116 protein-coding genes, 1 pseudogene, 2 riboswitches and 1 other annotated feature (2 of these 120 cut by a window edge) are annotated in these 115,343 nt (G+C 43.5%); of the genes and pseudogenes, 81 read left to right on the top strand and 36 right to left on the bottom strand.

All coding sequences use genetic code 11. From position 1 onward, the window contains the following. The 4 genes and pseudogenes from M1K46_RS00870 to M1K46_RS00855 form a co-directional block, all read left to right on the top strand. Positions 1-90: the end of a DUF2087 domain-containing protein gene (locus tag M1K46_RS00870; protein ID WP_256224487.1), read on the top strand. Its footprint begins 663 nt before the window's first position; the window shows 90 of its 753 coding nt (coding positions 664-753); its start codon lies off the left edge, out of view; its stop codon occupies positions 88-90. 20 nt (positions 91-110) lie between these two features. Beyond that, positions 111-467, top strand: a complete 357-nt coding sequence (locus M1K46_RS00865) for a GIY-YIG nuclease family protein (RefSeq protein ID WP_256224486.1) — start codon at positions 111-113, stop codon at positions 465-467. After that, positions 464-714, top strand: a pseudogene (locus M1K46_RS00860) (MATE family efflux transporter); the annotation flags it as partial. The gene M1K46_RS00865 and the pseudogene M1K46_RS00860, both read left to right, overlap by 4 nt. Positions 715-774: 60 nt before the next feature. After that, positions 775-1,380, top strand: coding sequence for a DedA family protein (locus M1K46_RS00855; protein WP_091003074.1), 606 nt, complete (start codon positions 775-777; stop codon positions 1,378-1,380). A gap of 33 nt (positions 1,381-1,413) precedes the next feature. Here the strand turns inward: M1K46_RS00855 and M1K46_RS00850 are convergent, their stop codons facing one another. Both M1K46_RS00850 and M1K46_RS00845 read right to left on the bottom strand, forming a co-directional pair. Next, positions 1,414-2,349, bottom strand: coding sequence for a DMT family transporter (locus M1K46_RS00850; protein WP_256224485.1), 936 nt, complete (start codon positions 2,347-2,349; stop codon positions 1,414-1,416). Further along, positions 2,346-2,681, bottom strand: a complete 336-nt coding sequence (locus M1K46_RS00845; RefSeq protein WP_256224974.1) for a MerR family transcriptional regulator — start codon at positions 2,679-2,681, stop codon at positions 2,346-2,348. Before M1K46_RS00845 ends, M1K46_RS00850 begins: the two co-directional genes overlap by 4 nt. A gap of 333 nt (positions 2,682-3,014) precedes the next feature. Here M1K46_RS00845 and M1K46_RS00840 point away from each other — a divergent pair, with 333 nt between their 5' ends. From M1K46_RS00840 to M1K46_RS00815, 6 genes are all read left to right on the top strand, one after another. Next, positions 3,015-3,359, top strand: coding sequence for a DUF3870 domain-containing protein (locus M1K46_RS00840; RefSeq protein WP_053357157.1), 345 nt, complete (start codon positions 3,015-3,017; stop codon positions 3,357-3,359). A gap of 247 nt (positions 3,360-3,606) precedes the next feature. After that, positions 3,607-4,245: a response regulator transcription factor gene (locus M1K46_RS00835; protein WP_256224483.1), complete on the top strand. Its 639-nt coding sequence runs from the start codon at positions 3,607-3,609 to the stop codon at positions 4,243-4,245. Positions 4,246-4,257: 12 nt separating this feature from the next. Continuing rightward, positions 4,258-5,358: a sensor histidine kinase gene (locus M1K46_RS00830; RefSeq protein ID WP_256224482.1), complete on the top strand. Its 1,101-nt coding sequence runs from the start codon at positions 4,258-4,260 to the stop codon at positions 5,356-5,358. 159 nt (positions 5,359-5,517) lie between these two features. After that, positions 5,518-6,453, top strand: a complete 936-nt coding sequence (locus M1K46_RS00825) for an ABC transporter ATP-binding protein (RefSeq protein WP_091003083.1) — start codon at positions 5,518-5,520, stop codon at positions 6,451-6,453. A 92-nt stretch (positions 6,454-6,545) separates the two neighbouring features. Beyond that, positions 6,546-7,667 carry an ABC transporter permease gene (locus M1K46_RS00820; RefSeq protein WP_256224481.1) on the top strand — a complete coding sequence of 374 codons (1,122 nt, stop codon included), beginning with the start codon at positions 6,546-6,548 and terminating at the stop codon, positions 7,665-7,667. Continuing rightward, a complete protein-coding gene (locus M1K46_RS00815) occupies positions 7,668-8,813 on the top strand; it encodes an ABC transporter permease (protein ID WP_256224480.1) in 1,146 nt (381 codons plus the stop codon). It begins immediately after the preceding gene. Positions 8,814-9,057: 244 nt separating this feature from the next. Here the strand turns inward: M1K46_RS00815 and M1K46_RS00810 are convergent, their stop codons facing one another. The 4 genes from M1K46_RS00810 to hxlA form a co-directional block, all read right to left on the bottom strand. Next, positions 9,058-10,197, bottom strand: a complete 1,140-nt coding sequence (locus M1K46_RS00810; RefSeq protein WP_256224479.1) for a zinc-dependent alcohol dehydrogenase — start codon at positions 10,195-10,197, stop codon at positions 9,058-9,060. A gap of 142 nt (positions 10,198-10,339) precedes the next feature. Continuing rightward, a complete protein-coding gene (locus M1K46_RS00805; RefSeq protein WP_091003090.1) occupies positions 10,340-11,056 on the bottom strand; it encodes a 3-ketoacyl-ACP reductase in 717 nt (238 codons plus the stop codon). A gap of 74 nt (positions 11,057-11,130) precedes the next feature. Further along, a complete protein-coding gene (gene hxlB, locus M1K46_RS00800) occupies positions 11,131-11,688 on the bottom strand; it encodes a 6-phospho-3-hexuloisomerase (protein WP_256224478.1) in 558 nt (185 codons plus the stop codon). An 11-nt stretch (positions 11,689-11,699) separates the two neighbouring features. After that, positions 11,700-12,332 carry a 3-hexulose-6-phosphate synthase gene (hxlA, locus tag M1K46_RS00795; protein ID WP_053357166.1) on the bottom strand — a complete coding sequence of 211 codons (633 nt, stop codon included), beginning with the start codon at positions 12,330-12,332 and terminating at the stop codon, positions 11,700-11,702. A 197-nt stretch (positions 12,333-12,529) separates the two neighbouring features. Between hxlA and M1K46_RS00790 the strand changes: the two genes are divergently transcribed. The 4 genes from M1K46_RS00790 to M1K46_RS00775 all read left to right on the top strand — a co-directional run bounded on the left by M1K46_RS00790 (position 12,530) and on the right by M1K46_RS00775 (position 15,812). Continuing rightward, the gene (locus M1K46_RS00790) at positions 12,530-12,886 is read left to right on the top strand and encodes a winged helix-turn-helix transcriptional regulator (protein WP_062232840.1); all 357 of its coding nucleotides are present in this window, start codon (positions 12,530-12,532) and stop codon (positions 12,884-12,886) included. A 145-nt stretch (positions 12,887-13,031) separates the two neighbouring features. After that, positions 13,032-14,678 (top strand): gamma-glutamyltransferase family protein, encoded by a 1,647-nt coding sequence (locus tag M1K46_RS00785; protein ID WP_256224477.1) that lies wholly within the window; start codon positions 13,032-13,034, stop codon positions 14,676-14,678. A 31-nt stretch (positions 14,679-14,709) separates the two neighbouring features. After that, a complete protein-coding gene (locus tag M1K46_RS00780; protein ID WP_053357168.1) occupies positions 14,710-15,285 on the top strand; it encodes a chromate transporter in 576 nt (191 codons plus the stop codon). Continuing rightward, positions 15,282-15,812 carry a chromate transporter gene (locus M1K46_RS00775; RefSeq protein WP_256224476.1) on the top strand — a complete coding sequence of 177 codons (531 nt, stop codon included), beginning with the start codon at positions 15,282-15,284 and terminating at the stop codon, positions 15,810-15,812. The genes M1K46_RS00780 and M1K46_RS00775 overlap by 4 nt, the downstream gene beginning before the upstream one ends. Positions 15,813-15,841: 29 nt before the next feature. Here the strand turns inward: M1K46_RS00775 and M1K46_RS00770 are convergent, their stop codons facing one another. From M1K46_RS00770 to M1K46_RS00760, 3 genes are read right to left on the bottom strand one after another with little or no spacing between them, the layout of a single operon-like run. Further along, complete coding sequence (locus tag M1K46_RS00770; protein ID WP_062232850.1) at positions 15,842-16,285, bottom strand: threonine/serine exporter family protein; 444 nt, start codon at positions 16,283-16,285, stop codon at positions 15,842-15,844. Between the two features lie 12 nt (positions 16,286-16,297). Further along, positions 16,298-17,059, bottom strand: coding sequence for a threonine/serine exporter family protein (locus tag M1K46_RS00765; RefSeq protein WP_053357171.1), 762 nt, complete (start codon positions 17,057-17,059; stop codon positions 16,298-16,300). Between the two features lie 21 nt (positions 17,060-17,080). Next, a complete protein-coding gene (locus tag M1K46_RS00760; RefSeq protein ID WP_256224474.1) occupies positions 17,081-18,253 on the bottom strand; it encodes an MFS transporter in 1,173 nt (390 codons plus the stop codon). Positions 18,254-18,483: 230 nt separating this feature from the next. On the opposite strand from M1K46_RS00760, the gene M1K46_RS00755 reads away from it, so the two are divergent. The 6 genes from M1K46_RS00755 to M1K46_RS00730 all read left to right on the top strand — a co-directional run bounded on the left by M1K46_RS00755 (position 18,484) and on the right by M1K46_RS00730 (position 26,268). Next, positions 18,484-19,965: a spore germination protein gene (locus M1K46_RS00755; RefSeq protein ID WP_256224473.1), complete on the top strand. Its 1,482-nt coding sequence runs from the start codon at positions 18,484-18,486 to the stop codon at positions 19,963-19,965. Then, positions 19,949-21,049, top strand: coding sequence for a GerAB/ArcD/ProY family transporter (locus tag M1K46_RS00750; RefSeq protein WP_256224472.1), 1,101 nt, complete (start codon positions 19,949-19,951; stop codon positions 21,047-21,049). The genes M1K46_RS00755 and M1K46_RS00750 overlap by 17 nt, the downstream gene beginning before the upstream one ends. Next, entirely contained in the window at positions 21,046-22,185 is a 1,140-nt protein-coding gene (locus M1K46_RS00745; RefSeq protein ID WP_256224471.1) for a Ger(x)C family spore germination protein, read from the top strand. The genes M1K46_RS00750 and M1K46_RS00745 overlap by 4 nt, the downstream gene beginning before the upstream one ends. Positions 22,186-22,247: 62 nt before the next feature. Then, on the top strand, positions 22,248-23,462 hold the full coding sequence (locus M1K46_RS00740; RefSeq protein WP_256224470.1) for a right-handed parallel beta-helix repeat-containing protein: 1,215 nt from the start codon (positions 22,248-22,250) through the stop codon (positions 23,460-23,462). A 121-nt stretch (positions 23,463-23,583) separates the two neighbouring features. After that, a complete protein-coding gene (locus M1K46_RS00735) occupies positions 23,584-24,642 on the top strand; it encodes an amidohydrolase family protein (RefSeq protein ID WP_256224469.1) in 1,059 nt (352 codons plus the stop codon). A gap of 546 nt (positions 24,643-25,188) precedes the next feature. After that, positions 25,189-26,268 (top strand): AbrB family transcriptional regulator, encoded by a 1,080-nt coding sequence (locus M1K46_RS00730; RefSeq protein ID WP_256224468.1) that lies wholly within the window; start codon positions 25,189-25,191, stop codon positions 26,266-26,268. Positions 26,269-26,413: 145 nt separating this feature from the next. Here the strand turns inward: M1K46_RS00730 and M1K46_RS00725 are convergent, their stop codons facing one another. Further along, the gene (locus tag M1K46_RS00725) at positions 26,414-27,628 is read right to left on the bottom strand and encodes an MFS transporter (RefSeq protein WP_375162165.1); all 1,215 of its coding nucleotides are present in this window, start codon (positions 27,626-27,628) and stop codon (positions 26,414-26,416) included. A 5-nt stretch (positions 27,629-27,633) separates the two neighbouring features. After that, complete coding sequence (locus tag M1K46_RS00720; protein WP_062232880.1) at positions 27,634-28,083, bottom strand: MarR family winged helix-turn-helix transcriptional regulator; 450 nt, start codon at positions 28,081-28,083, stop codon at positions 27,634-27,636. Between the two features lie 225 nt (positions 28,084-28,308). On the opposite strand from M1K46_RS00720, the gene M1K46_RS00715 reads away from it, so the two are divergent. Further along, positions 28,309-29,067, top strand: coding sequence for a 2-phosphosulfolactate phosphatase (locus tag M1K46_RS00715; protein ID WP_256224463.1), 759 nt, complete (start codon positions 28,309-28,311; stop codon positions 29,065-29,067). 87 nt (positions 29,068-29,154) lie between these two features. Here M1K46_RS00715 and M1K46_RS00710 read toward each other — a convergent pair whose 3' ends face one another. Continuing rightward, positions 29,155-29,286 carry a hypothetical protein gene (locus tag M1K46_RS00710; protein ID WP_255357543.1) on the bottom strand — a complete coding sequence of 44 codons (132 nt, stop codon included), beginning with the start codon at positions 29,284-29,286 and terminating at the stop codon, positions 29,155-29,157. Between the two features lie 505 nt (positions 29,287-29,791). Here M1K46_RS00710 and treP point away from each other — a divergent pair. The 7 genes from treP to M1K46_RS00675 all read left to right on the top strand — a co-directional run bounded on the left by treP (position 29,792) and on the right by M1K46_RS00675 (position 38,314). After that, positions 29,792-31,201, top strand: a complete 1,410-nt coding sequence (treP, locus tag M1K46_RS00705; RefSeq protein WP_091003126.1) for a PTS system trehalose-specific EIIBC component — start codon at positions 29,792-29,794, stop codon at positions 31,199-31,201. 76 nt (positions 31,202-31,277) lie between these two features. Then, complete coding sequence (gene treC / locus M1K46_RS00700) at positions 31,278-32,960, top strand: alpha,alpha-phosphotrehalase (RefSeq protein ID WP_256224459.1); 1,683 nt, start codon at positions 31,278-31,280, stop codon at positions 32,958-32,960. Positions 32,961-32,985: 25 nt separating this feature from the next. After that, complete coding sequence (gene treR, locus M1K46_RS00695; protein ID WP_256224458.1) at positions 32,986-33,702, top strand: trehalose operon repressor; 717 nt, start codon at positions 32,986-32,988, stop codon at positions 33,700-33,702. 106 nt (positions 33,703-33,808) lie between these two features. Then, positions 33,809-34,633, top strand: a complete 825-nt coding sequence (locus M1K46_RS00690) for an STAS domain-containing protein (protein ID WP_256224973.1) — start codon at positions 33,809-33,811, stop codon at positions 34,631-34,633. Positions 34,634-34,807: 174 nt separating this feature from the next. Further along, a complete protein-coding gene (locus M1K46_RS00685) occupies positions 34,808-35,983 on the top strand; it encodes a NupC/NupG family nucleoside CNT transporter (protein WP_091003134.1) in 1,176 nt (391 codons plus the stop codon). Between the two features lie 118 nt (positions 35,984-36,101). Then, positions 36,102-37,124 (top strand): STAS domain-containing protein, encoded by a 1,023-nt coding sequence (locus tag M1K46_RS00680; protein WP_256224456.1) that lies wholly within the window; start codon positions 36,102-36,104, stop codon positions 37,122-37,124. 416 nt (positions 37,125-37,540) lie between these two features. Then, entirely contained in the window at positions 37,541-38,314 is a 774-nt protein-coding gene (locus M1K46_RS00675) for a GDSL-type esterase/lipase family protein (RefSeq protein WP_256224455.1), read from the top strand. 34 nt (positions 38,315-38,348) lie between these two features. Here M1K46_RS00675 and M1K46_RS00670 read toward each other — a convergent pair whose 3' ends face one another. Both M1K46_RS00670 and M1K46_RS00665 read right to left on the bottom strand, forming a co-directional pair. Further along, on the bottom strand, positions 38,349-38,546 hold the full coding sequence (locus M1K46_RS00670) for a KGG domain-containing protein (RefSeq protein ID WP_256224454.1): 198 nt from the start codon (positions 38,544-38,546) through the stop codon (positions 38,349-38,351). A 155-nt stretch (positions 38,547-38,701) separates the two neighbouring features. Further along, the gene (locus M1K46_RS00665) at positions 38,702-39,007 is read right to left on the bottom strand and encodes a DUF3243 domain-containing protein (RefSeq protein ID WP_256224453.1); all 306 of its coding nucleotides are present in this window, start codon (positions 39,005-39,007) and stop codon (positions 38,702-38,704) included. A 401-nt stretch (positions 39,008-39,408) separates the two neighbouring features. On the opposite strand from M1K46_RS00665, the gene M1K46_RS00660 reads away from it, so the two are divergent. Further along, positions 39,409-40,689 (top strand): ArsB/NhaD family transporter, encoded by a 1,281-nt coding sequence (locus tag M1K46_RS00660; protein ID WP_256224451.1) that lies wholly within the window; start codon positions 39,409-39,411, stop codon positions 40,687-40,689. Between the two features lie 289 nt (positions 40,690-40,978). Here the strand turns inward: M1K46_RS00660 and M1K46_RS25710 are convergent, their stop codons facing one another. Then, positions 40,979-41,638: a L,D-transpeptidase gene (locus tag M1K46_RS25710; protein WP_256224449.1), complete on the bottom strand. Its 660-nt coding sequence runs from the start codon at positions 41,636-41,638 to the stop codon at positions 40,979-40,981. A gap of 239 nt (positions 41,639-41,877) precedes the next feature. On the opposite strand from M1K46_RS25710, the gene M1K46_RS00650 reads away from it, so the two are divergent. From M1K46_RS00650 to M1K46_RS00625, 6 genes are all read left to right on the top strand, one after another. Beyond that, entirely contained in the window at positions 41,878-43,029 is a 1,152-nt protein-coding gene (locus tag M1K46_RS00650; RefSeq protein ID WP_256224448.1) for an acyl-CoA dehydrogenase family protein, read from the top strand. 140 nt (positions 43,030-43,169) lie between these two features. Further along, positions 43,170-43,391, top strand: a complete 222-nt coding sequence (locus M1K46_RS00645) for a hypothetical protein (protein WP_053357192.1) — start codon at positions 43,170-43,172, stop codon at positions 43,389-43,391. A gap of 130 nt (positions 43,392-43,521) precedes the next feature. Next, positions 43,522-43,863: a metal-sensitive transcriptional regulator gene (locus M1K46_RS00640; RefSeq protein ID WP_053357193.1), complete on the top strand. Its 342-nt coding sequence runs from the start codon at positions 43,522-43,524 to the stop codon at positions 43,861-43,863. Between the two features lie 24 nt (positions 43,864-43,887). Beyond that, positions 43,888-44,094 (top strand): copper chaperone CopZ, encoded by a 207-nt coding sequence (gene copZ, locus M1K46_RS00635; RefSeq protein WP_053357194.1) that lies wholly within the window; start codon positions 43,888-43,890, stop codon positions 44,092-44,094. A gap of 87 nt (positions 44,095-44,181) precedes the next feature. Continuing rightward, positions 44,182-46,614 carry a heavy metal translocating P-type ATPase gene (locus tag M1K46_RS00630; protein ID WP_256224446.1) on the top strand — a complete coding sequence of 811 codons (2,433 nt, stop codon included), beginning with the start codon at positions 44,182-44,184 and terminating at the stop codon, positions 46,612-46,614. Next, positions 46,614-47,465, top strand: a complete 852-nt coding sequence (locus M1K46_RS00625) for a hypothetical protein (protein WP_256224445.1) — start codon at positions 46,614-46,616, stop codon at positions 47,463-47,465. The genes M1K46_RS00630 and M1K46_RS00625 overlap by 1 nt, the downstream gene beginning before the upstream one ends. Positions 47,466-47,532: 67 nt before the next feature. On the opposite strand, the gene M1K46_RS00620 is transcribed toward M1K46_RS00625, so the two are convergent. Then, entirely contained in the window at positions 47,533-48,435 is a 903-nt protein-coding gene (locus M1K46_RS00620; protein ID WP_248253736.1) for a sulfite exporter TauE/SafE family protein, read from the bottom strand. 224 nt (positions 48,436-48,659) lie between these two features. Further along, positions 48,660-48,769: riboswitch (SAM riboswitch) on the top strand. 131 nt (positions 48,770-48,900) lie between these two features. Here M1K46_RS00620 and M1K46_RS00615 point away from each other — a divergent pair. From M1K46_RS00615 to M1K46_RS00575, 9 genes are all read left to right on the top strand, one after another. After that, positions 48,901-49,017: a YezD family protein gene (locus M1K46_RS00615; RefSeq protein ID WP_369795823.1), complete on the top strand. Its 117-nt coding sequence runs from the start codon at positions 48,901-48,903 to the stop codon at positions 49,015-49,017. A gap of 93 nt (positions 49,018-49,110) precedes the next feature. After that, positions 49,111-49,812 (top strand): phosphoadenylyl-sulfate reductase, encoded by a 702-nt coding sequence (locus M1K46_RS00610; protein ID WP_256224444.1) that lies wholly within the window; start codon positions 49,111-49,113, stop codon positions 49,810-49,812. 27 nt (positions 49,813-49,839) lie between these two features. Next, on the top strand, positions 49,840-50,988 hold the full coding sequence (gene sat, locus M1K46_RS00605; RefSeq protein ID WP_053357198.1) for a sulfate adenylyltransferase: 1,149 nt from the start codon (positions 49,840-49,842) through the stop codon (positions 50,986-50,988). A gap of 11 nt (positions 50,989-50,999) precedes the next feature. Beyond that, positions 51,000-51,611, top strand: coding sequence for an adenylyl-sulfate kinase (gene cysC / locus M1K46_RS00600; RefSeq protein WP_256224443.1), 612 nt, complete (start codon positions 51,000-51,002; stop codon positions 51,609-51,611). Between the two features lie 77 nt (positions 51,612-51,688). Beyond that, complete coding sequence (gene cobA, locus M1K46_RS00595; protein WP_248253731.1) at positions 51,689-52,471, top strand: uroporphyrinogen-III C-methyltransferase; 783 nt, start codon at positions 51,689-51,691, stop codon at positions 52,469-52,471. Beyond that, positions 52,472-53,218: a sirohydrochlorin chelatase gene (locus M1K46_RS00590; protein WP_256224442.1), complete on the top strand. Its 747-nt coding sequence runs from the start codon at positions 52,472-52,474 to the stop codon at positions 53,216-53,218. A gap of 2 nt (positions 53,219-53,220) precedes the next feature. After that, on the top strand, positions 53,221-53,835 hold the full coding sequence (locus M1K46_RS00585) for an NAD(P)-binding protein (protein ID WP_256224441.1): 615 nt from the start codon (positions 53,221-53,223) through the stop codon (positions 53,833-53,835). 251 nt (positions 53,836-54,086) lie between these two features. Beyond that, a complete protein-coding gene (locus M1K46_RS00580; RefSeq protein ID WP_248253728.1) occupies positions 54,087-54,623 on the top strand; it encodes an NfeD family protein in 537 nt (178 codons plus the stop codon). 16 nt (positions 54,624-54,639) lie between these two features. Further along, entirely contained in the window at positions 54,640-56,202 is a 1,563-nt protein-coding gene (locus M1K46_RS00575; RefSeq protein WP_375162164.1) for a flotillin family protein, read from the top strand. A 245-nt stretch (positions 56,203-56,447) separates the two neighbouring features. On the opposite strand, the gene M1K46_RS00570 is transcribed toward M1K46_RS00575, so the two are convergent. After that, complete coding sequence (locus M1K46_RS00570; protein ID WP_256224438.1) at positions 56,448-57,101, bottom strand: LysE family translocator; 654 nt, start codon at positions 57,099-57,101, stop codon at positions 56,448-56,450. A gap of 101 nt (positions 57,102-57,202) precedes the next feature. Here M1K46_RS00570 and M1K46_RS00565 point away from each other — a divergent pair, with 101 nt between their 5' ends. Further along, positions 57,203-57,838 carry a hypothetical protein gene (locus tag M1K46_RS00565; RefSeq protein WP_256224437.1) on the top strand — a complete coding sequence of 212 codons (636 nt, stop codon included), beginning with the start codon at positions 57,203-57,205 and terminating at the stop codon, positions 57,836-57,838. A gap of 287 nt (positions 57,839-58,125) precedes the next feature. On the opposite strand, the gene M1K46_RS00560 is transcribed toward M1K46_RS00565, so the two are convergent. Beyond that, positions 58,126-59,340 carry a cytochrome P450 gene (locus tag M1K46_RS00560; RefSeq protein ID WP_256224436.1) on the bottom strand — a complete coding sequence of 405 codons (1,215 nt, stop codon included), beginning with the start codon at positions 59,338-59,340 and terminating at the stop codon, positions 58,126-58,128. Between the two features lie 210 nt (positions 59,341-59,550). Between M1K46_RS00560 and M1K46_RS00555 the strand changes: the two genes are divergently transcribed. From M1K46_RS00555 to M1K46_RS00540, 4 genes are all read left to right on the top strand, one after another. Next, positions 59,551-60,318 carry a class I SAM-dependent methyltransferase gene (locus M1K46_RS00555; protein WP_256224435.1) on the top strand — a complete coding sequence of 256 codons (768 nt, stop codon included), beginning with the start codon at positions 59,551-59,553 and terminating at the stop codon, positions 60,316-60,318. Between the two features lie 13 nt (positions 60,319-60,331). After that, positions 60,332-61,111, top strand: coding sequence for a class I SAM-dependent methyltransferase (locus M1K46_RS00550; protein WP_256224434.1), 780 nt, complete (start codon positions 60,332-60,334; stop codon positions 61,109-61,111). 170 nt (positions 61,112-61,281) lie between these two features. Then, positions 61,282-62,073, top strand: coding sequence for a lipid II flippase Amj family protein (locus tag M1K46_RS00545; RefSeq protein ID WP_256224433.1), 792 nt, complete (start codon positions 61,282-61,284; stop codon positions 62,071-62,073). 210 nt (positions 62,074-62,283) lie between these two features. Then, a complete protein-coding gene (locus M1K46_RS00540) occupies positions 62,284-62,802 on the top strand; it encodes a GNAT family N-acetyltransferase (RefSeq protein ID WP_256224432.1) in 519 nt (172 codons plus the stop codon). Here M1K46_RS00540 and M1K46_RS00535 read toward each other — a convergent pair. Together M1K46_RS00535 and M1K46_RS00530 are read right to left on the bottom strand one after the other, a co-directional pair. Next, positions 62,797-62,970 (bottom strand): hypothetical protein, encoded by a 174-nt coding sequence (locus tag M1K46_RS00535; protein WP_256224431.1) that lies wholly within the window; start codon positions 62,968-62,970, stop codon positions 62,797-62,799. The two genes, M1K46_RS00540 and M1K46_RS00535, sit on opposite strands and share 6 nt — an antisense overlap. Before the next feature lie 149 nt (positions 62,971-63,119). Beyond that, positions 63,120-64,058 (bottom strand): NADP-dependent oxidoreductase, encoded by a 939-nt coding sequence (locus tag M1K46_RS00530; RefSeq protein WP_256224430.1) that lies wholly within the window; start codon positions 64,056-64,058, stop codon positions 63,120-63,122. Positions 64,059-64,289: 231 nt separating this feature from the next. Between M1K46_RS00530 and trpE the strand changes: the two genes are divergently transcribed. Then, positions 64,290-65,795 carry an anthranilate synthase component I gene (gene trpE, locus M1K46_RS00525; RefSeq protein WP_256224429.1) on the top strand — a complete coding sequence of 502 codons (1,506 nt, stop codon included), beginning with the start codon at positions 64,290-64,292 and terminating at the stop codon, positions 65,793-65,795. A 399-nt stretch (positions 65,796-66,194) separates the two neighbouring features. On the opposite strand, the gene M1K46_RS00520 is transcribed toward trpE, so the two are convergent. Further along, positions 66,195-66,695, bottom strand: a complete 501-nt coding sequence (locus tag M1K46_RS00520; RefSeq protein WP_256224428.1) for a peroxiredoxin family protein — start codon at positions 66,693-66,695, stop codon at positions 66,195-66,197. Between the two features lie 122 nt (positions 66,696-66,817). Here M1K46_RS00520 and M1K46_RS00515 point away from each other — a divergent pair, with 122 nt between their 5' ends. From M1K46_RS00515 to M1K46_RS00505, 3 genes are all read left to right on the top strand, one after another. Then, on the top strand, positions 66,818-67,876 hold the full coding sequence (locus M1K46_RS00515; protein WP_369795797.1) for a M42 family metallopeptidase: 1,059 nt from the start codon (positions 66,818-66,820) through the stop codon (positions 67,874-67,876). Positions 67,877-67,960: 84 nt separating this feature from the next. Beyond that, positions 67,961-68,773 carry a pyrroline-5-carboxylate reductase gene (proC, locus tag M1K46_RS00510; protein ID WP_256224427.1) on the top strand — a complete coding sequence of 271 codons (813 nt, stop codon included), beginning with the start codon at positions 67,961-67,963 and terminating at the stop codon, positions 68,771-68,773. A 29-nt stretch (positions 68,774-68,802) separates the two neighbouring features. Then, positions 68,803-69,399, top strand: coding sequence for a DedA family protein (locus M1K46_RS00505; protein ID WP_256224426.1), 597 nt, complete (start codon positions 68,803-68,805; stop codon positions 69,397-69,399). A gap of 34 nt (positions 69,400-69,433) precedes the next feature. Here M1K46_RS00505 and spoVB read toward each other — a convergent pair whose 3' ends face one another. Next, positions 69,434-70,966, bottom strand: a complete 1,533-nt coding sequence (gene spoVB, locus M1K46_RS00500) for a stage V sporulation protein B (protein ID WP_062232977.1) — start codon at positions 70,964-70,966, stop codon at positions 69,434-69,436. Between the two features lie 187 nt (positions 70,967-71,153). On the opposite strand from spoVB, the gene M1K46_RS00495 reads away from it, so the two are divergent. Further along, the gene (locus M1K46_RS00495; RefSeq protein ID WP_256224425.1) at positions 71,154-71,768 is read left to right on the top strand and encodes a DedA family protein; all 615 of its coding nucleotides are present in this window, start codon (positions 71,154-71,156) and stop codon (positions 71,766-71,768) included. Between the two features lie 96 nt (positions 71,769-71,864). On the opposite strand, the gene M1K46_RS00490 is transcribed toward M1K46_RS00495, so the two are convergent. The 3 genes from M1K46_RS00490 to M1K46_RS00480 form a co-directional block, all read right to left on the bottom strand. Then, complete coding sequence (locus tag M1K46_RS00490) at positions 71,865-72,860, bottom strand: tryptophan--tRNA ligase (RefSeq protein WP_256224424.1); 996 nt, start codon at positions 72,858-72,860, stop codon at positions 71,865-71,867. Between the two features lie 42 nt (positions 72,861-72,902). Beyond that, positions 72,903-73,145, bottom strand: a binding site (T-box leader). 41 nt (positions 73,146-73,186) lie between these two features. After that, positions 73,187-73,855 carry an SOS response-associated peptidase gene (locus tag M1K46_RS00485; protein ID WP_062232983.1) on the bottom strand — a complete coding sequence of 223 codons (669 nt, stop codon included), beginning with the start codon at positions 73,853-73,855 and terminating at the stop codon, positions 73,187-73,189. A gap of 408 nt (positions 73,856-74,263) precedes the next feature. Then, entirely contained in the window at positions 74,264-75,730 is a 1,467-nt protein-coding gene (locus M1K46_RS00480) for an NAD(P)/FAD-dependent oxidoreductase (RefSeq protein ID WP_062232984.1), read from the bottom strand. A gap of 315 nt (positions 75,731-76,045) precedes the next feature. On the opposite strand from M1K46_RS00480, the gene M1K46_RS00475 reads away from it, so the two are divergent. Genes M1K46_RS00475 through M1K46_RS00465 form a run of 3 tightly spaced genes read left to right on the top strand, consistent with a single transcriptional unit; the run spans position 76,046 to position 78,249 of the window. Next, positions 76,046-77,005: a ring-cleaving dioxygenase gene (locus M1K46_RS00475; RefSeq protein ID WP_256224423.1), complete on the top strand. Its 960-nt coding sequence runs from the start codon at positions 76,046-76,048 to the stop codon at positions 77,003-77,005. Then, positions 77,002-77,616, top strand: a complete 615-nt coding sequence (locus M1K46_RS00470) for an alpha/beta hydrolase (RefSeq protein ID WP_256224422.1) — start codon at positions 77,002-77,004, stop codon at positions 77,614-77,616. The genes M1K46_RS00475 and M1K46_RS00470 overlap by 4 nt, the downstream gene beginning before the upstream one ends. 21 nt (positions 77,617-77,637) lie before the next feature. Then, positions 77,638-78,249 carry a flavin reductase family protein gene (locus M1K46_RS00465; RefSeq protein WP_256224421.1) on the top strand — a complete coding sequence of 204 codons (612 nt, stop codon included), beginning with the start codon at positions 77,638-77,640 and terminating at the stop codon, positions 78,247-78,249. 231 nt (positions 78,250-78,480) lie between these two features. Here the strand turns inward: M1K46_RS00465 and M1K46_RS00460 are convergent, their stop codons facing one another. Further along, on the bottom strand, positions 78,481-78,624 hold the full coding sequence (locus M1K46_RS00460; protein ID WP_156418869.1) for a hypothetical protein: 144 nt from the start codon (positions 78,622-78,624) through the stop codon (positions 78,481-78,483). Between the two features lie 146 nt (positions 78,625-78,770). On the opposite strand from M1K46_RS00460, the gene M1K46_RS00455 reads away from it, so the two are divergent. From M1K46_RS00455 to M1K46_RS00425, 7 genes are all read left to right on the top strand, one after another. Further along, positions 78,771-79,310 (top strand): GNAT family N-acetyltransferase, encoded by a 540-nt coding sequence (locus M1K46_RS00455; RefSeq protein WP_256224420.1) that lies wholly within the window; start codon positions 78,771-78,773, stop codon positions 79,308-79,310. Between the two features lie 93 nt (positions 79,311-79,403). Further along, positions 79,404-81,431 carry a penicillin-binding transpeptidase domain-containing protein gene (locus M1K46_RS00450; protein WP_256224419.1) on the top strand — a complete coding sequence of 676 codons (2,028 nt, stop codon included), beginning with the start codon at positions 79,404-79,406 and terminating at the stop codon, positions 81,429-81,431. An 83-nt stretch (positions 81,432-81,514) separates the two neighbouring features. Further along, a complete protein-coding gene (locus M1K46_RS00445) occupies positions 81,515-82,270 on the top strand; it encodes a DUF4931 domain-containing protein (protein WP_256224417.1) in 756 nt (251 codons plus the stop codon). A 130-nt stretch (positions 82,271-82,400) separates the two neighbouring features. Further along, positions 82,401-82,646, top strand: coding sequence for a hypothetical protein (locus M1K46_RS00440; RefSeq protein ID WP_256224416.1), 246 nt, complete (start codon positions 82,401-82,403; stop codon positions 82,644-82,646). 265 nt (positions 82,647-82,911) lie between these two features. Further along, on the top strand, positions 82,912-84,540 hold the full coding sequence (locus M1K46_RS00435) for a long-chain fatty acid--CoA ligase (RefSeq protein ID WP_256224972.1): 1,629 nt from the start codon (positions 82,912-82,914) through the stop codon (positions 84,538-84,540). A gap of 61 nt (positions 84,541-84,601) precedes the next feature. Then, positions 84,602-85,972: a sigma-54 interaction domain-containing protein gene (locus M1K46_RS00430; protein WP_256224415.1), complete on the top strand. Its 1,371-nt coding sequence runs from the start codon at positions 84,602-84,604 to the stop codon at positions 85,970-85,972. Positions 85,973-86,203: 231 nt separating this feature from the next. Beyond that, positions 86,204-87,169 (top strand): nuclease-related domain-containing protein, encoded by a 966-nt coding sequence (locus tag M1K46_RS00425; protein ID WP_256224971.1) that lies wholly within the window; start codon positions 86,204-86,206, stop codon positions 87,167-87,169. 3 nt (positions 87,170-87,172) lie between these two features. Here M1K46_RS00425 and M1K46_RS00420 read toward each other — a convergent pair whose 3' ends face one another. Beyond that, positions 87,173-88,018, bottom strand: coding sequence for a hypothetical protein (locus M1K46_RS00420; RefSeq protein WP_231689216.1), 846 nt, complete (start codon positions 88,016-88,018; stop codon positions 87,173-87,175). A gap of 187 nt (positions 88,019-88,205) precedes the next feature. Here M1K46_RS00420 and M1K46_RS00415 point away from each other — a divergent pair, with 187 nt between their 5' ends. From M1K46_RS00415 to M1K46_RS00405, 3 genes are all read left to right on the top strand, one after another. Continuing rightward, positions 88,206-88,901 carry a hypothetical protein gene (locus tag M1K46_RS00415; RefSeq protein WP_256224414.1) on the top strand — a complete coding sequence of 232 codons (696 nt, stop codon included), beginning with the start codon at positions 88,206-88,208 and terminating at the stop codon, positions 88,899-88,901. A gap of 155 nt (positions 88,902-89,056) precedes the next feature. Then, entirely contained in the window at positions 89,057-90,073 is a 1,017-nt protein-coding gene (locus tag M1K46_RS00410) for an ABC transporter permease (RefSeq protein WP_256224413.1), read from the top strand. Between the two features lie 106 nt (positions 90,074-90,179). Continuing rightward, the gene (locus M1K46_RS00405) at positions 90,180-90,950 is read left to right on the top strand and encodes a protein-glutamine gamma-glutamyltransferase (RefSeq protein ID WP_256224412.1); all 771 of its coding nucleotides are present in this window, start codon (positions 90,180-90,182) and stop codon (positions 90,948-90,950) included. 91 nt (positions 90,951-91,041) lie between these two features. Here M1K46_RS00405 and M1K46_RS00400 read toward each other — a convergent pair whose 3' ends face one another. Next, positions 91,042-92,373, bottom strand: coding sequence for a murein hydrolase activator EnvC family protein (locus M1K46_RS00400; protein ID WP_256224411.1), 1,332 nt, complete (start codon positions 92,371-92,373; stop codon positions 91,042-91,044). A 268-nt stretch (positions 92,374-92,641) separates the two neighbouring features. Between M1K46_RS00400 and M1K46_RS00395 the strand changes: the two genes are divergently transcribed. Further along, positions 92,642-93,700 (top strand): M42 family metallopeptidase, encoded by a 1,059-nt coding sequence (locus tag M1K46_RS00395; protein WP_256224410.1) that lies wholly within the window; start codon positions 92,642-92,644, stop codon positions 93,698-93,700. Positions 93,701-93,914: 214 nt separating this feature from the next. Here M1K46_RS00395 and M1K46_RS00390 read toward each other — a convergent pair whose 3' ends face one another. Together M1K46_RS00390 and M1K46_RS00385 are read right to left on the bottom strand one after the other, a co-directional pair. Further along, positions 93,915-94,760, bottom strand: coding sequence for a dimethylarginine dimethylaminohydrolase family protein (locus tag M1K46_RS00390; RefSeq protein WP_256224409.1), 846 nt, complete (start codon positions 94,758-94,760; stop codon positions 93,915-93,917). A gap of 107 nt (positions 94,761-94,867) precedes the next feature. After that, positions 94,868-96,484, bottom strand: a complete 1,617-nt coding sequence (locus M1K46_RS00385; RefSeq protein WP_256224408.1) for a M20/M25/M40 family metallo-hydrolase — start codon at positions 96,482-96,484, stop codon at positions 94,868-94,870. Positions 96,485-96,644: 160 nt separating this feature from the next. Here M1K46_RS00385 and M1K46_RS00380 point away from each other — a divergent pair, with 160 nt between their 5' ends. From M1K46_RS00380 to M1K46_RS00320, 13 genes are all read left to right on the top strand, one after another. Then, positions 96,645-97,349 (top strand): ABC transporter ATP-binding protein, encoded by a 705-nt coding sequence (locus tag M1K46_RS00380; protein ID WP_256224407.1) that lies wholly within the window; start codon positions 96,645-96,647, stop codon positions 97,347-97,349. Continuing rightward, a complete protein-coding gene (locus M1K46_RS00375) occupies positions 97,333-98,661 on the top strand; it encodes an ABC transporter permease (RefSeq protein ID WP_256224406.1) in 1,329 nt (442 codons plus the stop codon). The genes M1K46_RS00380 and M1K46_RS00375 overlap by 17 nt, the downstream gene beginning before the upstream one ends. Positions 98,662-98,944: 283 nt before the next feature. Continuing rightward, positions 98,945-99,640, top strand: a complete 696-nt coding sequence (locus M1K46_RS00370; protein ID WP_256224405.1) for a peptidase E — start codon at positions 98,945-98,947, stop codon at positions 99,638-99,640. Between the two features lie 86 nt (positions 99,641-99,726). Next, a complete protein-coding gene (locus tag M1K46_RS00365; protein ID WP_256224404.1) occupies positions 99,727-100,320 on the top strand; it encodes a superoxide dismutase family protein in 594 nt (197 codons plus the stop codon). Positions 100,321-100,477: 157 nt separating this feature from the next. Further along, a riboswitch (purine riboswitch) is annotated at positions 100,478-100,579 on the top strand. 149 nt (positions 100,580-100,728) lie between these two features. Next, positions 100,729-101,325 (top strand): xanthine phosphoribosyltransferase, encoded by a 597-nt coding sequence (locus M1K46_RS00360; RefSeq protein WP_256224403.1) that lies wholly within the window; start codon positions 100,729-100,731, stop codon positions 101,323-101,325. Next, on the top strand, positions 101,322-102,641 hold the full coding sequence (locus M1K46_RS00355; protein ID WP_256224402.1) for a nucleobase:cation symporter-2 family protein: 1,320 nt from the start codon (positions 101,322-101,324) through the stop codon (positions 102,639-102,641). Before M1K46_RS00360 ends, M1K46_RS00355 begins: the two co-directional genes overlap by 4 nt. A gap of 127 nt (positions 102,642-102,768) precedes the next feature. Continuing rightward, positions 102,769-102,900, top strand: coding sequence for a hypothetical protein (locus M1K46_RS00350; protein WP_255357545.1), 132 nt, complete (start codon positions 102,769-102,771; stop codon positions 102,898-102,900). Between the two features lie 239 nt (positions 102,901-103,139). After that, a complete protein-coding gene (gene pyrH, locus M1K46_RS00345; protein ID WP_256224401.1) occupies positions 103,140-103,877 on the top strand; it encodes a UMP kinase in 738 nt (245 codons plus the stop codon). A gap of 208 nt (positions 103,878-104,085) precedes the next feature. Further along, positions 104,086-104,862: a hypothetical protein gene (locus M1K46_RS00340; protein WP_053357248.1), complete on the top strand. Its 777-nt coding sequence runs from the start codon at positions 104,086-104,088 to the stop codon at positions 104,860-104,862. Between the two features lie 152 nt (positions 104,863-105,014). Further along, complete coding sequence (locus M1K46_RS00335) at positions 105,015-106,097, top strand: copper resistance D family protein (protein ID WP_256224400.1); 1,083 nt, start codon at positions 105,015-105,017, stop codon at positions 106,095-106,097. A 111-nt stretch (positions 106,098-106,208) separates the two neighbouring features. After that, positions 106,209-107,300: an MBL fold metallo-hydrolase gene (locus tag M1K46_RS00330; protein ID WP_256224399.1), complete on the top strand. Its 1,092-nt coding sequence runs from the start codon at positions 106,209-106,211 to the stop codon at positions 107,298-107,300. Positions 107,301-107,385: 85 nt separating this feature from the next. Beyond that, positions 107,386-107,637: a YusU family protein gene (locus M1K46_RS00325; protein WP_256224398.1), complete on the top strand. Its 252-nt coding sequence runs from the start codon at positions 107,386-107,388 to the stop codon at positions 107,635-107,637. Between the two features lie 301 nt (positions 107,638-107,938). Beyond that, entirely contained in the window at positions 107,939-108,856 is a 918-nt protein-coding gene (locus tag M1K46_RS00320) for a proline dehydrogenase family protein (RefSeq protein ID WP_053358484.1), read from the top strand. Between the two features lie 313 nt (positions 108,857-109,169). Here the strand turns inward: M1K46_RS00320 and M1K46_RS00315 are convergent, their stop codons facing one another. The 6 genes from M1K46_RS00315 to M1K46_RS00290 form a co-directional block, all read right to left on the bottom strand. After that, positions 109,170-110,714, bottom strand: a complete 1,545-nt coding sequence (locus M1K46_RS00315) for an alpha/beta hydrolase (protein ID WP_256224397.1) — start codon at positions 110,712-110,714, stop codon at positions 109,170-109,172. A 91-nt stretch (positions 110,715-110,805) separates the two neighbouring features. Beyond that, positions 110,806-111,591, bottom strand: a complete 786-nt coding sequence (locus tag M1K46_RS00310) for a 3-hydroxybutyrate dehydrogenase (RefSeq protein WP_256224396.1) — start codon at positions 111,589-111,591, stop codon at positions 110,806-110,808. 112 nt (positions 111,592-111,703) lie between these two features. Then, the gene (locus M1K46_RS00305; protein ID WP_256224395.1) at positions 111,704-113,098 is read right to left on the bottom strand and encodes a GntP family permease; all 1,395 of its coding nucleotides are present in this window, start codon (positions 113,096-113,098) and stop codon (positions 111,704-111,706) included. A gap of 386 nt (positions 113,099-113,484) precedes the next feature. Further along, entirely contained in the window at positions 113,485-114,162 is a 678-nt protein-coding gene (locus tag M1K46_RS00300) for a CoA transferase subunit B (RefSeq protein ID WP_234293211.1), read from the bottom strand. An 18-nt stretch (positions 114,163-114,180) separates the two neighbouring features. Next, positions 114,181-114,870 (bottom strand): CoA transferase subunit A, encoded by a 690-nt coding sequence (locus M1K46_RS00295; protein WP_256224394.1) that lies wholly within the window; start codon positions 114,868-114,870, stop codon positions 114,181-114,183. A 242-nt stretch (positions 114,871-115,112) separates the two neighbouring features. Further along, positions 115,113-115,343, bottom strand: partial view of a hypothetical protein gene (locus M1K46_RS00290; RefSeq protein ID WP_091003283.1) — the final stretch only. 651 nt of this gene lie beyond the right edge of the window; only the last 231 of its 882 coding nucleotides appear in the window; the start codon falls outside the window, past its right edge — the gene reads right to left on this strand; the stop codon is at positions 115,113-115,115.

Raw genomic sequence — 115,343 nt, 5'->3', positions numbered from 1 at the left:
CATGACTACGTTACTTTGAGAAGATATATGGTTGCCTATGGATTTTTGGATCGGAAAAATGATGGAAGCTCGTATTGGCTGAAAAAATAAAACGAAAGAAGGAATATGTTTTGGACAGGAAAAAAGAATTGAAGCAACAATACATGGAAACAAAGATTGAAGCGGGTGTTTACCTGATCAGGAACACCGCCAATCAAAAAATCTTTATAGGAAGCACGAGAAACTTAAAAACGATCAATGGGAAAAGATTTGAGCTGGAGCAAGGCAGCAGCATGAACAAGACACTCCAAGAAGAATGGAATGAGTTCGGTAAAGACGGCTTTGAATTTGAAGTGCTTGAGGTTCTAGAGAAGAAGGACGATGGATATTTTAATGAGAAAAAAGCACTTGAAAAACTGGAATACAAATGGCTGCAGGAGCTTAAGCCGTTTGGAGGCCGGGGATACAATAAGGAGAAACCGCAATGAATGAAGCGATAAAAGAGAATTCTTCACAGATGACGGTAATGAAGCCGATGCTCCTGTTTCTCGTACTGCTTTTCAGCAATGTTATGCAATCGATCGGGCAGCTGGTCGGGATGGTGATTATCGGGAGATGTCTGGGAGTGGACAGCGTGGCTGCCATCTCTGCTTTTTTTCCATTGTTCTTTTGCTGATTTCTTTTGTGATTGGAATCGGCTCAGGAAGCTCCATCCTGAACAAAAACCTCTTTGGATGAAACCAAAGAGGTTTTGTTTCGTAGTAGTTAGTGGAATGCTTGTTTCAGGAGGTTTACATGCAGAATTGGATTACAGACATTATTGAACAATTTGGCTATTTCGGCGTCTTTTTGATGATCGCCCTTGAAAATATTTTCCCGCCCATTCCCTCTGAAGTCATTCTGACGTTCAGCGGTATGATGACGTCTTTCTCTAAACTCTCGGTGTGGGGAGTCATTTTGGCAGCGACGGCAGGCTCGGTTTTTGGAGCTGCTGTTCTTTTCAAAGTGGGTACGTATCTTGATGTTTCACGCCTTGAAAAAATTGTAGACCGCTGGGGAAAAGTCCTGCGGTTAAAAAGAGAAGACATTTATAAAGCAGATTCCTGGTTTGATAAATATGGGTATTGGGCCGTTCTTCTGTGCCGGCTCGTTCCCCTTATCCGAAGCCTTATTTCGATTCCGGCGGGGATGTCGGGCATGAGGTTCAGTCTTTTCCTGCTGTTTACGACGATCGGCACACTCGTGTGGAACACGATTCTCGTTTATGTCGGAGCAGCGTTCGGGCGCAATTGGGAACAGGTCGTTCAGTTCATGGACATCTATTCCAACATCATGTACGCTCTGCTGGCTGCTGGGCTGTTGGTGTTCGTCCTTTTATTTATGAAAAAAAGAAGAAAGTAATAAAGCTGTCCGCCATTTGAGCGGACAGCTTGTTTATTTTGTCTTTGCTGCTTCGGGATAGACGTGGGACTCTGTTTTTGGATTGAACAGCGAAAGAACTCCAGAACTGGTAAGTACGCCTAAAATTACACATCCGACTCCAAGCAGCTGAGGGTAGGTGATAGATGTCCCAGTCATGGCGGATATGATCATCGTAACCACAGGAACAAGGTTGAAAAATAGGGAGGTCTTGCCGGCTCCAATTTTTCTGATACCAAGGTTCCACCATAAATAGCCAAGTACGGTCGTACATACGGCCATAAAAAGAATAGCTCCCCAGCCTCCAAGCGGAATGTGAGGTGTTTCGGCCGGTGGTCTTGAAAACAAAGAGACAGCAATTAATGCGGCAGCACCGATCAGCATCGGATATGCCGTTGTTTCAAGAGAAGAGCTGTCTTTCATCCATTTCCGTCCCAGCACTCCATAGCTTGCCCAGCAGAGGTTTCCTCCCAGGATGATAAGATCTCCTTTAGAAAAGGATAGGCTCATTAACGTTTCCAAGGAGCCTTGCGTGATGACTAAAACGACGCCAATAAAGGCAAACCCAGTTCCGGCCATGCGCTGTTTTGTCAGTTTTTCTTTTAGCAGGAACAGTGCTAAAACCGACGTCAAAATAGGGTTGGTGCCCATGATAAGCGCTCCATTGATCGGTGACGTATATTTCAATCCCGTGAAAAACAAAGTGTTAAAGCCGAACACTCCGATGATGCCGAGAGCCGCATAAGCCGCTAAATTCCGGGATAGCGTTGTTTTCTTCACACCTTCACTAACGATTAAAATCAGAAAAAGCACGATTGCAGCGATACCAAAGCGCCAGGCGGCTGCCGAGGCCGGTGAAAAATACCCTACTGCATACTTGCCGAGATTAAACGTAGCTCCGGTAAACACCGCAAAACCAAGCAGCATGAGATAGACTGAGAGATTTTTCATTTTTTCGCTTCCTCTTCCAATAACGTGTGATACGTTTGAAGCTTCTCCCTGGTGACTTCCATAATGGCTTCCAATTCCCGTTTTTTGTTCTCCATGTTTTTTAGATGTTTTTCTAGGATGTCCACTCTTTTCGTCAGTGTAGGAGCGGGCTTGTAATCGGGATCTTCTTCCAAACTGTCCCAAATGCAGCCATCCTGTACAAACTCTTTTACCTCTTCCAATGGCATGCCAGTATCCTTCAGGCTTTTTAAAAACTTGATGAACGCAATATCTTTTGCTGAATACAGACGCTTATGGCCATTCTTCCTTCCAGGTGCCGGCAGCAAGCCCAGCTTTTCATAGTAACGCAGTGTATAGGCACTGATGCCGGTATCCGGGCTGCTTCACTGATCGTGTACATAACCAATCATCCCTTTCTTTCACTTTCTTAAAGCTTACAACTTAGAGCTGGCTCTAAGTCAATTGGATATTTGGAAAAAAATAAAAATAGGCAATGGTTTTGGGGTTGAGAATTTGTGGTAAATTGCTTTGATTAGCCAAATCAGTGTCTCCCGAAATTTTTATTTTGGGTACATATATATTTTTCAGGTTTACCCCGTAAGATAGCACATAAGGTTTGTTGCAGCAGTAAAAACAAATCACAGATAAAAGAGGGGTCTGGCGAAATGACTGAATTAACGAGGATGAAGACTGTGCTCGTAACGGGGTATGCGAAAGCGCCGCATGGAAATTATATGTTTGAAGTCTGCAAGACATCGGGCATCGTCATGGAAATCGATACGGAGACCAATATGATCGTCAATGCTGAGTTTACGTTTGCCACGGAGCTGGCACGCGATTTTCTGAGAAGGGTCATCGTCAATTATAATTTAGCACAGGGGATCGACGGATTGATCCAGAGAATCGAAGACTATTATTATACCCCTTCCACACCTTCCGTCATCATGGCAGTCAAAGCCGCCCATAAACGGTATTTAGAGAAAATGAGATATTCCCAAGCGGCAACCTGATCCTTAAACCTTCAAACCTATTAAATGGGTAGCGAACTGTACTGATCGGCTGTGTACTCATGTTTATTGTTCTGGGCATTTCAGAACTTCAGAAGTTGTTTTAATATAGAGTAGAAAGGGCTTGTCCATTCGGATGGGCTCTTTTTTTATTCGTGAAGAGGTTTTTGGTAAAATAAAGCCAATTAGAAGAAGGAAGAAAGTTTAAACAGAAGGATGTGAGCAGCGGAACGTATTCTGCTGAATAAAAATGAAAATTAAAATTATCATTGCGGATGACAATTCCTTTATTCGAGAAGGAATGAAAATCATATTAAGCACGTATGGAGATTTTGAAGTGCTTGCTACCGTTAATGACGGTAAGGAAGCCGTTGATTTTTGCAAAAATAATGAAGTGGATGTTGCCCTTCTTGATGTGCGGATGCCGAACATGAACGGTGTGGAGGCGACAAAATTCATCGCAGAACATACGTCGTGCAAACCCATGATCCTGACCACCTTTGATGATGACGAATATATATTTGACGCTATAAAAAACGGTGCAAAAGGCTATTTGTTAAAAAACACAGAGCCTGAACGGATTCGCGATGCCATTAAGAGTGTCTATCACGGCAACACGGTAATGCAGGATGTCGTTCTGGAAAAATTGAAATCGAATATCGATGGAAGCAAAAAGGCAGAGACAAAAATTGATGCTAGTCTTTTTACCGAACGCGAGATGGGAATCATGGCGCTCATCGCCAAGGGGTTCTCCAATAAATCCATCGCAAAGCAGCTTTTTATCTCAGAAGGAACCGTCGCCAACTATATTACCTCTATATTAGGAAAAACAGGTCTGGAGCATCGAACTCAGATTGCTATTTACTATTTAACAGGATCTGTGGAGTAAGTGGTAGAAACAATGGAGCTATGGATCATTTACACCAAGCTGATCGTCGTGCTTTTTCTTGCGGCCAGCTATGCCCGCATGAATGTGGAAAATCTGCCGTGGATCATATTTTGTCTCCTCTTATACGTGAGCTTAAATATCATCATGTATATCTTCAGCCGCGAGAAGTTCCAGCAAACGGTTCTGCTTGTTTCAATTCTGATGACCTGCCTTGCCTTTTATTATGTGGATCCGCTGTTTATTTTGCTTTTGCCATTAAATCTATATGAGCTGGCCTCACCATATTTCAAAACGAAATGGCTGCTGCTGGCTCTGGGTCTAATTCCGGTTTTGTATCTGCCTCAAAATAAATACTTATTTGGGTTGGTTTCTGCCTTCACCTTTGTTGTACATATGATGACCACCCGCTATACAGAAAAACTGATTCAGTATGAAAGTAAGCTGGACAAGGTCAGGCATGATATGCAGCGTCTGACGTCAAGCCTCAATGAAAATCAGGAGTATATCAAGCAATCTGAATATACGCATCGGCTAGAGGAGCGGAACCGCATCTCACAGCAGATCCATGACAGTATCGGCCACTCCATGACTGGTGCATTGATACAGATGGAAGCAGCAAAGAGCTTGATGGGAATGGATACGGGGAAAGCGAAAGAACTCTTGCAGAATGCCATCGTCATCTCGAAAAAGGGAATTGAAGATATACGAATTACCTTGAAAAATATGAAGCCCCCCACTGAACAGATGGGGGTTCAGCGAATGAAACTGATGATTGAAGAGTTTTCGTTAAAGCACCGGATCAAGGCTCCTTTCGTATACAAAGGAAATATGGACATGATTACTCCTATCCAGTGGAAGATTATCGCGGAGAACGTGACCGAGGCGCTTACGAATTCCATGAAATATGGCAAACCGACGGAAATATCGATCGAGATTCATGTACTGAACCGCATGATCAAAGCGGAGGTCAGGGACAATGGAAGAGGAGCTGTTAAAGTGGTAAAAGGGCTTGGAATCATGGGGATGGAAGAGAGAACAGCCTCTGTCAACGGAACGATTATTGTGGACGGAACAAACGGTTTCTCTGTTACCACGCTGCTTCCTATAGGCTAAGTGAAGAGCCTCATATACATGGGAACAAATCGGATTCTTCGTAAGCCCATTTTTCCTAAATAGTGAAGATTCTCATGTGAAAAGAGTGAACTAATGCACTGACGTTGGTTCACTCTTTTTCCGTATAATGACAATATAAAGAATACATGAGGTGAGATGATGAACGTTTTAGAAATCAATAACCTGACAAAAAAATTCGGTGACTTCATCGCTGTAGACAATATGTCCTTAACCATTAAAGAAGGTGAAATTTTCGGGTTCCTCGGTTCGAACGGAGCCGGAAAAAGTACAACGATCAACATGATTGCAGGTTTGTTAAGAAGCAATGAAGGAGAAATCAAAATCCTTGGCAAGAACATTGCAAACAACAGCAAGTTCGCAAAGATGAACATCGGCATCGTACCACAGGATCTGGCCATCTATGAAGATATGACAGCCTATGAAAATATACGTTTCTTCGCAGGACTTTACGGACTCCGCGGTGCAGAACTCAAAGACCGGGTAGAGGAAGCACTCGAGTTTGTCGGCTTGCTTGATAAACAAAAAAACTTTCCAAAGAACTTTTCCGGCGGGATGAAACGAAGGCTGAACATCGCCTGTGCCATCGCGCACCGTCCGAAACTGATCATCATGGATGAACCGACGGTCGGGATTGATCCACAATCCAGGAACTATATTTTGAACTCTGTCAGAAAACTGAACGAGATGGGATGCACCGTTATTTACACGAGTCACTATATGGAGGAAGTCGAGGAAATCTGTACCCGAATCGCCATCGTCGACCATGGGAAAGTGATAGCGGAAGGCACAAAAGAACAGCTGAAAGCCATCATTACAGACACGAAAGACATCTGGGTCGATGTAAAATCAAATGAAAATATTGAAGAAAACATATTAAAAGACATCAACGGGGTAAACACGGTGCAGGTTGAAGAGAACATCGTTAAAATCAATTCTCAAGCCGAAGTCAGCAACTTAAATAAAATCATTCAATATTTTATCAACCGGGAAATCGAAATCCGCTCACTGCAAGAACAGGCACCTAACCTGGAAACCGTCTTCCTCACCCTAACCGGAAGGAATTTGAGAGATTAAGGAAAATTGGCGTTAGCCAATTATTCCTACCTTTAATTAACTCTAAAAAGCTATGAACTTCTTTACAAAAATAACTAAGGAGGACTTCCCCCTTGAACATATTTAACATTGCACTTCATCATTTAAAAATCAGCATCAGGGATACCAGAACGTTGATTTTCATGCTGGCATTTCCGATCGTGATGATGCTGGTTCTTGGCTCTGCTTTATCCAATGCGTTTGATAACAATATCAAGATTGATAAAATGCAAGTCCTTTATAAAGAAACCGGGGACACCAGCTTCTCCCCGTATTTTAAAGAATTTACGAAGGCTGCCAAAAAAGAAGATATTTATTTTTATAAAGCTCCTGACAAAATGGATGGAAAAAAAGAAGTAAAACAGAACCGCTATGATGCTTATGTGGAAGTTTCCAATAAAGGCTTAACCTTTTACGGAAGTGAACGAAACAGCATTGAGAGCAGCATTGTTCAAGGAATGCTGACAGCTTTTGCAGATAAATACAATCTCGTCAGCCAAGTGGCTAAAGTGAAGCCGGATCAGACACAGACGGTGCTCGCCAGCGGTACACCGGGCGATTACGTAAAAGAGAAGTCATTGAACGCCAATAAAGCACCGGGATCAATGGATTATTATGCGGTGGCTGTAACAACGATGATCGCTTTGTACGGGGCGATGGGGGCATCCTTTTTGCTCAGGGGAGAGAGAACACGAAATACAGCGGTACGTTTGGCAACCGCACCGATCACCAAGGCTGAAATTTTTCTCGGGAAAATTATCGGAAGCATTGTACTAAACCTGCTATCTCTTCTTCTCATTGTCACTGTGAGTTCCTTGCTGTTTAACGCAAACTGGGGGGAGCATCTCGGCCTGGTCATTGTCATATTACTGTCTGAAGTTTTCCTTGCCGTAAGTTTCGGCCTTGGGGTCAGTTACATGGCAAAAACCGGTGAGGCTTCCAGGACGATCATCCTCATTGTTGTTCAGCTCGCTTCCTTCTTCGGCGGGGCTTATTTTAAAATCGATAATCCCGATGGCTTCATGAAGCTGGTTACGAACCTTTCACCGCTGACTTGGGCAAATTCAGCCATCAATAAAATTATCTATAATAATGATCTTGCTGCTTCACTGCAGGTTATTGGATTAAATCTCGGGGTAGCTGTCATCTTTTTAACCATTGCCATTGTTGCTTTCAAACGACGGGAGGGCTTTTAAGTGAAAGAGATTCTTTGGCTCATAACAAATTCTCTGCGCTCCATCATTAAAAATAAAAGAAAGCTGTTCACCTACCTATTTGTACCGCTGATCGGTATTCTCATTGGAATTGCGGCGTATGGCGACACAGGTCCCGCTACCATGCATGCTGGCGTCGTTAACCAAGATAATGGGGAAATTGCCAATGACACGGTTAAATTTGTCGACGGATTAACCAATGTAAAAGTGAAAAACATTAGCTCTTCAGAAGTGAAAGATCAAATTGCTTCAGGAAAGCTTGACTGTGTTATTGTCCTGAATTCGGGCTTCTCAAACAGTGTGCTGAACGGCAAACCTGATCACATTGAAATCGTATCCATCAAAGGGGCAACCATTACTGGTTTTGTGAAAACCTATGTGAATAACTATTTGTCTAACATCGCTTCCTTAAGCAAGGCAGCTGGCGGAGATCAAGCTGCGTTTCAAAAAATGTATGACCAGTACCGTGCATCAGACTTTCAAGTTTCAGCTCATTCACTCAAAGATACTTCAAAAAATAATGATATAACGAATCAGACGGTCGGTTTTCTTATCATGATCATGCTTTCATGTGCGGGCGGATTATCTGAAATTATCCTTCAGGAAAAAGAAAACAGAACCTATCTGCGGTTAATGTCAACACCGATTAACAGCCGAAAATACGTTTTCTCAAATGTGGTTGTTAACATGATCATTATGACGGTACAGATCTTAATTACACTAACGTTTATGACTCAAGTGTTCCATATTTCTACGGGGATCCCGTTCTTGACGATGGTAGAAATATTAATGATTTTCGCTCTTGCAGGTGTTGGATTATCGCTTGTCATCACTGCATTTGCATCGACCACGACTTCAGCTGGAGCACTGCAAAATTTGATCATGACACCATCGTGTCTGTTGGCTGGCTGCTTCTGGCCAGTGGAGATCATGCCGAAGACGCTGCAAAAAATAGCAGATTTTCTTCCTCAGCGATGGCTGCTGGACACATTTACCCAGCTGCAAAAAGGCCATTCGCTAAGGAGTCTTTCACTGAACATCGCCATTCTTTTCGCTTTCGCATTAGCCTTCTTCATGATTGCGATCTATAAGTTCAGCCGCGGCAATAATGTAAGGAACTTTATATAATAAAAAGCTCTGTTAGTAAATGTTGTTGATTTTTGGTAGGGGTGATTGAAGCGCCATCTGAAAAAGCAGAAGGGTATAAGCAAGCTTTTTCCCATCTGCTTTTCGAGCGCTTCATTTGTTTCACAAATCAGCCGGCTCTTATCATCGCCAGCTATCACCCCTTTTTCATGGAGAAAAAGACTTGAGAGCCTCTTTTAAGCATCAGTATGCGATGTCCATTATGATTGGAAATCAACAAAATGCTTTAAGGTTTTAAGACGACTTTAATGCACTCATCCGCATGATCGTTGAATGTTTTGTACGCTTCGCTCGCCTGATCAAGAGGTACTCGGTGTGTAATGATCTCAGTCGGATCAAATTCCTTATTGGCAATTTTATCAAATAGCATCGGCATATAGTGGATAACAGGGGCCTGGCCCATTTTCATTGTGATATTACGCTCAAAAATGTTTCCAAGCGGGAACATGTTGTACATGGATCCATATACACCAGTGAGTTGGATGGTTCCAAACTTTTTAACGGCCTTGAGGGCGATCTGTATGGCACTCAGCGTACCGCCCTGCAGCTTCAGTTTTTGTTCAATCGCTTCAACAGGCGACTTTTTGCCGTCCATTCCTACACAATCGATAACAACATCTGCGCCGCCGTTGGTGACTTCATGAATGTGGGCACCCATGTTATCGAATTGATCAAAGTTAAAAGCTTCAACATTGTTTATTTTTACTGCATGATTAAGACGATATCTTAAGTTATCTACGGCAATGACACGCTTGGCGCCTTTCATCCATGCAAATTTCTGTGTCATTAAGCCAATTGGACCACAGCCCAGAACAACGACCGTGTCACCTTCTTTTACCCCGGAATTTTCGACGCTCCAGTAGGCTGTAGGAAGAACATCAGACATGAAAAGCACAGCTTCATCCTCAAGTTCCGCTGATTCAGGAATGACAAACGGCATAAAATTTCCATAAGGCACACGCAAATATTCGGCTTGTCCACCGCTATAGTCGCCGTAACGGTCCGTAAAGCCGAAATATCCGCCTGTATCAAATTCAGGATTTCGGTTGGAATTATCACATTGGCTTTCCATTTCATGCTGGCAATAATAGCAGTGGCCACAAGAAATATTGAAAGGAAGGACGACCCTGTCTCCTTTTTTTACTTTGGTGACATCAGGACCAACTTCTTCTATAATACCCATGGGTTCATGTCCAATGACATAATCCTTATGTGCTGGAAGAGCTCCCTGATAAATGTGGAGATCTGATCCGCAGATAGCGGTTGAAGTAATGCGGACAATGATGTCTTCCTTTTCCTGTAGTTTGGGATCTTCAACATTTTTCACTTCGATTTCTTTTGCTCCCTGAAAAGTAACAGCCTTCATAATCAACCTCCTAAAAATGGTATAAAATACTATACCCTTTGAGAGGTTTTTTACCCTTCATTTACATAAACACAAAAGAGCAGTCCCTCTAAGGAGGAACTGCCCTTTGTTCCTCAAGGAGGAACTGCTCTTTACCTGTTTTTTATGGATTTGTCGACCACATGCCTGCGTTTTTAATAAAAATACGCGGATTTAATTTTAACTGGGAAACCATGAACTCGGCCATATCCTCAGGCTGCATCACTTTTTCTGGATTGCCGTCCGTCAGATTTGTATCAATGGCCAAATCTGTCGCCACTGTGCTTGGTGTCAGGGCACTGACACGAATATTATGTTTCCTTACTTCAAGCATAAGAGATTCGGTTAGACCTAATACTGCAAATTTAGAAGCACTGTACGCACTTGTTACAGGTGCACCTTTTTGCCCTGCTGATGACGAAATGTTAATGATATCACCTGCTTTTCTTTCAATCATTCCCGGCAAGACTGCTCTTGTAACGTTGTAAACACCCATTAAATTGACGTCTACGATATTTTTCCACTCTTCAGGCGAAAGTTCAAGGAATCCGCCAAACTTTGCGATCCCGGCATTATTTATTAAAATATCGATGGAGCTCAGTTCATCTTCAATGCTCTTTACAGCTTGAACAACAGCATTGCTATTCGTAACGTCAGCTTCTGCAATCGCCACCTTCACGCCATATTCCATCAGTTCTGCTGCTGTTTTTTCGAGATTTGAACGGGTTTTTCCGATAAGGCCAACATGAATGCCTTCATTTGCAAAAGCAATCGCTGTTGCACGGCCGATTCCTCTTCCAGCTCCGGTGATGAGCGCTGTTTTTCCCTTTAATGTTTGCATCTGCGCTTTCCTCCTTTATGTAAAAACAACTGGAAGGACGCCAAAGGCAGTCCTGTCCTGTTTTTAATGAATATCTATTCCAAATTTGCATGGCGCCCGAACATAGTATCCGTATCAAGCCCTTTTCTTTCCATGAAACGTAAAATAACAGCATCGAAAAACAGCAGAAGTGTTTGTTCGAATAGAGATCCCATCGGCTGAATGGTCTTATAGTCATTTTCCGATTGATCTTTTGGAGAGCCAGGTAATTTTACGCAGACATCGGCCAATTTGCCAAGAGTCGAGTCGGGAAAGATGGTCACCGCAATAACTTTACCGCCAATGCTTTTCGCTTTTTCGGCCATTGAAATAAGGCTTTTTGTTTCCCCGGAACCTGAACCGAAAATGATGAGATCGTCCTCGGTCAGGTTAGGAGTAACGATTTCACCGATGACATAGGAATCCAATCCCATGTGCATCATTCGCATGGCAAAGGATTTTCCCATCAATCCGCTCCGGCCAGCTCCTGCAACAAATATCTTCTTGGCTTTCAAAATTTCATCTACGAGCTTTTCAGCCTCTTGATCTGAAATTAAGTCCGCTGCCCGGCTTAATTCCTTCACAATTTCCGTATAATAATGTGAAGTATTCATGTGGAAAATCCTTAGCTTTGTTTTACTAATTTTTGGATTTCAGCTGCGGTTGCTTTTTTATCATCTTGTCCAGTAATACCGCCGCCGACAATAACCAGGTCAGGTTGAGCTGCAACAACTTCAGGCAATGTTTCTAATTTAATTCCGCCTGCGACAGCCGTTTTTGCGTTTTTAACGACGCGTTTGATCGCTTTTAAGTCTTCAAAAGAGTTTTTCCCGACAGCCTGTAAGTCATAACCTGTATGGACACAAATATAATCAACACCAAGCTCATCAAGCTCTTTTGCTCTTGTTTCGATATCTTTAACGGCAATCATGTCCACAAGGATTTTTTTGTTTTGTTTTTTTGCTTCATCAACCGCACCTTGAATGGATGCATCTTCAGCTGCCCCAAGGATGGTAATGATGTCAGCACCGGCTTCAGAAGCCTTCATGACTTCGTATCCTGCAGCATCCATAATCTTTAAGTCGGCAAGGACTTTCAAATTTGGAAATGCTTCTTTCATTTCTTTAACTGCTCTAAGGCCTTCGTTGATGACAACCGGGGTACCGATCTCAACGATATCGATATGTTCTTCAACTTCTTTCACCAATTTGATGGCTTCTTCTGTATTTACAAGATCTATCGCTAGTTGTAATTCCATTTTTACATTCTCCTCCTGTGGTGTTTTATCTATGTTGCACCTCATATTATTTCCTTTGGCGGCTGACTTTATAAAGTCCGTCAAGGATTAGTTGTAAGTATACTCTTCATGATTACCTATTGTGAAGTACTGACTTTAATATTACATAGTGTCAAAAAGTATACTATAAGGTATAATAAGTGTGGAGGTGATGTTCTATGTCACGAATGGACGATAAAATGTTTAACTGTGAGAAAGAATTAACGTTATCTGTCATCGGCGGCAAGTGGAAAATGATTATTTTATGGCACCTTGGGAAAGAAGGAACAAAACGTTTCGGTGAGCTGAAGGCTCTTATACCCGGCATCACTCAGCGCATGCTCGTTAACCAGCTTCGTGAACTGGAAGAGGATATGATTGTCCATCGCGAAGTTTATCCTGTTGTTCCGCCAAAAGTTGAGTATTCATTGACGAAGCAAGGTGAGAGCCTGATGCCTATTTTGGATGCCATGTACCAATGGGGGAAGGATTACATGGTAACCATGGATATGAAACCGATAGACGAGGTAAAGTAATCCCGTCCGAAGAAGGACGGGATTTTTTTATGTTTATGAAAGTGCTATTTGTAAAACATTTGTATTTGTTCCTAACAACATTTAAACTATTTATAAAATATTCTGAATATATGTGCAAGTTATGCATGCCATGAGAGGTGAAAATATGAAACAGCAAACCATTGAACAAACAACAGAACAAACATTTTATGATCATGAACGATATCCTTTTGCTTCCCGGCGTTCAGTAACGTACGGAAAAAAAGGAATGGTCGCAACATCTCAGCCGCTTGCGGCACAGGCAGGCCTGGATATCTTAAAAAAAGGCGGAAATGCCATTGATGCGGCAATTGCGACGGCTGCCTGCCTTACCGTGGTCGAGCCGACGTCAAACGGGATCGGAGGAGATGCTTTTGCGCTTGTTTGGACAAAAGGAAAGCTGCACGGGTTGAATTCAAGTGGTCCCGCACCGCGAAATATTACCGTTGAAGCGCTCAAACATGAAGGGTACGACAAGATCCCGAAATATGGCTGGTATCCGGTTACTGTCCCCGGAGCTCCTGCGGCATGGGCAGAATTATCGCGCCGTTTTGGAAAGTTGCCGCTGACTGAGGTGCTTCAGCCGGGCATTACATATGCAGAAGAAGGTTTTCCCGTTTCTCCAGTCCTCGGAACGTATTGGAAACAAGCTTTTGAAGCTTACAAAAAAGAACAGAAGGCCGATGAATTTAAGAGCTGGTTTGAAACCTTTGCGCCCGACGGAAGAGCGCCGGAAATCGGTGAAGTATGGCGCTCACCCGATCATGCGGTTACTTTAAAAGAGATTGCTGAAACGAACGGAGAATCTTTTTACAGAGGGAAATTGGCCGACAAGATCAGCACAGCCTCTGGAAATGAAGGGGGTTTCCTGCGAAAAGAGGATCTTGCGGCCTATTATCCAGAATGGGTAGAACCGATTAAGGCGGAGTATAAAGGATATGAAGTATGGGAGATTCCTCCAAATGGCCAGGGAATTGTTGCTTTAATGGCACTTAATATTTTAAAAGGATATGATTTTCCTCAAGCGGACTCAGCGGACAGGTACCACAAGCAGATTGAAGCGATCAAGCTCGCTTTTATGGATGCCAAAAAATATGTGACAGATACTACACATATGAAGGTAACAGCTGAATCTCTTTTATCAGAAAAATACGCAGAAGAGCGAAGGGAGCTCATTGGCCCGGAAGCGATGCTGCCGAAGCCAGGGACACCTCCAAAAGGCGGAACAGTCTATCTTGCAGCAGCTGATGAAGATGGGAACATGGTATCCTTTATCCAAAGCAACTATATGGGCTTTGGTTCTGGAATTGTGGTGCCTGGCACCGGGATCAGCCTTCAGAACAGGGGGCATGATTTTTCCCTGGATGAGACCCACAATAACTGCCTTCGTCCCGGCAAGAGAACCTATCATACCATTATCCCGGGATTTTTAACGAAAGACGGCCAGCCTGTCGGTCCTTTCGGCGTCATGGGAGGATACATGCAGCCCCAGGGGCATGTCCAGGTCATCATGAACACGGTCGATTTCCTGCTGAATCCACAATCCGCGCTTGATGCGCCAAGATGGCAATGGATCGAAGGGAAGAAGGTACTGGTTGAACGTTCACTGCCGCAGCATGTTGCCGAGGAATTGGCGCGCAAAGGCCATGACGTAAAAGTTGCACTTGATGCCGGAAACTTTGGGAGAGGCCAGATCATATGGCGCAATCCTGAAACCGGTGTACTGGCCGGCGGAACAGAAGGCCGGACTGACGGGGCCGTGGCAGCCTGGTAGAAATAACCCTTCATAAGGATTTGATGCATTCATGACCTATTTGCAATTATTTATCGCTTTTTTTCGATCAGGCATTCTTGGATATGGAGGTGGTCCGTCCTCCATACCGCTCGTACATAAGGAAGTGGTCGGAAAGTTTAAATGGATGAACGATGAAGAATTTGGAGATGTGCTTGCCCTTGGAAATGCCTTGCCTGGCCCCATTAACACAAAAATGGCAGGATATATCGGATACCGGGTGGCCGGTTTATCCGGTATGCTTGTTGCTTTGCTCTCTTCTATTCTTCCTACTATTATTCTGATGATCGTCCTTCTTACCTCTCTCGCACAATATAAAGACCAGCCATGGGTTCAAGGAATGACAAAAGGCGTGCTTCCTGTTGTTGCCGTTATGCTTGCGGTGCTGACGTGGCAGTTTTTCACCAGCGCAAAGAAAGGTCTGGGAGTTAAGCTCAGCCTGATTCATGTAGCGGCAGGCATCTTATTATTGCAGCTGCTGAGGATACATCCCGCCATTTTGATCGGCGTGCTTCTGGCTTATGCGCTTCTTAAGCCCACAAGGAAAGATAAAGAGAAATCTTCTGAGAGAGGGGAAGGTATGGGATGATTTATTGGCATATTTTCCTTGCTTTTTTTATCCCCGGCATGCTGGGGTATGGGGGAGGCCCGGCTTCGATTCCTCTGATTGAAAATGAAGTTGTGGGCCGTTATCATTGGCTGACTGTCAATCAGTTTACTGAAGTGCTCGCGCTTGGCAATGCACTCCCGGGTCCGATTGCCACAAAGATGTCCGGCTATATCGGTTACACGCAAGGAGGCGCTCTCGGCTCTTTTGTGGCTGTTTTTGCAACGGTAGCGCCTTCCCTGGTTTTGATGATCGTCTTCCTGAGTGTCATCTATAAGTTCAAGGATTCACCAAGAGTGAAAAAAATGACGTTATACGTAAAACCAACGATTGCCGTTCTTCTCGGAGTGATGGCTTATGATTTTTTTGCGGAATCTGTCAGCTCTTCCGGCTGGATACAGACTGCAGCCATAGCCACTATCAGTTTTCTATTAATGCAAAAATTCAAAGTATCTCCAGTCATTGTAATCGTGGCGGCCATTGGCTACGGGGCAGTTTTCATGGCATAAGAAAAGAACTGACATTGTCAGTTCTTTTCTTATGTCACCTTTCTTTGGCTGCGCAAAATGATCGGGATAATCGTTCCTGCAAGGACAAGCCCGAATGCGATTGCCCCTGAAATCAGAAAGGTTTGTGAGCCGAGCTGGATCGCGGCGTTGTAATCATTCTCGACCAGCTGCCTCATCGTGTCATAGGCACCGCCGCCTGGTACGAGCGGGATGATGCCGGAGACACTGAAGATGATGACAGGCATACGGTGGATCCGGGCATACAGGTGGCTGATGGCCGCTACCACAAATGAGGCCATCGCGGTGGCCAGAACCAGATCGAACTGGCTGTTTCCTGACATCCCTTCAAAGATGAGCCAGCCGATCATCCCGCAGATGCCGCCGGGGATGACAGCCTTTTTTGGAACGTTAAATAGAATACCAAACCCGGCCGAAGCAATAAAGCTCGTCCAAATAGCTTCAATCATGTGCATCGTATTTCCTCCTCACAGCGTAACGATAACAAAAGCAATGCCAGTTCCGATGGCAAAGGCCGTCAGCATCGCTTCAGCTCCTAATGAGATGCCGGAAACAAGGTGACCGGCCATCAGATCTCGTACCGCATTTGTGATCAGCACACCCGGCACAAGCGGCATCACGGCTCCGATAATAATCTTATCGAGCTGGTCTCCAATGCCGGCCGTAATGGCAAGCTTGGCGATCAGGCCGATAAAAAAAGCAGCAAGAAGCTCAGAGAAAAAGCGGACCGAAATGTAGCGTTTTGAAAATAAGAAAATGGCATAACCGACACCTCCGGCAATCATGGCAGGCAAAAAGTCGTTCCAGTTTCCTTTGAACATGAGGGCGAAGCAGCCGCTCACGAGAATGGCAGCCACAACCTGAATCCATGTTGGATACGCTTCAGGTGTGACTTCAATCTTTTTCAATTCCTTTTTTGCCGTCTCCAGTGAAAGGGATTCATTGGCCACTTTCCGTGACAGATCATTGACGAGAACGACGACATGCAGATCTGTCGACCGGTCGAGGATCCTGACAATCTTCGTATAATCCTTGGTTTTTCCCTTTTCAAGCAACGATAGAATAATGGCGGTCGGTGTAACGAAAACCTGGGCGGCTTCCATGTTATAGTTTTGCGCAAGCCGGGTGATCGTATCTTCAACCCGGTAGGTTTCTGCACCATTTTGAAGCATGAGCCTGCCTGCCAAAAGGCATACTTCCATTACATCTTCAATTTTATTCTTAGGCATAGTAGGCCCCCTTTCAGGAGATTAGTTCATAGATTTTTCTGCTGACTTTAGAAATTGCCTGCCTGCAAAAAATACAGCGGCTGCAAATAGAAAAGAGGCAAATAAAAATTCGGCACGATTTCCAACCTTGTAAAACATCGAGCCGATCATCGGTCCGGCCGCCATACCTAAGTACCGGAAAAAGTTATAAACGCCTATGGCTGTTGCACGATTATGCTGAAAAGCCCGTGCCAGCAGGGTGGTTTGGACAGGGAGTGACAGCCCAAGACAAAGACCGAAAAGTGAGATGCTCGTGATTAAAACGGGCAGTGATACTGAAGATAAAAAAACAAATAAAACGGTGGCAAGAACATTTAAGCTTGATGTTACAATCAGGAAATTTTTCGGATTGCCCCTTTCCTGGAGACGTCCGCCAACATAGCTTCCTGCCACTAAGAACAAGGACATAGGAAGGAAAACCAAGCCTTTTTCGCTAGCCGATAAACCATAGAAGGCTGCGAGCAGATGAGGCAGGAAAACGAGAAAATTATAAAACGTATAATATTGAATAAATCCAAGAAGAACGATAGCAAGTCCGGTTCTTTTCTTAAGTACAATGGTGAAATCCGAAAAGCTGAATCCTTTTCTTGATTCCCCTGCAGGCTTTGTTTCAGGAAGCAGCTTCAAATTAGCAAAAAACATCAGCAGGCCAGTTCCTGTGAGTACCCAAAATACACCTTGATAACCAGTATACCCTCCAACAAAGCCTCCAACAACAGGCCCAACTACCGGGCCGAGCGCTACAAGCATTTGAAAGGTTCCCATAGAACGTCCAAGGGCCTTTCCTTCAAATAAATCTCCGATGACAGTGGTTGCGACGACAGATCCTGCTGCGATTCCTGCTGCCTGAACAGCCCGGAATACGAGGAGTGTCCATATGTTAGGGGATAACGCCGCACCGGCTGAAGCGGCAACATAAAGAAGTATTGCAGGAAGCAGCACTTTTCTCCGGCCGATCTTATCTGTCAACGGGCCATAAACCATCTGCATCATAGCGAGTATGAAAGTAAAGATGGAAATCGTTAAATTCACAATGAATCCCGAGGTCTGAAATTCATGCTGGATTTCAGGGAGGATCGGTGTATAGATCGTTTGTGTGAAGGGACCGAAGAATGCAGCAAAGGCTACACAATAAAGTATGATTTTTTTATTCAATGAAGAGATCCGCCTTTCCAATATAAAAGCCTATTCATTTTAAAAAACAGATTTAAAATTTCATAATATTAACTTTCTGACTTTACTATTTTACACTTTTCTTATCATACGGCAAATCATATATTCAGCAATAGAAGAAATAGAATAAACCTTGCTTTATTTGCTCACTCTAATGATAGGAGAATAGCTTTAAAGGGAAGGTGAAGGAGATGCCGGGAGATGAAAAAATCATGCAAGAATCAGTGGAAATCAAACCGGTTGACTCTGCGGCTGCAAAAAACCTGGAGTTTGTAAATCAGGTCCTTCATCAAAGCAGTGATTTGAAAACAAGAGACATCAATCATAATGGATCACCAGGGATTGTCATCTACCTGGAATCTATCGCTGATACAGAAAAAATTCAAAACAGCATACTAGAACCGTTAAACAGACAGCCGAAAATAAACATCATGGCAGGCATTACGAATGCAGAAATGATACAGCTTAACGATTTGAATGAAGCAATAAAAAAATTGCTGACGGGAAACTGCCTTCTGCTTTTGGACGGGATGGACAGTGTTTACGCCATCAATGTCCAGTTAGAAATCACCCGGCCTCCTGAAGAGCCCTACAATGAAAAAGTCGTCCGAGGTTCACATGAAGGCTTTGTCGAGAACATAAACCAAAACCTCGGATTGATCCGCAGGCGCATCGAAAATGAGAGTCTAGTCTTTAAGCAGTATATTTTGGGTAAAAAAACAAAATCAAAAGTGGTCATCGCTTATATGGATGATTTGGTGAATAAAGAAATATTGGCGGAAGTGGACCGGAGAATCTGTTCTATTTCAACAGACATGATTTTTAGTCCGGGGTATATAGAAGAGTTTCTGGAAAATAAATCATTCTCGCCTTTTCCGCAAATGCTTCCTACAGAACGTCCGGACCGGACGATGGCACACTTAATGGATGGTAGGATTGCGCTCTTGGCAGAAGGGAGCGCAACCGCATTAATTTTACCGGTTACGTTCCTTTCCTTTTTTCAATCGCCTGATGATTTTAACAGCCGACTCCTCTCTGGTTCTTTTTTTCGCTTGCTGAGGATGGTAAGTTTTCTGGTGGCCATGACACTGCCCGCGATATACATAGCCATTATTGGATTTCATTTTGAGATATTACCGAATGAACTCGTTCTTCCTATTAAGTCATCATTGGAAGGTATTCCTTTCCCGCCTATTGTTGAGGCCTTCATCATGGTGTTTACAATTGAGCTGATCCGCGAGGCGGGGGTGAGGCTCCCCACTCCGATCGGTCAAACAATCGGTATCGTTGGCGGTTTGGTCATCGGTGATGCCGTAGTAAACGCCGGCTTTATCTCCAACGTGATGGTCATTGTCATTGCGGTTACGGCGGTCGCATCGTTTACAGTTCCAACCTATGAAATGGGTGCTTCGATTCGTATCTTGACGTTTCCTCTGATGATTGCCGCCTCTCTTCTTGGCTTCCTGGGCATTGTTATGGGGCTGATGGTCATCCTGCTGCATCTATGTAAATTGGAATCAATTGGCACTCCATATTTCTCACCTTTTGGGCCGTTTAATCTCAGTGGCTTAAAAGATGCAATCGTTCGCTTTCCGATATGGAAACTGAATGATCGGCCGATGGACACTTTGCCGCAAAAAATAAAGAAGCAAAACAAAACCAGAGGATGGAATAAAAATGAAACTAAGAAATGAGGACAATATTACATCCTTTCAGTTAATCTTCTTCATCGTCCAGGCTCAGGTCGGAGTAGGAATCTTATCTATGCCATACAATATTTACACACAAGCTGGACATGACAGCTGGATCTCTGTATTAATCGGAGGCTGTATTGTACAAGTTCTATTAGTTTTATTCTGGTACACCATGAAAAGATATCCAGCCATGACCATTTTTGAAATTTTTGATCATAGTGCGGGCCCCTGGATTGGCGGAGTGATTAAATTTCTATATATCATTTTTTTTATTTTGATCGGCGCGAGCATTCTTTCTCTATTTGCAGAGATGATCAACTTATGGATTCTTCCTTTGACCCCCAGGTGGCTGCTTATTATTCTAATGGCGGTTATCGGAATCTATGCAATAAGGGGGCCGGTTAAATTTCTTGCGAGGTTTTTTGTATTTGTCTCAATCATGCTGATCATTTTTGTATTACTTGTCATTTACGCTTTTTTTGAAGTGAATTACTTGAATATTTTCCCTGTAGGTGAGAATGGCTTTTTTCCAATTTTAAAAGGGACGGAGAAAGCTTTTTTCTCCATGCTGGGATTTGAACTTTTTCTGGTCATTGCCCCTTATGTAGATTCAAAGCCGATTAAGAAATTAAAGTCCATTTCCATCGCCAATCTAATCGTTACATTGTTTTATGCTTTCTTAACACTGATCTGTATTCTCTTCTTTGGTATCAATGAATTTAAACTGGTTCCCCAGCCGCTGCTGTATATGATAAAATCCTTTTCATTTAAAGTTCTTGAACGGATTGATTTGCTGTTTTTGTCCATGTGGATCGTTTCGGTTGCCACATCTTATATGGCCTTCTTGTTTGGCGCTTCAAGAGGAATGATGTCCTTTTCAAAAAAACATCAGGATCATACTCCTTTCGTTATTCTTGCTGCAATACCCACTGTCATTCTTGCGCTCATACCTGAGGGGGGGTATGAGGTTGGAAAGTTTACCAATTCCGTGACGTATTTAAGCTATATATTCGTAATCGGGATTCCAATCCTGTTTTTTATCATAACTGCTTTTACCTATATAAAGGAGAAGAAGGCGTTATGAAAAATAAATGGACAAGAATAATCTGCGTGCTGTTCTTGATCGCTTCGATAATCCCCTTGATGACAGGATGCTGGGATCAGCGTCTCATCAAGGAATCCAGGCTTATTTTAGCAGTAGGGCTAGATCTTGCTCCTAACGGAAAAATAAGGGACACCGTCGTATATCCAGTTGTAAACAAACCTTCTCAAGCGGTCGCTATGGTAAAAAGTGTGGTTGTAACTTCAACCGGAGACACCACACGTGATGCGCGGTTTAACCTCGATAAGAAAGTTTCACAGAAGTTCGACGCTTCAAGAAACCGCATCTTCTTATTTGGTGAAAAGCTGGCCCGAAAAGATATGTATTCCAGCCTCGATGTCATTTACAGGGATCCCAGAGGGTCCATTAACGCCATGGTGGCCGTTGTGAAGGGACAGGCTAAAAAAGGGCTGGAAATTCAGCCTCAGGATTCAACGCTATTGGATATCTATTATCCTGAACTGATAAGAAGTGCCAGTAATATCGGCCTCTATGATATAGAAACCGTCCAATCGATCTGTACGCTCATGTTTGATGAAGGGAATGATTATCTGCTGCCTTACTTAAAGATCAGCGAGAAGCAGCAAAGAGCATCAGTGATCGGAACAGCGATGTTTCATAGGAACAAAATGACAGGATCATTGAACGGTAGAGAGTCCACTCTGCTGCTGCTCTTGAACAATGTTAAAAATCCTTACCCTCGATTTACATTTAAAATCAGCAAAAGGCAAGAAATCAATGAAAAGAATTACATGACCATTCTTGTTAATGATATTGAACGGAAAATGAAAATTAACATTTCCCACAATCAAAAAGTACATGTTAAACTAAATTTGGAAATTGATGTAAATGTAAATGAACTTCCGATGGATCATCTGGACAATCCCAAAAAAGCAATAAAGCTGGATCGTTTATTATCACGAGAAATGAATAATCTTGCTAAAAAAACGATTAAAAAAATGCAAAAAGCCAACTGTGATGAGCTTGGGATCGGCAAGAAGATTCGAGCGTTTCACAATTCCGATTGGAAGAGGATGAACTGGGATAAAGATTATTCAAAGATCACTATTGAACCAAATGTAAAAGTTACGATCACTCAGCATGGCATTATTAACTAATGAATAGGCTCCAATTGCCGATAGTAGAAGAGGAGAATAATTCATAGGGGGAAATATTAATCATGCGTAAAAAGGCAATGAAATGGATTGTAACAGCAGCTCTGATGGCCAGCATTATTCTTCCATCCCATGCAGCTGCAGCGTCACCAACTTATTCGGTGACTCCAAACAGTAAAACCTACAAAGGACTCATGATGAACTTCAGTACGTATAATTCGTATACGAAGCATTATTATTTGCTGCGGTCGTACTTGGAACAGCTGGAAAAGACGGGTGGAGGTACTCTCGTTTTAAACAGAGGAACGTACACAATTTCCAACACCCTGTATGTTCCGTCCAATGTAACCCTGAAATTAAAGGACGGAGTGAACATTGTGAAAGGAACGAAGACCGGGACGAGTGTCTTTCAGTCAGCGAAATCTATCTTTCAGCTGATCCGTCCTTCCAAATCGGCAAAGAGCAGTATATATGGAGAATATAACGGAGAGAAAAACATCTCTTTTATCGGTGAAGGTTCAGCCGTAATCGATATGAAGTACACACAAGATGGAATTGCCATAATTGCAGGCCATAACATGAATATAAATGTAAAAAACATTACGTTCCGAAATATGCAATCTGGCCATTTTATTGAAATGGATGCAACGTCACACGCAACCATCGCACATAATCGTTTTCTTGATTCCAAGCCTTCGCCTAACAGGAATAAAGAAGCCATCAACCTTGATACACCGGATCATTCTACATTAGGATGGAGCCAGAAATGGAGTACGTTCGACCGTACACCGAACCAGAATGTAACCATTGAAGATAATGAGTTTAAAAATCTTGACCGGGCGGTTGGGACTCATAAGTATTCAGGCGGAAAATATCATGATCAGGTTGTCATCAAGGACAATACGATAGAAAAAACGCGCCAGGATGCCATTCGCGTCATGAACTGGTCAAACGCTGTCATAGAAGACAATATCATCAAAAATGTAGCTGACGGAACTGGGAGTTACAGGGGGATATTGGCCAGTGGTGCCATCCATCCGAAGTTTGAAAATAACGTCATAGAGGATGCTGCAAGACCTATGCAATTTCTCGTGTGGCGAAACACAGGACCGGGTTCACAGTACGATACGACCTACAATGATTTAAATGAAGAGGATATCAACACTTTAAAGACGAATAAAGTGAAGACACCGACAGAAGGATTTATCCGGATCAATAAAGAATATAATTCCTTCACAAAGCAAAATACCGATTTAATTCCTGTGAAAATCATGAACTAACTGGAGGAGTGAGGCTAGCTCACTCCTTTTATTTATAATGACATTCTAAGGGAGGAAGAGGTCAATTAAAATCGCTGCATTCCGTTCTTTTTTTGCTGCAGGAGGAACCATCATTTTACTGTTGGCATCCTGTACGATTCAAGTGGATAAAAAAGAAGAAAATGTTACCGTAATTCCTGATGTAAACTATAAAGCGGATCAAACGATGCATTTGAAATTAAAAGAGATGAGAAAGAAAAAGCCGGATGGCGAGCCGCTTTATAAGGTATATAAAGATCTCCCTTTAATTGATGTGCATAACCACCAATCTCCAGAATTTCCTTATAGGGAATGGGATAGACTTGGAGTGGATCGTACGGTTTTATTTGGTGGTATTTCAGAACCAGAGGCAATGAAAACAGATGAGCTCGCCTGGAAGGATTATGAGGAACGCCCTGAGCAGGTGTATCCATCCTTTGCGGGCATCAACATTTATTCTGAAAAAGGGATAGCCTATACAAGGAAAAACCTTGAAAATGGTTACTTAAACATCGGTGAATTGGCGGCTTCTTCAACTTATTCGCCAATTGTCTCTTCTGTTAAATGGAAGGCGGAAACTCCGTCTTCAGGGAAACTCAATGAGATTTATAAACTGGCTGGCCGGTATACAGTTCCTGTGCTTTTGCATATCGATCCTGCTTATGGTCCGCCTATAGCGGGATTGCAAAGGGTGCTTACCCGTTTTCCGAAGGTCAATTTCATTTACGCTCATGCCAACGTTGCCTCCACGCCAGAAAATATAGAAGCATTGCTTTCTAAATACAGCAATTTATTCATTGACTTTTATGCAGGATATACTGAATATGGCGAAGGCAGTGAATATGAACTGAAAGATTTTGTGCCCTTGATGGAAAAGTATCCGGATCGTTTTTTGTTTGGCAGTGATTCTGGATATGGAATTGGGTATGATGGGGCTATTGCCGCTATTTATGAGATGATTGATCTATTAAGCGATAAAACAGCAGTGAAAATAGCATATCAAAACTATGAATCACTGATTGAAAGACAGCCTCCTACCCAAACACAAATGAACAAAATTAAATCACTTTCGAAAAGTTCGGCAAAGTATAAGCTGAACAAAAGAGAAGCAAACGAACTGATCATGAAGCTGGCGGACAAGCGCAAAAAAGAAGGATCCTAAAAGGATCCTTCTTTTTGAGCTGATTTTCTAAAGGGTTAGATCCAGCTAAAGCCGAAACCGCAGCAACAGCGGCGGCGTCTATGGCAACCGCAATGTTTTCTCTTGCGCTTTTTACAGAAGCAAGAGCTTGAAGAAGAAGAGGAAGAAGAAGATTCGCATTTATGTTTCTTTCCTGTGCTGAACTTTTTGTGCTTTTTTTCGAAGCCCATTTGTGCATCCCCCTTGAAAGTGGATTCCAGAAATAAATTCCGGTTAAGATATCATATGTGAGGATGGCAGAAGGTGGACTAGACCTCTGTTCTTGTTTTATAACTATTTTTCGAAGTTTAGTAGAAATAGATTTTTGTCTATGGAATAAGCAGCTTATTACACTTCGTAATTTCACCAAACCATCTATTCATGAACTTTATGAACAAAATGCTCTTTATGTATAAAACAGTCATTTTTAAACATTTTTTGATATGATAGTTGAATAAATGTACTAGGCAACGCTGATTTCTCAGGCAGGTATTGACTATCTGTTGAAGTTGAAGGGGTGCAATGCTGATGTTGGAAGGAAACAAAAACGTATCTGCGATTTTGCAGACAGCATGTATAGGGATCACGGGTGCACTCCTGTTCCTGTTGATACACATGCCATTGCCATGGCTGTTAGGTTCGCTCACTGCTGTTGTGGTATGGAGGAAGTTATCAAAACAGCCGCTGTACTGGCCGATCGGATTCAGGCATACGGCTATTATTTTTCTGGGATCGATGCTAGGAACTTCTTTTACAGCAGGAACAGTAAAAGAAATGGTGCTTCAGTTTCCTTTTATGGCTTCTACAACTGTTATTACGGTTCTATTTTGCCTCGTTCTGGCTTTCTACACGGTAAAACATATAAAAATTGATCTGGCGAGCAGTATCTTTGGAAGTGTTCCCGGCGGAATGTCACAGGTCGTGGTTATGAGCGAAGAAACGATGGAGGTGGATACAACGACCGTGGTCCTCATGCAGACGATCCGTTCAGTATCTGTCATCTTTTTCGTCCCCTTTTTAACGGTTCACGGAATTGGCGGTGAAGTTCGTCCATCTACTGCTCCACAGGTAAATGCTGCTGAGTCGGGGACATGGGTGCAGTATGCTGTTTTTGCTGCTATCGCCTTGTTTGGCGCCTGGGGAGGAAAGAGGATCAGGCTTCCAGCCGGCTTTTTGGCAGGATCTCTGATCGCTGTCGCAGTATCCGTTTCGTTAGGATTGCAAGCCCCTCATGTTCCGTCATATTTCATTCTCGTCGCCCAAATTTTCCTCGGAATCCACATTGGCCGGCAGTTTAATCCACAAATGGAGGGGAATGTGAAGAAACTAGGCATCTACACGATTGGAAACAGTCTTTTGCTCGTCCTGTTTTCTTTAGGGATTGCTTTTTTGCTCAGCAAATGGACGCCAATGGACTTTACTACCGCGTTTTTGAGTGCTGCACCAGGAGGCATCGCTGAGATGGGAGTTACCGCTTCCGCAGTTCATGCAGATCTTTCCATGGTTACAGGTTATCAGCTGTTTCGTATCTTTTTTATTATGTTTGCTGTTCTGCCCCTGGCTCAATGGTGGGTGAGAAAGCGGAAAAAGATAGCTAAATCAGCATAAAAAAGCTTGAAGATCATTATGATTCTTCAAGCTTTTTTCTATGGCTTTTTAAGTTTTTACCCTAGCGAAGTTGTTTGAATATATTTGGCTCAATTATCATCGGATTAAGCTCAATTCCAGCCTTGCTTCGCTCAATTCCATGATATCAAGCTGATTTCCGCACATCTTCAGCCTGCTGTTTTCCTTTGTGCAAGAGAGACACAGCGAGATACAGGACGAGAAAGACTGCCATAAACAGAGCGGATAGGCGATACATGCCGGCATATCCCTGATGCATGGCGATCAAACCCAGCAGCATCGAACCTGCAGCTACTCCTAAGTCGAGCGAATTAAAGAACATGCTGTTGGCTAAGCCACGTTGTTCCACGGGTACTGCTTTTATCATCCAAGCCTGTACGGAAGGCTGAATCATGCCATACCCAAAGCCATAAAGCATCGCGGACAGGATGATATACCCTGTGGAAGAGGCTATGGAAAGCGTAAAGAGGCCGCACATCACGGATATGGCCCCCGCTGTCAGTAAGCTAAAATGACCTTTGCTGTCAAAAATCTTTCCAGAAAAGGGACGGATGATAAAGATGGCAAGGGCGTTGAATAAAAAGAAGTAGCTGATATGGGTGAGGTGGGCTTCTTTTCCAAATAGAGCAAGGAAACTAAGCAGGCCTCCATACGTAATGGATAATAACAGGTTTAATAGCCCAGGAAGAGCAATCTTTTTAAGGGCTTCTCCCGTACTGTGATTGGCTTTTTTCAATGGTTCCGCACTAGGCGGGGCTGGAAGAACGGCGGCGGATCGGTTCACGAACGCCAGCGGGAAAATAAGAATTAAAACAACAGTCCCGACAGCTGCCAGTGTTCCAAACCCGTAGTTGCCAAGCAATGAAAGGCCGATAATCGGGCCGAGTGACATCGCTAAGCTCGTTGAAAGCCCGAAATAGCCGATTCCTTCACCCATCCGTTTTTGGGGTATAACGTCAGCTGCCATGGTAGGCAAGGTTGTGCTTGATAGTCCGAAGCCTATCCCAAAAAGCACACGCATGGCAAGAAGGAGAAGAATAGATCCGCACCAATAATAGCCGGCTGTCGATAGTGCGGCGATGGCGATCCCACAATAAAGAATGACAGATGCTTTTCCTTTTCGAAGAATTCCCGCTGCAAAAAAACGGGTGGCGATGGCAGAAAGAGCAAAGAGGCTCGTAACAAGGCTGACGGTAAAATCACTGGCTTGAAAGGCATCTTTCGTATAGACAGGAAACGAAGGAAGTATCATCTGCAAATTTAAAAATAAAAGCAAATTGCATACGGTTATGATAATAAATTCCTTGCTCCAAAGTTTTTCTTGGTGTGAATTCAATTGCATGGCTCCTAACTGTTGATGATGTCATCAATATTTTTGCTTAATTTCTCGAGGACTTCTTTAAACCGTTCCACTTCTGCCGGTTCAATTCCAGCAAGGATTTCTTTCATGGTTTCAGCTTCAATGGGAACGGTCTTGGAGGCGATTTCCTCGCCTTTTTCTGTAAGGGAGACAATAAAAGCTCTGCGGTCCGTTTCGCTCATTTGCTTTTGAATCAGTTCTTTTTTCATGAGGATATCGAGGATTCTAGCCGTGGTTGGCTGGTCTTTAGCCGTCCGGCGGGCAAGTTCTTTCTGGGTAATGCCCCCGTCCTCGAATAACTGATAAAGAACCGACCATTGTTCGGGTGTAATATCAAATTCACGAAAGCGATGCATAAGCAAATTTATTGTTTTCCTGCTTGTCTGGTTAATTAAAAAGCCGACAGAAACATCTTTATGTTGTGATTGCAAAATCATCGTTCCTCTCATAAAAAAATAATTGTCAAGACAATTATAAGTAAAACATATATTTATAAAGAATGCAATACACACAAAAAAGCCCGCTGCCAGAAGCAGTGGGGAAACATTCGAAAAATTTTCAGACCTCAGGATACAGTTTAACAAATTATGTAAAAACAGTCTACTTTTTTTAAAGTGCTGCTGATACCATTAAAAGCAGAGAGACTGAAGGGAGAATGAAAAATGTTGGTATTTCAGCAGCAGCGTTATCAATGCAAAACAGAGTGGGGAGTCAGGGGAGCAAGGGAAGCAGCAGAGCGGGGAGACATTATTGTTGTGGTTGATGTTTTAAGCTTTTCATCCACCGTTGTTACGGCACTAAGTTATGGTGCTAAGATTTTTCCCTATCCTCCGCCAATCAGTGAAGAAGCCAAAAAATATGCAGAGGAAGTCGGAGCAGAGCTTTTATCAGGAAGAGCAGAAGCTTTGAAATGGGGGATGCATTCTCTTTCACCGGCATCATTCAGTTTGCATGATCAAGAAAAGAAGTTTGTGATGTGCTCGTTGAATGGTGCAGCGTGCATTTGGGCTGCCAGAAAAGTTCCTGCACTGCTGATCGGCTGTCTGCTGAATGCATCGGCCGCTGCGGGAAAGGCCGAACAGCTGCAAAAGCAGTCAGGTGCTGACATCACCGTGGTGGCATGCGGTGAGAGATGGGAAAATCCGCAGGAGGCTGAAAATAACATCAGACCAGGTATCGAGGATTATCTCGGTGCAGGTGCCATACTTTCGAAACTTAACGGAAGTAAATCGCCTGAAGCACAAGTATGTATAGGCGCTTATCTTTATCAAAAGGAAAACATTCAAGAAGTCATTTGGAACTGCGGCAGCGGACTGGAGCTGCGTGAACGCGGATTTTCAGAAGATGTGCGGCATTGTACGAAGATGGATGAGTTTGATCTTGTACCCCAGTTGAAAGGGAATGTTTTTGCTAGGAGCTGATTTCATGGCCTGTCCCATACCAAATAAAGTCCTGATCGGATAGGCCAAAATCAGGATCTCTATATGAACAACCTGCAGTGCGTTATATTACACCCACTTGTAAATCAGCTTTTGATAGATTTTGTCTGATGGTTTTTCGCTGTCAGGGTAAATATCGATGATCATGATTTTTTCGCCATCAATCGTTTTTTCGAATGTCTCCCCGATCCAAACCTTCATTTTTTTACACTTCCAAAATCATTTTGAAAGGCCAGCAGTGCCGTTTTTGAACAAATATCAATATTTACACCCTGTTTTTGAAGTTTGGAAATAAGCTCCTTAAGTTTTTTTGTCATGCTTCCTCATTCCTTTTTATTAGAATAAAGGCATATCAGCCCGCTTAACTTTAATCAACCATTCAAATCCAATTCTATTTCTTCTGTTCTTATAAACAGTATACCGCGTATAGGTGTTTTCATTTGACTTTTGAAAAAAATCCCACAACTATTGTTTTTTCATCGAAAGTTTGGATGAAAGTAAAAGAAATAACAAAAGTGTTGACCTTCATGTATATACAAGCTACAATACAAAAAAAGACATGTATATACAAGTTTTCGCTTTTTATGAAAGCGATTTAAAAACGCACTGCTTTACATCACTTTTCAAAATTTAGCCTTGATTACAACGCGTGAACAAGGCTGTTTTATAAAAGTTATATGTAAACGGTATCAAGGAGGAAGGTTATATGGACATCAGGCAAACCGCTGAACAAATTGTAGAAGCTGTAGGCGGCAAAGAAAACATCGGTGCAGCAACTCATTGTGTGACCAGACTTCGCTTTGCACTAAATGATGAAAATCAAGTCAACAAAGAAAAGCTCGAAAATATTGATGCGGTGAAGGGATCTTTTTCCACAAACGGCCAATTTCAAGTCGTCATCGGACAAGGACTCGTGGACAAAGTTTATAATGAGCTCGTCGAGGCTGCAGGAATAGGTAAAGCAACAAAGGAAGACATCAAAAATGCGGCTGAACAGAAACTGAATCCTATACAGCGGGCCGTAAAAACATTAGCTGATATTTTTATTCCAATCCTTCCGGCAATCGTTACAGCCGGTCTGCTCATGGGGATAAACAATATCCTTACTGGGCCAGGGATTTTTTATGAGGGGAAATCTTTTGTCGATGTAAATACCGCTTGGAAAGATCTTGCGGATATGATCAATGTGATTGCCAACACAGCGTTTGCTTTTCTTCCTGGATTAATCGGCTGGTCAGCCGTCAAGAAGTTCGGGGGAAATCCACTGCTGGGGATCGTCATGGGTTTGATGCTTGTGCATCCAAGTCTTCTAAACGCATGGGATTACGGAAAAGCGCTTGAAGCTGGAAAAGTGCCGCACTGGAATTTATTCGGTTTACAGATTGAGAAGATCGGCTATCAAGGCCAGGTGCTTCCTGTTCTGCTGGCATCCTATGTGCTGGCGAAAATTGAAGTGTTTTTAAATAAAAAGGTACCCGATGCGTTTAAATTGCTTATCGTTGCTCCGATTGCCCTGCTCGTTACAGGTTTTCTTTCCTTTATCGTTATTGGTCCGATTACATTTGGAATCGCAAACTTTTTAACTGATGGACTTGTCAGTATTTTTGACAACTTTGCTGCTTTAGGAGGGCTTATCTATGGCGGTCTCTACGCTCTGCTTGTTGTAACAGGCATGCACCATACCTTCCTGGCGGTAGATCTTCAGCTCATCGGAAGCAAGGGAGGAACCTTTTTATGGCCGATGCTCGCTCTTTCTAATATTGCTCAAGGATCCGCAGCTCTGGCTATGATGTTTATCTCAAAAGACGAAAAGGTAAAAGGATTGTCCTTTACATCAGCTGTTTCTGCGTATTTAGGAATAACTGAACCTGCACTGTTTGGGGTTAATCTGAGGTTCAGATATCCCTTCATCTGTGCGATCATCGGTTCTGCGATCGCGGGGGTATTCATTACTATAAATAAAGTTAAAGCTTCTTCCATCGGTGTCGGTGGAATACCTGGTTTCCTTTCTATTTTCCCGGATAAATGGGCGCCTTTCTTTATTGGAATGGCCATCGCAATTGTTGTTCCGTTTGTATTAACATACCTCTTTGCCAAAGTAAAAAAAGCGAAATAACGGACAAGTACAGCTGGCTCACTTACATGAGCCGGCTTCACATTTATAATTATTAGACAGATAGGCGGTGGACACTATGGAACAGCCATGGTGGAAAAAATCAGTGGTTTATCAGATTTATCCAAAAAGCTTCAAGGATACGACCGGAAACGGCACCGGAGATTTAAACGGAATCATTGAAAAGCTGGACTACTTAAAGCTTCTCGATGTAGATGTGGTCTGGCTGACTCCAATCTATGAGTCTCCGCAAAAAGATAACGGTTATGATATCAGTGATTATTATAAAATTCATGAAGAATACGGCTCCATGGAAGATTTTGAACGGCTGCTGGGTGAAGCACATAACCGGGGCATTAAAATCATCATGGATATCGTTGTGAATCATACATCTACAGATCATGCATGGTTTAAACAAGCCAGCTCTTCAAAAAACAATAAATTTAGAGATTTTTATATATGGAAAGATCCGAAAGACGGAGCTGCACCGAATAACTGGATCTCCAAATTTGGCGGATCAGCGTGGAAATATGATGAAACAACAGAACAGTATTATTTGCACCTTTTTGATGTATCTCAAGCCGATCTGAATTGGGAAAATAAAAAGGTCCGTGAAAATGTGTATGAGATGATGAACTTCTGGTTTGATAAAGGCGTTGACGGTTTTAGGCTGGATGTGATTAATCTTATTTCTAAAAATCAGGATTTTCCTGAAGATGACGGATCACTTCCGCCTGGTGACGGCCGCAGATTTTATACGGACGGCCCAAGGGTGCATGAGTTTATACAGGAGATGAATTCAGAGGTCTTTTCTAAGCATGACAGTCTGACAGTGGGAGAGATGTCCTCCACTTCCATCGATCATTGTATCCGATATTCCAGGCCGGAAAGCAAAGAATTAAGCATGACGTTTAACTTCCATCATTTAAAAGTTGACTATCCTAATGGAGAAAAGTGGACGGCCGCTGATTTTGATTTTCTTTCGTTAAAAAGGATTCTTTCTGAATGGCAGACACGCATGAATGAAGGTGGCGGGTGGAATGCGCTGTTCTGGTGCAATCATGATCAGCCTCGAATCGTCTCCCGATATGGGGATGATGGTGAACATCGGATAACATCGGCGAAAATGCTGGCGACGGTGATTCACTGTATGCAGGGTACTCCTTATATTTATCAGGGTGAAGAGTTCGGCATGACAAATCCGGGCTTTGATACCATCGAAGACTACCGGGATGTTGAAACACTCAATGTCTACCAAGAGTTAAAAGAGGCAGGAAAAGATGTACCGGAGATTATCAAGATACTAAAGCAGAAATCAAGAGATAACTCACGTACTCCTGTACAATGGGATGCATCGCCAAATGCTGGTTTTACCTCAGGTACTCCTTGGATCAACGTTGCGCCTAATTATAAAGAAATCAATGCACAAAAGGCCGTTCACGACGAGAACTCTGTGTTCAGCCACTATCAGAAATTAATCTCCATGCGAAAGTCGCTGGATGTTCTAACAGAGGGGGATTACAACTTAATCCTCGAAGACCATCCATCTATTTTTGCCTATACGAGAAATACTCCAGATGAAAAACTGCTGGTCATTAATAATTTCTATGCTAAAGAAGCGGTGTTCCATGCACCTAAAGAGCTTGTACCTTCAGGGAGAAAGGCAGAGGTGATCCTGTCTAACTACGAGGATTCATCCCATGAATTCCAAGGAATGAAGCTGAGACCCTATGAATCCATCGTTTATCGCATTATAAAGTAATGGTACAATAAATGTGGTGGTAAAAATGAAAACAAACAAATATTTGGCGATCTATCAAGAGATATCCCAGCAGATTGAAAAAGGGGAATTTGCTGCAAGAAAACAACTGCCCTCTGAGCATGAGCTTGCTGAGCGATACAAGACATCCAGGGAAACGATCAGAAAGGCCTTAAACTTGCTTGCTCAGAACGGTTTTATCCAGAAGATCCGCGGGAAAGGCTCAATCGTCCTTGATCTGGCTAAATTTGATTTTCCTGTTTCCGGACTGGTCAGCTTTAAGGAATTGGCCTCGAAATTAGGGAAACCTTGGAAAACAGTGGTTCATGAATTGGAAACAATCGCTCCAGACGTTTTTTTGCAAAATGAGCTGAATTTGACGAAGAACGATACCGTTAGGAAAGTAATAAGGATACGGGAGATAAATGAGGAAAAAATTATCCTCGATAAAGACTTTTTTAACGAAAAGTTGGTTCCTGGTTTAACAAAAAAAATCTGTGAAGATTCGATCTACGAATATATAGAAAAAGATCTTGGGTTAACGATCAGCTTTGCCAAAAAAGAAATTATTGTTGAAGAACCGACAGAGGAAGATCGAAACTTGTTATCACTCAATGGCTTTCATAACGTTGTAGTTGTTAAAAATCATGTCTATCTTGATGATGCAAGCCTTCTTCAATACACTGAATCCAGGCATCGTCCCGATAAATTCCGATTTGTTGACTTTGCAAGAAGAAATCATTAGTTTACGCCAGGCAATGCGACCATTGCCTGGTTTTTTATTTTCATCCATTAAAAGTGTTACTATAGAAGAGGATGCTTGGATACATAAGGAGGGAACACCATTGGCAATGGAACGTGACTTATACGAGTATTTGATGCGAAACACCGCAGCTTTAAGTGAGGAATGGCTGAAGCTTCAGGAGGAAAAATTAAGTCTCAGCGGCTCTTTAGAAGGAGTCAGCGCAGAACGAATACAGCATAATCAAACATTTATTGAAAATATGGCCAAAACGTTTATCAGCGACGACGTGAACTTTTCCGCGTGGTCAGAGCAGGTGGCTGTAAGAAGGGCAAATGCTGATACCCCATTGCATGAAACTTTGGAAAACTTTAAATATTTCCGGATTGTTTTCTGGAATCTAATCATGGATTTTGTACAAGAGAATGAAGCAGAAATCTCCCTTCAAACGCTGGGACGATGGAGCAAAAAAGTGAATGCGGGTTTTGATCATGTCATTGAGCTATTTACGGTTTATTTCCAGCAGATCAGTGACGCGAGACTCTTGTCACAGCAGCAGATGATCCTGGAACTGAGTGCGCCGATTATTCCCGTGTTTTCAGGGATCGGTGTTTTGCCGCTGGTAGGCGAAATTGATACTTACCGCGCGCAAATGATTAAAGAAAGCAGTCTTGATAAATGCACAGAATTAAAACTTGAACATTTGATCATTGATCTCTCAGGTGTTCCAATCATGGATACGATGGTAGCGAATGAGCTGTTTCAAGTTGTTCGGGTGCTTGCTTTACTCGGTGTTGAAACAACAGTAACTGGAATTCGTCCGGAAATTGCACAGACTGCGGTTAACCTTGGATTGGATTTTTCCAACATATCAACGTATGCCCATCTGCGCCAGGCGCTCCCGGTGATTATTAAAAGCCGTCAACTTTCATAACCTATTGTTATTTCAGCCACCTTTTATCTTAGGTGGTTTTTTTGATAGGGTGAAAATTTCAGGATAAAGCATCCAGTATGGAGGGTAGTATATGTATATGTTTATTTGCTGTATGAAAAATATTTAAATATGAAAAATTGAACAATATAAAATTTAAAGGAGGTTGCTGGTAGATTGAAATATCTTATTTTTATTTTAGGGCTTGCTGTTGTATTTTTGCTTGCTTATGCAGTCAGCAATAATAGAAAGCATATCAAGTTTAAACCTATAATTATCATGCTTGTACTTCAGGTCCTGCTGACTTATATCCTGCTCAATACAGGGATTGGTTTAGTAATTATCCATGGTATCTCTAATCTTTTTGAGAAGCTGCTCGGGTATGCAGCAGACGGTGTAAACTTTGTTTTTGGCGGAATTGCAAACAAAGGGGCTATGCCATTCTTCTTTAATGTTCTCCTGCCGATTGTATTTATATCCGTTCTGATCGGAATTGCACAGCACTTAAGAATTCTGCCTTTCATCATAAAATGGATCGGATTTTTCCTAAGCAAGATCAATGGTTTAGGGCGTTTGGAATCCTATAACGCAGTGGCTTCAGCAGTCTTCGGACAATCAGAAGTTTTTATTTCGGTTAAAAAGCTGCTGGGCCATATGCCAAGGCATCGTCTGTACACGCTGTGTACGTCTGCGATGTCCACGGTATCTGCATCCATACTTGGTGCATATATGACGCTGATTGATCCAAAGTATGTTGTGACGGCCTTAATGCTTAATCTTCTTGGAGGATTCATCATAGTAAATATCATTAACCCTTATGAAGTAACAGCAGAAGAGGATATTATCGAGATTCAGGAAGAAAAGCAAACCTTTTTTGAAATGCTGGGGGAGTATATTCTGGACGGGTTTAAAGTAGCAATCATTGTAGGTGCGATGCTAATTGGATTTGTGGCGCTGATCAGTGCCGTTAATGATGTTTTCAATATGGCGTTCGGCATAACGTTTCAAAAGCTGCTCGGATATGTATTTGCTCCGTTCGCCTTTATTGTCGGTGTTCCTTTTTCAGAGACTGTAAAAGCCGGAACGATTATGGCAACAAAGCTTGTATCCAATGAGTTTGTAGCAATGCTTGACCTCGCCAAAATTAAAGGACTTTCCGAGCGTACCGTTGGTATTGTATCGGTATTTCTCGTTTCTTTTGCAAACTTTTCTTCAATCGGAATCATAACAGGTGCGGTAAAAGGCCTTCATGAACAAAAAGGGAACGAAGTAGCAAAATTCGGACTGAAATTGCTGTATGGAGCCACACTCGTCAGCTTGTTATCAGCAGCAGTTGCAGGGATCATGATCTAGTGATTTTATTAGAAAGGCTGAATCTAACGGGAATTCACCCTTTTTTTTGGGCTTTTTCTTGTGAATACAGTAAAATTAAAGAAAGGTTGATTGCCAAGCCTTGAAAGGAATGGTCACTATGAATCATTTAAATAATACACAGATTAAGGTGGGAAGTGCTGAATTCAGCTGGAAACCTGCTGATGGAAGCTTTTTATTCGAAGGGGATGATGCTATTCTCTTTTGGATTAATTCCGCTTTTAAAACATTTCTTGACACCATTGAAGAAGTATCCGGGGATGAGTCAGCTAATATCGTACTTGAGACAACTGGATATCGGATGGGAATCATCGTTGGAGAATTCTTTTATAATGAAGGAGCCAATCCGACAGATGTCTTGAATGTACTGCCAGGGATTTATGCTTCTGCCGGATGGGGAACCTTGGAGATCGAAGAGTTGGATGAAAAAGAGAAGAAAGCTGTTTTGCGGATGAAAAACAGTTGGGAATACCGAATCAATAAGCTGCAGAAAAAGAAGAACCATGGAACATTCATTCCTGGACACTGGGCGGGTGTACTAACCGGATTGTTTGGAGAGAACCTTTGGTATCGAGTGACTTCCAGCCAGCTGGAAGGTGATGAACATTGTCAGTTTGAATTCTATCCCTCACTAATCACCGTTTCTGAAAATATTCATGAACTTTCAAGAAGGAGAGAACAGGCTGAAATATTTAAGCTTGAAAAAATAGTGGAAGAACGGACGAAAGAATTGTCCGATCTGCTAAAAGTTATTTCTTCACCTATCATTCCTGTCTTGGATCATATTGTAGTCATCCCACTATTGGGCAAGTATAACGAAGACCGTTCTAAAGAATTGCTTGAAAAAACCATCAATGAACTTCCGAAATATGGAGCTGATTTTTTAATCCTTGATCTTACGGGATTGGATGAGGACATTAGCGAGTATACAATTTCTCTGTTTCAGCAGCTCATTGCGGCTACGACATTGCTTGGCACAAAAACGATCATGGTAGGAATTTCATCGGCACTTAGTATAAAGATGACAAATTCAAATTATCATACTTCCGATATAAAGTCCTTTGCCAATCTAAAGCATGGCATTCATTATGCCCTTGCTGAAAGAGGCCAAAGGATCATATAAAAAAAACAATCGCAGCCATTGGCTGCGATTGTTTTTATTGTTAATAAGGTGGTAGGATCAATTCTTGAGCGCAGTTTGGACAATACGTATAGCGTTGTTCTTCAACAAGAGAATGTACTTTATCTTCGCTGTTTGTGAAGTCACGATAATTGTTAAGAATAAAGTTATGCTGACATGCGTGGCAGATGTATGCTGTCCGATGTATAACCAAGGATTTATGATCAACTAAGTACTTTGACATAGAAAGCCCCCGCATTACTCTGACATAATTTTATCTTAACATATTAATATTGCGAAAACATTACAATGGTTTAAAGGCTTCCATACCGATTTATAGTTTACATCCGAGGAAATAAGGGAAATATTTTAAGCTAGATCATTAGACCTAATTGAAATTAAATCCGGAGGCTTTCACCATGAAAAAAAACACATTAATTATCGCATCCTGTCTGATCGTTTTAATCACAGGCATCCTTTTTTCCATCACAAAGCTTAATCTTCCTTCTGTTCTGTCCTCTATGACCCATTACGGAAAATCAGAATTAAAAAACGATGGCAAAGAATTTAATTTGGTTGCATTGGGGGATTCATTATCCTATGGTGTAGGAAATTCAAGCAACAGCGGTTATGTAGGAACAGTGGAAGAACGACTTGAAAATCACATGAAAACTGAGATTACAGTCAAGGATTACGGAGTTCCAGATGATACAAGCGCCTTATTGTTAAAGCGTTTAAAGAATGAACAGTTAAAGTCATCCATCGGCTCTGCCCGAATGATCTTCTTAAATATTGGTATGAATGATTACTTAAACAGCCTGCACCTTTCTAAAACCCGGCCGGATCGAAAAAAAGAAATCATTATAAAAGCACAGCAGAACTATCAAAACAATTTAAAAACAGCGATAAAAGAAATGAGAAAAGAAAATCCAAAGGCAAAAATATATCTGGCAGGCATTTATAACCCATTCACAAACCGAAAAGACCGCCTCCCTGAAAGCAGCCTGGTTCAGCAATGGAACAAAAAGGCACAGGATATAACGGCTGAACAGGAGAATACCCGGTTTATTAATGTAGAGGGAGTCTTCACAGGGAAAAACAAAAAAGCTTATTTTGCTGACGAACTGCATCCTAATAAAAAGGGGTATGCGTTAATCGGTGAAGTAGTTTATAAACGTTTAGAGTTAAGGTAAATCAAAAAAAATCAGCCCTTTAAGGGCTGATTTTTTAATCATTATGGCGGGCTTTTCCGCCCTTGCTTCCGATATCTTCATAAAATTCCCGATCATGATTTTTTGAGGTAGCATTGCCGCCTTTTTCCCCGATCTCTTGATAAAACTCCTTGCTGTGAGTGTGGGAAGTAGCGTCTCCGCCTTTCTTTCCAGCTTCTTCTCTAGAGATGTTGTGGTTATTGTTCTTGGCCATTTGGAATCACTCCTTCAGTAGAATTAATTTTAATTTGGCCTTAGTTTTCTGTTCCCTATGAAATTTTTCTTAAACATAGGATCAAAAGTTTTTATACTGGAGGGATCTAAAAAAGAGCACCGGATAAGAATCCGGTACTCTTACAACTCTTACTGTTAATCTACCAGGCGTATCAGCATATGAGCGAGTGCATGCTGCTGATCTTTGTCTCCTACTTTCCAAAGTTCCTGAAGGAGTTTTTCTTCAGAGTTTCTAGGTTCTTCATGTTCAGCAAGATATCCAGCAACTTTTTCAGCGGCTTTCGCCAGCTGCTCTTCCCCTAATCCTAACTTTTGGCCTTTACTGACTTTGTCTGATAAGTATCCTTTAAATTCCTCAAAATCCTGTAAAACTTGATCTTTCTTTTCGGAGTCCATATTTGCTACTTTCTCGTCCACATTGTTCACGTTTGTGTTAGCCATTTTGAATTCCTCCTAAAAGTTGGGATATAAGAGTAGTACCCGATTTTTTATAAAACGAACCCTGAAATTCATAAAAAAACATGACAGAAGTTATACAAATATTCTACAAATTAATTTCATGATGCTGCGGTTTTTGGAGAAGCTCTTTTCTCCGGCTTGCCTTTTTATCACGAAGTTTTTCATTTTCTTCCCCAACAAACTTAATACACATATTCCATTCTTTTAAGGATTTAAAACAAAAAGGGAGGGGGAAAAAAGACCATATCAATGGAATTGAAACTTAGCAATAATGCAAAAACCATTTACCCATTCAACGGTAATGAAGTATTATTTTAGTTAAGGTTTGAGACAAGTGAACCGCTAGCACTGGTTTTCCGTAATGATAAATGGAGGAGAAGAATATGGGACAACAAGCAATTATAGCGCTCAGCATATTTTTAATTACATATGGCTTAATTATTTCTGAAAAAGTTCACCGTACCATTATTTCCATTCTTGGGGGAGCGCTTATGGTAGCTCTTGGCGTCATTGACCAGGAAACGGCCATTCATCATATTGATTTTAATACGATCGGTCTTCTCGTCGGTATGATGGTTATTGTAACCATAACGGCGGAAACCGGATTATTCAAATTTATTGCGATATGGGCAGCAAAAAAAGTAAAAGGAGATCCGGTCAAGACCCTCATTGCGTTAGGTTTGATTACAGCTATCGGTTCGGCCTTTCTTGATAATGTGACGACGGTTCTGCTCGTTGTACCTGTTACCTTCAGCGTAACAAGAAGGTTAAACCTCAATCCGATTCCTTTTTTAATGACTGAGATCTTCGCGTCCAATATCGGCGGAACAGCAACGATGATTGGTGACCCGCCAAACATTATGATCGGCAGTGCGGTAAAGGAGCTCACCTTCTTGTCCTTTATTGATAATCTTGCTTTTATCTGCGGGATCATTCTAGTGGTCACAATAGTCATCATGGCTATCTTTTATAAAAAAGGACTCAAAACTAGACCTGAGTTAGTAGAAAATCTGATGAGGCTTGATGAAAAGAAAGAAATTGTAGACCATAAGCTGCTCCGTAAGTGCTTGCTCGCACTTGCGATTACCATTGGCGGATTCTTCCTGCATCAGTTCATTCATGTGGAAACCGCAACCATTGCCTTGTTTGGTGCCTTTCTACTCTTGTTGCTGGCAGGTGAAAAACACCTGGAATATGCTCTCGAAAAAGTAGAATGGACCACGCTGTTTTTCTTTGTGGGATTGTTTGTTATTGTAGCAGGGCTGGTTGAGACCGGGATTATTGCAAGTGTGGCTAAACATGCGATGGAGTGGACAGGCGGAGATTTAAAGGCGACGACTTTCTTAATCTTATGGATGAGCGCGATTGCTTCTGCTTTCGTGGATAACATTCCGTTTGTTGCGACGATGATTCCGATGATTAAAGAAATGGGGCATATGGGAATCACAAACCTTGAGCCCTTATGGTGGAGTTTGTCACTCGGAGCCTGCCTTGGCGGCAACGGAACCTTGATCGGTGCGAGTGCCAACCTTGTGGTTGCCGGACTTGCGAGTAAAGAAGGCTATCATATTTCGTTTGTTAAATATTTGATCATTGGATTTCCCTTGATGATTTTATCCATTCTTATATCAAGTGTTTATGTTTATCTTAGGTATCTTATGTAAAAGGAAGAAGGGGCTGTCCAAGAAGTCTGTAAGCTGTTGATTTCCGTTCCAGGGTGCTCGCTTTCCGCGGGGCGTGCGGTGAGCCTCTTGGCGCTAGCGCCTGCGGGAGTCTCACCTGTCACGCTAGTCCCGCAGGACAAGGAAGGCTCCGGCAGCGTTTTATCGCACGAAGAAAATGTGAAGTTCATTTTCGAGGAGTCTCGCACCTTCCACTTCAATCAACTATTTTCAAGCCAAAAAGGAGCTGCTGAAGGTCAATTTTCGACTTTCAGGACAGCCCCTTCTTTTTTTATTGTGCGGTTACGTAACCATATTGTCCAGCAATTACAGGGAACGATTTGACTGTATTTGTAATAATGACGGTGGTTTGAAGAGTGATCTGATCAAAAAGCCACCTTGCCTCTTCGTTATGCATTCTTATGCAGCCGGAAGAAACATGCTGGCCGATGGAGCTTTCATTGTTGTTTCCGTGAATGGCATAGGAGATTTGAGGGTTTACGGATAAGCCCATCCATCGGTCGCCGAGCGGATTCTTAGGATCGCCTCCAGCAATATGTTCTTTGTAATAGGGTCTGTTTTTAATCTTATTGGCAATTTTATAGATTCCCTGGGGAGTGGGGGTCGAAGATTTACCTGAAGCAATTGAAAATGTTTTTACAAGCGTCCCGTTTTTATAATAGGCGAGCTCATTGCTATGAAGGTTAATGATCAATAGCGGATAGGCAGAAGGGCTTTTTACCTCTTGGTTCGTTTCCTTATCTGGAGATGGTGTTGGGTTCACCTCTGGTTTTTGAATTTTTTCTTGTTTTTCTTTTTGCTCAACAGGAGGATACTTGGCTGAAGGATGAACGGATTTCGGGGAGCTAAATGAGGAGTGCTGATAGAAATAATAAGAAAAAGCAAACAGCCCAATGGCTAGAAATACAAGAATTCGGTATCTGAGTTTCACAGTTGATGTCCTTTCTATGGATGAAATAGAAGAATTGGATGATAAATAAAAAGATCCATCCTATTTCATTAGACGTCATCAGGCACGGAATGGTCTCTGTCCGAAATAAAAATGAGCAAAGCGCCTAAGAACAAAGCATGAAAGTTGCGAAGTGTACATAAACGAAGTAGGGTAAATATAATAAAACAGAGCTTTTCTACACAAAAACTATACTATTAAAAGGCAGTTGGTGAGACAAAATGGAATTTATCCATACTGAATTTCAGGCTCGCTGGATGAAGAAATTACATGAGCTTAGTGAGAGATTTGCAGAGCGCGCTCCCGAACATGACCAGCAAGGCACTTTTCCATTTGAGAATTTCAAGGAATTGGGGGAATCCGGTTACTTATCCTTGACCGTCCCTAAAGAATACGGAGGACAGGAGATCAGCCTTTATGACTATATCCTGTTTCAGGAACAAATCGCCCGCGGAGACGGTTCTACGGCATTATCAATAGGATGGCATCTTGGTGTGGTTATGGACTTGTCTGAGAGAAAACCATGGGATCCTACAGTCTTTGAGAAGCTCTGCAAACGCATTGTGCATTCTCGAAGTTTGATCAACCGTGCTTCCACTGAACCGGCAACAGGAAGTCCGACTCGAGGCGGGAAACCTCAGACGATTGCCGAACAAAAAGGGGATCAATGGATCTTAAACGGAAGAAAGTCCTTTACTTCCATGGCTCCTGCTCTTGACTATTCCATTGTGTCAGCTTCGGTCAAAGATTCAGACCAAGTATCTTCATTTCTCGTGTCACATAAACTTCCGGGTGTTTCCATTGAAGATAAATGGAACACGCTGGGCATGCGGGGAACTCGGAGCGATGACCTGGTTTTAAAAGATGTGGCCGTTGAACGGAATGATCTTGTAGAAACGGCCGATCAGGAGAATAATCAGCAGCTTCCAAAAGCCTGGCTTCTTCACATCCCGGCATGTTATATCGGAATCGCCAGAGCTGCCCGCGATTATGCGGTTTCCTTTGCAAAAAATTATAGGCCTAACAGCTTGAAAGGACCAATAAGTGAAGTTCCTGAAGTGCAAAGAAAAATAGGATTGATGGATTTGGAGCTGTTAAAAGCAAGACAGCTCATGTACGGAGTCATTGAACAATGGGAAAGGTATCCTGAAAAACGCCAGTCTATCGGAAATGCACTGGCTGCGGTAAAATATTCAGCGACAAACAGTGCAAACGAGGTGGTGGATCTGGCGATGAGAATCGTTGGAGCACACAGTCTGTTTCAGGATAATCCCATGCAAAGGTACTATCGCGATGTGCGCGCAGGTCTTCATAATCCGCCGATGGATGATGCTGTGATTTCCATGTTTGCACGAAATGCCTTGAATGATTGATTAACAGGAAAAAGGGAGATCAAAAGTTGTGATCTCCTTTTTTTGTTTTGGAAAATATTGTTTGGTTTTAAAGAAAGGATAATGACAATAAAGCGCAGAATATGTTGTATACAGGAACATCTTGAAAAGGGGTGGACAGGATGGAACGCAGTTCTGCTAATCAAGCGGCAAATCTCATTGGTGATGCAGCGGTACAAATGCTGCACAGCAAAGGGCTTTTAGTGGTCAGTGAAGAGGAATGGTCAACTCTTCAGCAGGAAATGAATACCTCAGAGCTAGAGATCAGAAGATTGAAAAAGGAATTGCTTCGCTATGCAAGAAAAATCGCAACCTGGAAAACCTTTGGTAAATCGTGCAGTTAAGGTAAGAGCACTCTTATTTTGGACTTTTTGCTGAAATAAGAGTATACATACAAAAAACGGGGAAGAGTAAATGAGAAATTATTTTACTCTGTTCTTTACTTCTTTACATAGGGTAGGGGGGTATGGTAATATGAAAGGGAAAAGGAGGCTGGTTGATTTGGAAATTCAAGAACATGAATCACACTGTTCAACAGAAAGAAAAAGCCACCATTCTGATAAAATGAAAAGCAACCTGGTGACCCGTTTAAATCGTATTGAAGGACAGATTCGGGGGGTAAAGGGTATGATTGAACGTGATACGTACTGTGATGATGTTCTTACCCAATTATCAGCCATTCAGTCAGCGCTAAATAGTGTCGGGAAACTGCTTCTTGAAGGACATATGAGAAGCTGTGTTGTGGAAAGAATCCAGGAGGGCGAGCTGGAAGTGATCGATGAGCTCTTGGTAACTGTGAAAAAATTAATGAAATAAATCATACATCAGGGAGGTATAGTGATGGAGAAAATCATGCTGAATGTAAAAGGAATGTCTTGCGGACATTGCGTCAATGCTGTAGAAGGAAGCGTAGGGAAATTAAACGGTGTTCATCATGTTAAAGTACAGCTGGAGGAAGGTACCGTTGAAGTAGAGTTTGATTCCACAAAAGTTAATCTTGAAGAAATTAAAGAAACCATTGATGAACAAGGATACGATATTGCCTAATTGAAAGGACCAAAATGGACCGTGCTTAAACAGCACGTTCTCTTTTGGAAATGAATATACCCTATAAGGGTATAGGAGGGTATTCTTATGAGTGATAAATCAAAAGAAATGAGTATCCCGATTTCTGGCATGACTTGCGCTGCCTGTGCATTGAGAATTGAAAAAGGCCTTAAAAAAATGGATGGTGTTTCTGATGCAAACGTGAATTTTGCTCTGGAAAAATCAACAGTGGTTTATGATCCTGAATTAGCAGGGCCGAAAGATTTTCAACAGAAAATCAAAGATCTCGGCTATGATATTGCGGGAGATAAAGTGGAATTCAATATAAGCGGAATGACCTGTTCTGCTTGTTCTGCTCGAATTGAAAAAGGGTTAAAGAAACTGAATGGCATACTGGATGCGAATGTGAACTTAGCGCTGGAAACAGCCACGGTCAGTTACCAGCCTTCTGAGATATCTGTTTCTGAAATGATTAAAAAAGTAGAAGACCTTGGATATGGGGCAAGTTTGAAAGAGACAGACGGAAATAAGGCTGCTGATCTCAGAGAAAAGGAAATTCAGAACCAAACCGGCAAGTTCCTGTTTTCACTTATTCTTTCTTTGCCACTTTTATGGGCCATGGCCAGCCATTTTTCGTTCACTTCCTTTATCTATCTGCCTGATATGTTCATGAATCCATGGGTTCAGCTCGCTTTGGCAACGCCCGTTCAATTGATTGTAGGGAAACAATTTTATACAGGTGCATATAAAGCATTGAAAAATAAAAGTGCAAATATGGATGTACTCGTTGCATTGGGTACATCCGCCGCTTATTTTTACAGCCTTTATTTGACCATACAGGCAGCAGCCAATGGCAATAACATGCCTGAACTCTACTTTGAGACTTCGGCTGTCCTCATCACCTTGATTTTACTCGGTAAATTGTTTGAAGCGAGGGCAAAAGGAAGATCTTCTGAGGCCATAAAAAAACTGATGGGACTTCAGGCAAAAACAGCGCTTGTAATCCGTAACGGAGAAGAGCTGGAACTGCCATTGGAAGAAGTTGTAGCAGGAGATGTTGTTTCAGTCAAACCAGGTGAAAAAATCCCGGTTGACGGAGAGGTTGTTGGAGGCTATTCTGCTGTCGATGAATCCATGCTGACAGGGGAAAGTGTCCCAGTTGATAAAGCATCAGGAGACACGGTCATTGGAGCAACGATCAATCGTAATGGTTTTTTGAAAATCAAGGCAACGAAGGTTGGAAGAGATACAGTGTTATCCCAAATCATTAAAGTGGTGGAAGAAGCACAGGGCTCAAAAGCACCGATTCAGCGCTTAGCAGACAGAATTTCTGGGATTTTTGTTCCGATTGTCGTCGGTTTGGCTGTTGTAACCTTTCTCATTTGGTTTTTCTGGCTTGTACCCGGAGATTTTTCAGGAGCTCTTGAAAAACTGATTGCCGTTCTTGTCATCGCCTGCCCATGTGCGCTCGGTCTGGCAACCCCGACATCGATCATGGCCGGATCGGGACGTTCAGCTGAGTTCGGCATTCTTTTCAAAGGCGGGGAGCATCTAGAAAATACACACCTGATCGATACCATTATTTTAGATAAAACAGGAACAGTCACGAACGGAAGACCGGTTTTAACAGATATATTGCCTGCTTCAGGGCTTTCTGAGCAGGAGCTGTTAGTTCTTGCTGGTAGCGCTGAGAAAAATTCAGAACATCCTCTCGCCCAGGCAATTGTTGAGGGAATGACGGAACGGGACCTCATGCCTCTTTCCTCCAGCAGATTTGAAGCCATACCCGGACACGGTATCCAGGCTGTGGTCGATGGAAAAAGAGTACTTATAGGTACAAGAAAGCTGTTGAATGATCATGATATACCACTGCAGGCTATTCTTGAAAAAATGGAAGAGCTGGAAGAGCAGGGCAAGACGGTGATGCTCGCAGCTATAGATGGAGAGTACAGCGGGATGGTTGCTGTGGCCGATACGATAAAAGAAACATCCAAGGAAGCCATCAGCCGTTTAAATGCGATGAACATTGATGTATGGATGATTACCGGAGACAACACAAGGACCGCAAAAGCGATTGCCGATCAGGCTGGCATCGAGCAGGTTATTGCAGAAGTGCTGCCAGAAGGAAAGGCTGAAGAAGTGAAAAAACTTCAGCAGAAAGGCAGAAAAACAGCAATGGTAGGTGACGGTATAAATGACGCACCAGCACTTGCTGCAGCTGACATCGGGATGGCAATCGGAACAGGAGCGGATATAGCGATGGAAGCAGCTGATATTACCTTGATCCGCGGTGATCTGAACAGTATTGCTGACGCTATTTTTATGAGCAAGCGCACGATACGGAACATTAAACAAAATCTTTTTTGGGCGTTTGCTTATAATGCACTTGGCATCCCAATCGCTGCCAGCGGGTTTTTGGCTCCGTGGCTCGCAGGGGCTGCTATGGCATTCAGCTCGGTATCCGTTGTATTGAACGCGCTTAGGCTCCAAAAAATTAAACACTGTAGAGGTGAGTTTTGATGAAAAGCAAAAACATCCGCAACTGGGTGCTGTCTGCTGTTGGTATCCTCATTCTGATCATGGCTGGCTATGCTGTTTATGACGTTTTAGAAGGCAAGGACGGGAAGAGGGAGCAGGCCGGCCATCAAGATGGTCATTCAGAAATGCCTGGCATGGACCATGGGAATAAACATGGAGAACATGATGGACATAGTTCTGGTGATTTGGCCAAAAGTGAAGTTAAGCCATCCGTCAGCTACAAGGATGGTGTCATTTCGATTCAGTTAAAAGATCAAAAAGGCAGGCCTTTCGATGAGCTGGAGGTCAATCATGAAAAGCTGATGCACTTCATTCTGGTCAGCGAAGATTTAAAACAATACAATCACCTTCATCCTCAAAAGACCAGTAAAGGCTCGTTTGAAGTAAAGCACAGACTGCAGCCTGGAACCTACAAAGCATTTGTAGACATCAAGCCCAAAAATAAAGCTTATGCCGTTGCCCCGTTGAAAATTGAAGCGGGAAGCCATGGAAATCATACTCACCAGCCAGAATTGAAGGCAGATACCACCTTTTCAAAAACAATTGATGGACACAAGGTATCATTGACGCCAAAAGAATTTAAAGCTGGCCAGCCTGTTACGCTGCAATTTAGCATGGGTGATGCAAAACCTGAACCTTATCTTGGAGCACGTGGCCATGTTGTGGTCTTAGATCATACAGGAGAAAAATATGTCCACGTTCATCCTTCCACTCCTGAAGATACAAAATTTGAGACGGAATTTGAGGAACCTGGACTTTATAAATTGTGGGCGGAGTTTAAGATCAATGGGAAAGTGATCACCTATCCGTTCATTATTGAAGTGAAGAAATAGAAGAATACAATAAAAGCTGACTCATTTGAGTCAGCTTTTATTGGTATAAATTATTGTTTGTGATGTGTCAGTGGAGATTAGTGCTTTCAGTTTGTGGTCCAGCTGAGAAAGAATGTTTTTTATTTTTTCTAATGCTGAAGAAAATTGCCGCCAGCCAAACGACGACCAGCACGGTATAGACCGATTGCAGTGCTGTACCGGAGATTCCAGCGGACTGCAAAAGCGTCCGGGCGTTCGTTACAATAATCAATCCTCCAACAACCACACCTAAAATATGCGAAGGGATAATGCGGACGAGCCATGCTGCGATCGGTGCTGCGATTAATCCTCCCGCCATGAGGGCGATAACCCACATCCAGTTGACCTGCTCCCATCCGAGAGAGATGAGGAAACCGAGTGTAGCAGAAACGGCAACAGCAAATTCGCTCGTATCCACGGAACCGATGACCTTTCTTGTTGTTGTGCCGTTTTTGGCTAACAGGACAGGTGTGGCTACCGGTCCCCAGCCTCCTCCTCCGGTGGCATCCAAGAAGCCAGCAACAAGTCCGAGCGGGATGAGCTGCTTGCGGCTGAACGCTTTTTCATGATCAGCAGGCTTGGTGTTCTTTTTAAATAAAAATCGGTACAGAATAAAGAAACCAAGGAACAGCAGGAAAAAGGAAATATACGGTTTTACTGCGTCGCCAGGAAGATTGGATAAAAAGCAGGCACCGGTAAATGCCCCAATGGATCCCGGAATAATGAGACGAAAGATAATTTTACGGTCAACATTACCGAACCTGATGTGTGATGCACCTGAGGCGGCTGTCGTAACAACCTCTGCAAAGTGAACCGAAGCCGAAGCAACCGCCGGAGCGATTCCAAAGGCCAGCAGCAGGGAAGTCGAAGTCAGTCCGTAAGCCATTCCGAGTGACCCGTCAATCAGTTGTGCAACGAGTCCAATCAGGGCCAGGATGATCAGTTTTTTCATTTTACTCCTCCTAACAAATAAAAGGCCCTTAACAGTAAAGTTAAGAGCCTTCGGTTTTTCCGATCAGCAGTGTATCTCTTTTCGAATTTAGTATCTACTATATTCAATGGAATGAAAGTCTGTCAATAAAATTTTCGGATATTTCAATAAATATTTTTTAATCCGATAAGAATAATAGGGTTTGCGAAAGCATAAATGTGTGTTATTATTTAAAAAAATAAAAAAACTTATCCAGAGCGGTGAAGGGAACTGGCCCGATGAAACCCGGCAACCTGCATTTTTTTGCAAGGTGCTAACTCCAGCAGAATGTTTATTACATTTTGGAAGATAAGGTAATATGTTTACCTCGTCAGTCTTTCCGAAATGGAAAGGTTTTTTTATTGCCATTTTAATTCCTAAAAAAACCTAACAAAACATATTAAACGAGGAGGTTCTGATGTGGTAAACGGTAAAAGCCAGGATGAAATTTTTGAACAGTTAAAAGAAATGCTGAACAGTATCAAGTATGGGTCCATCACGTTAATTGTTCAGGATGGAAAGCTGATTCAGCTGGAAAAAAACGAAAAGGTACGTTTTAAATAAATATTCGCTGACTAGAAAACTAGAGGCGGTTTTAACATAGCAGGATGGCTGCTTATGGTTAAAGCTGCCTTTTTCATTGGAGGGGTGGTTAACATGCTCAAGTTTGACACATGGAAAGAACAGGAGTTTACGTTTCCGGAAGACAGTGAAACGAAGGGGGCACTCGAAGTACTGAAATGGGCGTATGAGCAATATGGAGATGCACTCGTTTATGCGTGCAGCTTCGGAATAGAAGGCAGTGTCCTGGTGGATCTTGTATCCAAGGTCAAACCAGATGCAAGAGTCGTTTTCCTGGATACAGGCCTTCACTTCAAGGAAACGTACGAGGTGATCGAAAAGGCGAAAAAAAGATATCCGGAAATGAAGATTGAGATGAAGAAGCCTTCGCTGTCCTTGTTGGAACAGGCGGAAAAGCATGGCAGCGAGTTATGGAAAAGAGAACCGAACCTCTGCTGTTATATACGAAAGGTAGTCCCTCTTGAGGAAACACTGAACGGAGCACCGGCATGGCTGTCGGGTCTCCGGAGGGAGCAGTCGGCAGGGAGGAGCAATGTTCAGTACATCAATAAGGATGAACGTTTTAAATCCGTGAAAATCTGTCCGCTGATCCATTGGACGTGGAAGGAAATTTGGAGATACGCCTACAAGCAGAATCTGCCCTACAATCCGCTTCACGATCAGGGGTATCCGAGCATCGGCTGCGAGCCGTGCACGCTTCCGGCTGACGGGTCGGGTGATTCCCGCTCAGGACGCTGGTCAGGGCAAGGGAAAACAGAGTGTGGACTTCACGAATAATAAAGTAAAATTACAGGAGGAATTAACATGACATCAATTTTGCCGCATGGAGGAAAGCTGATAAACCGTTATGAACCAAATCTGCCAACAGACCACATTCAAAAGGAAGTGGAACTGGATGCTACATCCTTAAGTGATCTTGAACTGATCGGTGTAGGAGCCTACAGCCCAATTACTGGTTTTCTAAATGAAGAAGACTATCAATCTGTCGTTGATTCTCTACGTCTTGCTGATGGAACGGTTTGGAGCATTCCAATCGTCCTTCCAGTTCATGAAAAACAAGCCAGGACGCTATCAGCAGGAGATCAGGCGAGGCTCGTATTTGAGGGTGTAACGTACGGAGTCATCGAGGTGGAAGACCTTTACCGCCCGGACATTAAGCATGAAGCAGAGCAAGTCTACCAAACGGCAGATACTGCACACCCTGGGGTTAAAAAACTTCTGGAACGCCCTTCTTACTATGTCGGAGGATCAATCACTCTCGTAAAGAGGCCTGAAAAACAGAGGTTTACTGAATATCGTCTGGATCCAGCTGAAACCCGCCAAGTCTTCAGAGACAGGGGATGGAATACAGTTGTAGGTTTCCAGACAAGAAATCCTGTGCATCGAGCACACGAATACATTCAAAAAACAGCCCTTGAAACCGTAGATGGACTGTTCCTGAACCCGCTTGTTGGAGAAACGAAATCCGATGATATTCCCGCTGATGTGAGGATGGAAAGCTATGAAATCCTGCTTGAAAACTATTATCCGCAAGACCGGGTATTCTTGGCCGTATTTCCGGCAGCGATGAGATATGCAGGACCGAGGGAAGCCATTTTTCATGCGATGGTCCGCAAAAACTTCGGATGCACACACTTTATCGTTGGAAGGGATCATGCAGGTGTGGGTAATTATTATGGGACGTATGATGCACAAAAAATCTTTTCCAGGTTTACTCCGGAAGAACTAGGCATTACACTGATGTTCTTTGAACATAGCTTCTATTGTACAAAGTGCGAAGGAATGGCTTCATCGAAAACATGTCCTCACAGCAAAGAGGATCATGTGATTTTGTCAGGCACTAAAGTGAGGGAACTGCTGAGAAATGGAGAGCTTCCGCCAGCCACCTTCAGCCGCAAAGAAGTCGTAGAAGTACTGATCAAAGGTCTGCAAGAAAAAACAGTAACCGCATAAGGAGGAACATGATGAGCCAAATACAGAACATTACATGGCACCAGGCGGCCGTATCAAAGGAAGACAGAAGAACACAAAATGCCCATCATAGTTTCGTAATATGGCTGACAGGGCTATCGGGTTCAGGAAAATCGACTCTTGCCAATGAGGTTGCTAAAGAACTGTTTCGGCGGCAGGTGAAAAACTATGTGCTGGATGGCGACAACATACGCCACGGCTTAAATAATGATCTTGGCTTTTCAGACGAGGACCGGAAAGAAAACATACGCCGGATCGGTGAAGTATCCAAGCTGTTTGTAGACAGCGGAACCGTTGTGCTGACGGCATTTATCTCACCATTTAAGGAAGATCGGGATCAGGCGAGACAGATCTTAGGCAGTGATGAATTCCTTGAAATCTTCGTAAAATGTCCGCTCGAAGAATGTGAAAACCGAGATCCGAAAGGACTTTACCAAAAAGCAAGAAAGGGAGAGATCAAAGCATTCACTGGGATCGATTCCCCATACGAGGAGCCGGAATCTCCAGAATTTACAGTGGATACGAAGGCCTCGACGATTGAGGAATGCACGGCCGAAGTCATCTCTTTTCTTGAAAGCAAGAATCTGATCAAAAGGAAGGAATAATCGTGGCCTATAACAGCAACAGTTTTGAAATCTATGAAAGGGAAACGATACTAAACAGCTGAGGCAGGTGAATGAAATTGAGCAAAGTGTATTTAGTGGGTGCTGGACCGGGGGATGCGGAATTAATCACCATCAAAGGAGCAAGGTGCATTAAGGAAGCTGATGTTATTCTTTATGACCGGCTTGTTAATAAAGATCTGCTGGATTATGCAAAGCCAGGTGCAGATTTGATCTATTGCGGGAAGCTCCCTAATCTTCATACGATGCAGCAAGATACGATCAATCATTTTTTAGTGAAGTATGCCAAAAAAGGAAAAGTTGTCACCCGGTTAAAGGGTGGTGACCCTTTTGTATTCGGCAGGGGCGGTGAAGAAGCGGAAGCTCTAGTTAAAAATCATGTGGAATTTGAAGTGGTTCCAGGTATTACATCTGGAATTGCTGCACCGGCTTATGCTGGTATACCAGTTACTCATAGAGACTATGGAGGCAGCTTTGCTATTGTCACCGGCCACCGGAAAGAAGGAGAGGACGAGAAGCAGAGATGGGAAAGCCTTGCTAAAGGAATTGATACACTTGCAATCTATATGGGTGTTAAGAACCTCCCTTACATCTGTGAAAGTCTCGTAAAATATGGGAAGAGCAAAGAAACACCAGCTGCTTTAATTCAATGGGGAACCTTTGGGGAGCAGCGGACGGTTACAGGCACTCTTGAAACGATTGAAACAGTAGCACGAAATGAAGGGATTCAAAATCCAAGCATGATCATCATTGGAGAGGTAGTCAAACTCCGCGAAAAGATCAGCTGGTTTGAAAAGACGCTAATAGAAAAGGATTCTTCTATTATAAGTGAGGCGTTGTAAATGAAAGCATTACTCCTCATCTGCCACGGCAGCAGAACAAAAGCAGGCACGGAAAAAGCATTGGAATTTGCGAAACGGTGCATGGGAGCCAGCGACTATCCCATTAAGGAAGTTTGTTTTCTGGAACTGTCAGCACCTGATATTTCCAAAGGGATTGAAGCATGTGTCCGTCAAGGAGCAGCCTCCATCTGCGCAATACCGGTTCTTTTATTAACGGCAGCTCATGCAAAAAAGGATATTCCAGAGGAAATAAGGCTGCAGCAAGAACGGTATCCAAATGTAGAGATATCGTACGGGAAACCTTTCGGAGTGCACGATTCTCTCTCACATTTATTATGGGAGCGGATTACAGAGTCTGTTGATACGTATCATAAGAACGCTGTAATCCTTCTCGTTGGAAGAGGAAGCAGTGACCCTGATGTGAAAAGAGATCTCAATGCCATTGCTGCAAATTTACAAAAGAACTATGAGGTGCCGCGGGTTGAAACGTGTTTTTTGACGGCTGCCCAACCTAGCTTTGAAGAGATGCTGAGGCTCTCAGGCTGGGGGTATCAGCAGATCATCGTTGTTCCTTATCTTCTCTTTCCCGGCATCCTGCTCAGCGGGATGAAAAAAGCCATAGCACAACAGCAAAAACAGAGTGATCAAAACTTTATTTTGTGCGAGGCGCTCGGATACCATCCTGTTCTGCAAGACGTTCTCCTCACAAGAATTGAAGAAGCAGAAACGAAAAGTGCGGTTGTGTAGCCATGTATCCGATCATGCTGAATCTTAATTGTAAGCCTGCTGTAGTGATTGGCGGAGGAGCTGTCGCCCATCGCAAGATTTTAGGATTGCTTGAGGCAGGAGCAGCAATAAAGGTGGTTAGTCCTGAGGCTGTTCCGGCGATCCAAAAAATGCAGCATGAACATCTCCTGAAATGGGATAAGAAATCTGTGGAACCAAGTGATTATAAGGACGCATTTATCATTTTTGCAGCGACCGATCAGCCTGAAGTGAATCAGCAGATTGCCGAAAATGCAGGAAACCACCAGCTGGTTAATGTCGTTGATCAGCCGGCACTTGGAAATTTCTCGGTTCCCGCGGTAGCCAGAAGAGGAAAGCTGGTCATGGCTGTTTCAACAGGAGGAGCAAGTCCGATTCTTGCCAAACGGATTAAAAAAGAGCTGCTGGCTGCTTATTCAGAGGATTACGAGGCCTACACTCAGTTTTTATTTCGATGCCGAGAGCGAATTAAAGAATGGGAAGTCTCTTTAGATGAAAAGCAGTCGCTGCTCCATGAGCTGCTGGAAGAACGCTTCATTCATTCAAGAGATGAACAGGAAAATTTCATACGTACTCTAGAACAGAAAGTCTCCTTTTAAGGAGGCTTTTTTTCTTTTTGTAAGATGAATAATAAATAATCTGAATTTAATTTCCAAAATATGAAACTTTTTCATGTTTTATCCGTTTTTATAATTAGAACAACATGAAACTTTGTGGAAGTTCGACAATTTTTACCAATTATTTCAAACGATTTATGCTACGATATTCCCAGATATGGAGAGGGGGAAGGTGAATGGCTGATTACATACTTAGGTGGTTAAAACCTCATTAAGAGAAGGGGGAAGGCGTTATGGATATTATGGGGTATCCGATGGAAACCATCTATTTAACCGGATTAATCGTATTTGGATGCATCACCTTTCTATATGTTTTGGTCAGTGATCTCATCCATGGAGCATTTGAGGTTTTTTCCCACATTCTCAGTCCGACTCTTGTACTTTCTTTTTTTACGATACTGGGTGCATGCGGCTATGTATTGGAAACAATAACATCTGTTAACAGCTGGTTCATCTTAGGTATATCGGCAGGATCGTCTTTAATCCTTGTGTCCTTGCTGAACATTTTTGTCCTGATCCCGCTTGCCTCCGCAGAAGCGTCACTCAATTACGCTGAGGAGGATTTACGGGGGAGAATCGGTAAAGTGATTACTTCCATCCCGTCCGATGGTTTTGGAGAAGTCTTTATTGAGGGGATCAGCGGAAATATTGCCAAGACAGCGATCAGCCTGGATAATGAGCCGATCGGGCAAGGATCCAAGATTTTAATCGTGGATGTGAAAAGCGGCGTCGTTCATGTTATGCCTTATGAACAAACCGCATTATTGTAACTAATGAATTGGAGGAATGGAAATGACACCTATTTTTATCGCTGCGGGAATTGTTTTGTTTGTTGTAGTTGCCCTGATTTCTGTTTTTATTACAAAGTATAAGACCGCAGGGCCAGATGAGGCGCTGATCGTAACGGGAAGTTTCCTTGGCAGCAAGAACGTGAACATCGATGAATCAGGAAACAAGATCAAGATCGTTCGCGGGGGAGGTACCTTTGTATTCCCGGTCTTCCAGCAGTCCGAGCCACTGAGCCTGCTTTCAAGCAAGCTTGAAGTTCAGACACCGGAAGTTTATACGGAGCAAGGGGTTCCGGTCACAGCGGATGGAACGGCTATCATTAAAATCGGCAGTTCGATCGGGGAAATTGCAACAGCAGCTGAACAGTTTCTTGGAAAAACGAAGCAGGACCGCGAGCTCGAAGCTAGAGAAGTATTGGAAGGCCATCTCCGTTCCATTCTCGGTTCCATGACCGTGGAAGAAATCTATAAAAATCGTGATAAATTTTCTCAGGAGGTTCAGCGCATTGCTTCTCAGGATCTGGCGAAAATGGGTCTTGTGATTGTATCCTTTACGATTAAAGATGTAAGGGATAAGAATGGATACCTTGAGGCTCTCGGAAAACCGAGGATTGCCCAGGTGAAACGAGACGCTGACATTGCAACGGCAGAAGCTGAAAAAGAAACACGCATCAAACGGGCACAAGCGAATAAAGAAGCACAAAAATCCGAGCTTGAGCGTGCGACAGAGGTTGCAGAAGCAGAAAAGATAAATCAGCTGAAAATTGCAGAATTCCGCAGAGAACAGGACATCGCAAAAGCAAAAGCGGACCAGGCATACCACTTGGAGGAAGCGCGCGCCAAACAGGAAGTTACTGAACAGCAGATGCAGATCAAGATCATTGAGCGCCAAAAGCAGATTGAATTAGAAGAAAAAGAGATTGCGAGACGCGAGAAACAGTATGATTCTGAAGTAAAGAAAAAAGCGGATGCGGACCGTTATGCAGTGGAGCAAGCGGCAGAAGCGGAAAAGCGCAAACAGCTCGCTGAGGCGGATGCCAATAAATATAGAGTGGAAGCGATGGCGACAGCGGAGGCTGAGAAAGTACGTCTTGAAGGGCTTTCTAAAGCAGAGGCTGAGCGGGCAAAAGGGGAGACAGAAGCAGAAGTTATCCGTTTGAAAGGTCTGGCTGAAGCAGAAGCGAAGCAAAAAATCGCCGAAGCCTTTGAAATGTTCGGCCAGGCAGCTATTCTCGATATGATCGTGAACATGCTGCCGGCGTATGCGAAAGAAGTCGCAAGCCCGCTGTCCAACATTGATAAAATTACGGTTGTGGATACCGGCGGCAGTGGTGAAAACGGCGGAGCGAATAAAGTAACCGGCTATGCGACCAACCTGATGGCATCTCTTCAGGAAACCCTTAAGGCCACATCTGGAATAGATGTAAAAGAGCTGATCGAGAATTTTTCAGGCAAAGGAAATGTGAGACAGAGCCTCGACGGACTGCGCTATGACCTTGCCCAAAAGAACAATGAACCCGCACCATATGACCGCAGTGAAGATCCATTGCCGGTAGAATAAAACAACTGAGGGGGCTGTCCAGAAAGTCGAAAATTGACCTTCAGGCAGCCCCTTTTTGGCTTGAAAAATCTTCAATGAAAAGTTAATTGAAGTGGAAGATGCGAGACTCCTGCGGGACTAGCGTGACAGGTGAGACTCCCGCCGGTGCTTGCACCAAGAGGCTCACCGCACGCCCCGCGGAAAGCGAGCAGCCTGGAACGGAAATCAACAGCTTACAGACTTCTTGGACAGCCCCTTTATGTATTTCAAGAGAAGAAGGAATAACCAGGCAGGTAACGCAAAAGAATTTGGAGATCTTCAATGATCATTTTCCCCCCGTATCCTAAAAAAAGAAGGCCGAATACAAGATCCAAAATCGCTTGTAAGCGGGCCATTCCTTCCCGGATCAGCTGCATGCCGACAATAGGAAGAACTGCCAGATACCAGCAGGAATTGCCAGCCAAAAAGATAAGAGCGTTACTGAATGGTTCGGAAGCAAAATTTTCTGCGGTCACAAACTGAGGGAAGATACTAAGGAAAAACAGGCTAACCTTTGGATTTAGCAGATTGCTCCAAAAGCCCCTCTGATAGGCGAGCAGTGCCGACAGGGCCATGGAGGTGATGCTGGATGAATGGGCAGCCTGGGCTGAAATTCTTCTGAAAATATTATTGCAGCCTAAATAAATTAAATATGCAGCCCCAGCCATACGGATAAACAAGTATAATAGAGCTGATTCTTTCAAAATGACAGAAAGTCCGAGTACGGCGAGAGTGAGATGCAGGATGAAGCTTGTACGATTTCCTAAAAACGTGGCGTAGCCCATCCGCGTGCCATGGCTTAATGTATGCTTTGTCATTAATAAAAAATCCGGACCTGGCGAGGCAGCAAGAGCGAGGCCAAGCAAAAATAAAACGAGCATAGTTTGCCTCCAATTGTATTGGCTTGTATACTCTCACTATATGTTTGTCTGTAATGTTTCAGACACAGAAAGAATAATTAGAAGAACCGGGAGTTGGAACTTTGAAACTATTTCATTATCATTTTTGGACAGATAGAGTAGAAGAGACAGAAAGCTATTATCGGCGTCTGGGCTTTCAAGTAGAAGGCAGATACGCAATGGAAAAAGGAACGGTAACTCCCTACCATCCTCCATTGGAGTGGGATGACTTTCGTGAGAATGCTCTTATTTTTCGCATTATCGAAGTCAGAAAAGGAAATATCAATATAACGTTTGGAGCTGGAAAGAAGCCAATCTTTGACCACATTGGATATTTAGTAACCGATGAAGAACTGAAACAGCTTTGCAACCGTGCTGATGTGATGGGATGGAAAACAGAAGCAGGTGCCCGCAGGACCTTTATCTATACTCCATACCGGTTCAAGGTCGAGCTGCAAACCCGCAAAGATGCAGTATACGAGGGGGATGGCTCTCTGGCCAGGCTGGTAATCGCAAGCCCTGATGAAGCATTTGAAAGAGAACTGGAGAGGCTGTTTCATCGGGAAATGGAAGAAATCAGCTTTGTTCAAGGAGCACAGCTTCACCTTCAGGAGGTTTTCATGGAAGGTGTGGAAGGAAGCAGCAAAGACCCGAATAAGGTCATTGTGACCGGATTAAACGGCGAGAAGGGGCTGTCCAAGAAGTCTGGTAGCTGTTGATCTCCGCTCCAGGCTGCTCGCTTTCCGCGGGGCGTGCGGTGAGCCTCTTGGCGCTAGCGCCTGCGGGAGTCTCACCTGTCACGCTAGTCCCGCAGGAGTCTCGCACCTTGCACTCCAATCAACTTTTCATTGAAGATTTTTCACGTCAAAGGAGCTGCCTGAAGGTCAATTTTCGACTTTCAGGACAGCCCCCTTTTTTAATAGTTGGTTTTGTTAAAGCTCAATGCGGATTTACATTCAGAGAAACATCACATACGAATGGCCCTTCAATCCTATTCCATCCAATTTCACAGAACAGATAGCTTGAACTCTTTTAATCCGTACACAAAGGTGCTCTCGATCGGTTCAAGGGAAAAGTTGCTGCTTTTCACAAATTTGGGATATCGTTTCATCCATTCTTCAATGGCGATTTCTGCTTCCAGCCGGGCAAGCGGAGCTCCAAGGCAAAAATGGATACCCTTTCCGAAGGCGAGATGAGGATTTGGCTTTCTTTTGATATTGAATTGGCCGGCCTGTTCAAATTGCTGCTCGTCCCGATTCGCAGATCCTATCCATGCCACCACAATATCTCCGGCTTTAATCTGGGCATCGCCAAGAACGGTATCTTCTTTCGCAACACGGCTCATGGCCTGTACAGGAGAACGGTACCGCAGCACTTCTTCGATGGCAAGCGGGAGAGTGCCTTTTGGATTCTTGAGGATTTCCTCATAAATATAGGGGAACTCTGTGAAGCAAAAGAATGCATTGCTGATTAAGTTGGTTGTTGTTTCATTTCCTGCAACAAGCAGCAAAATGCAGAATCCGATGATCTCGTCTTCAGAAAGCACAGTGCCCTGAGCTTCGGCTCCCAGTAGAACGGAGATAATATCTTTTTCAGGGTGTTCTCTTTTATTTCTTATAATCTCTTTAAAATAGACATACAGCTCATGGTACGTTCTTTGCTGGTTCTGTTCCAAATGTTTTATAGCCTCGGGGCTGTTGTCTTTTGGCCCTGCGACTACCCAGTCAGACCACTCTTTGAATTTAGATTGGTCTTCGATGGGTACTCCCAGTATTTCAGCGATCACCATCACCGGAAGCGGATAGGAAAATTGTTTTACGATATCTATATCGGATGCTGGATCGACCTCGTCTAGAAGCTGTTTCGCGATTCGCTCGATCCGGGGACGCCATTCCTTCATAACTTTTGGAGTAAAGGCTTTGTTCACGAGAGCGCGCATCTGTGTATGTTTTGGCGGGTCAATGCTGATCAAACTCAATTCAATCGGGGACTTTTGTTCATCCTCCTGTTTTTTTGACCGGTTGGAGGAAAACAGTTCTTTCGTTTCCAGAACGTACTTTACACTCTGATAATCAAAGGCATCCCAGGCACCCCGTCTTTCATCCTTGCGAACTGGGCTTTCTTTCCGCATTTTTTCATACCAGGAAAAAGGTTCATATCTTTCTTCTTTCGTCGAAATTTCCTCTACTTGCCGAAATGCTGTTTGAGTAGAATTTTCCATGGTGGATTACCTCCAGTTTTTGGTAGTGGCTACATAAAAAGAATACGTCCAATGGAATGAAAGTACAAAGAATATTTCTCTAAAACTTTTACTATTTTAAATATTCTGTCCTTATGATTAGTTTTTCTTATGTGATTGGTATGTTTATTAGTAATTTTCTTGTGTGTAGCTTATGCATATGATGAGATTGTGAGAAAGGAGAGAGGATAGATGGATATTAAAGCGAGGGTACAGCAGCAGTTTGGAAAAAATGCTGAAAAATATGTGAGCAGTCCCATTCATGCTAAAGGTAAGGATTTGGCACAAATGGTGGAGATCTCAAACGCAGAGCCACAGGACCGTCTGCTGGATATTGCAACAGGTGGCGGGCACACCGCCAATGTATTTTCTCCACTTGTTAAAGAAGTGACCGCGTTGGATCTGACGAGCGAGATATTGGAAGCTGCAAAAAGATTTATTGAAGGAAACGGTTATCATAATGTCTCGTTCGTCAAAGGTGATGCGGAAAAACTTCCTTTTCCAGAAGAATCGTTTGAAGTGGTTACGTGCCGGATCGCACCTCACCATTTTCCGGATCTTCAATCATTTATCTCGGAATCCTACAGGGTGCTGTCACAGGGCGGAAAACTATTAATCGTAGATAATACGGCACCGGAAAAGAAGGAATATGATGAGTTTTATAATGATATAGAAAAAAGAAGAGACCACAGCCATTACCGCGCTTGGAAAAAGTCCGAGTGGATAACGTTTTTGGAAGAAGCCGGTTTCAGGATCGAGCAGATCAATGTTTTTAAAAAGACATTTACGTTTGACAGCTGGTGTGAACGGATGGAGATGAAAAAGGAGGAAAAAGATCAGCTGATTAAAAAAATGATAGATTCACCTTCACATGTTAAGAAATATTTTAGCATTATGGAGAAGGATGGAAAGGTTCAGGAATTCAGCGGAGAAGCTATTCTGATAAAGGCCGTCAAATAAGGAGCTGAGCATTATGGCAATTGATTTTCATGGAGAGGATAACAAATTTTCCTACGCCACTAGAACAGCAGCAGATGATTGGAAGAAGATGATTGGACAATATCTGGCCTTGAAGGATTTTAGCGCGGTAGATATCGGCTGCGGAGGAGGCATCTATACGAAAGCACTGATTGAACTGGGCGCCAGGCAAGTGGCTGCTGTCGATTTTTCAGAAAAAATGCTGGAAGCAGCACGCGAGAACTGCCAAGGTTTTGGAGGACGTGTTCAGTATGTACATGGATTTGCGTGGAATACAGGGCTTGAATCGCTTACCGCGGATGTCGTATTGGAACGGGCAGTGATTCATCATTTGACCGAATTGGAAGGATGTATATCAGAAGCCTTTCGCTTGTTGAAACCAGGCGGAATGTTCATCATTCAAGACAGGACACCTGAGGATTGTTTGCTCCCAGGAACAGACACACATATCCGGGGATATTTCTTTGAACAAAATCCAGAATTGATGGAGAAGGAGATCGAGAGGCGTTATACAGGTGAGCAGGTTCGTGGAGCTCTTGAAAAAGCAGGATTTTCACATGTTGAAGAGGTCAAGCTTTGGGAAATGAGAAAACAGTATTCTTCTGTAAAAGACCTCACAGAGGACCTTAGAAAACGTACAGGCCGGTCGCTGCTGTTTGAATTGGACGATGAAAGATTGGAGCACCTAATCCAATACATTGAAACAAAATTGCGAGATGAACAGGAAATAATGGAACAGGACCGATGGACACTTTGGTTTGCCAGAAAAGGATAATGGTTAGGATGATGGACTGCTGAGTGGCAGTCCTTTTTTTGGTTACAAGTGAGAAGGAATGATCAGCGAAAGTACGAAAAATATATACTATGATTACATTTCAAAATACAGCAATTTCCGGGGAAATGAAAAAGAAATCGAAATTTGCGGCGAAGGGGTGTTAGAGAGAGATGGATCATGTTCTTATTCAATTGATTTTACTGACTTTCGTCATTCATGTGATTGATACTCTTGGCTATTCTGTTAGACTGAACTCTGTTAAAACAGGGCAAGTGGCATTATCTTTTTCCATTTTTAATCTTTTTGTACTTGTTTCTAGAACGGCAAATATGTTTCAGGCTCCCTTGATCGGAAAGATAATAGGGTTTAGTATTGCAAAAGATCTGGATCCCCTCAGCGATATGAGATACGTTATTGCCGCTGCTACAGCAGGCACTCTGGCAGGGGTTTTTGTTATTCCCACTTTCCTGAAAATTTTTCAGATCGGGGTGAAGAAAATTGCATTGTCAGGATCTGTTCCTTCCCTCGTGTTTGAAGCGCTGCACGCAAACAATATGAAACGCATTGTAAAAAAAGCAACGGTTCCGAAGAAGAAAATGCTTCATAAACTGCGGTTTAGAGAAATTCCTAAGAGATTCTTGCTTCTTCATGCGGTAGTAACGGGTATCTATACAATAGGGGTACTTGCCGCCAATTATTCCTCATTGCTGGTTCCATCCCAAAATCAGCTGGCAGCGGCAGCTTCATCCGGCATGATTAATGGAGCAGCAACCATCATGCTTACCTTCTTTATTGATCCAAAGTCAGCGATCATTACCGATCAGGCGATCAGAGGAAAGCGGCCCTACGGCGATGTGAAAGCGCTCGTTATCTTACTGATCACGACTAAGCTGATCGGAACCGTGCTCGGGCAGCTCCTCTTCCTGCCAGCAGCAAAAATCATCGCCAGTTTTTATCAATAATAAAGAAAAGCTAAAACGCCTGTTTAAAGACGACAGGCACTGGAGGGCTTTGCCATAAAACGCTTTTTGTTTTCTGGCAAAGATCGAAGTGGCAGAGTCTTTAGGCGCTGAAGCTAGATCGGAAAAGCTGAAACTAGATCGGAAAAGCTGAAACTAGATCGGAAAAGCTGAAGCGAAAAGTCACATCTTTTTAGAGAGGAAGTGATTCGATTGGAGATAAGAAAAGCCATTCCGGGAGATGAAAAGGGAATAGCTTTCGTGCAGGTTGAAAGCTGGAGAACGACTTATAAAGGAATTGTTAACGATGAATACTTGGAGCAGATGAAGGCAGATGACAGGCAGGATTTGTGGATGGGCATCATTCAAAAGCCACTGGAGAAAAGTTTTTTATATGTGGCATCTATTAATCAGGAGATTATTGGTTTTTGTTCCGGCGGTCCCAATCGCTCAGGCCGCTTTCCTTATGAATCTGAACTGTATGCCATCTATCTCTTGCAGGAGTATCAGAGAAGAACGATCGGCAGCAGTCTAATCCGGCATTTTGCTCAAAATCAATACGATGCCGGCTATCGTACGATGCTTGTTTGGGTTTTGAAAGATAATCCATGCAAAGCAGCGTATGAAAAGCTGGGCGGTATAAAGCTTGGGGAAGAAATAATACAGATTGGAAAACAGCAGTTGACGGAAGAGGCTTTGGGGTTCGATCTCGTGAAACTGCTTCAGTTATAATTCATTTCTACGCTGAAGTTTATGGCGTATGAAGATTTTTTCCATGAGCTTAATGAGCTGATTTTCATAGGCGGATTTTTCTTCTGGACAATCCGTGCGGTTTATTTTACTTTTTAACTGCTTAACCTTTTCTTTTTCTTCTGGTGTTAACTGATGGGAAAGAATCATAATTTCCTCCTTATGAAAAGAAAATGTAGGTTAACCTTATCATGATGCAGGAAAGGATTTCTATAGTTTTGTTAGGTTTTCTTACATTGAAAACGGCCTGTAACGATGGATGATATATCCTTCGTTACAGGCCTCATTTCTGCTGGAGACTAGGATTTCACTTGAATAATGATTTTCCCTTTAGCGTGATGAGACTCGCTTAATTCGTGAGCTTTTCTTACACCCTCTTGGGTTAGAGGAAAGGTTTCTCCCACAAAAGGTTTAATTTTCCCTGCCTCAATCAACTTTCCGATCTCAGCAAGCTGGTCTCCGTCAGGATCCAAAAAGACAAACCCAGCTTTGACAGAATGATTGGTGGCCTCCTTCTGTACCGGCGGGCTGACGATGGAAACGAGAATTCCATCCGGCTTGATCACTTTATAGCTGTTATGCTGTACTTCCCCGCCGATCGTATCAAACACGATGTCTACGGGTTCAGTCGCTTCGGCAAAATCTTTTACATTATAGTCAATAAACTCATCTGCACCAGATTCTTTGATAATCTCTTCTGAATCCTTACTTCCTGTTGATAGGACATAAGCTCCTTTTGCTTTAGCAAGCTGAATAGCAAAACTGCCGACTCCTCCTCCGCCTGCGTGAATAAGGACCCTTTGTCCTTCCTGGATGTGTGCAAACTCCACCAGGCATTGCCAAGCTGTAAGGCCAACGAGGGGAATAGAGGCTGCTTCTTCATACGTCAGGTTTTTTGGCTTGAAGGCTACCAATTCTTCATCAGCAGCAAGCAGTTCAGCATAGGTGCCGTCCCGTTCTGTTGCCGGCCGTGTAAATACTTCGTCTCCCGGTTTGAACTTGGTCACAGAAGAGCCGGCCTCTTTCACTACTCCCGCTGCATCCCATCCAAGTATTATTGGAAAAGTGAAGGAAAGATTGTCTCTCAAGTACCCCTCGCGAATTTTCCAGTCCACCGGGTTAACGGAAGTGGCATGGATCTCAATGAGGACATCTTTCGGACCAGGCTTTGGATCGTTCACTTTTTTCTCCACAAGCTGATCTCTTCCTCCATATTCATTAATAACAACTGCTTTCATTCCTTTTCACCTCTTCTATAGTAATCTCATCATAGGTAGCTTTCCCTGTTGAAATGAGGTTAAATCCGGAAAGTAACGGTTGACAGTTTTCCTATTGCATTATATAGTGATTTTTAATCGTGAGGTTAGTTGAGAAGAGTTGAGTGGGAACAAAAGAACAGAGCAGAGCCGAGCTGAGATTAGCGGTTATGGTTGCTAATCTTCGTCTCTCGTAAAGAAGGGATGATAGCCATGATTCAACCATCATTGGAAGAAGTACAACAACTGGCAGGAAGCTATAATTTAGTTCCTGTAAGCATTGAGTTATTCGCAGATGTTCATACAGTCATTGAACTGTATCAAACGTATTATAAGGAAGATTATTCTTTCTTGCTTGAAAGTGTAGAAGGCGGCCAGCAATGGGCCCGGTATTCGTATATCGGAAAAAATCCCTTTATGGTGGTCTCGTGCAAGAAGGGTAAAACAACGATAAAGAAAAAAGGCCAGGATGAAACCTTTACAGGGCATCCTATTGATATTTTAAAATCTCTCCTCAACCAATTCAAAAGTCCCGCGCATAACAATCTGCCTCAATTTGCAGGCGGTGCAGTCGGTTATTTCGGCTATGATATCCTGCAATATTTTGAAAACATTCCACCTCACAGCAAAGATGTCATCAATACAGATGATATGAAATTTTTATTCGTAGATGAACTGATTGTCTTTGATCATCTAAAACAATCCATACAAATCGTCTGCAACCTTCATGTTCCGGAGAACCACTCGGAGCAGCAAATTGAAGAAGCCTACAAAAAAGCTGAACAGTCCATACATGATACGCTGGCACAGCTTGAAAATAATGTGAATCACCCTGTTCCAGCCTTTCGCTACCTTCCTCAGCAGGAAGCTGATATAAGCGCCGTACAATCTAATCTGACAAAAGAAGAGTTTTGCAGGATGGTAGAGCGAGCTAAAGAATATATTACTGCCGGTGATATTTTTCAAGTTGTGCTTTCACAGTGCTTTGAAAGTGAAGCAAAAGCGGACCCGCTGACCGTCTACCGGGTTCTGCGGATCGTAAACCCATCTGCCTACATGTATCACTTGAAGATGCCGGATGAGACCATCGTTGGTTCATCACCAGAATTGCTTGTCAAAGTAGAAGGACAGCAGGTAAGAACCAGGCCGATTGCCGGGACTCGTCCCCGGGGAAAAGACATGGAGGAAGACCAGCTATTAGCAGAGGAATTATTGGCGGACGAAAAAGAAGTGGCAGAACATATCATGCTTGTCGATTTAGGAAGGAACGATATCGGCAGGGTTTCAGAGTATGGCAGTGTGGAAGTGTCCTCATTTATGGAGATTGAGAGATACTCTCATGTCATGCATATCGTATCGGACGTAACTGGAACGCTGAGAAGCGATAAAGACTTCTTTGACGCTCTGATCTCTTGCCTGCCAGCCGGAACGCTGTCCGGAGCTCCGAAAATCAGAGCCATGCAGATCATATCAGAACTTGAGACGCAAGCTCGAGGAACGTATGCAGGGGCCATCGGATATTTATCATTTTCAGGGAATATGGACTCCTGCATTACGATCCGTACGATTCTGTTTAAAAATCAAAAAGCTTATATTCAAGCGGGGGCAGGCATCGTCGCTGATTCTGTTCCGGAGAACGAATACGAAGAGACCTTTAATAAAGCGAAAGCCTTGCTGAAAGCCATTCAAGTGGCTGAAGCGATGGAACTTCAAGTGTAATAAAAAGTGGGTATGATTGAACCGCCGTTTGAAAGCAGAAGGGTATAAGCAAGCTTTTCCCATCTGCTTTTCAGGCGGTTCATTTGTTTCACAACCAGCCGGCTCTTATCATCGCCAGCGATCACATTCCTACTAAAGGAGAAAAAAATTTGAGGGTTTCTTTCAAGAATCAGTAGGGGTGCACAATATGAATGACCTCAATATAGGTCTTTACAAAATTAGATTAACGGGACGGGTGAGACACGCGGAAAGCGAGCCTCCTGAAACGGATATCAACCACTCCTAAGAGCAACAAAGGTTACGAAAACAACCTAAAAAAAAGAGCCCAGGGGGTTCTTTTTTTTATCGAGTTTTTTGAACTCCATGTGAAATAAAAAAAGAGCCTTGGAGGCTCTTTTTTTAACGCAATGTTTTCTGAATGTACTTAATGGTTTTTCGAAGATCTTCAGCGGAAGGCCTTCCGAAAGGGCCGGTCTGAACGCTTAGATAAAGAATTCTTTTTTGCGGATCAACGAGAAAGACAGCCGGTTCTCCATGTGAGCCATGATCATCATAATAGGTATCATCATGGTAATAGACGCCGTAAGCCTTAATTACTTCCTGATCCTTGTCACTCAGAACGGGGAAAGAGAGTGTCCTGCTTTGCTTCATTTTTGCCAGGTTGGCGGTTTCGTCAGTAGAAATGGCAAGAATGTGAGTATTCAGCTCACGGAACGTTTCTTTATGCTTCTCAAGATCCTGGAGCTGTTCGTTGCATACCGGGCACCATTCTCCGCGGAAAAATACAAGCAAGTGAAAGCGGTCATCCGTTTTTAAATGGTCATAAAAATGAAAGGGTTCTCCTTCTGCTGTTACTGCTGTAAAGTCAGGGGCCTGATCGCCCAATTGGAATTTTGGCAAAATGTTGTCCTCCTTTTTTTATTATTTAAGTATTCCTTCATCGTCTATAAATAAAACCTTGAATGCTTTGTAATAAAACAAGGGCATTTTTACCATTCTATAGATATAGGATGGTGATAGATTTGGATCTTTTAAAAGAACTGACAGAAACCAATGGTGCTCCAGGCTTTGAAAACGAGATACGAAAAATTATGAAGCGTGAGATCGAAAAGTCCGGTGCACCGCTTGTTTATGATCACATGGGAAGCATTTTTGGCGAGAAAAAAGGGTCAGCTGATGGACCTAAAATCATGCTTGCCGGCCACATGGATGAAGTAGCTTTCATGATTAGCGAAATTACGAAGGATGGCTATTTGCGGTTCGTTCCGCTCGGCGGCTGGTGGGATCAAGTAATCCTTTCCCAGCGAGTTCACGTGATTACAGACAAGAAAACGTTCACAGGTGTGGTAGGGTCAAAGCCTCCGCATATTTTGACTCTGGAAGAACGGAAAAAAGTCTATCCGATGCGTGAAATGTTTATCGATATTGGGGCAAACGATAAAGATCAGGTGAAAGAATGGGGGATCAAGGTTGGAGATCCGATCATGCCGATCTGTCCGTTTGAACTTTTGCCAGATAACGATACAATCCTGGCAAAAGCATTGGATAATCGTGCGGGCTGCTATCTTGCGCTGGAGGTGTTGAAGCAACTCAAAGACAGTGACCACCCGAACACCATTTACTGTGGAGCCACAGTTCAGGAAGAAGTCGGCTTAAGGGGAGCAGCAACCGCACCTTATGCCATGGAGCCTGATCTTGCGATTGCAATGGATGTTGGGATCGCGCAAGATGGACCGGGTGACAACTCAAACAAAGCCAAGCTCGGAGCTGGTCCGCTAATAACATTCCTTGACTCTTCTATGGTGCCGCACGTTCCACTGCGAAACATGGTGATCGAGATCGCCGAGAAACATAACATCCCTTACCAGGTGGATGTCATGCTCGGCGGAGGAACGGATGCCGGCAGGTTCCATTTGTTTAAAAAAGGTATTCCTTCTCTTGTCATCGGTGTCGCATCGCGTTATATCCACAGCCATGTTTCCATGGTCAGCAAGAGCGATCTGGAAAACACAGTAAAACTATTGGCGGCAGTCGTTAAAACAGTCGATCAGAAGAAAATGGAGTCCCTGATAGATTTTTAAACAAAATAAGCTACAATAGAGAAAAGGTGTTCTTTTTGAACGCCTTTTGCTTTTGAAATCACTTGTTTAAAAGGAGATCAACAAATGAGTACAACATTTCTGTTTATTGGCGCAGGCCGCATGGCAGAGTCAATGATTAAAGGACTTCAGTCTTCTAAAGACCATAATATATCGATCATCGCAGGAAATCAGGGGAACACGGAAAGGCTTCAGCAGCTATTTTCGTTATATGCTGTGGAGACGACAACAGACTGGATTCATCATGTGCTGGATAGTTCTGTCATTGTTCTTGCCGTTCCTCCTGACGCCCATGATGCTGTCTTGGAAAAACTTTCAACCGCTATCGATGGCCAGCTTGTCATTTCCGTAGCGGCTGGAATCGGACTGAAAAAACTGGAGGATAACCTTCCTTCTCGCACACCGGTAGCCTGGGTGATGCCCAATACGGCTTCAGAGGCGGGAGAATCCATGTCCATTTATACACATGCTGAAACCTTGGATGCTAACCAAGAACAGCAGCTGAAAATTCTGTTGGACAGTATCGGCTCCTCCGAAAAATGCACTGAAGAGCAGATACATAAACTTACTGCTGTTACTGGGAGCGCTCCAGCCTTTCTTTATGAATTTGCTTCTGCTCTCATTAATGCTGCTTCGAGCTATGGGATATCAGAAGGCCAGGCACGGAAGCTCGTTTCACAGATGATCTATGGTTCTGCGGTGATGTTAAAAAGCGGTTTGTCACCGATTGACCTTAAGGAAGCGGTCACTACTCCAGGTGGTGCAACAGCGGCCGGGCTGGAGATCTTAAAAGAAGCTGATTTTGGACAGCTGATCCAAAAGGCGGTTCAAGCGACCAACGAACGTGCAGCTGAGCTAGGCAAGGCAGTGAAAGAATGACAGACATCAAAACCGTATAGGGGTAATCTATGAGTAAAACAATTTTGGATTTTATTATTCACTATGAATATGTCGGTATCTTTCTTGCTCTTGCCTTTGGCTTAATTGGTCTGCCGGTTCCGGATGAAATTTTACTCACCTTTACAGGCTATCTAGTCTACGAAGGAAAAACAGGGTTTGCATTGACCTTGTTGTCTGCCTTTTTGGGAGCGATGTCCGGAATCTCCGTCAGTTATTTTCTAGGCTATAAACTTGGTCTGCCATTTCTGAAAACGTTTGGCCCTAAAATTGGAATTACGGAAGAAAAAATAGAAAAAACACAATGGTATTTTCAAAAGTATGGCAACCTGATGATTATCATCGGTTATTTTATTCCGGGAATCCGCCATATTACTGCTTATATCGCGGGTATTTCAGCCATGAAATTTAAAAGGTTTGCGCTGTATGCCTATTCAGGTGGATTAGTCTGGAGCTTCACGTTTATCATGCTCGGAAAGGAGTTGGGCAGAAAGTGGAGTGTTGTTGAGCAGTACTTTCACAACCTGGGATTCTACGCTATTCTCACGGCTGTAGCGGCAGTGCTGCTTATTTGGCTTATCTATAAAGTTAAAATGAAACGTGCGTAAAAAAAGGACCTGATGGGAGCTCATCAGGTCCTTTTTATTTTTGAGGTTTCATCCAAAGGCGGCCGATGCCATTTTGCAGCATCCGCAGCAGGAATAGCGTTCCATAATAAAAGGAGAACACGACGATCAGCAGGAGGGTGATCGACAGGTGGTTTTCATAGTGGGTGGTATGCATAAGTTCGCACAGACAGATGGTTGCAACTCCTGATGCAATGAACGTAAAGTATTCTGCGAGCTTAGGCTTGAACTTCACCTCTTCCACGATGGTGTGGTAATGGAGGAAGGAAAGTAAAACCCCGCTAAAGTTCACTGCTATAATGACCCCATGGATGCCAAACGACGTTTGTGAAGCAAGGGAAAGAATGAGCAGGATAGACAGGATATTAACCCATATGGTTTGCGAGAACACATCTCTTGCCCTTCCCAGGCCAAAAAGGATGGCCTGAAGCGGTGCAAGCAAATAATGAAACAGAATAAAGGGTGAGAGGAGCATCAGAAACTGGCCGGCTTGTGGAGAATGATAGAAGAGCACGGTAAGTTCATCTGCAAAAAAATACATCACGATCGAGCACGGAATGCCATAAAGAAAGGTAATATGAAAAGCCTGGTGGATCCGCTGATGCAGCCCTGCTTCATCCTGTTTGGAGCGTGCTTCGGAAATGGAAGGAACGAGTGAAACATACAGTGAATATCCGATAAATCCCGGAAAGTAGCCGATCGTCATCGCAAACGCCGTAAGCATGCCATACTGTTTAGTGGCGATTGATGCTGTAATTCCGGCGAACATTAAACTTTGCGTGATCAAAATCGGATTCACTGCAGCAGTAAGGGCGTTCAGGATGCGGACTCCAGTCGTAGGAAGGCTTACTTGAAACAGCTTTTTTAAGATGCTCCTGCGCGGAACAGGTGTGAAATCTGATTTCGAAACATCTTTTAAGTTTCGCTGCCCTAGTAAAAACGACGTTGAAAAGAAAAACAGTGAGACAAGCTCACCGGCCCCAATACCCAATACAGCAGCAACAACTCTATATTCTAATGGCAAACCTTTCATATATTGCAGGACGTAAAAAATAAAACTCAGCTGCGCCGTTTTTTCTAAAAGCTGAGCGATTGCTATGGGCTTCATTTTTTGAAGTCCGCTGAAGTAGCCTTTCAGAATAGAGGTCGTTCCTATGACCGGCACGATCGGGATGAGAGCAAGCAAAGGATACCCGAGCCGAGTATCAATGGTCTCCCATTTTAAAAGCACCAGCGTAACGGCCGCACTGATCAGCACAAGGAGCAGGCTTAATCCCATGATGACGTAAAACGATACCTTAACGATCTGGAGCCTCTGTTTGTCATTCTGATGTACTTCCTCTTCGGCCAAAACCTTTGAGAGGGCCGTTGGAAATTCAAGAGCGGCAATCGTGATCAGCAGTCCGATTACCGGCAGTGCCATCATGTAAAATCCCATGCCTTCACTGCCCAATGATCTTGCGAGAAGGACGCTTACTACAAATTCCACGACTTTTGTGTAGAGCATTGCCAAAGATAAAATAAGTGTTCCTTTTAGAAATTTTCCCATGATTTCACCCTTTGTCCAATTCATCTCCTTAACATGTATATGACATATGAAGTGAAAAAGAAGAGAGATTTATAATGTCGAAAAAAGGAGTCTTTTGGATTGGAAAATAAAAGAATTGTAAAAAAACGATACAAAATTGTATATTTTCGGTAAGATAGAGATACTATCCTAAACTAGTTGGTGTTGTATGGAGATCTTTTTACAAAATCTTTTTCATCATTACGGGTATTTTGCACTGTATTTCCTTCTTGCGCTTGGTGTGATCGGTCTTCCAGTGCCGGATGAGTTCCTGCTGACCTTTGCCGGTTATATCGTTTACTCGGGTGAAGTTTCTTTTGCTTTGACACTGCTCGCCGCTTTTGCTGGATCAGCGACCGGGATTACGATCAACTATTGGCTCGGAAAGAGCTTTGGTTTACCCTTATTGCTTAAATATGGACCGAAATTTCACTTATCAACACATAAAATACACACCTCACAATCTTACTTTCAGCGTTTCGGAAAACCATTAATCATGTTTGGATACTTTATTCCAGGAATCCGGCATCTCACAGCCTATTTTGCAGGGATGTCCTCGCTTCCGTATCGTGTATTCGCCTTTTATGCGTATATCGGTGCATTTATCTGGAGTTTTCTGTTCATCATGATCGGCAGAACGGTAGGTGCAAAATGGTACCTTGTTACCGCATTTGTTCATAAGGCGAGCCTTCTCGGCCTGGCCGTTTTTATCATTGCAATTGCTGTAGCTGTCTATTCTTTGAAAACAAAGGGAAGAAAATCACAACGATATGACGTTTCATGAGAAAGAGTGTAAGAATAGGAAAAAGCCGCCTTTGAGGCGGCCTTTTTTGAGAGAGGAACCGGGCGGCTGAACCAAATAATGGGCGGAAGCCGTCACTCAGCAACCTATCTTTTCCTTAACCTCTTCAAGAAATGGTCTCGCCCGCCGGCGAGCTTTTTCAGCTCCGTGCAGGAGAATTTCATCCATTTTCCTCGGGTTGTTCATGAGTTCTATATAACGCTGCCTTGGTGTTTCCAAATAGGCGTTCATAACATGAAACAATTCTTTTTTAACCTCTCCCCAGCCAACTCCATTCTCATATCTCTCACGCATCCTCTTCACCTGCGCTTCTGATGCAAATTCTTTATAGATTAAGAACAAAGATGAACGAGCTGGGTCTTTTGGGTCCTCAGGTAAACTAGAATCCGTCTCAATCCGTTTGATCAGTTTCTCTAACTCTTTCTCCTCACTAAAAAGAGGAATCGTATTGTTATAGCTCTTACTCATCTTCCTGCCATCAAGCCCCGGAACGACTGAAGTTTCTTCGTCAACCTTGTATTCAGGCATTTTGAATGTCTCGCCATATATATGGTTGAAATGTCCGGCGATGTCTCTGGCGATTTCCACGTGCTGAATCTGGTCTTTGCCGACAGGGACAATATCCGATTGAAACAATAAAATATCTGCGGCCATTAAGATGGGATACGTAAACACACCCATATTGATACCCGAATCCTGCTCGAGACCATTCTGCCGGTTTTCCTCAATCAAACCTTTATAAGCGTGGGCGCGGTTCATCAAACCTTTTGGTGTGAGGCAGGAGAGAATCCATGCGAGCTCCAAAATTTCTGGAACATCTGCCTGGCGGTAAAAGGTTGATTTTTCGGGGTCAAGACCGAGTGCAAGCCAGGTTGCCGCAATGCCATATACATAATCCTTGAATTGCTTTGCATGTTGAACCGTTGTTAAAGAGTGGTAGTCTGCAATAAAGTAATAAGGTGAATAGGCATCGTTTTCAGCCAGCTGGAGAGCTGGTCTAATGGCTCCAATATAATTTCCGATGTGCGGCCTTCCGGTAGACTTGATTCCAGTCAGTACAATTTTTTTCTCCATTTAATTTCCTCCTGTCCAATAAAAAAGGGGCTCCTCATCCTGATTAAGGACGAGAAACCCCGTTGTGCCACCTTGATGAACTACTCTAAGCAGTCCGCTTTAACAGTATCCAAAGACCGAATACCTGTCTCCTTCTAACGGCGAGACCTTCCGTCAAAGCCTACTCCCAGCGGTTTCGGTTTGAGGCTCAGAAGCCCATTCAATCGCATTTCCACACTGGCTCTCACCAACCGCCAGCTCTCTGAAGTGTACGTGCCATCTACTCTTCTTCTTCATAGCCATGTATCGTTTCCATAATGTTAAATGATGGATATTGATAAATCAAGCTAAAAATTTAATAAAGGTACAACGCAGTCCTTCACGTCATGTCTCGGTGAGTTGACAACCGGTGATACTTCAAATGCCTCCATCTGTTCACTATCATATGGAGTGAGGAGAGATTTTAAGTACTCGTTATCCTGAATGGAAGGATCCAGCCAGCTTTCTTCTGCTTCTTTTGTCAGGATGACCGGCATGCGGTCGTGGAGGTCTTTCATCAATGCATTCGGGCGTGTTGTGATATGAGTACAGGACGTAATCACTTCTCCATTTTGTTCCCATTGATCCCAGAGGCCTGCAAAGGCAAAAGGTTTACGGTTTTTCAGCCGGATATGAAACGGCTGCTTTTGTTTGTCTTCTCTTTTCCATTCATAAAAGCCATCGGCTATCACGAGACAACGCTTATTTTTCAAGGGACCTCTAAATGAAGCCTTCTCATCCACCGTTTCGGCCCGGGCGTTGATCATCTTGTAGCCGATCTTGGGATCTTTCGCCCAAAAGGGAATCAGCCCCCAGCGGTGCATTTCCGCTTTTCGTGTCCTTCCATCCGAGGTAATAACAAGCACGTTTTGTGATGGAGCGATGTTAAAGCGCTGAGGCAAGGTTTTGGGAATGGTGATATCAAACTCTTCCTGAATAAAATGCATATCCGCATACAAAGAATATCTGCCACACATACGAAACAGCTCCTTTGAAAGATTCTACTTCTAGTGTAACGCAAGGCAGCTCACTCTCAAACATTTATATAAAGGCTCTTTCTGCTTTGGGAACATTTTTGTAAAAAGCTTCATTGATAAGTTGATTGGAGTGCAAGGTGCGAGACTCCTCGAAAATGAATTTCACATTTTCTTCGTGCGATATAACGCTGCCGAAGCCTTCCTTGTCCTGCGGGGGAAGCGGGACAGGTGAGACCCACAGGCGCTATGCGCCGAGAAAGTAGGCGCTGGCGCCGGTAAGGCTCACCGCCCGCCTCGCGGAAAGCGAGCAGCCTGGAACGGATATCAACCACTACCTAGAGCAATAAAGATTACGAAAACAGCCCCATAAAAAAAGAGAACCGTAAATAACGGTCCTCCAGTCTGCCATTAATAGATGACCACCAGTTCCTTTTCTTTTGTGTTCAATTTATCAGCGATATCACGAGCGATCCAGACTCCGCACGCGCTCGCCTGTGCAAGTCCTCGCGTAATCCCGGCGCCGTCTCCGCCGACATAGAGGCCGGAAATCTCTGATTCAAAACGGTCATTCAGCTTCGGCCGGGCAGAATAGAATTTGGCCTCTACTCCATAAAATAATGTATGTTCTGAAGAAATACCAGGGGTAACTTCATTCAGTGCCTCTGTCATTTCAATCAGGCTTTTCATTGTGTTATAAGGAAGAACTAAACCGAGGTCACCAGGAACCGCCTCTTTCATTGTTGGATTAAGAAAGCCTTCTTTGATCCGTTTTTCTGTGGAACGGCGGCCTTTCTTAATATCTCCGTACTTTTGTACGACCAAGCCTCCAGAGGATAACTGGTTAGCAAGCCTCGATACTTCATGTGCATATTCCGTCGGCTCATCAAATGGATCATCAAATTTATGGGACACAAGCAGAGCAAAGTTGGTATTCGGGCTTCCGAGAGCAGGGTCTTTGTAGGCATGCCCGTTTGCCAGCATGATGCCTGAATGGTTCTCGACCACTACGTGTCCTGACGGATTGCTGCAGAACGTTCGGACTCTTGTGCCGACAGACGTGTTGAACACAAATTTCCCTTCATATAAATGCTCGTTGATTTCCTCCATCACCACGTTTGACGTTTCTACACGGACACCGATGTCCACTTGGTTAGCTGCCATTTTCAGCCGGCGTTTTTTCAGAATCTTGGTGAGCCATGATGAGCCATCGCGGCCTGGAACGATGACGATTTTATCCGCAGAGAGGATCGTTCCGTCTTTTAATTCCACGCCAGTTGCTTTGTGCGTGCCATCCACTTTTTCTGTAACAAGATCCAATACTTCTGCTTTATAGCGCATTTCGATTTTTTCTTTTAAGTATTCATAGATGCTGGTCAGAATAGCAAGGTTCTGTTCCGTTCCAAGGTGGCGGACCTGTGCACGGAGAAGCTTCAATCCAGCAGCATACGCGCGCTTCTCGATATCTCTCACTTCATCAGTCAGCGGGTCAGTAATGGTTTCTGTCGCTCCATGTTCAAGGTTAATGCTGTCTACATATTTTATAAGATCAATCACGGTTTCATCCGGCAGGTAATCAGTCATCCAGCCGCCAAACTCACTTGTAATATTAAACTTTCCATCAGAGTATGCTCCTGCTCCTCCAAAGCCATTCGTAATCGAACAGGCTGGAAGGCAGCCGGCAAATTCTTTTCTTCCGGCAGCAGGCGGGCACTTTTGAATTTTCTTTTGCAGGATCGGGCAGTTTCTTGAATAAATATCATGGCCTTTATCGATCAATAAAATGTTGGCTTCCGGCATTTTGCGAGTTAATTCATAGCAAGAAAATATTCCGGCCGGACCAGCTCCAACCACAATGACATCATATTTGTTATTCATAAAAAGAACCTCCCGAGTTCAAGCTTCTGCGTGTTGTTTCACTCAACCTTAGTAACTATATCAAATTCTGAAAACAAAAACAATAAAATTTACGAACCTTTAATTAAAAATTAATTTTAATGTTCGTATTTAGCGTTCTAAAATGGAATAAGTAACCTCTTTATCCGCTTTCAGTTTATAAAAACCATAAAAGTTGATAACGTGTAAAGCGCTTGACATAAGTAAGTTACGTTTGTTATTATGCTTACTATAAGTAAGTTGAAGTGTTTGTTCATTATAAAAGGGAATAGTAACAGGGTATATATGAAGGGAGATATGATTGTGGAAAAAAGGACAAGTGGAATTCACCACATTACAGCTATTGTTGGGAATCCACAGGAAAACCTTGATTTTTATGCTGGAGTGCTGGGGCTGCGCCTCGTAAAGAAAACCGTAAACTTTGATGACCCGGGTACGTACCATCTCTATTTTGGAGACGAGGAAGGCTCGCCAGGGACGATTATGACTTTCTTTCCTTGGCCTAGCGCGTATAGTGGAAGAACAGGAGCGGGACAGGTGGGTGTCACGGCGTTCGTGGTACCTGAAGGAGCATTAACCTTCTGGGAAGAGCGCCTAACTAAATTTAACGTAGCTTTTGAAAAAACAGAGCGCTTTGGCGAGCAGTATTTAGCCTTTGATGACCCCCATGGACTTCATCTTGAATTGGTAAGCCGCAGTGAGGGAAAAAACAGTACATGGTCATTTGGAGGGGTATCTGCCGAGGTTGCCATCAAAGGATTTGGCGGTGCGGTATTGTTGTCAGGTGCTCCTCAAAAAACGATGAGATTGCTGACTGATGTCATGGGCTTGGAAAAAGCAGGTGAAGACGATGATTTCATCAGGTTTAGAGCTGCATCCGATCTGGGAAATATCATTGACATTAAAACGTCAGCCGTTGGAAGAGGAACGATGGGTGCCGGTACAGTTCATCATATCGCATGGCGGGCTTCCGATAATGAGGACCATGAAAGCTGGAGATCACATGTTCAGCAGAGCGGTTTTGAAGTAACACCAGTTATTGACCGTCAATATTTTAATGCGATCTATTTCCGCGAATCAGGTGGTATTCTTTTTGAAATCGCGACTGATCCGCCTGGATTTGCACGTGACGAGCCGAAAGACATTATGGGTAAAAATCTTCTTCTTCCTCCGTGGCTTGAGCCAGAGCGGGAAAAGATTGAATCTGTGCTTATGCCGGCAGAAGTTCGGGTTTTAAAGGAGGATGAAGTAAAATGAGGCATTTATTTAACAAAGGAAGAAACGAAAAGGCACCAGTATTGCTTCTGCTCCATGGAACAGGTGGTACGGAAGAGGATTTATTGCCGCTCGCCTCAATGATCTCACCGGAATCTTCTATATTAAGTGTCAGAGGAAATGTCACTGAAAATGGAATGCATCGCTTCTTTAGAAGGTTGGCTGAAGGGGTCTTCGATGAAGAAGACTTGAAATTCCGCACGAAAGAGCTGCATGACTTTTTAGATCATGCGGCCGATGAATATGAGTTTGACCGGCAGAATATCGTAGCGGTCGGCTATTCGAATGGTGCGAATATCGCCGGAAGCCTTTTATTTCACTATAAAGGAGAATTGCGCGGCGCAATCCTTCATCATCCCATGGTGCCATTAAGAGGAATCACACTGCCAAATCTCGAGAATGCAGCGATATTTATCGGTGCCGGTAAAAATGACCCGATCTGCCCTCCACAGGAGACGGAAGAACTGGAAAGCCTCTTGCAAGGAGCAGGAGCGAATGTGGAAACGTACTGGGGAGATTACGGCCATCAGCTCACACAGCCTGAGGCAGAGGCTGCACGGGACTGGTTTCAAAAGTATTACTCTAAAAGCTAATCGCGAGAGAGGGGAATCTGCATGAAATCGATCGATCCAAAAAGTTTGTCCGCTAAAGAAAACTATAAGTTTCTTACAGGAAGTATCATTCCGAGGCCGGTCGCTTTTGTTACTACCACAACAAAAGAGGGTATTTTGAATGCGGCGCCTTTCAGTTATTTTAATATAGTCAGTTCAACTCCTCCGCTCATTTCTGTTTCCGTTCAGAGAGCGGACGGCCAGCCGAAAGATACGGCAAGGAATGCAATGGAGGCTGGTGAATTTGTTGTTCATATCTCGGATGAAAGCTATGTAGAAGCCATCAATCAGACAGCCGCAAGCCTTCCGCCGGATGAGAGTGAGGTCGAACTGGCCGGACTTACCCCAATTAAGAGCACTAAAGTAGCTGTTCCAGCCTTAAAAGAAGCAAGCATCCGCTTGGAGTGTGTCCTGGAGCAGTCCATTCCGCTTGGCGGAAGTGAAGAAAATCCGGCATGTGATCTGCTCATCGGGGAAATCGTCCACTATCATATCAGAGAAGATTTGTACGAAGAAGGCCGCATTGATGCTGCAGGATTAAAGCCTGTCAGCAGGCTAGCGGGCAATAATTACTCAAAACTTGGGGAGACTTTCACGCTTGAACGGCCAAAGTAAGACATCTTGAAATACTGAATAAAAGACCTTCATCTCACATAAGGAGATGAAGGTCTTTATTTTAATTGAAAAAGCTTATTCATGAATTCCATCCAGATACTCATCTCAAACTGATGCTTGAAAGAGACCCTCAAGTTTTTTTCATTTACCGTGAGGATGGAGGCAGCTGGCGAATGAATGAGGCTCTTCCATCCCATCCACTTCAGAGGGCTCCAACATTGTTAACCAAACTTATTTGAGAAAGATACAAAGAATCATAAGAACCGTAGGCACTCCATAGATCAGTGACTGCTGCATCGTCATTTCCTTATCAAACCGTTCTTTCCACGTTTTATAATTTGCACGTCTCTCTACATACCAGTTACCACTGTTCATCAGACGGACACCTCTTTACTTGGAATTTATTAGTTTGTGTTTTCCCGTTTTATTAGAAGGATTAACCTGTTCATCCCAAAAAGTCATACTTTTCATTGAGTGTATGGTAGCATGATAGAAAAGAGCAATCACGGGGAGGAAATGGAATGGACTCGGTTCAGACTCTCGTCACCGATCGGCTGATCCTGCGAATGTTTGATGAAGAAAAAGATGCTGAAAACTATGCACGGGTGCTTGGGCAGGATGAGGTAGGAAGGTATTTACCCAAACGGGGGGCTTATTCACCTGAAGAAGCGATGCGAATGATGGCTTTTTTTATTAAAGGCTGGGAGGACCGTGGATTTGGAACGTTTGCCGTTCAGATGAAAGATGGGGAACTGATCGGCCATTGCGGATTGAATTATGTAAAAGATTTGGATGAAGTCGAACTTTTATATGCTTTCAGCAGGGAAAGCTGGGGCCAAGGATTTGCAGCCGAGGCAGCGGCAGCCTGTGTAAAAGCTGTGTTTGAAAGACTGCATCTCAACCGATTAATTGGGCTTGCAATGCCTGCAAACCAAGGTTCAGGAAAGGTTCTGAAAAAAGTTGGGATGGCCTGGGAAAAGGATATAAGCCTATGGAATATGGAGCTTCAGTATTTTAGCATGACAGCAGAAGATTATTGGCGTCCAAAAAAAGATTTATAAAACGAAAGCTGAAGTGAGGGGTTATTGCTTCGGTTATTTTTTTAATTGGATTAAAATAGAAACAGAAAGTGAAGTAGCCAGGAGGGAATATCATTGAAACATAGGTTAGGTATATTTTTCATAGCGCTGATGCTCATGGTGATCGCCGGCTGTTCGGACGGTCCTAAACCGGAGCCGAGATTAAAAGATTACATGAAAAACTGGCAGTCTATGAAGTTTGATAAGATGTACAGTATGCTGTCAGACAAGAGCAAAAAAGAGATTACAAAGGATGAGTTTGTGAAGAAATACTCAGCGATTTATGGCGGGATTAAAGCACAAGATGTTTCGATCAAACCTCTTATCCCGAAAGAAGAGCCTGAGCCGGACAAGAACGGAAACATCACATATACATACAACGTAAAAATGGATACGCTCGCTGGCCCAGTTCAGTACAAGAATAAAATAAAAATGAAAGAGCAGGAAAAGAAAAACAAGAAAGACTGGTACATTGATTGGGATTATTCACAGATCTTCCCGGGCATGGCAAAGGGAGATAAAGTGAGGGTTCAAACGAACAAAGCGAAGCGGGGAGAAATCCTTGACCGCAATGGAAATGGACTCGCTGTTAATGGAGTGGCTTCCCAGGTAGGGATTGTCCCTCAAAATCTACCAGCAAATAAAGACGCAAGCAAGGAACAGCTCGCAAAAGTGCTTGGTATTGATAAGAAGACCATCGATAACGCTCTGAATGCTTCATGGGTGCAGCCTGGATTCTTTGTACCGATTAAGACCATTGCTGAGGAAGACCCTCGTCTTAAAAAAGTCGCGAAAATCAAGGGAGTGAGCACTCAGTCCATCGAGACGAGAGTGTATCCGTATAAAGAAGCGGGATCCCATCTAACAGGATTTGTGCAGCCGATTAAAGCAGAAGAGCTTGAAAAATTAAAATCTGAAGGCTACGAATCTACCGATGTGATCGGAAGAAGAGGCCTTGAGAAATTTTATGAAAAGCAGCTCCGCGGGAAAAACGGCGGATTGATCAGGATCGTTGATTCTGGTGAAAACGAAAAACGAACGGTTGCCAAGAAAGAAGCGGTGGATGGAAAATCAGTAACACTGAACATTGATATGTATCTGCAAAGCGACCTCTACAATCAGATGAAAAAGGATGTCGGAACAGCTTCGGCCATCAATCCTGTAACAGGAGAGGTTCTTGCCCTTGTGAACAGCCCGGGTTTCGATCCGAATGATTTTGTACTGGGGATCTCGGGTTCACAATACCAGAAGCTTGAAAAAGATCCGAAGAAACCGATGTTAAACCGTTTTGCTTACACGTATGCCCCTGGATCCACGTTTAAGCCGATTACGGCATCCATCGGTCTGGAGACCAATAAGCTGAATCCAAACAAGGAAGTCGCCATCTCCGGGAAAAAGTGGCAGAAGAAAGGCTGGGATAAGAAATTTGTAACCCGGGTTTCTGCGGTGCCATCTGTTAATCTGGAGAAAGCCCTCATGTATTCCGATAACATTTACTTTGCCCAAACAGCGCTGGCCATCGGAAAAGAAGACATGGTGAAAGGCGCAGAAAAGTTTGGTTTTAATGAAGACATGCCGTTTGATCTGGATTTCGAAAATTCTTCACTGAAGAAGGAAGACATTGATTCAGAAGGTATGCTTGCTGATACCGGATATGGGCAGGGAAGAGTGGAAATGAACATCCTGCACCTCGGGCTTTCCTATACTCCTTTTATCAATAACGGGAATTTAATCGCACCGCAGTTGGTGAAAGCAGATAATCCGAAAGCTAAAGTGTGGAAGAAAAACGTCATTTCCCCGGAAACGGCTACAAGAATCAGAAGTGATCTGGTAAAAGTCGTTGGGGATAAGAGAGGAACAGGATACAAGCCGCCACTTAAAAATATCGTACTTGCCGGGAAGACAGGAACGGCAGAGCTGAAGTCCAAAATTGGCGAGAAAGGCCAGGAAAATGGTTATTTCGTTGCGTTTAACCAGGAACAGCCAAGCCTTCTCGTCTCCATGATGATTGAAAATGTACAGGACAAGGGCGGCAGCCATTATGTTGTTCCGAAAGTGAAAAATGCATTTAAAGAATACATGAAAGAAAAGCCTCTTCGTTAAGAAGAGGTTTTTCCTGCCTGAGAGTAGAAAGATAAATAGGATTGTTTTCCTGCTTTCATAACACTGAATAAAGGGTGATCTCCATGCAAACACATCTTCTTTTTAATATGAACATTGGCACACAGAAACCAGAGAGCATACGGAACACAGAAACAAAGTGCCCTTTTTGTGAAAGGGGAAGCCTGACAGGCATTATCAAAGAAAAAGGAGACATCATCTGGCTCAAGAATAAATATCCGGTGCTTGCCAACGCGTTCCAGACGGTTCTGATTGAAACAAAAGAGTGTTACTCCGAGCTGTCTCAGTATTCAAAAGAACATCTATATGAACTCTTTGAATTTGGCCTTTCTGCATGGGAAAAGACCATACAAAGCGGAGAATACCAATCCGTTATCTTCTTTAAGAACCATGGACCGTATTCTGGCGGAACACTCCGCCACCCGCATATGCAAATTATAGGATTTAAAGAAGCAGATTATCATCAGAATATCCATCCGTCACAGTTTGAAGGAATCATCATTGAAAAACAGCCTGGCATCGAATTCAACATTTCAACAAAGCCGAAAATGGGATTCTATGAACTGAACATTCTGCTTGAAGACCGGAGCAAAGTAAAAGAGCTCGCTGATTACATTCAGCTCTCCACCCATTTCTTGCTGAACGGGTTCAGTAAAACCTGCAACAGCTATAATCTCTTCTTTTACCAGTGGGAAGAAAAAATAATTGCCAAAGTCGTTCCGCGATTCGCCGCCTCCCCGTTGTATGTCGGGTATTCCTTTCCGCAGGTGGCAAGCAATATAGACGCTGTTGCTGAAAAGATCAAACAAATGTATCTATAGTTTAAAAAAGAAATTCAAGCGCTTCGTTTCTTCAAGCGCTTTTTTTGTTAGGCCGTTAAATGAAACATTTCTTGCAAGCATACGACTAAGTCAATAGAACAACCTAAAAGTAAAGAGAGGAGGATTCCATTTGAAAGTTTTTTTGTCCATCATGATGTCCATTCTGCTGGGTGGCGGAGCTGTTCACCCGGTTATTGAGAGCCGGGCCGAAACGAAACCCATGAGACCAAAGGAAAGTTTGCAATGGGGACCCATGCAGAAAAACGGCTTGCTGCCGCTTCCTGACAAAAAATCCAAAGCGAGATGGATGAAACCTAAACCTGTTCCTGTCAAGCCTATACCCATTCCAAAGCCGATGCCGTATTTGAAAAAATAAAGAAAAAACCAAAGGGCAACTTTATGCTTTTTGGTTTTTTATTTTCCAAATTGCATAGAAGTAATGTCCAGCTCCAGCGCTTGTCGGACTTTAACAGGGCGCTTGCGCTTTTCTAGTAGGAAAATAATCCCATTACAACCATTTCCCCAAAAGAAACAAGGGATTTTTGCATGAATGGGGAAGTATTAAACTAGGTACAAAAGAGGACTGAAGCAGCAGATTCAACAGGATAAAATCTTTATTTATCTAAGGGAGGAATTTGATGATGATGAACGTGCCATTAAGAGTAACAGCCATGATGGAACATGCAGAAGCATTTTTTCCAAAAAAGACAGTAATCAGCCGGACCGCATCCGGCATCAGAAAGTTTACGTACCGTGAGATCGCCAACCGGACAAGAAGACTGAGCAGTGCGCTCAAAAAGATTGGCGTTCAAAAGGGAGATAAGGTAGGGACGCTTGCCTGGAACCATCACCGGCATTTGGAAGCTTACTTTGCTATACCCGGTGCAGAGGCCGTTCTTCATACGATCAATATTCGCTTGTCTCCCGCTCATATCGCGTATATCATCAATCATGCTGATGATAAGGTTCTTCTTATTGATCAGGACATCCTGCCGCTGATTGAAAAATTAAAAGATGAGATCACAGGGGTTAAGGCATTTGTCTTGATGACCGATGAACCTGAACTGCCGGATTCAACGCTTGAACCGCTGTATCATTATGAAAAAATCCTGGAAGAAGGAGATCCTTCTTTCATCTTTAATCCGGATATCGATGAAAATGAACCTGCGGGCATGTGTTATACGTCAGCCACGACTGGTAATCCAAAGGGTGTCGTCTATACGCACCGCGGAATCGTGCTCCACAGCATGGCGCTCGGACTGGCAGATGGAGGCAGTGTATCTGAGTCGGATATCTGCATGCCTGTTGTTCCGATGTTTCATGTGAATGCCTGGGGCCTTCCGTTTGCCGCCGTTTGGTTCGGAACGACACAGGTGCTTCCTGGGCCGCAGTTTACATCGAAGCTGCTCGCGGAACTGATCGAACGGGAGAAAGTTACAATCACTGCTGGAGTTCCTACCATCTGGCTTGGCCTATTGAAAGAGCTGGAGGAAGGAAACTATGATACAGGAAGCCTGCGTTATATTTTATGCGGTGGTTCAGCGGCTCCTAAAGGAATGATCAAAGCCTTTGAGACGAGGCACAACATCCCGTTTGCTCATGCATACGGCATGACAGAAACGAGCCCGCTTGTTATTTTTTCAAGGATTAAAAGCTATCAGGAAGACTTGGATTATGAAGAAAAGCTGAACATTCGGGCCAAGCAGGGCTACCTCGTTCCCGGTGTGGAAATGAAGGTAAAAGGTGCAGCCGGTGACGTGAAATGGGATGGAAACGAGATGGGCGAGCTGCTTTTAAGGGGCAACTGGATCGCCGATGAATATTACGGTGATGAAAACAGTACGGCGTTTGAAGACGGATGGCTTCATACAGGTGACGTAGTGACAGTCGATGATGAAGGAACAGTAAAAATCGTCGACCGTACGAAAGATCTAATAAAGAGCGGTGGTGAATGGATCTCTTCTGTTGATCTTGAAAACGCTCTCATCGCTCATGATGATATATACGAAGCCGCTGTGGTTGCTATACCTGATCCGCAATGGCAGGAAAGACCGGTTGCCTGTGTCGTATTAAAGGACGGAGCAAAAGGCAAAGTGACAAAGGAAGACATCAAAGAATACCTAAAACCACAATTTGCAAAATGGTGGATCCCTGACGATGTGCTGTTTATCGAAGAAATACCAAAAACGTCTGTCGGCAAATTTCTAAAAAGAGCGTTGAGGGACCAGGTGAAAGACCATTATGCCGGGGCTCAAACATTGGAAAAGTAAGGGTGAGAGCAGCCTTGCTTCAAAGAGGGCGGCTTCTTTCATAAATACTGAGGTGGCAAGATTGTTAATTACAGAAAACCAATTTAAGGATGAACTCCTCGAGACGATCCTTGATAATGCGTTCCATTGTGTCGTTGTCGTGGATGCGAATGGAGTCATCACGTATATCAATAAAGCTTATTGTGATTTTATAAAAGTAAATCAAACTGAATCGATCGGGAAGCATGTCACCGATGTAATAGAAAATACACGGATGCATATCGTTGCCAAAACCGGAAAAGAAGAGATAGCCGATCTTCAGTATATCGAGGGAAATTACATGATCGCAGACCGCATTCCGATCTTCCGGAACGGAGAGTCTGTGGGGGCAGTTGGAACGGTCACCTATCGTGATACCGAAGAATGGCGTACGATGAATTCCCACATTAAAAATCTCTTAACGGAGCTGGAATATTATCGAAATGTGCAGGAGGAGAATACCGGAGCCAAGTATTCTCTGCATGATATTGTGGGGAAATCCACTCAGATCATGGTTATGAAAGACCGAATCAAAAAGGTCGCGACCAGCGAGGTTGCCGTGCTCATACGCGGGGAGAGCGGGACCGGAAAGGAACTTTTCGCCCACAGCATCCACCAGCTCAGCGAGAGAAGCAATAAGCCGTTCATCAAAGTCAACTGCGGCGCCATTCCTGAGCAGCTGCTCGAATCCGAATTGTTTGGGTACGAGGAAGGAGCTTTTACCGGAGCAAAAAAGGGCGGAAAGCTGGGAAAGTTCCAGCTGGCAGACGGGGGAACGCTTTTACTTGATGAGATCGGGGATATGCCGATGCACATGCAGGTCAAGCTGCTTCGTGTCCTTCAGGAAAAAGAAGTAGAATCAGTAGGCAGTGTCAAACCGGTAAAAGTCGATGTCCGTGTTCTCGCTGCGACAAATAAGCCCTTAGAGAAGATGGTAGAAGAGCAGCGGTTTCGTGAAGATCTGTTTTACCGGATCAACGTCATCCAGATCAATATTCCTTCGCTGCGCGAGCGGCCGGAAGACATCGAGCAGCTGTCACAGCATTTTCTCCAAAAAATCAATAAGCGGACAGGCAGAAGAATTCTCGGGATGCATGAGAACGTCACCCGCCGTTTCGCCAAGCATAACTGGCCGGGAAATGCCCGAGAACTTGAAAACGTAATGGAAGCAGCCGTTCACATGTGCCAGGGAGAGTGGATCACACAGGACGCACTTCCCGATTATTTAAAAGAAGATACGGTCATGGCACTGGGAGCGAAAAGCCTGAAGGAAATACTAGAGGATACTGAAAAAAGAGTGCTGCGAGCGGCATTACGGGAGCATCATGGCGACAAACTCCAGGCCGCGAAAAGCCTCAGAATCGGGAAAACCAGTTTGTATGACAAGCTGAAGAAATATGGGGTGGAGTTTTGAGTAGCTCTTGGGTTACTGTGGGGTTGTGATCTAGTTGACATAATCTGATATTGGCGGGTAAAAGTCTTGTTTTGGCGGGTATTTTATGATTTTGGCAGGTAAAGGGGCATTTCAGCGGGTAAATCACCCATTTTGGCGGGTAATCTGAATTTCAATTTCTGCCGAGGGAGATTTAGCTCGCTAAATCCCCCGCCGTTTATAATTTTTATAAAGGAAGTGACATTTTTGATCATTAAAGAACGGAAAATGCCGCTTATTATTCGAAAATTAAACGCTTTACTTAGACGGCTTCCGCAGCATCATCCTCAGAGAAAGGATATTGAGGCGAGTTTTGCTAAATATATGGCCGGTTATAGAGGAGAAGAGTCTATTGATTACGTATTAGGTTTTCTGCCGGAGAAGGAATACTACATTCTTCATGATGTTAGGCTGTCAGACGGAGTTCGTTATTTTCAAATTGACACTCTTATTGTCTCATCGAAATTCATTTTGTTATTAGAGATAAAAAACATCTCTGGAACTCTTGTTTTTGACCAAACGTTTAATCAATTAATACGAATCACCGACGAAAAAGAGGAGGCGTTCCCTGATCCTATCCTGCAAATACAGAGACATGAACAGCAGTTCAGAGCCTGGCTACATCAACATCACTTTCACCAAATCCCCATCGAAAGCCTCGTTATCATCAGCAGTCCCTACACCTTAATTAAAAATTCTAGAGATAATCAAGCAGAACACCTTGAGATGGTCATTCACAGTGGTAAATTGTCCAAAAAAGTAAATGATTTTGAAAGGTTATATCTTAGTCCGATCCTAACAGACAAATTGATAAAAAAGCTGCTACGACAAATGAGTAAAAAGCACACGCCTTTAAGCATTGATTTACTACAGCGGTTTGATATTAAAACTGATGAACTGTTAACAGGGGTCCACTGCCCCGACTGCGGTTATTTACCGATGAAGAGAATGCAGGCAAAGTGGATATGCCCGAAATGCCTGAAAACATCAAAAGATGCTCACCTTATGGCATTGGTTGATTATGAATTACTCCTGTGCAGTACCATTAATAACTGCCAATTTAGACAATTCCTCCTGATCTCTTCCTCTTCAATAGCACACAAGATGTTATGTTCCATGAATCTTCCAGTGTCAGGATCCTTTAAAGATAAAATTTATTTTTTACATCCATCTGAATAACCCCTATTCCCCCCACTCAACCTCACTAATTTTCCAGGAAGACCATGGAGATAACCGTGCCACAGTGATATACAAGTGTACTTTTTCTGCCCCCACATTCTTCCGAAAGATCACAGTTTTAACGGGAATAATGGTCTTGACGGCCAGATGCTTGCGTGATTCCTTCCCGCGAATATCGTAATGGATGGCTGATATGCTGCGCGCTGACTTCAGCAGTTCTTTTCGCACTTTACCTTTCTCAGGCAAGACAGGCTTCATCAAATCTGGATCGTTTTCTTTTAGCGACAGCAGGTACATTTCTGCCACTTGATGGGGGTTCGCATGATGGGCATAATCATCAAGCTTGCCGCCTGCTTTTAAGATCATCATTTTATGAGAGGGGTCAGCGTTCCGCGTCTTGTGGGTGGTGCTGCCGGCAAAGTGAATGCAGAAATGCCCGGGGAATCCATTTTGCAGGGCACCGTGTCCATGGGGCATCCCATGCATGGAGGCAGCAAGCATTTTACCTTTTACGGGAATCAAAATCGCTCTTCTTCGCCAGCTCCATTTTCCGTTATAAAGATGCTTTAAGACGGCTGTATCCTTGTAGGTTAAGGGCTGGACGTCCGCATGTTTGTTTCCTGCCCGGCGTTGGACAGAAAAGTAAAAACCGGTCTCCAGGTCAATGACCTTGAATTTTTTTCCTTTTGGAAGGAGCTTGTCTACTTTTGACCATCGGACAATTTTTCCTTTTTCGGGTACCGGATAAACAGTGAACGGAAACTCACCGGCTGCTCCCGAATGGATGGGCAATATCATCATAAAAATCATAAAAGCAAGCAAGGCTATGCTGTATTTTTTTCTTAACATACTATTCTCTCCTTGAAATTATCATCTTCTTTAATATGTCAAGAAATGTTAAAAATAAACGAGATCTAAACGAATAAAATTTAATTTTTTAAGGGATGACCGACGAAATAACTGCTTATTTATGTTAAAGTTGTAACAATTATGAAATATTAAACGTCTATTTAGTAAAGGAAAAAGGAGGGATAGAATGGCGATTGTAAGAAAAATGCTGATTCAATTTATGCTGACGGTTGTTTCCATCATCTTAATCAGTGGATTGCCGGTTCTATTCTTAACAAAGAGCCTGCCTTTATATTGGGGAAAAGTAAAAGAAGTGGGTACGTCTTTGCTTCATCCAGGACATTTGGAATACATACGATACAAACATTCACGGCCATTATTCCCGGATTTTGTGGATCCTTATTTTTATTCATTAATCATACTGCTTACTTCGTTTATTCTGGCATTTTTTCTTGCTCAGCTTCTGACATGGCTGACGATGATATTGCCTGAACAGATCAGAGCTGCTATTAAAAATCTGCTGACATTGCTAGAGTCTCTTCCCGATCTGCTCGTATTTGCCCTCGTTCAGATATTTATCGTGTTCTTCTATAAGCAGACGAATATTCTTTTATCAGATGTTGCTTCTGTCGGGGAACAGCGGATTTATGTCATTCCCATCATGTGTCTGACCATTTTGCCGCTAATTTATTTTTATAAGATGATGGTTCTGCTGTCAGAGGAAGAAAGCAGGAAACCCTATTTTGAATTCAGCCGGGCAAAAGGGCTAAGGAAAATCTATGTCTTATTGTTTCATGTGACGAGAAATACTCACGAAACGCTTTTTCATTTTTCCAAAACGGTTCTTTGGTTGATGATCTCAAATCTGCTGCTTGTGGAATGAATCTTTAATATCAATGGGATCACGTATTACCTCTATTCGGATTTCAGGCCGGAATTCATGGCAGTAGTCTTAATTTTTCTTGCATTCCCGTTTTTTGTTTTCTTCGCATTCCTTGAATTCTTGTTGTCGATCCGTATACGGCAGGAGGTGGGGGCATGATCAGAAGCGTAAAGTTTTGGATCGGCTGTTTTGTACTGGCTGCTCTTGTCGGTTCAAGCCTTGTCCATCAGTTTGTCTTTGACAGCAACATTAAAAAAGTAGTTGTATTGTACAACGAAAAAGGCGAGGCAGTTAAAGCTGCACCGCTGCCAGCCTCCCTTGAAATGCCTTTTGGAACGGACAGGCAGGGTTATGACATGTTCGCAAAAGTAGTGCAGGGTGCCAAATACACGATTCCCTTTGCCATATTAATCGCCTTACTGCGCGTGGTGATCGCCTTTTTTATCGCCATTCCGTATGCTTTTTATTTTCCGCTCTGGGCAAGAAAAGGTCTGGAGAAACTGTTAAGCTCCTTTTATTACGTCCCTTTGACCATCCTTGCTATTTTTTTGCTGCAGCCTGTGCTGACGGAGCAGCTTTCCGGAGACAAAGAATACTTCACCTATAGTTTTTTTATGAGAATTTTCCTTGAGGTCAGCATTCTTACGCTTCTCGTCGTACCCCTGGTCAGTGTGATGATCGGCAATATGATAACCGCTCAGCTAAAAGAAGAATTTATCCAAAGTTCACAGGTGCTTGGAGCGGGAAAGCAGAGAATCTTCATGAAGCATGTTGTACCTCACCTGCTGCCAAAATTATTCATTGTCGTTACACAGCAATGCGTTTCAGCACTGATTATTTTTGCGCATTTAGGTTACTTTCAGCTGTTTTTCGGCGGAACGGATGTCTGTTATGCGCCGTTCTGTGATATCCCTCCGCAATCCATATCCAATGAATGGTCAGGGCTGATCGGTGAGTATTATCAGAACATATTCGCTCATCCACTGATCGCACTTGGCCCTGTTATCATGTTCGGAATTGCGATTTATTCCTTTAATCTCGTGACGGAAGGATTGCAGACGCACTTTGAATCAGGAAGACAGAGGGAAAAAGCAGACAGAGAGGAAGAGAAAGAGGACAAAATCGTTACCGGATCTACAAACTTTAAATTTATTAATCAAGAAGGGGCATAGCGCCTCTTTTTTGTTTTTCGGGCTTATCGCACTGGGCCAAGTAATCACCTTTCTCCATGTGTCCCCATATCTTGTATATTATCCTGTGTGAACAGGGGGGCTAAAGTTGATCTATGTAAAAGGAACGCAACTGAATTCAATAGAAGAAATACCGGGGAGAGGACAATTTTCAGAGGCCCAGCGGGGAACTGCCCTCAAACTGCTGAACAGCAGAGAGTCCTTTTTTTATGATAATTCCCGCCAGCTCCAGTTTGAGATTACCTATCGTGCCAACATTGTATCATCAGCTTATGCACTAAAAGACAGCGGAGCAAGGTTTGCGACGTTCACAACAGCGAAAGCTAACCGTAACTTCTGGATCCTGACCGCGTACGGCGGATTTCTCTTAAGGCCCGATGTCACACCGGCGGATGCCATTACGGATATCTTCGTCCAGGGGCGAAAATACGGATTCGAGTGTACGACTGCCATGATGATTATTCTCTATAAGGCGCTGTTGGAAACGATCGGGCCATCGACGTTTAACCAGCTGTTCAAAGGTCTTTTGTTATGGAGCACAGAGCATGATGAGGATCTTCAGCTAACGTCAGTCTACCAGGGAGATTCGCTGCCGGGAGATATCCGCTATATCCAAAATCCTGAGTTTCATCCGGCAACACCGCAGTGGCAGGGTGAGAATCTCGTTGATTTAGGAAATGGGATGTTTTTTGGCCACGGTATAGGAGCAGGAATGCTAGGAGAGTTTATTGATGTACTCAATCAGAGAAGAAGGCCCGGAGCGACGACATCTGCTTTTCTCACAAGACAGATCATCCGGCCGAACTTCAGAAGGATGGCAGAATATACAGGTCATCCGCTGCGCCGTTTACTCGTGTAAAAAGTCCGCCCGGCAGCAAAAACCGGGTGGGCTTTTCCGTACATAAAAAAAGAACTGGCAGAATTTTTTCGGCCAGTTCTTTTTCATCGTTTTATTGAATGTAAGGAAGCGGGTTAACCGCATTGGTTTTGTTTACGTTCCACGGGCCTTTGTGAAGCTCAAAGTGAAGATGCTGGCCAGTAGAATGTCCTGTACTGCCCATATGTCCAAGAGTTTGGCCCTGGGATACGGTTTGTCCTGTGCTCACTGCACGGTCTCTCATATGTGCGTAAACCGTTGTATAAAGCTGTCCATCGATGTAATGAGACAGGAATACAACATTACCATACGTAGAAGACGTATATGAGCGTGCTACTGTACCGGATGCAGAAGCATGAATCGGAACATAGCCAGCCTTGGCAATATCAATCCCGGCATGAAACTTGTTCCATCTTGAACCGAGCTGAGAAGTTACATAGCCAGCTGACGGGAAGATGAAAGATCTTGCCGCACTCGGTGCTTCATAAGAAGGCTCAGGCGCTGGAGCAGGAGCAGGTGCTGGCGCCGGTGAAGAATGTCGGGAAGGCTGCTTCGCTTTTTCCCTTGCTGCACGTTCAGCTGCTTCTTTTTGCTGTGCTGCACGTTTTGCTGCGGCCGCTTTTTCTGCTGCTTCACGGCGGGCGCGTTCAGCTGCTTCTTTTTTTGCTCTGGCAATCTCTGCTTTAATCGCTTTCTCTTGATCGGCAAGAAGTGCGTCTTTTTCTACCAGCTTGCCAATGTCATCATGAAGATGCTGCTCTTCACTTCTGAGGCTTTTCATGATTTTGTTTTTCTTGGCTTTATTGTCTTTTAATTGGCTGTTAAGAGAATTCAAATCTGATAGTTTGCTGTTTAAAGAGGCAAGCTGGGACTCAACCTGCTGCTTCTTTTTTTCGACAGCTTCTTTGTCGCGTTTATGTTCTTCAAGAATTGTCTTATCTTGTTCGGCAATGATATTCAGGCTGATCATGCGGTCAAGAAAATCACCGAATCCTTGGGAACCGAGAAGAACGTCAAGGTATTTTACGGCACCGCCATTTTCATACATGTTACGGACACGGTTTTTTAATAGGGCGTCGCGTTCTTCGATTCGTTTTTCCAGGACAGCAATTTCATTTTGAAGCTGCGCAATGTTTGCTTTTGTTTCAGCGATTTCATTTTTCTTTGTCTGAATATCGCCAGTTGTTTTTTTCAAAGAAGCTTCAAGCTTGTCCAGCTCTTTAAGAAGCTGGTCCTGTTCACCCTGAACCTCTTTGACTTGTTTGTTTTTCTTTGATTTTTCAATGTGGTTTTCAGCTTGCTTTTGTTGAATGTCTTTTAATGTTTCAGCGGATGCTGTTGTATATGTAAATCCGGATAGTCCAATGGTTAATGATAAAGTTGCTGTTAAAATCTTACTTTTCAACTATAAGTCCCCCTCAATGTGCAAATGTTACCAATCTATAAATCACAAAAGTAATTATATCACTTAAAAACCGGTTATTTTCGTGAAATAATATTACAGTTATATTTCAAAATGTTACAAAATACGAGTTGAAGTGACATTAAGTTATATTTTTACTTTAAAAGGAATTTTTATGGGAATAAAATAGACTGTGTGGTATATTTAATAAAAAAGTCTTACTATTAAAAAAGCTGATGAATGATAGAAATAAAAGAGGAGTGAATCAGCAATGGATCAACTGCTGACGATGCTGAAAGATTTAACAGATGCACCCGGTGTGCCCGGGAATGAGAGAGCTGCCAGAAAAGTGATGGAAAACTACATATCTCCCTATGCTGACCGAATAGCCCATGATCATCTTGGAAGCCTGATCGCAGAGAAGAAGGGGAATTCGGATGGGCCGCGTATTATGATCGCAGGCCATTTGGATGAGGTCGGATTTATGGTCACCAATATTACAGAGAAAGGTTTTCTTCGAGTGGAGGCCCTTGGCTTCTGGTGGATGCAAAATATGATGGCCCACCGTGTAAAAGTCATTACGAGAAAGAAAGAGTTAACGGGAATCCTCGGCTTTAAGTTTCCGGATGTCCGCAACTTAAAGAAAACGGTAGAAATAAAGGATATGTTTGTGGACATTGGAGCGGAGAGCAGACAGCAAGCGGAAGCGTTTGGTGTAAGGCCTGGAGACTCTGTTGTTCCTGACACTGAATTTTCTGTTTTGGAAAACCCTAAATATTTAGCAGCGAAAGCTTGGGACAACCGGATTGGATGTGCTGCATCTATTGAAGTCATGAAAGCCTTGCACAATCAGGAACACAGCAATACCGTTTATGGCGTAGGGACCATTCAGGAGGAAGTTGGCTCCCGCGGAGCAAAAACCTCTGCAGCAGCCATCTCACCTGATGTGATGTTTGCGGTAGATGTAACGGTTGCAGATGATGTACCTGGAGACAGGGGATTTGTAAAAACCGGAAAAGGTCCTGCTATTATTTTAAAAGACAACTATCATATTCCGCATAAAGGATTAAGAGACTTTGTGATTCAAGTGGCGGAGGAGGAAGACATTCCTTATCAGCTGGCTACTCTTGAAAGTGGAGGAACGGATGCAGGAGAAGCTCAATTTGATGGCAAGGGCGTTCCCGCTTTATCCATCACCGTTCCTACCCGGTACATCCACAGCCACAACAGCATCCTGCACCGAGATGATTTTGAAAATACGGTTAAGCTGGTCACCGCCTGTGTGGCAAGAATGGATAACGATTGGCTCGAACGTCTGCACGCCGAATAAGAAAGCAACAAAGGGGCTGTCCAGAAAGTCGAAAATTGACCTTCAGGCAGCCCCTTTTTGGCTTGAAAAATCTTCAATGAAAAGTTAATTGAAGTGGAAGATGCGAGACTCCTGGGGGACTAGCGTGACAGGTGAGACTCCCGCCAGTGCTTGCACCAAGAGGCTCACCGCACGCCCCGCGGAAAGCGAGCAGCCTGGAACGGAAATCAACAGCTTACAGACTTCTTGGACAGCCCCTTTTACGGTTCAGTGGAAGAGTGCAGCATCGAAAGGCACCACCGGATTTTATGATTTCAGATATATCGACCTCGATCACTTCATAACCGTTTTCTCTTAATTTTGCGTTAATCTCCTTGTTGACGGGCAGACCAAGAACCGTTTTATTGCCAATCGAGAGAATATTTGTGCCAAGCGTGAACTGCTCTTCTTTATTAATCTCGATCGTTTTATATCTTGAAGTTAGTAGTTTAAGTTCTTCTTCATGAAAAGCGGGCGGATAAATGATCGCTTCCTCAGGTGAAAGAATGTTGAATACACAATCCAGATGCAAGTATTTTTCGTTGAAGGGCACCGGAATAACATTGTAATCAGGCTCATGCTGCATCAGGCTTTCTATCGCCGCCCTGCTCGTCCTGTGGCTGACGCCTACAAAGACCGTCTTGCGGTCCAGCAGGACATCACCGCCTTCAATGCTGTCGTTCTTTAAGTCTTTAATGGTGATATGTTCTTCATTCATCCATTCTTTTAATACTTTTTCTTCTCCCTGTCTGATCTCCCGTCCCATCTCTGAAATGTAGAGGGTGTGGCCGATCGTGAATCCGATATCGCGGGTAAACACCTGCTCCGGATATTTTTCAAGAGGAGGAAGCTGGTGGACTTTAATCCCTCTGTCCTCCAATGCTTTGGAAAACTGCTTATGCTGCTGCATGGCTAATTCAGTGTCTATGTTTTCATCTGCGTAATATTTTTGAGTTTCGTTGATGACTTCCCGGATTTTCATGAATTTAGGCTGACAAAGAATTACGTCTTTTAATGCTTCATACTCACTATAGCAGGCCATATTTCCCCCCCGTTTTCATAAATTCTTTTACATGGCAGGTTAAAGCTGACAACGACTCCATCTGCTATTCTTGCCACGAACGGGATAAAACATGCCATTAAACCTTACTATTCATTTGTCAACAGCTTGGAAATGGTATAGGAAATCAAGTCCTGTGTTTGAACGAATGAGTTCACATGAAGCCGTTCTGTCCATTTGTGCGCATCACGTCCCAGCGGACCGAGATTCATAACCGGCATTGTCATTGCTGCCATCTCATCGATCGGCAGCTTGTACCGCTCACCGAATATCGGCATGTTTTCAAGTAATGGTTTTAGTTCGTTCTTTTCATATGGTAAGCCGATGTAGCTTAGATCAGAAAGCCCGGCAAAATAATTCTGTTTTCTTAGAGTGATCTGATGCTTTTCTTTTGCAAACTGAATGACTTCACGGGAGGTTTGCTGAATGAGTGCATCATCCTTGGAACAGACAGCCGGATAAAAAGGCGGAGCATAAAACAAAACCATCATCGGCGCGTACTGCTTGCATAAGCTTGCCAGGTCATTCACCAGCATGGTCGTAACATCGCGGTCATCCAGATGAGGATGGTTGGACAGGATATAATTTTCACGCCTTGTGATTTCTTCCTGTCCGTGCAGTTCGACCGCACGCTGATACAGTTCTTGAAAAGTGAAAACGGATATGGAGGTTTCTTTTACATCAAAAGGGACAAGTTTCGAATATTGCAGGGAACGCTCATATAAAAAGGATTCTATCTGCTTTGCTGCTTTCTTGGCGAGTGTTAAAAGCTGCGTGTTGATATCCCCCAATGATCTTTCCATCATAAGCAGATTGAACATGGTCACGGCAACATGCGGAATCTGGACAGAATAATGATCTTTTAAGTCTTTTTGAACGAGGTTGGTTGGAGGAGGAATCGCTTCATCGTCCATCGTTTCACAAAAGTCCATGTTCAACTCAAGCATTCTTGTAATTTCTGAGGCCATGAGATTTCCGTTTAAACCGCCAAAAGGCTCGCCGACATGTGTTTCGCGGCCATAACAAAGAAATCCGGGCAATATTTTGCCTACCGTCCCTGTATACAAATAGTGGTTCTGGTCACCGGGATAACGGGTAAAGGCAGGTTCCCCGTTCAAACAGGCTTTGTACGTAATGCTGTACTGTTTCTTCAGCTGCTCTAATACCGGTACAGCAGCAAGCATTCCCGCAGAATTAACTTCTTCATCGGGTACAGATACCATGAGGATGTTTCCTGGGAATTTACCGTGTGCTGCTTGCTCGACCATAGACAGATGGAGGGCAACACCGGCTTTCATATCCATGGTTCCCCGTCCGAACAGCCAATCTTCTTCCTCTATTTCTTCTTTTAAACCATCAGGCAGTGTATCAGCTTGGTAAAACTGTTCTGTTAATTCAGAAGGCCGAAAAGCTAAATGCTTCCAATCTCCGAAATCTTCCACATTGACGACATCGAAATGGCTAAGAAGGATGATTGTATCCTCGTGTGAGCCGTTCTGTACAAAAGCGGTTAATAGTTTTCGACCATCAGGCATAGGCTGAAGCTGCAAATGATCAGGTTTTTCTTTGAAATAATCGAGAGACCCCAGCGTGTAATAGAGATGTTCGGCCATCGCAATCTCTGCTGGCTGCTGAGAGATACTCGGAATTTCCACAAGCTCTTTTACAAGGGCTGTCAACGCTTCTTTGTTTTGCCATCTAAACATACGATCTCCTCATTTCCCTTCATTTTCTTGATTCTATTATCCTACCATAAACTTTTAAAATCTTAAGAAAGTTTGAAGGTTTCAAGGGAAGGATTGACATTGGAAAAAAATGTTAGTAACATGCGTGCTAGATAGAGTATTACACATGGAGGAAAAGGAAATGATTAACGTTCAACAGCTGTCTCATGAGTTTCGAATCGGACAAAAAGCAAAGGAAAGAATTGTTCCAGTTCTGCACAACATTACTCTTCAGGTGCGTAAAGGTGAGATTGTGGCGATTGTCGGCAAAAGCGGATCTGGAAAATCCACGCTGCTGAATTTAATCAGCGGTTATATTAAACCTGTTTCAGGAAAAATCCAGATCGATGGAACAGATGTTACTTCTTTTAAGGAGGGGGAGTGGTCAGATTTCCGGTTGAACCATCTTGGCTTTATTTTTCAAAGCTTTCAATTAATCCCAAGCATGACTGCCTTTGAAAATGTTCAGCTGCCGCTCGTTCTGAAAGGGGTGGACGAAAAACTTCGTATGAAACAGACAGAAGAGATTTTAGCGCGGGTCGGTTTGAGTGAATATGGAGGGCATTATCCAGGTGAACTCTCGGGTGGCCAGCAGCAAAGGGTGAGCATAGCCAGGGCATTGATCGTCAATCCACCCCTTATACTTGCGGATGAACCTACAGGGAGTTTGGACAGTGACAATGAAAAGGAGCTGCTTTCATTTATCCAAAAACTGAACCAAGACGATGGGATTACGTTTTTAATCATTACTCATGATGAAGAAGTAGCTCAGATCGCGCACCGAAAGATAGAGATTGTGGATGGCCATTTGAATGAGGGGAGAAGCTTTTATGAAGTTCAAAGATAGATACCGGTTTGTCCGGGCGAATATGAAAAAGAATAGAACAAGGGTATTTATGACAGTGCTTGCTGCCACAATCGGCTGTGCATTCTTGATTGTTTTAGCTTCCATAGGTTTTGGGATTCATAGAACGGCCATCAAGGATATCACGAACGGCAGGCTGATGACAGAGATTGAGGTGCATGGGGAAAAGCCCTTTACGATCAAGGAAGTGAATCAATTAGATAAACTGAAGAACACGAAAACGGTAACGAGAAAACAGAGGGTAGAAAACAACTTGGCCTACCATTTGGGAAGCTACAGGTCACAAGCCGAAACGATGGTCGCTTATATGCCCGCAGAAAAAAAAGCAGGATTTGAGCTAAACAGCGGTAAGATGCCTGTACATAAAAATGAAGTGATTGTCGGCTATGACTTTGCCAAGTCACTGATGAAAGAGATTCCGGAAAAAGTGAGGAAAGGTCTAAGTGAAAAAGAAGCTCAACAAAAGATGAAGGATAGCCAGTTTAAAGGGGAGGTACTCGGGGAAACTCTTGAGTTTGAAATTCAACAGCTGAGAGGGAAAAAGGTGGTCAAGAAAAAAATACCGGTTACCATTGCAGGTGTGGGCAAAAAACCTTCAAAGAAATGGTTTCTGAATGAGTCGGTTTTTATTTCTGAAGGGGTATTAAAAGAGATAGGGGCCTTCACTAAAACGCCGAGAGGAATAATGAACGGTCCGCAAAACTCAGCGACTGATGAGAAATACAATGTATTTACAGATGTTAAAGTCTACACCCATGATGCCGGTGAAGTAGAAGCCGTATCTAAAAAGATTGAGAAGCTGGGCTACAGTACCTATTCCGCACAAAACGAATTAAAGGAAATTAACGTCGTTTTCCTGATTATAAAGATCGGATTGATTACAGTTGGAACGGTAGCCGTATTGATTGCCTCGATTGGCATCTTCAACACGATGACAATGGCAGTCACTGAAAGGGTCCAAGACATTGGCATCATGAAAGCCATCGGAGCCCATCCGGGAGTCATCAAAAAGATTTTCTTGATGGAGAGCAGCTTTATCGGATTACTGGGTGCTTTTTTTGGAACGTTGATTGCCTATCTTTTTAGTTATGGTGTCAATATGTTTCTTCCTGTTCTGATCCAGCAATTTTTTCATGAAAAACCGCCTGAGAACTTTTATTTTTCCTATATTCCCGTTACGCTTCCGCTGATCTGCATCGCTATCTGTTTTGGCGTAACCCTGATATCCGGTTTGCGGCCAGCGGTAAGAGCCACCCAGGTGGACGTTCTGAAGGCGCTGCGTAGGGATATTTAATTCTAATAAACCGCCTTTCTAATAGAGGTGGTTTTTTTCTTACATAGTAAACTCTATAACTTCCTTTTCTTGATAAGATGAAGGCAGAAGAATTATGTCTTGAGAGGGAGACTAATCAATGAACTCAAAATTAAAAGACATTGGAACATGGCTGACAAACCATATTGAAATGGACTTTATTAATGAAAAATCAAGGCAACATCCGTTTATTCAGGATGAGCCTATTTGGTGAATCAAAAAAAATTAACGATAGAGGATTTAAAAACATAAGGAGGCGTTGATGTTGAAGCAGATCATAGCATTGGGCGGGGGCGGGTTTTCCATGGAACCCGAAAACCCTTTGTTGGATCAGTATATCTTGCGGCAATCTCTGAAGAAAAACCCGAAGATTTGCTTTTTGCCGACAGCGAGCGGTGATGCTGAAGGCTATATAGAGCGTTTCTATCAAGCCTTTAAAAAGCATGAGTGTGTTCCATCTCATCTCTCACTGTTCAAGCCGCCATCTGCCGATCTTAGAGGTTTTGTTCTTGAACAGGACGTGATGTACGTTGGAGGGGGCAACACTAGAAATCTTATGGTTTTATGGAGGGAGTGGGGGCTGGATCATATTTTGAGAGAAGCCTATGAAAAGGGCATTGTCCTTGCCGGCATCAGTGCCGGGTCGCTTTGCTGGTTTGAAGAAGGAGTCACCGATTCCATCCCAGGCCAGCTGACCCAGATATCTTGTCTCGGGATTCTGAAAGGAAGCAACTGCCCTCATTACGACGGGGAAAAGGACAGACGGCCTTCGTATCATGACCTCATTCTGCATGGTTTATCGGAAGGGTATGCAGCTGACGACGGAGCAGCACTTCATTTTATGAATGGAGAGCTTACGAAAGCAGTAAGTTCAAGGCCCCATGCCAAAGGATACAAGGTTTCGAAAGTCAGCGGCAAAATTAACGAAGAAGTCCTTCCAACGGATTATTTAGGTTCTTAAAGGTTTAAAAATCCTCCTTCAAGGTCATCACATTAAGTGAGACTAGGTCATCACTTAAATGAGTTTACTATTAAGGAGGAGTTTTTATGAAGAAATGGACCATCGCTTTATGCGTCTTGATGATCTGTATGCTGCTCGCTGCGTGCGGCGGAACAGGCCAGGGAAATCATAAAAATCACAATATGAACAGTGAAAAAAAATCAGAAGGAGCATCCAGCATGGCAAAGACAAAGCCAGTTACGGTGGAGCTGATGGATGCGAAAGGCAAGAAAGCCGGTACGGCAACACTGGAGCAGGCAGCTGAAGGGGTAAAAGTAAATGTGGAGGCGACAGGTCTTACCCCAGGTGAACACGGAATCCACTTTCATGAAAAAGGAGTTTGTGAAGCGCCGAAGTTTGAATCAGCAGGAAAGCATTTTAATCCAACAAGCAAAATGCATGGTTTCAAAAACCCGAAAGGCCCGCATGTGGGGGATCTGAAGAATATAAAAGCAGATTCATCCGGTAAAGCGACAGGTGACCTCATGTCTTCCCTCGTTACCCTTCAGGAAGGCAAGAGCAATTCCCTCCTGAAAGAGGGTGGCACTGCCCTTGTCGTTCATGCAAAAGCGGATGACTACAAGACCGATCCTACCGGAAATTCGGGAGACCGCGTCCTGTGCGGGGTTATCAAGAAATAACAGGTTGGAAGCCGGCTCGTCCTGTTAGAATTGAGCCGGCTTTTTTAAATTAGATAGTTTGGATTTTTCAAACTTTTTTATATTGTACAAAGCGATTCTTTGGTATTTTCACTTTTTTTCCGAACGATACTTCCTTTTTTGAGGAAATTATTTTATAATGTGTCTAACTTCATAGACTCGTATAATAGCAGGGATATGGCCTGCAAGTCTCTACCGGATTGCCGTAAATGATCCGACTACGGGTGTCGCTTAAATCGTTCTGTTTTTATTTGCACGTGCTGCAGGTGAAAACCTTTCGATTTTTTACCTTTCGGGTACATATGATGGCTCGGAGAAACGCTTCACTCACGTAGGGAGGCGCTTTTCCGGGTCTTTTTTTGTCAGTAAACCGTAAAGGAGATATATATCATGAACTTTCTTGAAGAAGTAATCCTAAAAGAAGGACAGGCACTTTCGGATCAGGTGCTCAAAGTGGATTCCTTTTTGAATCATCAGATTGATCCTCAAGTGATGCAGAAGGTTGGCCAGGAGTTCGCTCGCCTGTATCGAAGCGAGGGCATTACAAAAGTACTTACGATTGAATCATCAGGTATCGCTCCTTCTGTCATGGCCGGTCTCGAGCTGGGTGTTCCGGTTGTATTTGCCCGGAAACGCAAATCGCTGACCCAGAATGGTGATCTTTTGACAGCGAAAGTCTATTCGTTTACGAAAGAAGAAGAAAATGAAATCTCCGTTTCGAAAAAATGGCTAAAAGCGGGTGAGAAGGTCCTCGTGATAGATGATTTTCTTGCTCATGGAGAAGCTGCACTCGGCTTGGCGAACCTTGTAGAAGAAGCTGGAGCAGAAGTCGCCGGGTTTGGCATTGTAATTGAAAAATCGTTCCAGTCTGGACGTGAGAAGCTTTTGAAAAAAGGTTACAGGGTTGAGTCGTTGGCAAGAGTCGCTTCTCTTTCCAATGGTTCCATTACGTTCACCAGAAGCGGACAGGAGGCTTGGAGTTTATGAAAATGACCAACGGCAAGTTATTCTCACTCGGCATTCAGCATGTGCTTGCGATGTATGCAGGGGCCGTTATCGTACCTTTGATCGTTGGCGGAGCATTGAAGCTTTCAACCGAACAGCTCGCCTATCTGGTTTCCATTGATTTGTTGACCTGCGGGCTGGCAACCCTTTTGCAGGTTTGGAATAACCGCTTTTTCGGAATCGGCCTTCCGGTTGTTCTCGGCTGTACGTTCACTGCCGTCGGACCGATGATCGCAATTGGGTCTCAGTATGGAATCTCTGCGATCTATGGTTCAATCCTGGTATCAGGACTGGCTGTTGTGCTGCTTGCTGGCGTTTTCGGCAAGATCATTAAACTGTTCCCTCCGGTTGTTACGGGTTCAGTTGTAACGATTATTGGTGTAACGCTTATTCCTGTCGCGATTCAGGATATGGCCGGGGGGCAGGGCAGCAAAGATTTCGGCTCACCGGACAATCTGATGCTTTCTTTCGGCGTTCTTGCGTTTATCATTATTGTTTACCGATTGTTTACAGGCTTTATCCGGGCGGTTTCCATCTTGCTTGGACTTCTTGCAGGTACGGTTGCTGCCAGTTTCATGGGTAAAGTGGATTTCGGACCTGTTGCGGATGCTTCCTGGTTCCATATGGTCAAACCTTTTTACTTCGGTCCTCCAACGTTTCATGCCAGCGCCATATTGACGATGGTTCTCGTTGCGATCGTGAGTATGATTGAGTCAACGGGTGTATTCCTTGCGTTAGGAAAAATCTGCGGCAAAGAGATCAGCCCCGAACAGATGACAAAAGGTTACCGTGCGGAAGGGTTCGCTGTAATGCTGGGTGGAGTTTTCAATGCTTTCCCTTATACGACCTATTCACAAAATGTAGGTCTCGTTCAGCTATCGGGCATCCGTACGAAAAATGTCATCTATACAGCGGGAGGCATGTTGATGGTTCTCGGTCTTGTCCCAAAGGTTGCAACAGTGACGACCTTGATCCCAACTCCAGTTATGGGAGGTGCGATGGTCGCCATGTTCGGAATGGTGGTCGCTTCTGGAATTAAAATGCTGAGTGATGTGGATTTTAACAAACAGGAAAATCTTCTGATTATCGCTTGTTCCGTCGGGCTTGGCCTGGGAGTAACAGTGGAGCCGGATCTCTTTGCGAAGCTTCCGCAGGCTGTACGAATCTTAACTGATAACGGGATTGTAGCCGGAAGCCTCACAGCGATTGTTTTAAACCTGGTGTTTAATGCTGAACGGAAAAAGGTGAAGGTTCAAAACAGAAAAGAAGCAGCAGTGGGAGTATTAACTACGAAGTAAAACATGGTGCCAGGCACCGTAATTACACACTTGTGTAATGCGGGTGCCTGGCACCATGTTTTTACTTCCATAGATGTGGGTATATTGCAGGTAGATGAGTTAGCGACCAAGAGAGGAGAAATGCTTCATGAAATATTGCAAAGACTGCTTGAACATTCTGCACCATGGTACAGATGGCTGCACAGTATGTGATGGGACCAATACCCAGGATATCGTAATTACGGTTCTAAGCAACGAAAGAAAATTAGCATCCGCATAAGACATAGTGGTATGTCTTATTTTTTTTTGCTATTTTTCGATGAACTTTTTGGATCCTTCATCAATATAATGTAGAAGAAAAAGGAGGCGGGTCTCATGGATGTAAGAATAATTGATCGCGAATGGAATCATACCCGCCATAGGAAGAACAAAGCCTTTTAAGGGATTTGGTTCTTTTTTTTATGCATGGACAGACAACATCAGATCAAATGCTGATTTTACCTAGAGGGAGGAGAAGAAATGTTGAGGTATAAGAAGGTACTGATCAAATTAAGCGGCGGAGCAGTTGCAGGGCAAGGGAATTTTGGGTTCAATCCGCAAAAACTCAACCATATTGCACAGGAAATGATTAATGTAGCGAACTCTGGCGTTCAAGTATCTGCTGTGATAGGGGGAGGAAACATATTCAGAGGCAGCCTTGCTGAGCAATGGGGAATGAACAGGGTAGAAGCAGACCAGATTGGTACGTTAGGAACGGTGATCAACAGCTTAATGCTTAAAAGCGCTCTAAAGAGTTTGACGGACAGAGAAGTCATCGTCATGGCCTCAGAACCTCTCGCAGCTGCAGAGCATTATAACCGTGCTAAAAGTATAAAGTACCTTGAGCGGGGAAGTATTGTACTTTTTGCGGGAGGCAACGGGCAGCCCTTTGTTTCAACAGATTATCCAGCGGTTCAGCGCGCCCTGGAAATGGGGGCTGAAGCGTTGCTTGTTGCCAAGCATGGGGTAGATGGTGTATATTGCAGTGACCCTAAGGTAGAGAAGAAGGCCAAACGGTACGTCTCCCTCTCGTATGAAGAAGCCATAAAAAACAATTTAAAGGTCATGGACCAGACAGCAATGATACTGGCAAAGGACTTTCAGCTTCCGATTCACTTGTTTAACTTTGACCAGAAGGGCGCATTTTCGGAGATCTGCAAGAACGGCCACAATCCGGGAACAATTATCAGCAGCAATAAAACAATTGTTTTGATCTAGCCTATGCTGTCCAAAGAAAGTCGGCGGATCATACAGTATGTCACTGCCCTCTCCCCGAAAATCGGGATGGGGTTTCTTTACGTTTGGCTAATTCATTCCCTTTTGTTTACAATACATATATAGCCATATATGATTAATGGCTCACGAAATGATGTTAAGTTCTCATTTTCAAACGCAGTGGTTTCGGAAGTTAAGGAGGAACATTTTAATGAAACAAACGATGGACGATAAGATTAAAAACAGAAACAGCTGGTTTAAGATCATCCTGATCAGCCTGTTCTGCATGGTACTCATGTTTAAAGTAGCGACAGCAAAATTTACGTTTCATTTCTCGGATTTATTATCATTTATTTTAGCCGTATTTGCGATTGCCATCGCGGTGCTGTTTTACTCAAAGGTAAACGAGATTGTCCGCTTATTAGGGGGCAGCGCGCCGGGGCTCTTGAAACGAAACAAGAAAATGGAAAATACAGTGGCTTATGCTGAGAATGTGCCTGTTAAAAATGAAGAAGAATTGGTGCAAACACTTGAAGAACATAAAGACCAGCTAAAGCGGGTAAAAAAGGTTCAGAATGAAATCATCGACCGTCTGCTGCTGAGTCAAGATCTTGAGCAAGAAGACAAGAGAGATTACATTGATTACCTCCTGCAAAAAGAGAAGGAAGCAGCACTGATTCAGATGGAAGCGGACAAGGTATCGGCTCAGCTTGAGGAAGCGGATGAATTTGCAAACGGCCCTTCCCCTGCAGAAAGCGGGACAGTCAACAGCATCAATGATCTTGTGGCGGTCCTTGGAAAGGACGTCATTCTAGGTGCGACGTTCGATGAATTGAACCAAAAAGTAAAATCCATTCAGCCGACAATAAGCCAGGAGGTATCTGAGTCACTGCTGCAAGCAGGCTACGTGGATCAGAATTTCAACATCACAAGAAAAGGACTGAAAGAATTTCGCAGTACCGCCAAAAGAATGAAAAAAAGAGTCTAGTATGCATTAATAAAGCAAGTTTCCTTTAAGGAGCTTGCTTTTTTTATAAGGTAACCAACGGGGTGGCCGCATCCTCTATGTGGTGTCTCTTGTGAATTTATGGTAGATTACTAAAGGTATATACAAAACTACACAGGGGGATTTTTTCTCGTATGCTGTTTGTTGCGAAAGCTGTATTATATTTAGTTTTTTCACTTTTTATTGGAACGTTCCTTTTATATTCAATGCCTGTTGAGAAGCGTCCCTTTATTCATATGCACAAAAAGTGGCTGCTGGCTTGCATCTTCCTCATACCTGTTGCGGCTTTTTCCCAAGTTCTTGAGCTTGCGTTAAGTTTGGGAAAGGACTTTGGATTCTGGCCCACACTGAATGATATTTTATTTTCCTTTGATATCGGAAAGGGCTGGTTCTTTATTCTTGCCCTCTCTTTTCTATTGTTTGTTCTTGTTTATTTTAATGATGTCTCCAAGGACCGGTTTCTTGCTAAGCTATCTTTGTTTATCGGGGTCATGATCACGGCTGCTGTCGGCTATACGAGCCATGCCGCAACGCTGAATGAATGGGGAGGCCTTGCTGCTCATTCTCTCCACTTTCTTGCCGTAACCAGCTGGACAGGGACGTTGTTGGCCGTAAGCTGGCTCTCCAAAGACCGTGAGAAGATTCCTGTCTTTTTAAAATGGTTTACACCGTTTGCGCTAGTTTGTCTAAGTGTGACCATCGGTGCGGGGATCTGGCTCATGAGCTACATTGTTCCGCAATATTATAATTCATGGATGATGAACTACGGACAGGCTCTTTTGATCAAGCATGTGCTGCTTGTTGTTGTCATTTTTTACGCGCTGGTCAACTCGATTTGGATCCGGAGGAAAATGAGTGAGCCCTCGTTTTCACCATACAGGTGGATGAGGCTGGAAAGTGTGTTCCTTCTATTTATCTTTATTGCGACCTCCGTTATGGTACAGCAGGAACCTCCTCATGATGTATCGCAAACGCTGGCTTTTCAAAAGCCGTCACAGCTCTTTACCGCGTTTATTGAAAAGGGCGTGCATGCCGGGACATCAGTACATCTTGGTCCAAATGCCCTTACAGGACTGTTAGCTGCTGGTGCTCTTCTTTTACTTTTGGCCGCCATTTACTGTATCCGAAAGAGTGTCCGTTCATTATTTGTTTTCCTGCTGACTGCTGGATCAGCGTTGGTGCTGTATCTTGCTGTTATGTTCTCTGTATCGATTTGAATATAATAGACCGCATGCCTCGTGCATCGGTCTTTTTTGATGTTTAGGGCGGGAGTCATTGTATACTGAAAACAGGAACATACTAGTAAAAAAGAACAGGTGGAGAATCGTATGATGGCAGTTTTATTCACGATTATTGTGTTTTTGCTTTTTGTGTATTTTTTTATGAATGGGTACCCCGATTTTGGCAGAAGACCATCAAAGCAAAAAAGGGAGTCTTTTCAAAACTCTTTTCAATTTAAACATGATCATTTTGTGAATGAGACACCGACTGTGATGGACACCTCATTATCTACGACCCTCTCGATTGCCAAAGATTTTATTAAAGGAAATCCAATGGGAAGACCTGATCAACCGCTGAAAATGGTAAAACTCAAAGTACAGGATGGTCTCGAAAAGAACACAAGGATCACCTGGTTTGGCCATTCGGCCCTCATGCTGGAGATGGATGGCAAGCGCATACTTCTTGATCCGATGTTTGGACAAGCTCCTTCTCCTTTTCCTATGTTCGGAGGGAAGAGGTACAGCAAGATATTGCCTTTTACTATAGAAGATCTGCCTTTCATTGATGCGGTCTTTTTTTCACACGATCACTACGATCATCTTGATTACCGTTCCATCAAAAAATTGAAAGAGAAAGCAGGGCGGTTCTTTGTCCCGCTCGGAGTGGGGAGCCATCTGGAGAGTTGGGGAGTAGAATCCGGACGAATTAGTGAACATGACTGGTGGGATGAAATAGAGTGGGAAGGGCTTCATCTTGTCTGTACACCTGCCAGGCATTTTTCTGGGCGCAGTTTAATGGATCGGAACACGACTCTATGGTGTTCCTGGGTGATCAAAGGAAAGCAGTCTAAAATATTTTTTAGCGGGGACAGCGGGTATGGCCCTCATTTTAAAAATATTGGAGATCGATATGGCCCATTTGATGCAGCGATGATGGAATGCGGACAGTATGACGACCGCTGGTCAGAGATTCATATGATGCCAGAGGAAACGGTTCAGGCATTTATTGATGTGAAAGGTGACTTGCTTATTCCCATTCACTGGTCAGCATTTACGCTGGCGCTGCATGATTGGACTGATCCGATCGAACGCGTGACGAAAGAAGCGGGGAAAAGAAATGTTCCCGTTGCTGCTCCTCAAATTGGAGAAGCGGTTATCATTGGCACAGAGAATTACCCCCAAAGGGTTTGGTGGAAATAACATACAAGGAAAAGAAGTTCATGTTGATGGGCTTTCTTTTCCATATCGCTATTGTTACAATGACGGAAAATGGGAGGGAATCAACATGGAACAGCAGCTTCGCGAACTGTTTGATGGTCTATTGGAGAAATATACAGAATTGCTGCTTGGAGACAGTGATAAGGACAAGAAAGAAAAAGTGAAGATGTGGGCTTTATATACCTATATTGCTAAATCGATGCCTGCTCTTGTGAAACATTGGAACGAACGCTATCCAGAAGGCAAAGAAGGAATAAAAGAGATTATTTCAGAGATCAAGCAACTAAACGAACAGCACCGCCAGAATAGTGGAAAATAGTGGTATGAAGGGGGTTTTTGCTGGCTGGAAAGAAGAAATTCCCCTTCATGCCTCATATAATAAAGGTAAACAATGATGGTCTTGTAAGGTGAAGGTTTTCCGACAAAAAATGTCGAAATTTTTCAAAAAAGCCATTATTGTTAAAATAAATGATATTATTAAAGCGGATACATCATTGAAAGTTCAGTAAATTGTGCGGTGCCAGGCACCTTAATTACACACTTGTGTAATTCGGGTGCCTGGCACCGATAAAAGAGATAAATAGATGATTACTGATACTGAATTTATAGGGGGAAAAGATATGGAACAGGCGATGAGAGATTTCTTTCTGTTTCTTGCGAAGAACAAAACAATGACGAAGCTTGCAAAGAGGTACGGCCTCAAGTTTGGAGCGAGCCGCTTTGTTGCCGGAGCATCACTGGACAGCTCCATTTCAGCAATCAAAAAGCTGAATGAGAAAGGTATGCCTGTCACGATCGACCATTTAGGAGAGTTTGTCGACAACGAGCTCGAGGCGAAGGAAATGACGGAGCATTGTATCGATGCGATCAAAGCTATCGCAAAAGAGAACGTCAATTCCCAGCTTTCTTTAAAGCTGACTTCTATGGGTCTGGACATCAGTGATGACCTTGTGATGGCGAACATGCGCAAGATCATGGAAACTGCCCAGAAGCATAATGTATTCGTAACCATCGACATGGAGGATTACACGCGCTGCGGGAAAACGCTGGACATCTTCAAAAAGCTGAAAAGTGAATTTGATAATATTTCAACCGTTATTCAGGCTTACCTTTATCGTTCACTTGATGATGTGAAGGATTTAAATGATTACCATCCAAATCTTCGTCTTGTTAAGGGGGCATATAAGGAATCCTCTGAAGTCGCTTTCCCTGACAAAACTGATGTGGACGAAAACTATAAAAAACTAATTGAAACACACCTGTTGAATGGCAACTATACGGCTATTGCAACTCATGATGACGAAATCATCAACTATACAAAAGCGCTTGTTGAAAAGCACTCCATCCCGATGGATCAGTTTGAATTCCAGATGCTCTACGGCATTAAAGTGGAGCGCCAGGATCAACTCATGCAGGAAGGGTACAAAATGCGCATTTATGTCCCTTACGGAAACGACTGGTATGGCTACTTCATGCGCCGTCTGGCTGAACGTCCTGCCAACGTCATGTTTGTATTAAAAGGTGTATTTGGCAAGTAATAGTTGAAGGGGCTGTCCAGAAAGTCGAAAATTGACCTTCAGGCAGCCCCTTTTTGGCTTGAAAAATCTTCAATGAAAAGTTAATTGAAGTGGAAGATGCGAGACTCCTGCGGGACTAGCGTGACAGGTGAGACTCCCGCCGGTGCTTGCACCAAGAGGCTCACCGCACGCCCCGCGGAAAGCGAGCAGCCTGGAACGGAAATCAACAGCTTACAGACTTCTTGGACAGCCCCTTTGTTTTTCTGAATCGAAACGAGAGAGCACCCGGGCAGTATTCATACCGGGTGCTTTTTTCATTCTTATTGATGCTGTCCTATTTTCCGTCGACAGAGGTTGTCATCGGCTCCCGTTCTTTTCCGGTTTTTAGATCAATGACTTTTGCAGCGTCGTTTGGCGTTCCAACTTTCTTGCTATCCGGTGCTTTTTTGTGGTTCTCGACCCAGTCTACAAGGAGATCAAACGATTGATAGACGTAAGGAAGAAGCGGCTGCAGCTCCTTTTTAGCATCTGTGGCACTGTTCCAAACCAAACTGTCCACATGATTTCCCTTCTCGATGGTATACAACCGGTGAAGCTTGCCCCGGCCTTTCTTTTTGATGAGCTTGTCATATGGATCAGCATGGACAGACGGGAAGATGAGAGAATCCCATGAACCAGTCAGGCTGATCAGCGGCACGTTGATTTCACCTGTATTTTCAATGCCTTCTACGTTTTTTTTCACTTGTTCCGGGCGGGAGTTATAATCATAGCCTTGAAAAATGGAATCATAGGTGCGGTCGCGGACACCGTTCGTGAAGTTTAAGTAGTTTCTCCAGTCGAGACGGTTTGGAGCGGATGGATCCAGTTCATCTCTGTATATATTTAATGTTACAAACCAGTATACCTGGTCATGGTAGCTCCAAAGATTTTCTGATCCCTTCGGAAGGCCGGCTTTATATAACTCCTCGCGGGCGGCTTTTTGTTCTGCAGGAGTACCATACAGCGCTTTTTCTGCATGGTTGACAACAGGGGTGAGAGACGTGATCAGATTGGAATCATGAGCTCTCCATAATACACCTTCCCAATCGATGCCTCCGTCAAATAAAGGAGGATGCCCTGTTTTTTTCATGCCGTCATGCTCCAGCGCATAGCGGACGACATAGCCTCCATTGGATATGCCGACCGCATACGTCGGTACCCTGTGATGAGGGGTGATCAGTTTACTTGCGGGATTTTTTCTGTCGTTTCTCTTGATAAGCTGATCAGAATAGTGTTTAACGAGATAGTTTTGAGCGGCGATGGTTACTTGCCGGAACCTTTGGTGCCATTCGGGAATGCTGTCATCCTCACTGGCAAGAGCATTTTTCACTTTGGCAAAAGGATCATTAGGATCGGCTGTCCCTTGAGTCCCTTTATCAATGGCTGCAAATGCATATCCTTTAGCCAGCATAAAGTCACTGAAGAGAAGGTCTGTTGAGGTTTCATTTCGAGTAGCAGGGATACCGGAAACAACCAGCTTGCCGTTCCAATCATCTGGTACCCTGATCACAAAATGGGAATCATCAAAAATGCCGTTTACCTGAGTGCCGGTAATTTCGGCCGGCTGATACAGCTTGTTCCAGCCTGTTCCCTTTGACTTATCTCCCCAATTGTATGGAGCAAGACCAAGGTTTCCATAGACCGTTGCGGCTTCATACTGCTTCGGATTTTTCGTTGTCATCCAATTCCCGTTTTTTCCGTCAAAAATAGTTTCGGTGACACCGTGGGCACCTTTAAAATCAACTGGCTGCCTGGAACCCTTAGCAGCATGAACCTCTGATAGACTTGAAAAAAGCAATAGAGATGCAGCAGCTGTAATCCCAATCCATTTCCGTCTCACATCAATTCCTCCATTCTAAATAGAGAAGAGCCCTCCAGGATCACAGGCGGGCTCTTCTCGTTGTTAATATCTATTTTTCTCTCACTGATTTTTATTGAGCGGTGTATCCGCCGTCGATCACAACCGCCTGGCCAGTAACTCCTCCAGCCTTATCGCTTGCGAGGAAGATCGCATAATCAGAAATCTCCTTAACTGAAAGCAAACGTTTTTGGGGAACGAGAGGGTAGATGACCTCTTCCAGTACTTTTTCAAGTTCTACATTTCGGGTGCGTGCCAAGTCTGAAAGCTGGTTCCTTACAAGCGGCGTATCCACGTAGCCTGGGCAGATGGCATTTACAGTAACTCCATGTTCTGCACCTTCAAGGGCGGCTACTTTCGTCAGACCGATCACGCCGTGTTTGGCACTGTTATAGGCAGCTTTTCCGGCAAAACCCACAAGCCCATTGATGGATGCCATATTGATGATGCGTCCGAAGCCTTGTTTTTTCATGATCGGAAACGCGTGTTTCGTCGCCATGAACGGCGCAGTCAGCATCACTTTGATCAGTTGCTCAAATTTCTCAGTCGGGAACTCTTCAATGGGTGATACATGCTGCAGACCGGCGTTGTTGATGACGACATCCAGTCTTCCAAATTCGTGAACGGTATCATCCATCGCCCGTTTGAGCGCTTCTTCATCACTGACATCACAGGCTGTTCCTATAGCGTGATAGCCTTTATCTCTAAGTGACGAAGCAGCATCCTTGGCTTTTTCTTCATTTAAATCACAAATGGCCACCTGTGCCCCTTCCTTGGCAAAATCCATCGCGATCTCAAGTCCAATTCCGCTTGCAGCTCCTGTAATAAATGCGACTTTATCCTGTACTAAGCTTCCCATACCATTTTCTCCTTTTACATGTTGATGTAAGAATAAGCTGTGAAGAAATGTCTAGCTCCAGCACCCAAGGCTGAAAACGTGTTTCTTGTTTTCGGGTGCTTGCGCTTTTCTTTTAAACGATGCCGAAAAGATAATAAAGGGCGATTACAAAAAATACAGCAATTGTTTTAATGGCAGTCATCGCAAAAATATCAATATAGGACTGCTTATGTGTTAATCCGGTAACCGCCAGCAAGGTAATAACCGCTCCGTTATGAGGAAGTGTATCCATGCCTCCGCTTGCCATGGAAGCTACTCTGTGAAGCACTTCAGGATCAATTCCGAGCTTATCGGCCTGGGCGATATATTTGTCCCCCATCGTGGCCAGGGCAATACTCAAACCGCCGGAAGCCGAACCGGTAATACCAGCCAGTGCAGTCGTAGTTACGGCTTCGTTAACAAGCGGGTCCTGAATTGTTTCAGCCATGCCTTTATTGACAGAAGCAAAACCAGGTAGCGCAGCGATAACTCCACCAAATCCGTATTCGGAAGCGGTATTGAGTGTAGCGAGCAGTGCTCCGCCGATTGAAAGATTGATGCCGGCGTTGAAATTTGATTTTACTTGTCTGAAAGCAAACAGGAGAACTGTTACAATTCCGATGACAAGAGCACCTTCAACCGCCCACACCGCAGCAAGTTTCGGAATTTCAACCGGAGGAACATCCTTCATTCCGATTTTTGTGAAATCAAAAACGGTGCCGTAATACTTTGGAATCATGTTTGTAAATACTTTATTGAAAATACCGACGAGAAGAAGGGGAAGAATGGCAATAAAAGCATTTGGCAGCACTTCATCCGGAATTTGTTCCGGCTCGTTAATATGGCCTGTTCCATAGCCCTCTCCAGCTCTTGCTGCTTTTCTTCTTCTCCATTCTAAATAGGTCATACCAATCGCAAGAACAAATAGACCACCGATCAATCCCAGCCAAGGTGCAGCCCACGTATCCGTTTTAAAAAACGGGGTAGGGATGATGTTCTGAATCTGAGGTGTTCCAGGGAAAGCATCCATTGTAAAGGTGAACGCGCCAAGTGCGATCGTTCCAGGAATGAGGCGTTTTGGAATATCCGCAGCCTTGAACAATTCAGAAGCAAACGGATAGAGTGCAAAAGCTACTACGAACAGGGAGACGCCGCCGTAGGTAAGGATGGCGCCGACTAGGACAATAGCCAGCATTGCTCTGCTCGGCCCGATTAATTTGATGACTGCTCTTGTTATGGATTTTGCAAAGCCTGACATTTCTATGACTTTACCGAAAATCGCTCCAAGTAAGAAGACCGGGAAATATAGTTTAATAAATCCGACCATCTTTTCCATGAACACTCCCGAGAAGAACGGAAGTACATGGCCTGGATCTGTTAAAAGCACCGCGAACAGTGCCGCGATCGGTGCAAATAAAATGACGCTGAAGCCACGGTACGCGACAAACATGAGGAAAAATAAAGCCAATAAAATAATAATGATATCCACTAGGTAACCCCCCTATAGTGTTTCTGACCTGAATGCCACACTCTGTTTTTTGCAAGGCTGTTTTCGCAACCTTTGTTGCTATTGAGCTGGTTGATCTCCGTTTCAGGATGCTCGCTTTCCGCGGGGCGTGCGCTGAGCCCCGCGGCGCACGCGCCTGCGTGTCCCACCTGTCACGCTTCCCCCGCAGGACAAGGAAGGCTTCGGCAGCGTTATATCGCACGAAGAAAATGTGAATTTCATTTTCGAGGAGTCTCGCACCTTGCACTCCTCTCAACTTGTCTATGAAGTTTCTTTACAAAAATGTTCCCCAGGCAACAATCTTTTAGAAAAGAGCATTTTGCAAAACGGTTGAAGGAACTGCATCACTCCTTTCATACTGCAGAAAATCAGTAGGCTTCCAGCTTAATATTCTTTGAAACTGAAAGCTTAGGCTCAGTGCATTGCTGGATGTCCTCCACGGAAAAGCCTTGTGCGACTTCTACAAGCTCCAAACCGTTCTCGGTTACGTCCATAACGGCTCGTTCTGTGATGATCCGGTTAACGACGCCACACCCGGTTAACGGGAGAGTGCATTCATTTAAAATCTTGCTTTTCCCGTCTTTGCTGACATGGTCCATGATGACGATTATCTTTTTTGCTCCGTGGACAAGATCCATTGCGCCGCCCATGCCTTTTATCATTTTTCCGGGAATCATCCAGTTCGCGAGGTCACCGTTTCCGGAAACTTCCATGCCTCCAAGGATGGCAATATCAATATGCCCGCCCCGGATCATCCCGAAGGATTCTGCACTGTCAAAATAAGACGCTCCTTCGATGGCAGTGACCGTTTCTTTCCCGGCGTTGATTAAATCAGGATCAACATTCGCTTCATCAGGATAAGGTCCGATTCCCAAAAGTCCATTCTCAGACTGCAGAACGACACTTTTATCCGCCGAAATATAATTGGCAACAAGGGTAGGCATTCCAATTCCGAGGTTGACATAGTAACCGCTTTCAATTTCCTGTTCAGCACGTTTTGCGATCTTTTCTCTAATCGCTTTCTTATCCATTACATTCGTACCCATTCATATCCTCCGTTCCGGTTAATTGGCAACTGTTAACCTTTCAATTCTTTTTTCCTGTGAACCGACAATAAGGGACTGGACATAGATGCCGGGAGTGTGGATGGCATCCGCCTCCAAAAATCCTGTTTCATTAAGCTCTTCTATTTCTGCGATCGTCACCTTGCCTGCTGCAGCCATCATAGGATTAAAGTTTCTCGCTGTTTTGTGGTAGATCAGGTTACCCATTCTGTCGGCTTTGGCCGCACGAACGAGGCTGAAGTCTGCCTGAAGTCCAGTTTCCAGCATGTATTCTTTCCCGCCGAAAGATCGGATTTCTCTGCCTTCAGCAAGTGGAGTACCCACTCCAGCAGGGGTATAAAACGCAGGGATGCCAGCACCGCCGGCTCGAATCCTTTCTGCCAATGTGCCTTGCGGGAGCAGTTCGACTTCAATTTCACCTGATAAAACTTGCCGCTCAAATTCTTTGTTCTCTCCTACATAAGAACCTACCATCTTCTTTATCTGTTTATTTTTCAAAAGCAGGCCAAGTCCCCAATCATCCACCCCGCAGTTATTGGAGATGACTGTTAAATCTTTTGTCCCTTTCTCAACAAGGGCCAGAATCAGATTTTCAGGGATACCGACCAGTCCGAAGCCGCCTACCATGAGTACGGAACCGTCCTGAATGTCCTTTACGGCTTCTTGAAATGAAGATATTACAGGTTTCATAAGCATTCACTCCTTTTTTCTGCTCTGTTTTCTATCTTGCAAGTTCCGTGCCAAAACGAAGAAATTAAAGCGCTATCAGACTTTTGAAATTTTTATGAATATTTCAAGAAGATTATATTCCGAAATTCCGGAAAGGAAAGAGGACGAATGGCATGAAAGTCCATGTATGTTAAGAATGGATCGAATTCCGGAAAAACGGAAATGATTCCGAATTTCCGGAAAAACTCCGTCATAAACTTTAACTATCCATTAACTTTATTAATGGTTTTCCAGAGCTTGGACAATGAGGAACTGATATGGTCGATGATTTTGTCCGTTTTAAAATAATAGAGGTGGGAGAGGGGCGACCAAGAAGCAAAAAGATTTCCTGTGTTCACTTCAATGTCTTTTGTCACCGACCGGCTGTATTCCTCATTTAATGTTTTTAAAGGAAATGCAATAACGTCATCCTGATCATAAAAATTAACCCATTC

The sequence above is a fragment of the Fictibacillus sp. WQ 8-8 genome, from assembly GCF_024494405.1.
In the GTDB taxonomy this organism is placed as follows: domain Bacteria; phylum Bacillota; class Bacilli; order Bacillales; family Fictibacillaceae; genus Fictibacillus_C; species Fictibacillus_C marinisediminis.
This window is presented reverse-complemented; position numbering and strand designations above follow the sequence as displayed.

What these genes read in the sequence shown, in the direction of transcription:
- M1K46_RS00855 (WP_091003074.1), top strand. Translation starts at nt 775, where the DNA reads ATGCAGAATTGGATTACAGACATTATTGAACAATTTGGCTATTTCGGC.
- M1K46_RS00850 (WP_256224485.1), bottom strand. Translation starts at nt 2,349, where the DNA reads ATGAAAAATCTCTCAGTCTATCTCATGCTGCTTGGTTTTGCGGTGTTT.
- M1K46_RS00840 (WP_053357157.1), top strand. Translation starts at nt 3,015, where the DNA reads ATGACTGAATTAACGAGGATGAAGACTGTGCTCGTAACGGGGTATGCG.
- M1K46_RS00835 (WP_256224483.1), top strand. Translation starts at nt 3,607, where the DNA reads ATGAAAATTAAAATTATCATTGCGGATGACAATTCCTTTATTCGAGAA.
- M1K46_RS00830 (WP_256224482.1), top strand. Translation starts at nt 4,258, where the DNA reads ATGGAGCTATGGATCATTTACACCAAGCTGATCGTCGTGCTTTTTCTT.
- M1K46_RS00825 (WP_091003083.1), top strand. Translation starts at nt 5,518, where the DNA reads ATGAACGTTTTAGAAATCAATAACCTGACAAAAAAATTCGGTGACTTC.
- M1K46_RS00810 (WP_256224479.1), bottom strand. Translation starts at nt 10,197, where the DNA reads ATGAAGGCTGTTACTTTTCAGGGAGCAAAAGAAATCGAAGTGAAAAAT.
- M1K46_RS00805 (WP_091003090.1), bottom strand. Translation starts at nt 11,056, where the DNA reads ATGCAAACATTAAAGGGAAAAACAGCGCTCATCACCGGAGCTGGAAGA.
- hxlB (WP_256224478.1), bottom strand. Translation starts at nt 11,688, where the DNA reads ATGAATACTTCACATTATTATACGGAAATTGTGAAGGAATTAAGCCGG.
- hxlA (WP_053357166.1), bottom strand. Translation starts at nt 12,332, where the DNA reads ATGGAATTACAACTAGCGATAGATCTTGTAAATACAGAAGAAGCCATC.
- M1K46_RS00790 (WP_062232840.1), top strand. Translation starts at nt 12,530, where the DNA reads ATGTCACGAATGGACGATAAAATGTTTAACTGTGAGAAAGAATTAACG.
- M1K46_RS00785 (WP_256224477.1), top strand. Translation starts at nt 13,032, where the DNA reads ATGAAACAGCAAACCATTGAACAAACAACAGAACAAACATTTTATGAT.
- M1K46_RS00780 (WP_053357168.1), top strand. Translation starts at nt 14,710, where the DNA reads ATGACCTATTTGCAATTATTTATCGCTTTTTTTCGATCAGGCATTCTT.
- M1K46_RS00775 (WP_256224476.1), top strand. Translation starts at nt 15,282, where the DNA reads ATGATTTATTGGCATATTTTCCTTGCTTTTTTTATCCCCGGCATGCTG.
- M1K46_RS00770 (WP_062232850.1), bottom strand. Translation starts at nt 16,285, where the DNA reads ATGCACATGATTGAAGCTATTTGGACGAGCTTTATTGCTTCGGCCGGG.
- M1K46_RS00765 (WP_053357171.1), bottom strand. Translation starts at nt 17,059, where the DNA reads ATGCCTAAGAATAAAATTGAAGATGTAATGGAAGTATGCCTTTTGGCA.
- M1K46_RS00755 (WP_256224473.1), top strand. Translation starts at nt 18,484, where the DNA reads ATGCAAGAATCAGTGGAAATCAAACCGGTTGACTCTGCGGCTGCAAAA.
- M1K46_RS00750 (WP_256224472.1), top strand. Translation starts at nt 19,949, where the DNA reads ATGAAACTAAGAAATGAGGACAATATTACATCCTTTCAGTTAATCTTC.
- M1K46_RS00745 (WP_256224471.1), top strand. Translation starts at nt 21,046, where the DNA reads ATGAAAAATAAATGGACAAGAATAATCTGCGTGCTGTTCTTGATCGCT.
- M1K46_RS00740 (WP_256224470.1), top strand. Translation starts at nt 22,248, where the DNA reads ATGCGTAAAAAGGCAATGAAATGGATTGTAACAGCAGCTCTGATGGCC.
- M1K46_RS00730 (WP_256224468.1), top strand. Translation starts at nt 25,189, where the DNA reads ATGTTGGAAGGAAACAAAAACGTATCTGCGATTTTGCAGACAGCATGT.
- M1K46_RS00725 (WP_375162165.1), bottom strand. Translation starts at nt 27,628, where the DNA reads ATGCAATTGAATTCACACCAAGAAAAACTTTGGAGCAAGGAATTTATT.
- M1K46_RS00720 (WP_062232880.1), bottom strand. Translation starts at nt 28,083, where the DNA reads ATGATTTTGCAATCACAACATAAAGATGTTTCTGTCGGCTTTTTAATT.
- M1K46_RS00715 (WP_256224463.1), top strand. Translation starts at nt 28,309, where the DNA reads ATGTTGGTATTTCAGCAGCAGCGTTATCAATGCAAAACAGAGTGGGGA.
- M1K46_RS00710 (WP_255357543.1), bottom strand. Translation starts at nt 29,286, where the DNA reads ATGAAGGTTTGGATCGGGGAGACATTCGAAAAAACGATTGATGGCGAA.
- treP (WP_091003126.1), top strand. Translation starts at nt 29,792, where the DNA reads ATGGACATCAGGCAAACCGCTGAACAAATTGTAGAAGCTGTAGGCGGC.
- treC (WP_256224459.1), top strand. Translation starts at nt 31,278, where the DNA reads ATGGAACAGCCATGGTGGAAAAAATCAGTGGTTTATCAGATTTATCCA.
- treR (WP_256224458.1), top strand. Translation starts at nt 32,986, where the DNA reads ATGAAAACAAACAAATATTTGGCGATCTATCAAGAGATATCCCAGCAG.
- M1K46_RS00690 (WP_256224973.1), top strand. Translation starts at nt 33,809, where the DNA reads ATGGAACGTGACTTATACGAGTATTTGATGCGAAACACCGCAGCTTTA.
- M1K46_RS00680 (WP_256224456.1), top strand. Translation starts at nt 36,102, where the DNA reads ATGAATCATTTAAATAATACACAGATTAAGGTGGGAAGTGCTGAATTC.
- M1K46_RS00675 (WP_256224455.1), top strand. Translation starts at nt 37,541, where the DNA reads ATGAAAAAAAACACATTAATTATCGCATCCTGTCTGATCGTTTTAATC.
- M1K46_RS00670 (WP_256224454.1), bottom strand. Translation starts at nt 38,546, where the DNA reads ATGGCCAAGAACAATAACCACAACATCTCTAGAGAAGAAGCTGGAAAG.
- M1K46_RS00665 (WP_256224453.1), bottom strand. Translation starts at nt 39,007, where the DNA reads ATGGCTAACACAAACGTGAACAATGTGGACGAGAAAGTAGCAAATATG.
- M1K46_RS00660 (WP_256224451.1), top strand. Translation starts at nt 39,409, where the DNA reads ATGGGACAACAAGCAATTATAGCGCTCAGCATATTTTTAATTACATAT.
- M1K46_RS00650 (WP_256224448.1), top strand. Translation starts at nt 41,878, where the DNA reads ATGGAATTTATCCATACTGAATTTCAGGCTCGCTGGATGAAGAAATTA.
- M1K46_RS00645 (WP_053357192.1), top strand. Translation starts at nt 43,170, where the DNA reads ATGGAACGCAGTTCTGCTAATCAAGCGGCAAATCTCATTGGTGATGCA.
- M1K46_RS00640 (WP_053357193.1), top strand. Translation starts at nt 43,522, where the DNA reads ATGAAAGGGAAAAGGAGGCTGGTTGATTTGGAAATTCAAGAACATGAA.
- copZ (WP_053357194.1), top strand. Translation starts at nt 43,888, where the DNA reads ATGGAGAAAATCATGCTGAATGTAAAAGGAATGTCTTGCGGACATTGC.
- M1K46_RS00630 (WP_256224446.1), top strand. Translation starts at nt 44,182, where the DNA reads ATGAGTGATAAATCAAAAGAAATGAGTATCCCGATTTCTGGCATGACT.
- M1K46_RS00625 (WP_256224445.1), top strand. Translation starts at nt 46,614, where the DNA reads ATGAAAAGCAAAAACATCCGCAACTGGGTGCTGTCTGCTGTTGGTATC.
- M1K46_RS00620 (WP_248253736.1), bottom strand. Translation starts at nt 48,435, where the DNA reads ATGAAAAAACTGATCATCCTGGCCCTGATTGGACTCGTTGCACAACTG.
- M1K46_RS00610 (WP_256224444.1), top strand. Translation starts at nt 49,111, where the DNA reads ATGCTCAAGTTTGACACATGGAAAGAACAGGAGTTTACGTTTCCGGAA.
- sat (WP_053357198.1), top strand. Translation starts at nt 49,840, where the DNA reads ATGACATCAATTTTGCCGCATGGAGGAAAGCTGATAAACCGTTATGAA.
- cysC (WP_256224443.1), top strand. Translation starts at nt 51,000, where the DNA reads ATGAGCCAAATACAGAACATTACATGGCACCAGGCGGCCGTATCAAAG.
- M1K46_RS00590 (WP_256224442.1), top strand. Translation starts at nt 52,472, where the DNA reads ATGAAAGCATTACTCCTCATCTGCCACGGCAGCAGAACAAAAGCAGGC.
- M1K46_RS00585 (WP_256224441.1), top strand. Translation starts at nt 53,221, where the DNA reads ATGTATCCGATCATGCTGAATCTTAATTGTAAGCCTGCTGTAGTGATT.
- M1K46_RS00580 (WP_248253728.1), top strand. Translation starts at nt 54,087, where the DNA reads ATGGATATTATGGGGTATCCGATGGAAACCATCTATTTAACCGGATTA.
- M1K46_RS00575 (WP_375162164.1), top strand. Translation starts at nt 54,640, where the DNA reads ATGGAAATGACACCTATTTTTATCGCTGCGGGAATTGTTTTGTTTGTT.
- M1K46_RS00570 (WP_256224438.1), bottom strand. Translation starts at nt 57,101, where the DNA reads ATGCTCGTTTTATTTTTGCTTGGCCTCGCTCTTGCTGCCTCGCCAGGT.
- M1K46_RS00560 (WP_256224436.1), bottom strand. Translation starts at nt 59,340, where the DNA reads ATGGAAAATTCTACTCAAACAGCATTTCGGCAAGTAGAGGAAATTTCG.
- M1K46_RS00555 (WP_256224435.1), top strand. Translation starts at nt 59,551, where the DNA reads ATGGATATTAAAGCGAGGGTACAGCAGCAGTTTGGAAAAAATGCTGAA.
- M1K46_RS00550 (WP_256224434.1), top strand. Translation starts at nt 60,332, where the DNA reads ATGGCAATTGATTTTCATGGAGAGGATAACAAATTTTCCTACGCCACT.
- M1K46_RS00545 (WP_256224433.1), top strand. Translation starts at nt 61,282, where the DNA reads ATGGATCATGTTCTTATTCAATTGATTTTACTGACTTTCGTCATTCAT.
- M1K46_RS00535 (WP_256224431.1), bottom strand. Translation starts at nt 62,970, where the DNA reads ATGATTCTTTCCCATCAGTTAACACCAGAAGAAAAAGAAAAGGTTAAG.
- M1K46_RS00530 (WP_256224430.1), bottom strand. Translation starts at nt 64,058, where the DNA reads ATGAAAGCAGTTGTTATTAATGAATATGGAGGAAGAGATCAGCTTGTG.
- trpE (WP_256224429.1), top strand. Translation starts at nt 64,290, where the DNA reads ATGATTCAACCATCATTGGAAGAAGTACAACAACTGGCAGGAAGCTAT.
- proC (WP_256224427.1), top strand. Translation starts at nt 67,961, where the DNA reads ATGAGTACAACATTTCTGTTTATTGGCGCAGGCCGCATGGCAGAGTCA.
- M1K46_RS00505 (WP_256224426.1), top strand. Translation starts at nt 68,803, where the DNA reads ATGAGTAAAACAATTTTGGATTTTATTATTCACTATGAATATGTCGGT.
- spoVB (WP_062232977.1), bottom strand. Translation starts at nt 70,966, where the DNA reads ATGGGAAAATTTCTAAAAGGAACACTTATTTTATCTTTGGCAATGCTC.
- M1K46_RS00495 (WP_256224425.1), top strand. Translation starts at nt 71,154, where the DNA reads ATGGAGATCTTTTTACAAAATCTTTTTCATCATTACGGGTATTTTGCA.
- M1K46_RS00490 (WP_256224424.1), bottom strand. Translation starts at nt 72,860, where the DNA reads ATGGAGAAAAAAATTGTACTGACTGGAATCAAGTCTACCGGAAGGCCG.
- M1K46_RS00485 (WP_062232983.1), bottom strand. Translation starts at nt 73,855, where the DNA reads ATGTGTGGCAGATATTCTTTGTATGCGGATATGCATTTTATTCAGGAA.
- M1K46_RS00480 (WP_062232984.1), bottom strand. Translation starts at nt 75,730, where the DNA reads ATGAATAACAAATATGATGTCATTGTGGTTGGAGCTGGTCCGGCCGGA.
- M1K46_RS00475 (WP_256224423.1), top strand. Translation starts at nt 76,046, where the DNA reads ATGATTGTGGAAAAAAGGACAAGTGGAATTCACCACATTACAGCTATT.
- M1K46_RS00470 (WP_256224422.1), top strand. Translation starts at nt 77,002, where the DNA reads ATGAGGCATTTATTTAACAAAGGAAGAAACGAAAAGGCACCAGTATTG.
- M1K46_RS00465 (WP_256224421.1), top strand. Translation starts at nt 77,638, where the DNA reads ATGAAATCGATCGATCCAAAAAGTTTGTCCGCTAAAGAAAACTATAAG.
- M1K46_RS00460 (WP_156418869.1), bottom strand. Translation starts at nt 78,624, where the DNA reads ATGAACAGTGGTAACTGGTATGTAGAGAGACGTGCAAATTATAAAACG.
- M1K46_RS00455 (WP_256224420.1), top strand. Translation starts at nt 78,771, where the DNA reads ATGGACTCGGTTCAGACTCTCGTCACCGATCGGCTGATCCTGCGAATG.
- M1K46_RS00445 (WP_256224417.1), top strand. Translation starts at nt 81,515, where the DNA reads ATGCAAACACATCTTCTTTTTAATATGAACATTGGCACACAGAAACCA.
- M1K46_RS00435 (WP_256224972.1), top strand. Translation starts at nt 82,912, where the DNA reads ATGATGAACGTGCCATTAAGAGTAACAGCCATGATGGAACATGCAGAA.
- M1K46_RS00420 (WP_231689216.1), bottom strand. Translation starts at nt 88,018, where the DNA reads ATGTTAAGAAAAAAATACAGCATAGCCTTGCTTGCTTTTATGATTTTT.
- M1K46_RS00415 (WP_256224414.1), top strand. Translation starts at nt 88,206, where the DNA reads ATGGCGATTGTAAGAAAAATGCTGATTCAATTTATGCTGACGGTTGTT.
- M1K46_RS00410 (WP_256224413.1), top strand. Translation starts at nt 89,057, where the DNA reads ATGATCAGAAGCGTAAAGTTTTGGATCGGCTGTTTTGTACTGGCTGCT.
- M1K46_RS00395 (WP_256224410.1), top strand. Translation starts at nt 92,642, where the DNA reads ATGGATCAACTGCTGACGATGCTGAAAGATTTAACAGATGCACCCGGT.
- M1K46_RS00390 (WP_256224409.1), bottom strand. Translation starts at nt 94,760, where the DNA reads ATGGCCTGCTATAGTGAGTATGAAGCATTAAAAGACGTAATTCTTTGT.
- M1K46_RS00385 (WP_256224408.1), bottom strand. Translation starts at nt 96,484, where the DNA reads ATGTTTAGATGGCAAAACAAAGAAGCGTTGACAGCCCTTGTAAAAGAG.
- M1K46_RS00380 (WP_256224407.1), top strand. Translation starts at nt 96,645, where the DNA reads ATGATTAACGTTCAACAGCTGTCTCATGAGTTTCGAATCGGACAAAAA.
- M1K46_RS00375 (WP_256224406.1), top strand. Translation starts at nt 97,333, where the DNA reads ATGAAGTTCAAAGATAGATACCGGTTTGTCCGGGCGAATATGAAAAAG.
- M1K46_RS00365 (WP_256224404.1), top strand. Translation starts at nt 99,727, where the DNA reads ATGAAGAAATGGACCATCGCTTTATGCGTCTTGATGATCTGTATGCTG.
- M1K46_RS00360 (WP_256224403.1), top strand. Translation starts at nt 100,729, where the DNA reads ATGAACTTTCTTGAAGAAGTAATCCTAAAAGAAGGACAGGCACTTTCG.
- M1K46_RS00355 (WP_256224402.1), top strand. Translation starts at nt 101,322, where the DNA reads ATGAAAATGACCAACGGCAAGTTATTCTCACTCGGCATTCAGCATGTG.
- M1K46_RS00350 (WP_255357545.1), top strand. Translation starts at nt 102,769, where the DNA reads ATGAAATATTGCAAAGACTGCTTGAACATTCTGCACCATGGTACAGAT.
- pyrH (WP_256224401.1), top strand. Translation starts at nt 103,140, where the DNA reads ATGTTGAGGTATAAGAAGGTACTGATCAAATTAAGCGGCGGAGCAGTT.
- M1K46_RS00340 (WP_053357248.1), top strand. Translation starts at nt 104,086, where the DNA reads ATGAAACAAACGATGGACGATAAGATTAAAAACAGAAACAGCTGGTTT.
- M1K46_RS00335 (WP_256224400.1), top strand. Translation starts at nt 105,015, where the DNA reads ATGCTGTTTGTTGCGAAAGCTGTATTATATTTAGTTTTTTCACTTTTT.
- M1K46_RS00330 (WP_256224399.1), top strand. Translation starts at nt 106,209, where the DNA reads ATGATGGCAGTTTTATTCACGATTATTGTGTTTTTGCTTTTTGTGTAT.
- M1K46_RS00325 (WP_256224398.1), top strand. Translation starts at nt 107,386, where the DNA reads ATGGAACAGCAGCTTCGCGAACTGTTTGATGGTCTATTGGAGAAATAT.
- M1K46_RS00320 (WP_053358484.1), top strand. Translation starts at nt 107,939, where the DNA reads ATGGAACAGGCGATGAGAGATTTCTTTCTGTTTCTTGCGAAGAACAAA.
- M1K46_RS00310 (WP_256224396.1), bottom strand. Translation starts at nt 111,591, where the DNA reads ATGGGAAGCTTAGTACAGGATAAAGTCGCATTTATTACAGGAGCTGCA.
- M1K46_RS00300 (WP_234293211.1), bottom strand. Translation starts at nt 114,162, where the DNA reads ATGGGTACGAATGTAATGGATAAGAAAGCGATTAGAGAAAAGATCGCA.
- M1K46_RS00295 (WP_256224394.1), bottom strand. Translation starts at nt 114,870, where the DNA reads ATGAAACCTGTAATATCTTCATTTCAAGAAGCCGTAAAGGACATTCAG.